This window comes from Blastococcus sp. OS1-29, assembly GCF_057628075.1.
The window spans coordinates 221,647-327,221 of record NZ_JBXXJK010000007.1; the positions used below are offsets into that span (position 1 = coordinate 221,647).

Consider the following 105,575-nt stretch of genomic DNA (forward strand, 5'->3'; position numbering starts at 1 on the left):
CCGGCTGCAGGCCGAGGGCATCGCTGCCACCGCCCGCCACCGCGACCTGGGCCGCGAGTAGTGGGAGGCGCAGCACCGCGCGTGGTCGCGTTCGGCGGCGGCCACGGGCTGGCCGCGGCCCTGGCCGCCTGGCGGCGGCTCACCCCGCACGTGACCGCGGTCGTCACGGTCGCCGACGACGGCGGCTCCTCCGGCCGGATCCGCCGCGAGATGCCCGTCCTCCCGCCCGGCGACCTCCGCATGGCCCTCGCCGCCCTCGCCGGCGAGGGGGACCGTCCCCAGGAGCTGGCAGCTCTCCTGCAGCACCGCCTCGGCGGCACCGGCGTCCTGGCCGGGCACCCGGTCGGCAACCTGATGCTCACCGGGCTGACCGAGATGCACGGCGGGGACACCGTGCGGGCCCTGGACGAGATCGGGGAGCTGCTCGACTGCTGCGGCCGCGTGCTGCCGATGGCCGACGTCCCGCTCGACCTGGTGGCCCGCGTCGAGACCGTCGATCCCGACGACCCCGAGCGCAGCCGCACGATCCGCGGACAGGTCGCGATCGCGGCGACGGCCGACCGGGTCCGTGAGATCTTGCTCTCCCCGCCCGACCCGCCGGTGAACCCGGCGGTGCTCGAGGCGGTCGCCGCGGCGGACGTCGTCTCGCTCGGTCCCGGCTCCTGGTACACGTCCGTGCTGCCGCACCTGCTGGTGCCCGCGCTGCGTGAGGCCCTGGCCGCGACCAGCGCGCGCGTGGTCGTCGTCCTGAACCTGGAGCCGCAGCCCGGGGAGACCGACGACTTCTCCCCGGAGGAGCATCTGAGCGTGCTGCAGGCGCATCTGGGCGGGGTGGCGTTGCACACCGTGGTCGCCGACGATGAATCGGTTGTTGACCGCCGTGGTCTCCTGTCTGCGGTGCGCGAGTGCGGTGCCGAGCTCGTCCTGGCTCCGGTTGCTGCGCTGGACGGCGCGCCACGGCACGATCCAGTGCGCCTGTCCGCAGCGCTGGCCTCCGTGGTCGGCGCACGGTAGGGAGTACGGGTGTCCGATCGGGTATCGGAACTGACGGCGACAGAGGCCGGACCGGATCGGTCGGTACGAGGGGGAAGGGGACGCCGCACATGGCGATGACCGCAATGGTCAAGGACGAGCTCTCACGCGTGGAGTGCACGAAGACCTCCGAGCGCAAGGCGGAGGTCACGGCGCTGCTGCGTTTCTCGGGCGGCCTGCACATCGTGGGCGGTCGGGTGGTCATCGAGGCGGAGCTCGACACCGGCTCGGTGGCCAGACGACTGCGCCGCGACATCAGCGAGGTCTACGGGTACACGAGCGGCGTCAGCGTGCTCGCCGGTGGCAACATCCGCCGCGGCGTGCGCTACCTGGTGCGGATCGCCAAGCACGGCGAGGGCCTGGCCCGGCAGACCGGCCTGGTCGACCAGCGCGGCCGCCCCGTCCGCGGCCTGCCGCCCGCGGTGGTGTCCGGCGGCATCAACGACGCCGAGGCCGCCTGGCGCGGCGCCTTCCTCGCCCACGGGTCGCTCACCGAGCCCGGCCGGTCGTCCTCGCTCGAGGTGACGTGCCCCGGGCCCGAGGCCGCGATGGCGCTGGTCGGCGCGGCCCGGCGGCTCGGCATCCCGGCCAAGGCGCGCGAGGTCCGCGGCGCCGACCGGGTGGTCATCCGGGACGGCGACGCGATCAGCGCGCTGCTCACCCGCATGGGCGCGCACGACGCCGTCCTGGCCTGGGAGGAGCGGCGGATGCGCCGCGAGGTGCGGGCCACCGCCAACCGGCTGGCCAACTTCGACGACGCGAACCTGCGCCGGTCGGCCCGTGCCGCGGTCGCCGCCAGCGCGCGGGTCGAGCGGGCGCTGGAGATCCTCGCCAACGACGCCCCCGAGCACCTGCTGGTCGCCGGCCGGCTGCGCCTGGAGTTCGGTCAGGCCTCACTGGAGGAGCTCGGCCAGCGGGCCGAGCCGCCGATGACCAAGGACGCCGTCGCCGGCCGCATACGGCGTCTCCTGGCGATGGCCGACAAGCGCGCCAAGGACCTCGGCATCCCGGACACCGAGTCCGTCGTCACCGACGACATGCTCGCTCAGTGACCCCGGGCGCCGACCGATAGGCTTCCCGGGAGCGAGGCCGCGCGATGTGCGGCCGCCGAGCGACAGCTCCATCGGTCTATGGGAGGCAGCAGTGACGGTCCGAGTTGGCATCAACGGGTTCGGCCGCATCGGCCGGAACTTCTGGCGGGCCGCCGCGGCGAGCGGCCAGGACATCGAGATCGTGGCGGTCAACGACCTGACCAGCCCCGAGGTGCTCGCCCACCTGCTGAAGTACGACAGCATTCTCGGCAAGCTGTCCGAGGACGTCGCGGCCGACGGCGAGGGCATCAAGATCGCGGGCAACACGATGAAGGTGCTGTCCGAGCGCGACCCGGCCAACCTGCCGTGGGGCGACCTCGGGGTCGACGTCGTCGTCGAGTCGACCGGTTTCTTCACCAAGGCAGCCGACGCCCGCAAGCACGTCGACGCCGGTGGCGCGAAGAAGGTCATCATCTCCGCGCCCGCCACGGACGACGACATCACGATCGTCATGGGCGTCAACGACAACCTCTACGACGGCTCGCAGACGATCATCAGCAACGCGTCCTGCACCACGAACTGCCTGGCCCCGCTGGCGAAGGTCCTCAACGACGCGTTCGGCATCGAGCGCGGCCTGATGACCACCATCCACGCCTACACCGCCGACCAGAACCTGCAGGACGGCCCGCACAAGGACCTCCGCCGCGCCCGTGCCGCCGCGCTGAACATGGTGCCGACGTCCACCGGTGCCGCGAAGGCGATCGGCCTCGTGCTGCCGGAGCTCAAGGGCAAGCTGGACGGCTACGCCATCCGCGTGCCGGTCCCGACCGGCTCGGCCACCGACCTCACCGTCCAGCTGGGCAAGGAGGCGTCGGCCGACGAGATCGACGCCGCCTACCGCGAGGCCGCGGCGGGCCCGCTCGGCAAGTACCTCACGTACACGAGCGACCCGATCGTCTCCTCCGACATCGTCACCGACCCGTCGTCCTGCATCTACGACGCGAAGCTGACCAAGGTCTTCGGCCCGATGGCGAAGGTGCTCGGCTGGTACGACAACGAGTGGGGCTACTCCAACCGCCTCGTCGACCTCACCACCCTGGTCGGCAAGTCGCTCTGATGCGTTCGGTAGACGACCTCCTCGCCGAGGGCGTCTCGGGTCGGCGCGTGCTCCTGCGCGCCGACCTGAACGTCCCGCTGGACAAGCAGACCGGCCAGATAACGGACGACGGCCGGATCCGCGCCAGCCTCCCCACCCTGCAGGCTCTCCGGGACGCCGGCGCGCGCGTGATCGTCGCCGCCCACCTCGGGCGGCCGAAGGGCACGCCCGACCCGCAGTTCTCCCTCGCCCCGGTCGCGGCCCGGCTCGGCGAGCTGCTGGGCGGCGCGGTGCCGCTGGCGGCCGACGTCGCCGGTGACGACGCCCGTGCGAAGGCGGCGGCGCTGGCCGACGGCGACGTCCTGCTGCTGGAGAACGTGCGCTTCGAGGCCGCCGAGACGTCGAAGGACGACGCGGCCCGCGGCGAGCTGGCCGACCGGTTCGCCGCCCTGGCCGACGCCTACGTCGACGACGCCTTCGGCGCCGTGCACCGCAAGCACGCCTCGGTGTTCGACGTGGCCGAGCGGCTGCCGCACTACGCCGGCCGCCTGGTGGCCCGCGAGCTCGACGTGCTGACCCGCCTGACCACCGACCCGGAGCGGCCGTACGTGGTCGTCCTGGGCGGTTCGAAGGTCAGCGACAAGCTGGCCGTCATCGAGGCGCTGCTGCCCAAGGTCGACCGGCTGCTCATCGGCGGCGGCATGTGCTTCACGTTCCTGGTCGCACAGGGGCACGGCGTGGGCAAGTCGCTGCTCGAGACCGACCAGGTCGACACCTGCCGCCGGCTGCTCGCCGAGGCGGGGGAGAAGATCGTGCTGCCGGTCGACGTGGTCTGCGCGCCGGAGTTCAGCGCGGAGGCACCCACGACCGTCGTCCCGGTGGACGCGATCCCGGAGGACCAGTTGGGCCTCGACGTCGGCCCCCGCACCGTCGAGCTGTTCGGCGCCGAGCTGGGCGGCGCCCGCACGGTGTTCTGGAACGGGCCGATGGGCGTGTTCGAGCTGGCGCCGTTCCAGGCCGGTACACGTGGCGTGGCCGCGTCGGTCGGCGCTGTCGACGGGCTGTCGGTGGTCGGCGGCGGGGACTCCGCTGCCGCGGTCCGGCAGCTCGGCCTCGACGAGGCCGCGTACGGCCACATCAGCACCGGCGGCGGTGCGTCGCTGGAGTACCTCGAGGGCCGGGAGCTGCCGGGCCTCGCGGTGCTCGCCGACTGAGCAGGGGAGCGGACATGGCTCTCAAGGACCGGACGCCGGGCAGGCATGAGGGACGGCGTCCGCTCATCGCCGGCAACTGGAAGATGAACATGACGCACCTGGATGCGATCGGCCTGGTGCAGAAGCTCGCGTTCACCATCCCGGAGCGGATCCTCGACGAGGTCGAGGTGGTCGTGCTGCCGCCGTTCACCGCACTGCGCAGCGTCCAGACGCTGGTGACCGGCGACAAGCTCGAGGTCGGCTACGGCGCGCAGGACGTCTCGGTCCACGACTCCGGCGCCTACACCGGCGAGGTCAGCGGCGCGATGCTGTCCGCCCTGGCGTGCCAGTACGTCACCGTCGGGCACTCCGAGCGGCGGGCGATGCACGCCGAGGACGACGCGGTGGTGGCGGCCAAGGCGCACGCGGCGCTGAAGCACGGCATCGTGCCGATCGTCTGCGTGGGCGAGGGGCTGGAGATCCGGCAGGCCGGCGCTCACGTCGAGCACTGCACCGGCCAGCTCGACGCCTCCCTCGACGGGCTGACCGCCGAACAGCTGACGGGCGGCGCGGGCGGCGTGGTCATCGCCTACGAGCCGGTGTGGGCCATCGGCACCGGCGAGGTCGCCACCCCCGAGGACGCGCAGGAGGTGTGCGGCGCACTCCGGGCGCGGCTCGCCGAGCGGTTCGGCCCGGAGACGGGCTCGGGCGTCCGTATCCTGTACGGAGGGTCGGTGAAGGCCGCGAACACGGCCGGGATCCTGGCCGGGCCGGACATCGACGGTGCCCTCGTCGGCGGCGCCAGCCTGGACGCCGACGAGTTCGCGCAGATCTGTCAGAACGCCGCCGGCGGCAGCTGAGCCCCGCTCCCGCCGCCGGCCGACACGGGTGGGGGCGGCAGCAGCTTGGAGAACGGCACGCTGGAACGGCTCGCCGAGCGGCTCCCCGCCTGGGCGCGCGGCTGGTCCCGGCGGCGCATCCTGGCGCTGGCCGGCGTCGTGGTCCTGGTCGTCGTCGTCGCGGTCAGCTGCGGCGGCGGCGCCGGGGGCACGAGCGACGTCCCGGTCGTCGAGGGGAGCGCCGACGCCGGGCTGACGGGTGTCCGGGCGCCGTCCGACCACACCGGCGGCACCCTGCGGATCGTCTCGGCGGAGATCGACAGCCTCGACCCGCAGCGCTCCTACCTGCCCGGCGTGTGGAACCTGATGCGGCTCTACGCCCGCACCCTGGTCACCTACAGCGCCGAGCCCGGCCACACCGACGAGCTGGTGCCCGACCTCGCCACCAACCTCGGCAAGGCCTCGGACGACGGACTGAGCTGGACGTTCACCCTCCGCCAGGGCGTGAAGTTCGAGAACGGCCGGCCGATCACGTCGCGCGACGTGAAGTACGGCATCGAGCGGTCCTTCGCCTCCGACGTCATCGTCGGCGGCCCCACCTACGTGGTGGATCTCCTGGACGACCCCAAGGACCAGTACGCGGGTCCCTACCAGGACGAGGCGGCGGACAAGCTGGGCCTGCCCTCCATCGAGACCCCGGACGACCAGACGATCGTCTTCAAGCTGCGCACGCCGCAGCCGGACCTGCCGTTCGTCATGGCCCTGCCGTCCAGCAGTCCGGTGCCGATCGAGGCCGACACCGGCGCGAACTACGGCGCCGACCCCATGTCCTCGGGGCCGTACGCCGTCACCTCCGTCGACGCGGGCACCGGCATCCTGCTCGACCGCAACCCCCAGTGGGACCCCGCCACCGACGACGTCCGGACGGCGCTGCCCGACAAGGTGATCGTGCGCACCGGGCTCAGCGGCGTGGAGCGCGACCAGGCGCTGCTTGCCGGCTCGGCCGACCTCGACATCACCGGCACCGGCGTGCAGGCGGTGACCACCAGGCGGCTCACCGAGAGCGCGGACAACCCGGTGCGGCAGCGCGTGGACGACGTCACCACCGGGGCGCTGCGGCTGCTGGCCCTGCCGACGGACGTCGCCCCGATGGACAACGCCGACTGCCGCGCGGCGGTCGCGGCCGCCATCGACCGCCGTGCCGTGCAGCAGGCCCTCGGCGGGCCGGTGAACGTCGTCCGCCGCTCGGAGCTGTGGCCCCGCGATCTGCCGGGCGGACCGAAGGACAGCGACCCCCGTGCCGACGCCGACTCGGCCCGTGCCCACCTGAAGGCCTGCGGGCACGCCGACGGCTTCTCGACGGTGCTCGCGGTGGCCGACACGTCGAGCGGCGTCGTCGCGGCCGAGGAGATCGCCCGGGAGCTCGGCGAGGTCGGCATCACGGTGGACGTCAAGCCGCTGCCCGCCGGCACGTTCTACGCGACGGACGTCGGCAGCCCGAACAACGTCACCGCCAACGGCTACGGCATCGTGCAGGCCACCTGGACGGCGGACTTCCCGACGCCGGCGTCGTTCCTGGGGCCTCTGGTCGACGGGCGCAGCATCCGCAACGTCGGCAACACCAACTACGCCCGGCTCAACGACCCGGCGGTGAACGCGCTGATCGACCAGGCCCGCGCCTCCGGCGGCGCGGCCGGCTGGCGGAAGGTCGCCGAGAGCGTGGACAAGTCGGCGGTCTACGTGCCGCTGGGAGAGACCCGCATCCAATTGCTCGCCGGTCAGCGGCTGCGCAACGGGGTGGTGGTGCTGCCGTACAGCGGTTACGACGTCGCCACCGCCGGGGTGCGCTGACAGCCGCGGGAGCATCGCAGCGAGCGCCGGAGAGCGAGGAGCGGACCGTGGCGCGGAAGCGCACTGACGGAACGGTCCGGCGAGCGTCGGCTAGGCTCGGAGCGAACAGCCCGGGGTGTGCCGCCGGCCGCCGAGTGCAGGAGAAGTGATGATCGAGCTCGTCCTCAACGTGGTGCTGGTGCTCACCAGCGCCATCCTCATCGTGCTGATCCTCCTGCACCGGGGCAAGGGCGGCGGTCTGTCCTCGATGTTCGGCGGCGCGGTGTCCTCGTCGCTGGCCGGCTCCTCGGTCGTCGAGAAGAACCTGAACCGGCTGACCGTCTTCTGCGCCATCGTCTGGGCCGTCTGCATCGTCGGCCTGGGCATCCTGCTCAAGGCCGGCTGACGCGCCACCGCCGGACCCGCTCGACGCGGCACTGATTCGAGCGAAAATCGTGACCGGAGATCGTCTCCCCAGGCCATAGACTGCGCGCGGTGTGGCATGCGCCGCACGACCTGGACGCATCGATCAGGGGGCGCTCGTGGCTGGTGGCAACGCGATTCGGGGCACCCGGGTCGGAGCAGGTCCGATGGGTGAGGCCGAGCGCGGTGAGGCCGCGCCGCGCAACCGGATCCCCTTCTGGTGCGCGAACCGGCACGAGACCCGGGTGGCGTTCGCCAGCGACGCCGACGTCCCCGAGCACTGGGACTGTCCGCGCTGCGGCCTCCCGGCCGGTCAGGACGAGCAGAACCCGCCCCCGGCGCCGCGCACCGAGCCGTACAAGACGCACCTGGCCTACGTGCGGGAGCGCCGCAGCGACGCCGACGGCGACGCGCTGCTCGAAGAGGCGCTCACCCGGCTGCACCAGCGCCGCGGCGCCTGACCCGTCAGCCCCGGCGCGGGGCGGGGATCGGGTTCACCACCTGCCATGACGCGGTCCGATGGTCCCAGTACTCCGCGCGGGGCCGCGGACGGAAGGACCCCGCGACCGTCGTGGTGCGCTGCTGGGTCTGGATGCTCCCCATGGCAGCGCACTGTCCACCGTTCCGCGCCGAACCTCGACGGTGGCCTGACGAAGACGGACCAGCGGACGGCGTCCGCGCGGCGAGCCGTGACTCTGCGTGCCGGCAGTCAGTCCGTCGGGCGATCGGGCCGCGGGAGTGCCAGGAGGCGCTGGCCACGTCCCAGTACTCCGAACGGGGGCGCGCACCGCGGTTGGCGCGCCAGGGCTCGGGCCACGGGAACTCGCGGGCCGGCTCGACGGCAGCGGGTGCGGGCGCGTTCTCGGCGGGGGAGTCGTCCGCGGGCGTGCGCGGCTGAGGGATCGTCGTCGTGCGGATGTCCTGGGCGGTCATCGGAGGGCTCCTGCCTGGATCGGGTCTCCTGCGACACCCGGGAGAGAGCCGGTCACCGCCCGTGGATACCGGTCAGCGCGACAGATCGGCGGCCGCGGCCTCGTCCAGCAGCCAGCGGGTCGCCCGGGTGCCGTGCACGCCGGCCGCGGGGACGTCGACCGGGTCGGCTCCGGACAGCGCCGCCGCCACCGCGGCGGCCTTGGCCTCGCCGCTGACCAGCAGCCACACCTCGTCGGCGGCGTTGATCGCGGCGAACCCGAGGCTGACCCGGGTGGGCGGCGGCTTCGGGCAGTCGCGGACGGCGACCACCGTGCCCTCGTCCCGCACGGCCCGGGAGTCGGGGAAGATCGAGGCGACGTGTCCTTCCGGACCCATCCCGAGGAGGAGCAGTTCCAGCCGCGGGACGGACTGCCCATCGGGCGCGGCCGCCGCGAGCTCCGCGGCGTACCAGGCCGCCGCGTCCTCCGGCTCGGCGAAGTCGCCGTCCGACGGCGGCATCGCGTGGATGTGGTGCTCAGGCACCCCGACGCGGTCGAGCAACGCCGCGCGGGCCTGCTTCTCGTTCCGCTCGGCGTCCGCCGCGGGCACGAACCGCTCGTCGCCCCACCAGACGTGCACGTGCTCCCAGTCGACGGTCTCGCGCACCGGCTCGGCGGCGAGGGCCGCGACCTGCTCGAGGACCGCGATCCCCACCCCGCCGCCGGTCAGGACGATCGCGGCCGAGCCGTGCAGCGCCTGCGCGGCGGCGAGCCGCGCGACCACGGCCTCGGCCGCCGCCCGGGCCAGATGGTCGGCGTCCGGGAGGACGACGACGTCCGGGGCGGGCCGGCTCACGACTCGGACTGCGCGGCCGCCGTGCGCTTCCTGGGCCGCGCGCCGTTGCCGTTGCCCTCGGCCGGGTCGAACCAGACGTGTTCGCGGGTCGACGGCCGCTCGGCGAGTCCGGTCACGCCGGTCGCTGCCTCCAGCGCGTCGCTGTAGGGCTCGTCCTGATCGAGCCGGCGCAGCTCCTCGCTGAGCAGCTCGCCCAGCGCCCGCTCCGGCAGGGGCACGGTGACGTCCGGCCGGAGCGGCTGGGTGAGCACGGCGCCGCCCCGGCGGTCGGCGACGATCCGCACCTCTTCCTTCTGGTCGAGGGTGAGGACGACGGACTCCACCCCGCTCTCCCCGGGCTTGCGCTCGCCGCCCTGCACCGCGATGGCCGTGCCGCAGCGGGAGGTGAGCCAGCCGGCGAGCAGCTGCGCCGTCGGGCTCTGCGGATCGCCCTCCACGCGGCCGCCCTTGACGATGACGGGCTCGCCGCGGCGCCCGGACACGGAGTCCAGGCTGGAGGCAAGGATCGCCCGCCAGCCGGTGGTGCGCGTCCACGCGAGGTCGGTGTCGCCCGGGGCGTAGTCGTCGGCGCGGGTCTTCAGCGCCTTCAGCGGGTCCTCGGCGATGGAGCTGTCGGTGATCCGCCGGTCGGCGAACACCGCCAGGGCGTCGGTGGCCATCTTCTCCGGGGGCGCGGCGTCGAACCAGGTGACGACGGGGGCATCCGCGGCCAGGAGGGGCAGCACCACGGACTCGGCGTGCAGGCCGAGGCGCCCGTACATGCGCATGACGACGGCCTCGCCGGGGCCGAGCCGACCGCCGATGACCACCTCGGCGTCCAGCCGGGGGCTGGGTGCCTCGAGCTGCCGCCGCACCACCACGAGCACGCGGCAGGGGTGCATCTCGGCCGCGTGGGTCGCGGCCTCCTCCGCCTCGGCGACGCGGCTCTCGTCGGCGACAACGACCAGGGTGAGCGCCACCCCGGACAGCACGGCCCCGCCGGTGCGCCGCTGGGCGGCCAGTTCCTTGACGACCGCCGTGCCGTTGGTGTCCCAGAGCGTGGTCATGGACGGCGCCACCTTCTTCCTTCGGCCGCGAGCATCTCGTCGGCCGCGCGGGGGCCCCATTCGCCCGCCCGGTAGGGGTGCGGTGTGCTGCCGGCCCAGAACTCCTCGAGCGGGTCGATGACCGCCCAGGAGGCCTCGACCTCGGCGTTGCGGGGGAACAGCGTGGCGTCACCGAGGAGCACGTCGAGCAGCAGCCGCTCGTAGGCCTCGGGGCTGGACTCGGTGAACTGCTCGCCGTACAGGAAGTCCATCGAGACGTCGCGGACCTCCATGACGCTGCCCGGCACCTTCGACCCGAACTTGAGGGTCACGCCCTCGTCGGGCTGCACGCGGACGACGAGCTGGTTGTTGCCGAGCTCCTCGGTGTCGGTCTCGGCGAACGGCAGGTGCGGCGCCCGCTTGAACGACAGCGCGATCTCGGTGACCCGCCGGGGGAGCCGCTTGCCGGTGCGCAGGTAGAACGGCACGCCCGCCCACCGACGGGTCTCCACACCGAAGCGCACGGCGGCGAAGGTCTCGGTGTTCGACTTGGGGTCGACGCCGTCCTCCTGCCGGTAGCCCTGCACCCGCTGCCCCGCCAGCCACCCCTGCTCGTACTGCCCGCGGACGGCGAACGTCTCCAGGTCCTCGGGCAGCGAGACGGCGCGCAGCACCTTGAGCTTCTCGGTGCGGATCTCCTCGGCGGAGAACTCGACCGGCTCCTCCATCGCGGTCAGGGCGAGCAGCTGGAGGAGGTGGTTCTGCAGCACGTCCCGCGCGGCGCCGGTCTTCTCGTAGAAGGCGGCCCGCCCGCCGATGCCGACGTCCTCGGCCATGGTGATCTGCACCGAGTCCACGTGGTGGCCGTTCCAGATCGGCTCGAACAGGGTGTTCGCGAACCGCAGCGCCAGCAGGTTCTGGACCGTCTCCTTGCCCAGGTAGTGGTCGATGCGGAACACGTCGTCGGCGGTGAACACCGAGTCGACCAGCGCGTTGAGCTCGCGGCTCGAGGGCAGGTCCTCACCGAACGGCTTCTCGACGACGACCCGCCGCCACCGGTCCGGCGTGCTCTCGGCCATGCCGGTGCGCTGCATCTGCTTGAGCACGACCGGGAACATCGCCGGCGGGATGGACAGGTAGAACGCCGCGTTGCCGCCGATGCCGTTGCTGCCCTCGAGCTTGTCGAGGGTGGCCGCGAGCTGGTCGAACGCGTTGTCGTCGTCGAACGAGCCCTGGACGAAGGTGATGTCCGCGGCGAGCTGCTCCCAGACCTCCTCCCGCCACGGCGTGCGGGCGTGCTGGCGCGCCGCCTCCCGGGAGAGCTCGGCGAACTCGGTGTCACCCCAGTCGCGGCGGGCGAAGCCGAGCAGCGCGAAGTTGGTGGGCAGCAGGCCGCGGTTGGCCAGGTCGTACACCGCGGGCAGCAGCTTCTTGCGGGCCAGGTCGCCGGTGATGCCGAAGACGACCAGCGCACACGGCTGCGGCACCCGGGGCAGCCGCCGGTCCCGCGGATCGCGCAGCGGGTTGGGGATCATGTCGGTCCTCTGCAGTGGGGCGGCGACCGCTCAGGCCAGCTTCTCGAGCTCGCTGCCCACGGAGGAGGTCAGCTCGTCCCAGGCGTCCACGAACTTCTGCACGCCCTCCTCCTCCAGGACCTTGAAGACGTCGTCCAGGTCGACGCCGGCGTCGGCGACCGACTTCATGACGGCGGTGGCGTCGTCGTAGCTCTTCTGCACCGGCGTGCCGGGGGTGCCGTGCTCGGCGTAGGCCATCATCGTCTTCTCCGGCATGGTGTTGACCGTGCCGGGGGCGATGAGCTCGCTGATGTACATCGTGTCGCTGTACTCGGGGTTCTTGACACCGGTCGAGGCCCACAGCGGCCGCTGCGGCACCGCGCCCTTTGCCTCGAGCGCCTTCCAGCGGTCGGAGGAGAAGACCTCCTCGTACGCCTGGTAGGCCAACTGCGCGTTGGCGATACCGGCCTTGCCCTTGAGCGAGGGGTCGGCCCCGAGCTTGTCCAGTCGCTTGTCGATCTCGGTGTCCACGCGGGACACGAAGAACGAGGCCACCGAGGCCAGCCCGTCGATCGAACCGCCCTTCGCCAGCCGCTTCTCCAGGCCGGACAGGTAGGCGTCCATGACGCCGCGGTAGCGGTCGATGCTGAAGATCAGGGTGACGTTGACGCTGATGCCCTGCGAGATGGTCTCGGCGATCGCCGGCAGGCCCGCCTCGGTGGCCGGGATCTTGATGTAGAGGTTGGGGCGGTCGACCAGCCACCACAGGTGCGCCGCCTCGGCGTTGGTCGCGTCGGTGTCGTGGGCCAGGCCGGGGGCCACCTCGAGCGACACGCGGCCGTCACCGGGCTGCCGGTCGGCGACGGGGCGGAAGAGGTCGCAGGCGTCGCGGACGTCGGCGGCCGTGATGGTGCGCAGCGCCTCCTGGACGTCGACCTTCCGGACGGCCAGGGCGTGGACCTGGTCGTCGTAGGCGTCGGAGCCCCTGATCGCCGCGGCGAAGATCGACGGGTTGGTGGTGGCGCCGACGACCGAGTGCTCGTCGATCAGGGACTGCAGGTTGCCGGTGCGGATGCGGTCACGCGACAGGTCGTCGAGCCAGACGGCGACGCCGGCTCCGGACAGATCGGCCAGATTCTCGTTCTGAGCCATGACTGGTGCCCTTCGTGATGGGGTGGTTAGCGATCGCCGGTGGGGTGGGGGAGACCGCCGGTCGCGGCGACCGGGCCGGCCGGGACGGCGTTGCCGGACGTCGCAGCTTCGATGCTCTCCCGGGCCGCGGCGACGACGGCCTCGTCGGTGAGACCGAACTCCTCATACAGAACGGTGTACGCCGCGCTGGCGCCGTAGTGGGTGAGGCCGACGATTCGCCCGGCGTCGCCGACGAACTCCCGCCAGCCCATGGGGACACCCGCCTCGACGCTGACCCGGGCGCGCACCGTGGGCGGCAGGACCTCGTCCTTGTAGGACTGGTCCTGGTCGGCGAACCACTCGACACACGGCACGCTGACCACGCGGGTCGGCACGCCGTCCGCCTCGAGGCGCTCACGGGCGGCCACGGCGATCTGCACCTCGGAACCGGTGCCGAGCAGGATCACCTCGGGCGCGCCGTTCGACGCTTCGTTGGATGCCGGGGCCAACACGTATGCACCACGTGCCACGCCGTCGGCAGAGTTCATCGTCGAGCGATCGAACACCGGCAGGTTCTGCCGCGAGAGCGCCAGACCGGCCGGGCGGTCGTTGTGCTCGAGGATCGTGCGCCAGGCGACGGCCGTCTCGTTCGCGTCCGCCGGGCGGACGAAGTCGAGACCCGGGATGGCCCGCAGCGCGGCGAAGTGCTCGATCGGCTGGTGGGTCGGGCCGTCCTCGCCGAGGCCGATCGAGTCGTGCGTCCAGACGTAGGTGACCGGCAGCTGCATGAGCGCAGCCAGGCGCACGGCCCCGCGCATGTAGTCGGAGAAGGTGAGGAACGTGCCGCCGTAGACGCGGGTGCCGCCGTGCAGCGCGATGCCGTTCATGATCGCGCCCATGGCGTGCTCGCGGACGCCGAAGTGCAGCGTGCGGCCGTACGGGCCACCGCTCCACATCTTCGTCTGGCGGTTCGCGGGCAGGAACGACGGTTCGCCCTTGACGGCGGTGTTGTTGCTCTCGGCGAGGTCGGCCGAGCCGCCCCAGAGCTCGGGCAGCTCCGGGTAGAGGGCGGCGAGCACCTCGCCGGACGCCTTGCGGGTCGCGACGCCCTTGGGGTCGGCGTCCCAGGTCGGCAGCTTCGCGGCCCAGCCCTCGGGGAGGGTGCGGGTGGTCATGCGCTCCAGGAGGGCGGCGCGGTCGGCGTTGTCCTTCGTCCAGGCGTCGAACCGCTCCTGCCAGGTCGCGTGCTGCTTCTGGCCGCGGGCGACGACCTGGCGGGCGTGCTCGATGACCTCGGGCGCGACGTCGAAGGTCTTCTCCGGGTCGAAGCCAAGGATCTTCTTGGTCGCCTTCACCTCGTCGTCGCCCAGCGCCGAGCCGTGGGCGGCACCGGTGTTCTGCTTGTTCGGCGCCGGCCAGGCGATGATCGTGCGGAGCTGGATGAACGACGGGCGGCCGGTCTCGGCCTTCGCCGCGGCGAGCGCGGCGTCCACGGCGGCGAGGTCCTCGCCGTCCTCCACCCGCTGCACGTGCCAGCCGTACGCCTCGTAGCGCTTGGCGACGTCCTCGGTGAATGCGACGTTGGTGTCGTCCTCGATGGAGATCTTGTTGTCGTCGTAGACGAGGACCAGGTTGCCCAGCTCCTGGGTCCCGGCCAGCGAGGAGGCCTCCCCGCTCACGCCCTCCTCGAGGTCGCCGTCGGAGGCGAAGGCCCAGATGGTGTGGTCGAAGAGGCTCTCGCCCTCCGGGGCGTCGGGGTCGAACAGACCGCGCTCGCGGCGGGCGGCCATCGCCATGCCGACGGCGTTGCCGACGCCCTGGCCGAGCGGGCCGGTGGTCGTCTCGACGCCCGGTGTGTGGTTGACCTCGGGGTGGCCCGGGGTCTTCGAACCCCAGGTGCGCAGCGCTTCGAGGTCCTCGAGCTCCAGGCCGTAGCCGGAGAGGTAGAGCTGGATGTAGAGCGTCAGGCTCGAGTGGCCCATCGACAGCACGAACCGGTCGCGGCCGACCCAGTTCGGGTCGCTCGGGTCGTGCTTCAGCCACTTCTGGAAGAGCAGGTAGGCGGTCGGCGCCATGCTCATCGCCGTCCCCGGGTGGCCGTTGCCCACCTTCTGGACGGCGTCCATGGCGAGCACGCGCACGGTGTCGATCGCGCGGCGGTCGAGCTCGCCGAAGCCGTCGGGGAGGGTGGGGTTCGGCTGGACGGGGCTGCCGGTGGGGGCGTCCGTCGCGGCCTCCGCAGGGGCCTCCGACCCGGTGCTCTGCGTCATGTGGTGCGTGCTCCCTCGGTCGGCCCTGGTTCCGGCGGCTTGAGCTTCTGTGGCGTGCTGTCCCGCGGGCCGGCGCTGGACCGGGACACACCGTCGTCGTCGACGCTGCCCCTACCCGCTCGGCGGCCGGGATCAACGCTTCCAACCCTAGTCACCCGCGCTCATGCCGCGCCGGAGCCCGGCGAGGACCGGGCTACAGTGACTGCTGGTCCACTCCCCGGTTTCGAAAGAGGCTCGTGCTGTCCAGGTGCGCGACGCGGTGACGGCACTGTCCGAGCGTCAGACCGAATCCGCCCGCCGCCTGCCCGGCGTGCTGCGGGCCCGGCTGGGCGCCTACGTCGCGTTGACCAAGCCGCGCATCATCGAGTTGCTGCTGGTCACCACCGTGCCGGCGATGATGCTGGCGGCCGGCGGCTGGCCCACCTGGCGCCTGCTGCTGTTCACGCTGCTCGGCGGCACGCTGGCAGCCGGGGCGGCCAACGTCTTCAACTGCTACTACGACCGCGACATCGACAAGTTGATGCACCGGACGCAGCGCCGTCCGCTGCCGTCGGGCGCGGTCACCCCCCGGGCCGCCCTGACGTTCGGGATCGTGCTGTCGGTCACGTCGATCGTGCTGCTCGCCGTCACGACGACGTTGCTGGCCGCGGCGCTCGCGGCGGGCGCGATCTTCTACTACGCCGTCCTGTACACGGTCGTCGCCAAGCGGCACACCCGGCGGAGCACCGAGCTGGGCGGCGTCCCGGGGGCCGCGCCGGTGCTGATCGGCTGGGCCGCGGTCACCGGCTCGCTCGACTGGCCGCCGCTGGTGTTCTTCGGCGTCGTCTTCTGCTGGCAGATGCCGCACTTCTGGGCGCTGGCGATGCGGTTCCGCGAGGACTACGCACGGGCGGGGGTGCCGATGCTGCCGGTCGTCGCGCCCGCCGTGTCGGTGGGTCGGCAGAGCGCCGTATGGGCCTGGCTGACGGTCGCGGTGTCGCTGCTGCTGTGGCCGCTGGGCTCGGACTTCGGCATCGGCTGGCTCTACACGGCGTGCGCCGCCGCGCTGGGTGCGTGGTTCGTGCTCGAGGCGCACCGCCTGCTCGGCCGGATCCGGCGCGAGGCCGACGCCAAGCCGATGAAGCTGTTCCACGTCTCGATCTCGTACCTGGCGCTGCTCTCGATCGCGATCATCGTCGACGTCCTGATCTAGGTGCGGCGCGACCTCGCGAACGCCCGGATGGGCCAGTTCGTCGGGCCGGACTGGCGCACCTACTCCCTCCGGGCGTCCCGGATCGAGCCGGCGGACGTCGAGACCCTCATCGAGGGCGGCTGTCCGGTCGTCGCCTATTTCCCGGGCGGACGGCTGCTCTGGCACGACGAGGGCGACGCCTGGCCGGCCTGGGCCGATGCCCGCAGCGCTCCGGAGACGGTGACGGCCGGACGCTGGGAGTCGCCCGACGGCGGGACGGTCGTCGTCCTCGTCTGGCCCCCTGAGCGCTCAGCGACCGGCCGGCGCGACCTCGGCGGGGGAGCGTAGCGGCAGCTCGGACGCCGGGCCGCGCACCGACCAGAGGAGCCGGGCGGTGAACGCGGTGACCAGCACGGCTCCGGCCATGTGCACGAGCACCAGCACGATCGGCAGGTTCGTGAAGTACTGGACGTACCCGATGACCCCCTGCGCGAGCTCCACGATCAGCAGGTCGCGGGCCGCCCGCCGGATCCGGGCGGGCGAGTCGACCGCGTAGAGCGCCACGAGCAGCGCCACCGTCAGGCCGACGAGCAGGAACACGACGTCGGCGTGCAGCTGGCTGACCAGCTCGGGATCGAAGCCGGTGCGGCCCGCCTTCGGGTCACCGCTGTGCGGGCCGCTGCCGGTCACCACCGTCCCGAGCGCCAGGACGGCGGCCGACACGGCCGCGATGCCGATCGTCAGCAGTTCGAACGGACGGCGGACCAGCGGCTGCCCCACGCCGGGTTCCCGCGAACGCAGCCACAGCGTGGTGGCGACCGCGACCAGCACCATCGACAGCAGGAAGTGCGCCGCGACCGTCCACGGGTTGAGCCCGGTCAGGACGGTGACGCCGCCGAGCAGCGCCTGGGCCGGGATGCCGAGGAAGCTGATCACGGCGAGCGTGCGCAGGTCGCGACGCACCGACCGGAACACGGCGACGACGATCGCGATCGCCGCGGCCGTGAGGACGAAGGTCAGCAGCCGGTTGGTGAACTCGATGACGCCGTGGACGGCCAGCTCGCGGGTGGGCACCAGGCTGGAGCCGGTGCACCGCGGCCAGGTGGGACAGCCGAGCCCCGAGCCGGTCAGGCGGACGGCGCCGCCGGTGACCACGATGATGCCGTTGGCGATCGCGTTCGCCAGGGCCACCCGCGAGACGACGGCGGGGGAGAAGGCAGAGGGCAGGACCGGCACGGCTACCGATGCTAGGTGCCTGCCTCCTGGGTACGGTGCGAGGGCGGGCCCAGCCAGCGGCGCGCCGGCACGCGTCCCGGGTGGACGGTGGCAATGACCAGTGGAATGTTCCCCGGCGGCTACGGCGGCCCGTTCGACGACTTCTTCGCCCGCTACCTCGGTGGGCCTCAGCAGCCCCGGCAGCGCATCGACATCACCCAGTTCCTCAGCGAGCGGGCGCGTGAACTGGTCAACACGGCTGCCCGCCGCGCGGCCGAGACCGGCAGTCCCGACCTGGACACCGACCACCTGCTGTGGGCGATGACCGACGACCAGTCGGTCCGCCACCTGCTCGGCCGGACCGGCGTCGACGCCGGGCAGCTGCGGGAGCGGCTGGACGCGCTGCCCGCACGCGGTGCGCCCCGGCCGGACCCACCGGCCCTGACTCCGGCCGCCAAGCGGGCGGTGCTGGACGCCCACCAGATCTCACGCGCGCTGGGGTCCACCTACATCGGCCCGGAGCACCTGCTCTTCGCGCTGGCCCTCAATCCGGACTCCCCGGGCGGGCGCGTCCTGCGCGAGCTGAACGTCACGCCGGAGACACTGCAGCAGGCCGCCGTCGGCGGGGGTGGGGGCCCGGCGCAGGGCGCGGGCCGGCCGGGGTCGACCACGCCCACCCTCGACGAGTTCGGCCGTGATCTCACCCAACTGGCGCGGGACGGGCTGATCGACCCGGTCATCGGCCGCGAGGACGAGATCGAGCAGACGCTCGAGGTGCTCGCCCGACGGCGGAAGAACAACCCGGTGCTGATCGGGGAGGCCGGGGTGGGCAAGACAGCGATCGTCGAGGGGATCGCCGCCCAGATCGCCGACGACGACGTCCCCGACACGCTGCGCGGACGCCGTGTGGTGGAGATCGACCTGACCGGCCTCGTCGCCGGCACGCGCTACCGCGGCGACTTCGAGGAGCGGCTGAAGAAGATCATCGACGAGATCCGCGAGCACGGCGACGAGGTCATCGCCTTCCTCGACGAGCTGCACACGGTCGTCGGGGCCGGTGCCTCCGAGGGGTCCGGCGGAGCGGGCAACATGCTGAAGCCGGCGCTCGCGCGCGGTGAGCTGCACGTCATCGGCGCGACCACGCTCGACGAGTACCGCCGCAACATCGAGAAGGACGCTGCCCTGGAGCGGCGGTTCCAGCCGATCCTCGTCCCCGAGCCGGGCGTCGAGGAGACGGTCGAGATCCTGCGCGGCCTGCGCGACCGCTACGAGGCGCACCACCAGGTCCGCTTCACCGACGAGGCGCTCGTCGCCGCGGCGGAGCTCTCCGACCGCTACATCACCGACCGCCACCTGCCGGACAAGGCGATCGACCTGATCGACCAGTCCGGCGCCCGTGTGCGCCGCAGGGTCCGCACGCCGCCGACCGATCTGCGGGGCCTGGAGCAGAACCTGTCCCGGCTGCAGCGGGAGAAGGACCAGGCGGTGGCCGCGGAGCAGTACGAGCGCGCCACGGAGCTGCGGGACCAGGTCCAGGAAGCCCAGCAGCGGCTGGACCAGGCCCGCCAGGGCGGAGACGCAGCGGTGCCGGAGGTCGGTGTGGGCGACATCGCGGAGGTGGTCTCGCGGGCGACCGGGATCCCGGTCAGCCAGCTCACCGAGGAGGAGATGGCGCGGCTGCTGCGCCTGGAGGAGAACCTGCACGAGCGGGTGATCGGGCAGGACGAGGCGGTCGGCGTGGTCGCCGAGGCGGTCCGCCGGTCCCGTGTCGGGCTCGGGGACCCGGACCGGCCGATCGGCAGCTTCCTGTTCCTCGGCCCCACCGGCGTCGGCAAGACCGAGCTCGCCCGCGCCCTCGCGGAGGCGCTCTTCGGCGACGAGGACCGCATGATCCGGCTCGACATGAGCGAGTTCCAGGAGCGGCACACCGTCAGCCGCCTGGTCGGGTCCCCGCCCGGGTACGTCGGCTACGAGGACGCCGGCCAACTCACGGAGGCGGTCCGCCGCCGGCCGTACTCCGTGGTCCTGCTCGACGAGATCGAGAAGGCGCATCCGGACGTCTTCAACACGCTGCTCCAGGTGCTCGACGACGGCCGGCTGACGGACTCGCAGGGCCGGACGGTCGACTTCCGGAACACCGTCGTGATCATGACCAGCAACCTGGGCTCGGAACTGATCGTGGGCCGGCGCGACCCGCTCGGGTTCGGGAGCGCGTCCGGTGGCGGCGACGGGCTGCGGGACCAGGTCATGCGGCGGCTGCGGGAGGCGTTCCGCCCGGAGTTCCTCAACCGGATCGACGAGATCGTCGTGTTCTCGCAGCTGGACACCGATCAGCTGGCGCGCATCACCCGGCTGCTGCTGGAGGAGACGCGACGCCGGCTGGCGGCCCAGGACATCGAGGTGGAGTTCACCGACGAGGCGGTCGGGTGGCTGGCCGGCCGCGGATACCAGCCGGACTTCGGGGCCAGGCCGCTGCGCCGCGCCATCCAGCGGGAGCTCGACAACACCCTGTCCCGGTTGATGCTCGACGGCCGGCTGAGGTCGGGGCAGCGCGTGACGGTCGACGCGCGTGAGGACGCCCTGCAGTTCGACGTGAGCGACCGGACGCCCGTCGCTGCCGGGGACTGAGCCGCGGAGAGCGTGAGCCCCGTCACGTCGCTCGTCTCGTCACGCGCAGGGTTAGGACCCCCTTGGTTGCGAGGATGCCGAAATAGGACACACTTGTGTTGTGGAAAGCGTGGCAGTGCACCCCCGAGCGTCGGTGACCGCCGATGACGGGCGCACCCGTGACCGCGTGAGCGCCCTTCTCCTGGAGCACGGCCCGCAGACCGCGACGGAGCTCGCCACGCGGCTGGGCATCTCGCCGGCCGCCGTCCGCCGGCACCTCGACGCCCTCGTGGGCACGGGACGGCTGGAGGAACGCCCGTTCCGGGAGGCCCACCGCGGCCGCGGCCGTCCGGCACGGCGGTTCCACCTCACCGACGCGGGCCGCTCCTCCTTCCCGCACGCCTACGACGACCTCGCACTCACGGCACTGCGCTATGTCGCCAGCTCCGGTGGCCCCGAGGCCGTCCGTGCGGTGGCGGAGCAGCAGCTCGCCGGGCTCGAGGCGCGGGCGTCCAGCGCCGTCGAGCGCGCCGTCACCGCCCGCCCGGGGCAGCCCGTCGACCGGGCCCAGGCCCTGGCCGTCGCGCTCACGGCCGAGGGCTACGCTGCCACGGCCTCGGCGATCTCCGGTGGCGGGCAGCTCTGCCAGCACCACTGCCCGGTGGCGCACGTCGCGGCGGAGTTCCCGCAGCTGTGCGAGGCCGAGACCGCGGTGATCGGCCGGCTCGTCGGCACCCACGTGCAGCGGCTGGCCACGATCGCCCACGGCGACGGGATCTGCACCACACACATCCCCGGACCCGTGCGGCCGGGGAACAGATCAACCCGCGCGATCCCTGTACCAGGTGAGCGAGCAGCGCCTGCCAGCGCGCCCACCAGCACCGCCCCCACGAAACGGGAGAGGACGCCCGCATGACCAGCACGCAGCAGCCGCTGACCCAGGACGAGCAGATCGATCAGCTCGGCCGGTACAAGTTCGGCTGGGCCGACGCCGACGTCGCAGGTGCCTCCGCGCGCCGCGGCATCAACGAGGACGTCGTCGCCGACATCTCCCGTCGCAAGAGCGAGCCCGAGTGGATGCTCGAGCGCCGGCTCAAGGCGCTGAAGCTGTTCGGCCGCAAGCCGATGCCCGACTGGGGTTCGGATCTCTCCGGGATCGACTTCCAGAACATCAAGTACTTCGTCCGCTCCACCGAGGCCCAGGCGGCCTCATGGGAGGACCTGCCCGACGACATCAAGAACACCTACGACAAGCTCGGCATCCCCGAGGCGGAGAAGCAGCGCCTCGTCTCCGGTGTCGCGGCGCAGTACGAGTCCGAGGTCGTCTACCACCAGATCCAGAAGGAGCTGGAGGACCAGGGCGTGATCTTCCTGGACACCGACACGGCTCTGAAGGAGCACCCGGAGATCTTCCAGGAGTACTTCGGGTCGGTGATCCCGTCCGGCGACAACAAGTTCGCCGCGCTGAACACCGCTGTCTGGTCGGGTGGCTCGTTCATCTACGTGCCGCCGGGCGTGCACGTCGAGATCCCGCTGCAGGCCTACTTCCGGATCAACACCGAGAACATGGGCCAGTTCGAGCGGACGCTGATCATCGTCGACGAGGGCGCCTACGTGCACTACGTCGAGGGCTGCACCGCGCCGATCTACAAGTCGGACTCGCTGCACTCCGCGGTCGTCGAGATCATCGTCAAGAAGAACGCCCGCTGCCGGTACACGACCATCCAGAACTGGTCGAACAACGTCTACAACCTGGTCACCAAGCGTGCCCTGGCGCACGAGGGCGCGACCATGGAGTGGGTCGACGGCAACATCGGCTCCAAGGTGACGATGAAGTACCCGGCCGTGTGGATGGTCGGCGAGCACGCCAAGGGCGAGGTCCTCTCGATCGCCTTCGCGGGCGAGGGCCAGCACCAGGACGCCGGCGCCAAGATGGTGCACGCGGCGCCGAACACCTCCTCGACGATCATCAGCAAGTCGGTCGCCCGTGGTGGTGGCCGCACGTCCTACCGCGGCCTGGTCCAGATCGACGAGGGCGCCCACGGCTCCAGGTCGACGGTGAAGTGCGACGCGCTGCTGGTCGACACGATCAGCCGCTCCGACACCTACCCCTACGTCGACGTCCGCGAGGACGACGTGGCCATGGGTCACGAGGCGACCGTCTCGCGGGTCAGCGAGGACCAGCTGTTCTACCTGATGAGCCGCGGCATGACCGAGGACGAGGCCATGGCCATGGTGGTGCGCGGATTCGTCGAGCCGATCGCCCGCGAGCTGCCCATGGAGTACGCCCTCGAGCTCAACCGGCTCATCGAACTGCAGATGGAAGGTGCCGTCGGCTGATGTCAGCCCCTGAGAACACTCTCGCCGGGGAGCTCTTCGCTCCCGGCGTCGGCGCCCAGGCGGGCCCCCCGGAGACCCCGGCCGACAGCGTCGTCACGCCCGGCGCTCACTCGCACGGCGGACCGGCGCCCACGGGCTCGCCGGCGGAGCGCTTCACCTCGACCGACCCCGACGCCTTCGGCGTGCCCACCGGTCGCGAGGAGACCTGGCGATTCACGCCGATGCGGCGGATACGCAAGCTGCTGGACGGCGCCCCGTCGGCCGCCCGCCCGCAGTGGAACGCCGACCTGCCCGACGGCGTCGAGCTGACCACGGTCGACGCCGGCGACCCGTTGCTCAAGGGCCTGCCCGAGCCGGCCGACCGGCTGGCGGCGCTGACCCGGCGCCACGCCGAGGGCGCCTCCGTCCTGCGCATCGCCGCCGAGGCGCAGCTCGACCGCCCGGTCACCCTCGCCCTGCGCGGCGGCGCGGGCGACGAGATCGTGTGGGGCCAGCTGGTCGTCGAGGTGGGCGCGTTCGCCAAGGGCACCGTCGTCCTGGACCACACCGGGCTCGCGAAGTACTCCGGCGGCGTCTCCGTGCTCGTCGGCGACGGCGCGCACGTCACCGTCGTCTCGGTGCAGGACTGGGCGCCGGGTGCGCTGCACGCCGGCCAGTACGACACCGTCGTCGGCCGCGACGCCACCTTCAAGCAGGTCGTCGTCACCCTCGGCGGCGACCTCGTCCGGCTGGTCAGCAACGTGCAGTACGCCGGTCCGGGCGGCTCGGCCGACCTCTACGGGGTCTACTTCGCCGACGAGACCCAGCACCAGGAGCACCGGCTCTGGGTCGACCACGCCGTCCCCAACTGCCGCAGCAACGTGTTGTACAAGGGTGCGCTGCAGGGCGAGGAGGCCCGCACGGTCTGGATCGGCGACGTCCGCATCCGGCCCGAGGCGACCGGCACCGACACCTACGAGCTCAACCGGAACCTGGTGCTCACCGACGGCGCGCGCGCCGACTCGGTGCCCAACCTGGAGATCGAGACCGGCGAGATCGTCGGCGCGGGCCACGCCAGCGCCACCGGCCGGTTCGACGACGAGCAGCTGTTCTACCTCTGCTCGCGCGGCATCGACGCGGAGACGGCTCGTCGACTGGTGGTCCGGGGCTTCTTCGCCGACGTCGTCCAGCACATCGGCCTCCCGGAGCTGCAGGACCGGCTGATGCACACCATCGAGGCGCGCCTCGGTGCGCTGCCGGGTCTGGAGGAACAGCCGGTCGAGACGGCGAGCGAGCTTGCGAGCTCGCCCGAGGACGGAGCGGCTGTGCGTTCGACGAGCGCCAGCGAGGCGATCGCATGACCTTCGAACGGGTCTGCGCGCTGTCCGACGTCAAGGAGCCGGGTTCGCTGCGGGTGGAGCTGGACGACGTCGACATCGCCGTCGTCCGCTTCGAGGGCGAGGTCTACGCGATCCAGGACCAGTGCTCGCACGCCGAGGTTCCGCTGTCCGAAGGGGACGTCGAGGAGTTCAAGGGCGCCCCGACCATCGAGTGCTGGCTGCACGGGTCGTGCTTCGACCTGCGCACCGGCGAACCCACCAACCTGCCGGCCACCGAGCCGGTCGATGTCTACCCGGTCCGGGTGGAGGGCGACGACGTGTTCGTCGACACCGAGGCAAACGGTGCCCTCCCGCTCGCGGCCGGCAACTGAAGGAGCACGAGTGTCCGTCCTGGAGATCCGCGACCTGCACGTCACCGTGGGGGAGGGGGACGACGTCAAGGAGATCCTCCGCGGCGTCGACCTGACCGTCCGCTCGGGTGAGACCCACGCGATCATGGGGCCCAACGGCTCCGGCAAGTCCACCCTGGCCTACTCGATCGCCGGCCATCCCAAGTACACGATCACCGGCGGCACGGTGACGCTCGACGGCGAGGACGTCCTCGCGATGACCGTCGACGAGCGCGCCCGAGCCGGTCTGTTCCTCGCCATGCAGTACCCGGTCGAGGTGCCCGGCGTGAGCGTCTCCAACTTCCTGCGCACCGCCGCCACCGCGGTCAAGGGCGAGGCGCCGAAGCTGCGCACCTGGGTCAAGGACGTCAAGACCGAGATGGCCGGCCTGGAGATGGACGCGGCGTTCGCCGAGCGCAACGTCAACGAGGGCTTCTCCGGCGGCGAGAAGAAGCGCCACGAGATCCTGCAGATGCGCCTGCTGAAGCCGCGCATCGCGATCCTCGACGAGACCGATTCGGGTCTGGACGTCGACGCCCTGCGGGTCGTGTCCGAGGGCGTGAACCGCAGCCGCGAGGACAGCGACATCGGCGTCCTGCTGATCACCCACTACACGCGGATCCTGCGCTACATCAAGCCGGACTTCGTGCACGTCTTCGTCGCCGGCAGGATCGTCGAGGAGGGCGGCTCCGAGCTGGCCGACAAGCTGGAGAACGAGGGCTACGCGGCGTACGTCAAGGACTCGGCGGAGGTTGCCAGCGCATGACCCAGACCGTCTCGCGTCCTGTCGGGGCGCACGAGCCGCTGCCCCTGGACGTCGAGACGATCCGGGCGGACTTCCCGATCCTGTCCCGCACCGTGCGCGACGGGAAGCGGCTGGTCTACCTCGACTCCGGGGCGACCTCCCAGAAGCCGCGGCAGGTGCTCGACGCCGAGCGGTGGTTCTACGAGAACATCAACGCCGCGCCGCACCGAGGGGCGCACCAGCTCGCCGAGGAGGCGACCGGCGCCTACGAGGCCGCGCGCGCGACGATCGGGGCCTTCATCGGTGCCCCCGAGCGGGAGATCGTCTTCACCCGCAACAGCACCGAGGGCATCAACCTCGTCGCCTACGCGCTCTCGAACGCCGCGACCGCCAAGGAGCCCGAGTTCCGCCGGTACGCCGTCGGGCAGGGCGACGAGATCGTCGTCACCGAGATGGAGCACCACGCCAACCTGCTGCCCTGGCAGCAGCTGTGCGAGCGCACCGGCGCGACGCTGCGCTGGCTGGGCCTCACCGACGACGGGAGGCTGGACCTCTCCGACCTGGCGACGGTCGTGAACGAGCGCACGAAGCTCGTCGCGGTCACCCAGCAGTCGAACATCCTCGGCACCATCAACCCGCTCGGCGAGATCGTCGCCCGGGCCCGCGAGGTGGGTGCGCTCGTGCTGGTGGACGGCGCGCAGTCGGTGCCGCACCAGCCGATCGACGTCACCGAGCTCGGCGCCGACTTCCTGGTCTTCTCCGGCCACAAGATGCTGGGCCCGACCGGGGTCGGCGTCCTGTGGGGCCGCTACGACGTCCTCGACGCGCTGCCGCCGTTCCTCACCGGCGGGTCGATGATCGAGGTCGTGCGGATGGAGGGCTCGACCTTCGCCGCCCCGCCGCAGCGCTTCGAGGCCGGCGTGCCGATGACCGCCCAGGTGATCGGCCTGGCTGCCGCCGTCGACTACCTGCAGCGTCTCGGCATGGACAAGGTCCAGGCGCACGAGGAAGCGCTCACGGGCTACGCGCTGGAGAAGCTCGCCGAGATTCCCGGCGTCACCGTGATCGGCCCGCCGGACACGGTCGCCCGTGGCGGAGCGATCTCCTTCACCGTGGAGGGCATCCACCCGCACGACGTCGGCCAGGTGCTCGACGATCTCGGCATCGCCGTCCGCGTGGGGCACCACTGCGCGTGGCCCGTCGTCCGCCGTTACGGGGTTCCGGCGACCACGCGCGCGACGTTCTACGTGCACACCGGCTACGACGACATCGATGCGCTCGCCGAGGGAATTCGGGCGGCGCAGAAGTTCTTCGGTACTGAGTGATGCAGCTCGAATCGATGTACCAGGACATCATCCTGGACCACTACAAGAACCCCCACGGCCGCGGGCTGCGGGAGCCGTTCGAGGCCGAGGTGCACCACGTCAACCCGACGTGCGGCGACGAGGTGACCCTGCGGGTGCATCTCGAGGGCGACAGGATCGCCGACGTGTCGTACGAGGGCATGGGCTGCTCGATCAGCCAGGCGTCGGTCTCGGCGATGTACGACCTGGTCATCGGGAAGACGGTGCCGCAGGCGCTGGAGACCGGTGAGCATTTCATGACCCTGATGCAGGCCAAGGGCGACCTGACGGTCGCGGAGAAGCTCGAGGACGAGCTGGAGGACGCCGTCGCGTTCGCCGGTGTGTCGAAGTACCCCGCGCGGATCAAGTGCGCGCTGATGAGCTGGATGGCGTTGAAGGACGCCAGCGCCCGCGCTCTGGGAGGACAGGCATGACCGAGAACCAGACCACCACCGACGAGACCCCGGCCGAGCTGCCGGCTTACAAGTCGGCGCTGCTGGAGGACCTCGAGGAGGCGATGCGTGACGTCGTCGACCCCGAGCTCGGCGTCAACGTCGTCGACCTGGGTCTCGTCTACGGCATCGACGTCGACGAGTCGAACGTGGCCATCCTCGACATGACGCTGACCTCGGCGGCCTGCCCGCTGACCGACGTCATCGAGGACCAGGCCCGTCAGGCGCTGACCGGCGGCCCCGGTCCCGGTCTGGTCGACGACATCCGGATCAACTGGGTCTGGATGCCGCCGTGGGGCCCCGACAAGATCACCGACGACGGCCGCGAGCAGCTCCGCGCGCTGGGCTTCAGGGTCTGAACTACGGACTGAGCACGAGCCGTCGCGACGCGGGCCCGGAGGGTTCCCGGCGGGACGGCTGGACACGCTCGGTGCAGCCCGCGTCGGCACCTGATCGCGGTGCGACCCGGCGGGTCGCAGTGTCATAGCGGCGGACGTCGATCCCGAACGGGTGGCGGCCGAGGTCGCGCACGACCCGATCGCTGCGCCGCTGGGCGCCCGCTTCCTGGCCGCGCTCGCCGACCGGGTCGGCCACGAGCCGGGAACGCTGGACAACGTTCTCGTCGCGCCGCCGGGCGAGTCGGATCTCCAGCTGGTCCACGCCGAGGTGGACCACCCGCGGGTCGAGCGGGCGCTGCTGCACCGCGCCGAGGTGCGGATCTGGACGACCCCCGACGGTGCCGGACTGCTGACGCTGGGTCCTGTTCGGCCCCTGAGCCCTGCTTCGGGGGTCTTCCGCACGCTTCCCGGGTGCTGCAGGACTCCAGCAGCGTGCACAACACCCCACGAGCGGGGTCAGCGGAGGTCGCCGAGACGCCGTCCGAAGCCGGCGACCGGACGGCGCTCCCGCCGCGTACCGAGGGCCAGCAGCACCGCACCCACCACGAGCGCGGCTGCGAGCGGCCAGGGCAGCGCGCGCGCGGTGAAGCCGAGCGCCAGGGCCAGGACGGTGCCGGCGCCCACCATGAGCGGCGCCCGGATGCCGGTCCGCGCCCCGGCCACCAGCACCGCGGCGGCCACCACGAGCACGGCCACGGCCCGCCGCGGGTCGGACGTCGCCACCGCGAGCACGGCCGACGGCACGGCCGCGACGAGCAGTCCCGGGCCCCACGCCGGCCAGGATGCCCCGCGCCGCAGCTCCGGCCCGGAGGCGAGGAGGAGCCCGACGGCGGCCGGCAGGGAGTACCACTCGACCACGGTGTGGCCCGCCGCCGCGAACGCGACCCAGGCCGCGAGCACGAGTTGCGCGGCACCCGCCCGCCACGCGGTGTGCGGCGTCCGGTCGTGGTCGCTGCGTGGGTCGGTCCGCCGGGCCCAGCCGAGGGTGAACGCACCCTGGACGGCGAGCGCGAGGGCGAGTTCCGGGTGCCGGGGGGATGGCGACAGCAGCAGCACCACCGCGACGGCACACGCCGCCGCGGCCCGTGCCGTCGCCCGGCGTGACGAGGACCCCAGGCCGGAGCCGGCTGCCATGGCGACGACGTAGAGCACCGTCAGCGCCAGCGCGGCGAGCACGGGGGAGAGGTAGCCGTCGGGCAGCGCCAGCAGGACGGCCCCGGCCAGGCAGCCGATCGCCGTCGGCAGGGCGATCGGCCGTTCGTCGGGCCGGCGGACGGCGACCAGTGCGGTCGGGATCGCGGTGAGCAGGAGCAGCAGCGAGAGCTCTCCCCACCGCTGCTCGGCGACCAGTTGCAGCACGCACAACCCGGCCATGACGATGCCGGCGGCACGCGCGACGGGCAGGAACAGCCCGCGACGCCACCCCTCCAGGAAGCCGGCGGCGAGGTTGGCCAGCAGCACGCCGGCGTAGCCGGTGAAGGTCATCGACAGCGGGCCGAGCGAGGAGAACGCGCCGGTGACGGCGGCACCCGCGACGACGCCCGCGACGACGGGCACATACAGCGGGGGGCCCAGCAGCGGGTCCAGCGGTTGGCGCAGCCGGGCCAGCAGCAGCCCGAAGCCGGCCGCGACCATCAGCGCGGCGGACAGCCATTGCCGCCCGTGGTCGTCTGCCCACGCGCTCGACGAGCCACCGACCACGCCGGCCAGCCACCAGGGTGCGGTGGTGAGCAGCGCCAGCCGGCCGACGATCCGCCGTCCGAACAGCGCGATGCCCAGGCCGAGCAGGGCGACGCAGAGGTAGAGCTCGGTGTGCAGGGGGTGCGGAACCAGATGGTTGCCGCGCAGGACGGCGAGCTGGAACGCCGCCCAGGACACCAGGGGCCAGGCGGCCGTGGTGCGAGCGGCCCGGTGGAGGGCGAGGAATCCGGCCGCGAGGAGCAGCGCGGTCACCGGGTCGCCGTCGAGCGCCGGGCCGCCCGGGGAGATGCCGGCGACGGCGAGCCCCGCACCACACGCCGCGAGGACCTCCTGGGAGCTGCGCAGCCGGTTGCGGGCGGCGCGCAGCGAGAACCAGGTCGCCGCACCTGCCAACACGACCAGCAGGGCCCGCACCAGGAGGCCGCCGTAGGCCGAGGTGACCGCGGCTCCCGCACCGACCACCAGCACCGCGCCGACGCCGAGCAGCACCTGGGCCGGCCGTGCGCGGTAGGGCAGGGGAGGTGCCGCCGTCCCGGTCATGGACGTCTCCTTCCCTCGTCGGCGCGGTTCTCACCGTAGGGCCGCCGATGCCGCCGATGTCACCCTCTGCGGGTTCGTGATATCGGTCCACGAGCGCCTACCCTGGGATCAGTGATAACGACCACCGGCCTCGAGCTGCGTGCCGGTAGCCGCATCCTCATCAGCGACGCCAACCTGCGCGTACAGCCCGGCGACCGCATCGGCCTGGTCGGCCGCAACGGCGCCGGCAAGACGACCACCCTGACGACGCTGGCCGGCGAGCGCATCCCGCACGCCGGCAAGGTCGAGGTCACCGGTGAGATCGGCTACCTGCCCCAGGACCCCCGCAGTGGCGACCTCGACATCACCGCGTCCGACCGGGTGCTCTCCGGGCGCGGCCTCGACGTGCTGCGCAACCAGCTGACCAAGGCCCAGATCGCGATGGCCGAGCCGGCGGACGACGACGAGCGCGACAGGGCGGTGCGTCGCTACGGCCGGCTCGAGGACCAGTTCGCCGCGATGGGCGGGTACGCCGCCGAGAGCGACGCCGCGCGGATCTGCAGCAACCTCGGCCTGCCCGACCGGGTGCTCGCCCAGCCGTTGCGCACGCTGTCCGGTGGCCAGCGCCGCCGCGTCGAGCTCGCCCGGATCCTGTTCTCCGACGCGGAGACGCTGCTGCTCGACGAGCCCACGAACCACCTGGACGCCGACTCGATCGTCTGGCTGCGCGGGTTCCTGACCAGTCACCGCGGCGGGCTCATCGTGATCAGTCACGACGTCGAGCTGCTCGAGGCCGTCGTCAACAAGGTCTGGCACCTGGACGCCAACCGCGCCGAGGTCGACGTCTACAACCTCGGCTGGAAGCTCTACCTCCAGCAGCGGGAGACCGACGAGCGCCGCCGCAAGCAGGAGCGGGCCAACACCGAGCGCAAGATCGACACGCTGCAGGCGCAGGCCGACAAGATGCGCGCCAAGGCGACGAAGGCCAAGGCGGCGAAGAGCATGGACAAGCGGGCCGAGCGGCTGGCGTCCGGTCTGGCCGACGTCCGCGTGCACGACAAGGTCGCCAAGCTGCGCTTCCCGACGCCGGTGCCATGTGGCCGGACGCCGCTCACCGCCGAGGGGCTGTCGAAGAGCTACGGCTCGCTCGAGATCTTCACCGACGTCGACCTCGCGGTGGACAAGGGCACGCGGGTCGTAGTCCTGGGCCTCAACGGCGCCGGGAAGACGACGCTGCTGCGGATGCTGGCCGGCACCGAGACCCCCGACACCGGCGAGGTGAAGGCCGGTCACGGTCTGCGGGTGGGCTACTACGCGCAGGAGCACGAGACGATCGACATGGACCGCTCGCTGCTCGAGGTCATGCGCTCGGCCGCGCCGGGCAGCACCGACACCGAGCTCCGGCGGATCCTCGGGGCGTTCCTCTTCTCCGGCGAGACCGTCGACCAGCGAGCCGGCACGCTCTCCGGCGGCGAGCGGACCCGGCTGGCCATGGCCACGCTGGTCGTCTCGGGCGCGAACGTGCTGTTGCTCGACGAGCCGACCAACAACCTCGACCCGGCCAGCCGCGAGCAGGTCCTCGAGGCGCTGCGCACCTACGCGGGCGCGATCGTCCTGGTCACGCACGACGAGGGCGCGGTGCACGCGCTCAATCCCGACAAGGTCATCCTGCTGCCCGACGGCACCGAGGACAGCTGGAGCGAGGACTTCGCGGACCTCGTCTCGCTCGCCTGAAGAAAGACCCCCTGCCCCCCGCCGCTCGCAAGCTCGCAGCGGGACCCTGCAGGGGCCGCTTTCGCCTCGCCGTGCAGGGGCACCTGGGTGATCATGTGACCGGGATGGCCCGGTGCTGACGTGGGCCGGCGGCTGACACGGAGGGAAGTCATGGCCGACTCGAACACTGCGGATCTCGGCAAGGGCAAGCGCATCACCGGGGGAGATCGGTCGACGCTCGCCGACGACCTGCGCAAGCGCTACGACGGGGGCGAGAGCATCCGCTCGCTGGCCGAGTCCACGAAGCGCTCGTACGGGTTCGTCCACCGGCTCCTGTCGGAGTCCGGCGCCACCCTGCGCAGCCGCGGTGGAGCCAACCGGAATAGTAAGAAGGCGTGACCTCAGAAGAACTCGCGACCGACGGCTGGGTCAGGACACAGCAGGACGGCGCCGTCCTCACCGTCACCCTGGACCGTCCCGACCAGCTCAACGCCCAGACGCCGGCCACGTGGTCGACCCTCGCGCAGATCGGCGCCTCGCTGGCCGACGACGTCCGCGTGGTCGTCGTCCGCGGCGCCGGCCGCTCGTTCTCGGCCGGGCTCGACCGCAGCCTGTTCAGCGCCGAGCCCGGAGTGGACGGCGGCCTCGGGGACCTGGGCCGCCGGTCCACCGCGGAGGCCGACGACCGGATCCGCGACTACCAGGCCGGCTTCCGATGGCTGCGCAAGCCCGGCGTCGTCTCGATCGCCGCGGTGCAGGGGCACGCGATCGGCGCCGGGTGCCAGCTCGCACTGGCGTGCGACCTGCGGATCCTCACCGACGACGCCCAGCTGCGGCTGCCCGAGGCGACGCTCGGCCTGGTGCCCGACCTGACCGGAACCAGCACGCTGGTCGAGCTGGTCGGCTACTCCCGCGCCCTGGAGATCTGCCTGACCGGTCGCGCGGTGCAGGCCGCCGAGGCGCACGCCATCGGGCTCGCGAACCTCGTGGTCCCGGCCGCGGAGCTCGACGGCGCGGTCGCGGATCTGATCGCGGCGCTGACCGCCCCGCCGGTGAACGCCAGCCGGGCGACCGCCGAACTGGTGCGCTCCGCCGTCCGCAACGACTTCCCGACCCAGGACGCCGCCGAGCGGGCCGCCCAGGTGCAACGGCTGCAGGAACTCGTCTCCCGTTCCTGACAGTGGCCCCTGAGACACTGCTTCCGGAACAGCCCGGACCGGCGCGGCGTTGGCCGGTCGACTGGAAGGAGGCGGTGCTGACGTGGGTCATCCCATGACGTCGATGGCCGCCATGCGGTCGTACCGGCGCGATCCGTCGGTCACGGCCCGTGAACTGCCGAAGGGGACCGTGCGACGGATCCTCGACATCGCCCGGCCCTACCGCCGGGACCTGACGTTCTTCCTGGCCCTCGTGGTCGGGTCGTCGCTGATCGGGGTCATCACGCCCCTGCTGGCCGGCGACATCGTCAACCGGATCGCGCGCCTGCACGGCACGGCCGGCGGCATCATCCGCATCGCGCTGATCATCGCCGGCCTGGCGGTCCTCGACGCCGGGATCTCGTTGTGCACGCGCTGGTTCTCGGCGCGGATCGGCGAGGGTGTCATCTACGACCTCCGCAGCCGCGTCTTCGAGCACGTGCAGCGCATGCCGGTCGCCTTCTTCACCCGCACCCAGACCGGTGCCCTGGTCAGCCGGCTGAACAACGACGTGATCGGGGCGCAGCAGGCTTTCACGTCCACCCTGTCGGGCGTCGTCTCGAACGTCATCGGGCTGGTGCTGACCGCCGGGGTCATGTTCTCGCTGTCCTGGCAGATCACGCTCTTGTCGCTCGTCCTCGTCCCGCTGTTCGTGCTGCCCGCGCGTCGCATCGGCACGCGCCTGCAGGAGATCACGCGGGAGTCCTACTCGCTGAACGCCTCGATGAACGCGACGATGACCGAGCGGTTCAACGTCGCCGGCGCGCTGCTGGTCAAGCTGTTCGGCCGCCCGAAGGCCGAGGCCGAGTCGTTCCGCGGCCGGGCGGCGCGGGTCCGCGACATCGGCGTCCTCTCGGCCATGTACGGGCGAACCTTCTTCACCGCGCTGACCCTCGTGGCCGCACTGGCGACGGCGCTGGTCTACGGCCTGGGCGGCTGGCTGGCGTTCCACGGGTCGCTCAGTGCCGGTGACGTCGTGGCCCTGGCGCTGCTGCTGTCCCGTCTCTACGGGCCGCTGACCGCACTCGCCAACGTCCGCGTCGACGTCATGAGCGCGATGGTCAGCTTCGACCGCGTCTTCGAGGTGCTCGACCTGCAGCCGATGATCCGGCAGAGCCCCGACGCCGTGCCGGTTCCGGCGGGCGACCGCTCGATCGAGTTCGACCACGTGTCCTTCAGCTATCCCTCCGCGGCCGACGTCTCACTGCCGTCGCTGGAGGAGGTCTCCCTGCCCGAGCACGGCGGGCCGGTCGACGTCCTGCACGACGTGTCGTTCCGGGTCGAGGCCGGGCATCTGGTGGCCCTCGTGGGGCACTCAGGCGCCGGCAAGTCCACGATCGCGAACCTGGTCACGCGGCTCTACGACGTCACCGGGGGCAGCGTGCGCGTCGGGGGCGTCGACGTCCGCGACGTGACGCTGGACTCGCTGCAGGCCGCGATCGGCGTGGTCAGCCAGGACGCCCACCTCTTCCACGACAGCATCCGGGCCAACCTGCTGTACGCGCGGCCCGAGGCCACGGAGGAGCAGCTCTGGACGGCGTTGGAGGGTGCGCGGATCGCGGCGCTCGTCCGGTCGCTGCCCGAAGGCCTGGACACCGTCGTCGGCGACCGCGGCTACCGGATGTCGGGCGGGGAGAAGCAGCGCCTCGCGATCGCGCGGGTCCTGCTCAAGGGGCCGGGCATCGTCATCCTCGACGAGGCCACCGCGCACCTCGACAGCGAGTCCGAGGTCGCCGTCCAGCACGCCCTGGACACCGCCCTGACCGGTCGGACGTCGCTGGTGATCGCGCACCGGCTGTCGACGATCCGCAGCGCCGACCGCATCCTCGTGATCGAGGGCGGTCGCGTCGAGGAGTCGGGCACGCACGACGAGCTGCTGGCGCTGGGCGGGCGCTACGCCGACCTGTATCGCACCCAGTTCGCCACCTCCGGGGACGCCGAACCCGCCGTCGCCTGAGCGGCGACGGCGGGCTCGGGTGGGCCGGGTCAGATCACGATGTCGTGGATGTTCCAACCCCATCCGACCACGCGCGACCCGGTCGGCTGCCCCGCGCCCCCGGTGGGGTAGAGCCAGCGCTCCCAGTTCGTCCGGTTCCGGGCGAACAGATCCGGGAGGCCGTCGCCGGTGACGTCGGCCGTCGCCGCGATCATGTCGTGCATGTCCCAGCCGATGCCGACCACCCGCGGACCACCCCAGGCGCTGCCGGGGGCGCCCGGGTACAGCATCAGCACGCCGTCGGGGCGGCGGGCCCACAGGTCCGAGACGCCGTCTCCGGTGACGTCACCCGGGGAGACGATCCGGTCGAAGATCTGCCAGCCGACGCCGACGAGCCGCACCGTGCCCCACGTCCCGCCGGGACGTACCGGGTACAGCAACAGCGAACCGTCGGACCGCCCCCGGGCCCAGATGTCCGGGATGCCGTCGCCGGTCACGTCGCCGGCCGCCATGATCGCGTCCATGACCTGCCAGCCTGTGCCGATGAGGCGGCCCGCGGTGAAGCTGCCGGCGCCATCGCCCGGGTAGAGCCACAGGTATCCCCGCGAGTCCCGGGCCCAGAGGTCGGGCCTGCCGTCGCCGGACACGTCCCGGGTGGGGATGAGGGCATCCATGCCCTGCCAGCCGGTGCCGACGACGCGCTGCGACGCCGTTCCACCGTTCCCGTCGCCGGCGTACAGCCACAGCCGGCCCGTGTTGGCCTCCCGCGCGATGGCATCGGGACGGCCGTCACCGTCGAAGTCGAGGCCCGCCGACGAGCCCGCGTTGGTCGGCCGCGGCGAGGTCCGCGGACACGGGGTGTACCGCGGCCCGGTGTAGGCGGGGGCCAGTTCACCGGTGTAGAGGCGACACGGGCCGACGTCCTGCTGCGTGATCGCGGTACCGGTCCACCACGACGTCCGCCCCATGGCGCCGTCCCAGCTCAGGCTGAAGTGGACGTGGTCGGTGTGCGGGTTCGGCCCGTCGTAGGGCTGCCAGCCTGCAGCGGCGTCGTTCGCCGACCAGATCGTGCGGTTCCAGATCATGTACATGATGCCGAGGCGGCGCGCGTTGCCCGCCGGCACACCGGACGCATCCGGGTCGGCGAGCCACCGCGTCACGGCATAGGCGTGCTGGCTCTCGACGGGATCGTTGACGTTGAGCATCCAGTCCCAGGCGCGGCCTTCCTTGTGCTCGCTCGTGTCACCGATCGAGCAGCCGCGCATGATCCCGCCGTCGCGGCCCACGCCGTACGTGCCCAGCATCAGCGCCCGCAGCCCAGCGGTGCCCGGCTGGGCGGCCGTGCTGCAGGAGTTCTGCGGGTGGTAGTCGGCGAGCGGGTCCGGTGCGGTCTGCGGAGCAACGGGCGGCATGGGGGGGCCACCGGCGGCGTAGGCGGGCGTTGCGCTGAGCAGCACCGCGGCGGCGGCCACACCGGCTGCCAGGACGGTGAACGCGCGTCGGGTCGAGCCGAGGGGGAACATGATCCATCGCTTCCGGGAGGGGGTGACCCCCTAGAGGTCGGCACCCCCGGGGGCAGCCCTTGAGCGGATCACCGGACGCTCCCGGCCGGCCTCACCCCATGGGGGGAGCCGACGCGCGGGTCACTCCCGGGAGGCACGACGGCGAGCGTCGAACGACGGGCCGACGCCGACCACTACCGTCACTCTTGTCCCACACCCGCTTAGGAGACGACGTGACTGCCGCGCACCCGTACGACTCACAGATCCGTGCGCTCTACAGCCAGTTCCTCGACGGCTGGAACCGGCGCAGCGGCGCAGCGGTCGCGGCCGGGTTCGCCGACGACGGGGACATCATCGGCTTCGACGGGAGCCACCACCGGGGGCGGCTGTCGATCGCGGCCGACCTGCGCCAGGTCTTCGCCAGTCATCAGACCCCCGCCTATGTCGGCATCGTCCGCTCCGTCCGGCCGATGGCCCAGGGCGTGGCCGTCCTGATGGCGCACGCCGGCATGCTCCCGCCGGACGGCACCGACCTCGACCCCGACCTCAACACCGTGCACACCCTGGTGGCGGTCGATGAAGACGGCCGCTGGAAGATCTCGCTCTTCCAGTCCACGCCGGCCGCGTGGCACCAGCACCCCGAGGCGCGCGAAGCGCTCACCCAGGAGTTGCGCGGCCTGCTCGCGCCGCAGTGACGGTCCTCGTCTCCGCCGATGAGCTGCGAGCGGCCGACGGTGAGCGGGTCGTGCTGCTGGACGTGCGGTGGGCGCTCGGCGACGACCGGGGGCGCGAGAACTACCTGGCCGGTCACCTGCCCGGTGCCGTCTTCGTCGACCTGGAGACGGAGCTCGCCGATCCGCCGACGGCGGCTGAGGGACGTCATCCGCTGCCGGCACTACAGCGACTGCAAGCATGTGCCCGCCGGTGGGGGATCCGGGAGGGCGACCGCGTCGTTGCCTACGACGCCACGGCGGGGCTCGCGGCCGCCCGCGCGTGGTGGCTGCTGCGCTGGGCCGGGCTGACCGACGTCCGGCTGCTGGACGGTGGGCTGGACGCCTGGGTCGCCGCGGGTGGCGGCCTGGTATCCGGCGACGTCGTGCCGGTGCCGGGAGACGTGACGCTCACCGGCGGAGGCATGCCGGTCCTGTCCGCCGACGAGGCGGCCGTCCTGCCATCATCTGGCGGCGTGCTGCTCGACGCGCGTGCGGGGGAGCGCTACCGCGGCGAGGTGGAGCCGATCGACCCACGGGCCGGCCACGTACCCGGCGCGCTGAGCGCCCCGACGACCGAGAACCTGGGCCCGGACGGCCGCTTCCGGTCCGCCGCCGAGCTGGCCGGCAGGTTCGACGAACTCGGTGCCGCCACTGCAACGACCGTCGGCGTCTACTGCGGCTCCGGGGTCACCGCGGCCCACGAGGTCGCCGCGCTCGCGCAGGCCGGCATCGCGGCCGCCCTCTGGCCGGGTTCGTGGTCGCAGTGGTCCGCCGACCCGTCCCGACCCGCCGCGACCGGGGGCGCGCCGGGCTGAGCCCGGGTGCCGGGCGGGTAGCCGGGCAGAGCCCCTATCGGCGCTGACTATCGGCGACGCAGGCTGTGGTCAGCGCTGCAGCGCCGCGTCGTATCGGTCCAGGAGGACGGCGGCGAGGCGGACGTCGGGCAGCAGCGGAGCGGTGACCGCGTCGGCGCCCGCGCCGGCGAGCTTGTCGTGGAAATGGCCCGGCGCCAGCAGGTAGGCGGCCACGACCACCCGCTCCGCGCCGGCGCGGCGGGCGGCGGCCACGGCGTCCGGCACGGTCGGCGACGCGGCCGATCCGTAGCCGGTGGTCACCGGACCGGCCCAGGCGCGCTGCAGCACTGCGGCCGTCTCCGCCACGTCGGCCACCGCACGGACGTCGCTCGACCCGGCGGCGGCCAGCACGACGGCCGTGACCGGGTCCCGCGGATCCGCCCCGGCCGCGCGCAGCCGGTCGAGCAGCACCTCGGCGAGCCGCGGATCCGGCCCCAGCGGACGGGCGGCGACCGTGCCGGGAGCGGCGGCGACCGCCCCCGCGATGTCGACGTGCACGTGATAGCCGCCGGACAGGAGCAGCGGCACCACGACGGCGGGATGTCCGGCAGCGGACAGCTCCGCCACCACGTCCGCCACCGTCGGCGGCTGGACGTCGACGAACGCCGCGGTGGTCGTGATCCCCGGCCGCAGGGCGCGGGCGGCCAGGGCCAGCTCGGCGACCAGCCGGCGGCCGGTGGGATTGCGCGTGCCGTGGGCGCAGGCCACCAGGACCGGAGCCGTCATGGAGTCCGCAGTCGGCCGCCGTCGACGATGATCGAGGTGCCGGTGACGTAGGAGGCGGCCGGCGACAGCATGAATGCCGCCACCCGACCGAACTCCTCCGGCTGCCCGACCCGGCCCAGGGGGATGCCGTCCTCCGTGTCGGCACGCGCGGCGTCCGGATCGCCGGAGGCACCCTCGAGTTCGGCGACCCGGTCGGTCGCGATCGTGCCGGGGAGCAGGCTCACGACGCGGATGCCGCGGGGTGCCAACTCGTCGGAGAGGTTCTTCGCGGTCATCGCGAGGCCGGGACGCAGGCCGTTGGAGATGGCCAGGCCGTCGAGGGGCTGGCGTGCCGACCCGGAGAGGACGAAGCCGATGCTCGCGCCCTCGTCCAGGTGCGGGACCAGCGCCCTCATCAGCCGGAGCGGTCCCAGCAGGACGCTCTCGACCGCAGCGCGCCAGCTGTCCTCGGAGACCTCGAACAGCCCTCCGGGCGCCGGTCCGCCGACCGAGATCAGCGCGCCGTCGATCCGGCCCAGCCGCTCCAGCGACTCCGCGACCAGCCGCTCGGCGGCGTCCGGCTCCGACAGGTCCGCGGCCAGCCCGGACGCGCCCGAGCCCAGCCGCTCCACCGCCGCGGCCACGCCCTCGGCGCTCCGGGAGCTGATCAGCACCCGGGCGCCGTCGTCGACCAGGGCCTGGGCGGTCGCGAAACCCAGTCCCCGGCTCGCGCCGGTGAGCAGGTAGCCGCGACCGCCCAGCCCCAGGTCCATCAGGCAGCAGCCATCAGGCGGCAGAGCCCCGCAGCGAGCGCAGCACGTACTGCATGATCCCGCCGTTGCGGTAGTAGCTCGCCTCGCCGGGGGTGTCGATCCGGACGCGCGCGTCGAACTCGGCGTCCCCGGCCTTGACCTTGACGGTCCGCGGGATCGAGCCGTCGTTGAGCGCGGTGATCCCGGTGATCGTGAACTCCTCGTCACCGGTCAGGCCGAGCGACTCGCGGTTCTGGCCCTCCGGGTACTGCAGCGGCAGCACGCCCATCCCGATCAGGTTCGAGCGGTGGATGCGCTCGTAGCTCTCGGCGATGACCGCCTTGACGCCCAGCAGCGCTGTGCCCTTGGCCGCCCAGTCGCGCGACGAGCCCGACCCGTACTCCTTGCCGGCCAGCACGACCAGCGGGATGCCGGCCTGCTGGTAGGCCTCCGACGCCTCGTAGATCGTCGTCGTCTCACCGGTCAGGTGGTTCTTGGTGACGCCACCCTCGGTGCCGGGAACCAGCTGGTTGCGCAGCCGGATGTTGGCGAACGTGCCGCGGATCATGACCTCGTGGTTCCCGCGGCGGGAGCCGTAGGAGTTGAAGTCGCGGCGGTCGATCCCGTGCTCGCGCAGGTACTTCCCGGCGGGGCTGTCGGCCTTGATGGAGCCGGCCGGCGAGATGTGGTCGGTGGTCACGGAGTCACCGAGGACGGCGAGCGTGCGGGCGCCGGCTATGTCCTCGACCGGCGCGGGCTCGGCCGGCATCCCGTCGAAGTACGGCGGCTTCCGCACGTAGGTGCTCTCCGGGTTCCAGTCGAAGGTGTCACCGGTCGGCGTGGGCAGGTTCTGCCACTGCTCGGTGCCGGCGAACACGTCCGCGTAGTCCTTGCTGAACATCTCCGCGGACACGGCCTGGTCGATGACCCGCTGGACCTCCTGCGGCGACGGCCAGATGTCGTGCAGGAAGACGTCGTTGCCGTCCTGGTCCTGACCCAGCGGGTCGTTGTTCAGATCGACGTCCATCGACCCGGCCAAGGCGTAGGCGATGACCAGCGGCGGCGACGCCAGGTAGTTCATCTTGACGTCGGGGTTGATCCGGCCCTCGAAGTTGCGGTTGCCCGAGAGCACCGAGACGACGGCGAGGTCGGCCTCGTTGACGGCGGCGGACACCGGCTCCGGCAGCGGGCCCGAGTTGCCGATGCAGGTCGTGCAGCCGTAGCCGACCAGGTAGAAGCCCAGCTTCTCCAGGTAGGGGGTGAGCTCGGCCTTCTCGTAGTAGTCCATGACGACCTTGGACCCGGGGGCCAGTGTCGTCTTCACCCACGGCTTGCTGGTCAGCCCGCGCTCGACGGCCTTCTTGGCCAGCAGCGCGGCGCCGATCATCACCTGCGGGTTCGACGTGTTGGTGCAGGAGGTGATGGCGGCGATCACGACGTGGCCGTGGTCGACCTCGGTCTCCGTGCCGTCCTCCATCACGATCTTGGTGGGCGTGCTCGGTCGCGTGGTCACGTCGTGCCCGTCGAAGTGGTGCGGATGGCCGTCCACGTCGCCGTTGCCGTGGGCGAAGGGGCTGGCGGGGTCGGATGCGGGGAAGGACTCGGCCGAGGCCTCGTCGGCCGCCGACACGACGCCGTACGGCTTCTCCTGCGCCGGGACGCCGGGCGTGCGGTCCTCGCCGCCGGTCTGGTCCGCAGAGACGTAGTCGGCCAGCGCCGCGCGGAAGGCCGGCTTGGCCTCGGTGATCGCCACCCGGTCCTGCGGACGCTTGGGCCCCGCGATCGACGGGACGACGGTCGCCAGGTCGAGCTCCAGGTACTCGGAGAACGCGGGCTCGCGCGACGGGTCGTGCCAGAGGCCCTGCTCCTTGGCGTAGGCCTCGACGAGGGCGACCTGCTCCTTCGAGCGGCCGGTGAGCTGGAGGTAGGTGATGGTCTCCTCGTCGATGGGGAACATCGCCGCGGTGGAGCCGAACTCCGGGCTCATGTTGCCGATCGTGGCGCGGTTGGCCAGCGGAACGGCCGCCACGCCCTCGCCGTAGAACTCGACGAACTTCCCGACGACGCCGTGGTCGCGCAGCATCTCGGTGATGGTGAGCACCAGGTCGGTGGCCGTGGCGCCGTCCGGGAGCTCGCCGGTCAGCTTGAAGCCCACCACCCGCGGGATCAGCATCGAGACGGGCTGGCCCAGCATGGCGGCCTCGGCCTCGATGCCGCCGACGCCCCAACCCAGGACGCCCAGGCCGTTGACCATCGTGGTGTGCGAGTCGGTGCCCACGCAGGTGTCGGGATAAGCGATCGTGCGGTCGCCGTCCTCCCGGGAGAAGACCACGCGGGCCAGGTGCTCGATGTTGACCTGGTGGACGATGCCGGTGCCCGGCGGGACGACCTTGAAGTCGCTGAAGGCGCCTTGGCCCCAGCGCAGGAACTGGTAGCGCTCGCCGTTGCGCTGGTACTCGATCTCGACGTTGCGCTCGAAGGACTCCGGTGTGCCGAAGACGTCGGCGATCACGGAGTGGTCGATGACCAGCTCGGCGGGGGCGAGCGGGTTGATCTTCTGCGGGTCGCCGCCGAGCTCGGCCATGGCCTCGCGCATGGTGGCGAGGTCGACGATGCAGGGAACGCCGGTGAAGTCCTGCATGATCACGCGGGCCGGGGTGTACTGGATCTCCTGGTCGGGCTCCGCGTTCGGGTCCCAGTTCGCCAGGGCGCGTACGTGGTCGGCGGTGATGTTCTCGCCGTCCTCCGTGCGCAGCTGGTTCTCCAGGAGGACCTTGAGGCTGAAGGGCAGCTTGTCCGCGCCCTCCACCGCGTCGAGCCGGAAGATGTCGTAGTCGGTGCCGTCGACGGTGAGGGTCGACCGTGCCCCGAAGCTGTCCTTGCTGGCTGCCACTCTTCTGCGCCTACCCCTCGGTGGTTCGTTCCGCTCGTCAGTCACCCTCGATCATCCCAGTTCGGCGCCCGGGACATCGGGTGAGGCACCCCTTCCCTCACCCGGTGACCTCGATCACGCGGGAAAACGGAGCCGGAGACCTCCTCGACCCCCCCGTCACAACCGTCTCTCCCGGTCGACGCCGTCCCACGATCGGGCGCGGGGGCTCCCCGGCAGGGGGGTCGCCCGGCTAGCGTCCCCGGCCGTGACCGTGGTCGAGCCGACAGTGCTGCGCCCCGCGCTGCCCGCGCGCTCGGCGCGGTTCGCCGTCCGCGCGTCGTGGCGCACACCGGTCCGGATCGCGCTGTGGACCCTGCTGGCGCTCGGCTTCCTGGCGGTCTGCGCGGTCGACGGGCTGCCCACCGACCGCGTCGTCCTGCTCGGCTGGGCGCTGGGCGGCCTGGTCGCGCACGCGGGCGTCGACGGATGGCGCCGCGTCGTCCGGCTGCTCGTCGAGTGGCTGCCCGTGGCCGCGCTGCTGATGGCCTACGACGCGACCCGCGGGGTGGCCGACACCCTGGGCATGCCGGTGCACGTCACCGAGCCGGCCGCGGTCGACCTGTGGCTGGGCGGCGGGCACCTGCCGACGCTGTGGTTGCAGCAGACGCTCACGGCGGACTGGTGGAGGGCGCTGGCGGCACTCGTCTACGGCAGCCACTTCGTCGTCACCCCGCTGCTGCTGTGCGTGCTCTGGGTGCGCAACCGGGACCTGTGGGGCCGCTACGTCCGGATGGTGCTCGCCCTGTCGGCCGCGGGCCTGATCACCTACGTGCTGTACCCGGCCGCGCCGCCCTGGCTGGCGGCCCGGCACCACGTGATCCCCCCGATCCACCGGCTGAGCGGGGTGGGGTGGGACGTGCTGGGCCTGCCCCGTGCGGGCGCGCTGCTGGCCGACAGTCAGGGTCAGGTCAACCCGGTGGCGGCGGTCCCGTCGCTGCACACGGCCTTCGCGGTGTTGAGCTGCCTCGTGCTGCTCCCGGTCGCCCGCCGGATCTGGCAGCGGGTGGCGCTGGTGGGCTACGCGCTGCTGATGCCCCTGGTCCTCGTGTGGGCGGGGGAGCACTACGTCGTCGACACGCTGCTGGGTGCCGCCTACGCGGGCGTCGTCGTCCTCGTGGCCGCGCGGGGCCGGGAGGCCTTCGCGCGGATCGTCCTGCAGGGGCCCGCCGCGAGCGTGCGAGCGGTGGGGGGCAGGGGGGTCCTTCAACTGCTCCGACCGGACGACGATGCGTTCGGCCCTCGTGTAGGGGCCCGCCGCGAGCGTGCGAGCGGTGGGGGGCACGGGGGTCCTTTCTCACCGTGAGCTTCGGGCAGGAGCTCGACCAGCGGGTGATCGCCGCCGCCGCGGAGGCGGCCGCGGACTGCGACGTCTTCCTTGCCGTCGGCACGTCGCTGCAGGTCTGGCCGGTCGCCGGGCTGACCGAGATGGCGGCCGCGCACGGCGCCCGGGTCGTCATCGTCAACGCCGAGCCGACCCCGTTCGACGACCTGGCGGACCTCGTCGTCCGCGATCCGATCGGCACCGCACTGCCGAGGCTGCTCGTCGGCGGTTAACGTGACGGTCACCACGTTCTGAGCACCCGGGAGTCGGCATGCACGTCCCTCTGACCACCCGCGACTTCCTCGACCGCGCCGAGCTGGTCTACGGCGACCGCGTCGGCGTCGTCGACGAGCCGACCCAGCCCGCGCCGTCCCTCGGCGAGGTCACCTATCGCGAGCTGGCCCGGCGCGGCCGAGCCTTCAACGCAGCCCTCGACGGGCTCGGCATCGGCGAGGGGGAGCGGGTCGCGATCGTCAGCCACAACTCCGCGCGGCTGCTCGAGCTCCTGCTGGCCGTCCCGTCGGCCGGCCGGGTGCTCGTGCCGGTGAACTTCCGGCTCTCGCCCGAGGAGGTCTCCTACATCGTCGGGCACTCCGGTTCCCGCGTGCTGCTGGTCGACCCGGAGCTGGAGTCGTCGCTCAAGAGCGTCGAGGCCGAGCACCGGTTCGGCACGGGCGAGGAGTACGAGCAGCTGCTGACGTTCGACACCGAGCCGCGGCCGTGGGCCGCGCCCGACGAGGACGCCACGGCGACGATCAACTACACCAGCGGGACGACGGCGCGGCCGAAGGGCGTGCAGCTCACCCACCGCAACATCTGGGTCAACGCCGTCACCTTCGGCATGCACATGCAGGTCAGCGACCGCGACGTCTACATGCACACGCTGCCGATGTTCCACTGCAACGGCTGGGGAATGCTCTACACGGCCGCGGGGCTTGGTGCGCGGCAGGTGGTGATCCGGAAGATCGACGGCGCCGAGATCCTCCGCCGGGTCGACCAGCACGGCGTGACCCTGATGTGCGGGGCGCCCGCGGTCTGGAACGCCGTCCTGGAGGCGGCCGCCGAGTGGGACGGCGAGATCCCCGGCCGCGACAAGGTGCGGATCGTCGTCGCCGGCGCGCCGCCGCCCTCGCGGACGATCGCCCGGGTGGAGTCGGAGCTGGGCTGGGAGTTCAACCAGATCTACGGCCTCACCGAGACCGCACCGCTGCTCACCATCAACCGGTCGCGGGCCGAGTGGGACGACCTGGACGCGGAGGAGCGGGCGAAGAAGCTGTCGCGGGCGGGCGTCCCGGCGCTGGGCACCCGCATCGACGTCAGCGACAGCGGTGAGGTGCTCGCCCAGGGCAACACGGTGCTGGCCGGCTACTGGGAGAACCCGGACGCGTCCGCCGAGGCGCTGGAGGACGGCTGGTTCCACACCGGCGACGGGGGATCGGTCGACGACGGCGGCTACGTGACGATCTCCGACCGCAAGAAGGACGTGATCATCACCGGCGGCGAGAACGTCTCGTCGATCGAGGTGGAGGACGCCGTGTTCAGCCACCCCGCGGTCGCCGAGGTCGCGGTGATCGGCGTGCCGGACGAGAAGTGGGGCGAGATGGTCACGGCGCTGGTCGTGGTGTCCGAGGGGGAGTCGGTCACCGGCGAGGAGATCATCGCGCACTGCCGCGGCAAGATCGCCGGCTACAAGATCCCCAAGCAGATCGAGTTCCGCGACGAACTGGCGCGCACCGCCACCGGGAAGATCCAGAAGTTCAAGCTCCGCGAGGGGTTCTGGAAGGACTCCGAGCGCCAGGTGAACTGACCGTCACCCGGCCGTGTCGTCTCACCCCGAGGGGTGAGACGGCCCTCAACGCACGGCCCCGAACACCCGATCTCCCTCTCTGTGGCGCCCTCCCGGGCGCCGCGGAGTCGAGCGGCCCGCCCCTCCGGGGGCACGCCGCGCTGGAGGTCGGAACGTGGACAGCGGTACCCGGAGCGCGCCGGTGCGCGCGCTGCGCCTTGCGGGCACGGCGGTCGCCATCGGCGTCGTCAGCGCCCTCGCGATCGGCCTGACGCCGTCCGTCGCGGTTGCCGCGCCGTCGAACTCCCAGATCGCGGCCGCCAAGGCAGCCGCGGACGCCCTCACCGACCAGATCGGCGCCCTGAGCCGCCAGCTGACCGATGCGCAGGGCGCCGTGGACGCAGCCCACGCCCGGTCGGCGCTGGCCCTCGACGACTTCCAGGCCCGGCAGTCGGCCTTCGAGGAGGCCGAGGCCCGCGCCGAGGCGGCCGCCGCGGCGTCCGCCCAGGCGACCGCCGACCTCGGCGTGGCCCACGACGAGCTCGTGGCCTTCGCCCGCCGCAGCTACATGCAGGGCAGCACGTACCCGGAGGCCCAGGCCCTGCTGACGGCGGCCGGTCCTGGTGAGCTCATCCAGCGCGCCGCCCTGCTCCAGGCCGCCGGCGGCCACCGGTCGGACGTCGTCGAGCGCGTCACGGTGCTGCAGCAGCAGGCCACGGCGAGCGAGCAGGTCGCCCAGACGTCGCTCGCCGAGGCCGGCACCCTCAAGGAGGAGGCGAACGCGGCGCTCCAGGTCGCGACCAGCGCCGAGATCTCGGCGCGCGCCCAGGCGGCCGACCTCGGCGCGCAGCAGGGCCAGCTGCAGACGCAGCTCGCCACCGCGCAGCAGCAGCTCACGGCGATGGTGGGCGCGCGGGCCGCCGCCGACCGGACCGCCTCGGTGGCTCCGCCGGCACCCAAGGCGACGCCGCCCCCGGCGCCGGCACCCGCGGCCGACACCCCCGCCGGCCCCGGCTCGGCCTCGGCCGCCCAGACCGCGATCGACGCGGCCATGCGCTACCTCGGCACGCCCTACGCCTGGGGCGGCGGCGGCACCCGGGGCCCCGGCCCCGGCATGGCCCCCGACGCGGGTGTCATCGGCTTCGACTGCAGCGGCCTGACCCAGTACGCCTACGCCCAGGCCGGCATCTCGATCCAGCGCAACAGCAGGGCGCAGTACGCCTCGCTGCCGAAGGTGTCCAGTGACGACCTGCAGGCCGGTGACCTCGTGTTCTGGGGCTCGGGCGGCACCGACCCGGGCAGCATCGTGCACGTCGCGATCTACCTGGGCGGCGGCAAGGTGGTGCAGGCGCCGCAGAGCGGCGACGTCGTCAAGGTGTCGAACATGTGGTGGCGCGACTACGTGGGGGCCGTGCGGCCCAGCGCGGCGAAGTAGGGCGTCGGGCAGCCACGGGGGGAGCTGCCCGACGCACGAATCAGGCTAGCAGTCGTGCTCCGGCCCGGGCAGAGGTTGTGCACCCGCGATTCGACATCGCGCGACGTGTGCACCAGTCGACGTCGCACGAGCGTCCCCACAGCTCGGTGTAGGACACTGGCTGCGGGGCGGGACTGCCGCCCTGTCGACGGGCACCTCCCCTGGAACCGTGGACCGGCACGACCAGGGAGCCCCGTGAGCGAGCTTGCGAGCGAACGAATGTGCACAGCAGCCACGCGAGCGTCGCTGACGAGCGTCAGCGAGGAGGCGGCGTGAGCAGCGCTGCCAGCACTCCGATCGAGAGCTCGCCCGCGAGCAGCGGCGCGCCGATCCCGCCATCGGTCGACGCGACCCAGCTGGAGCGGGTGCTGTTCGAGATCAAGCGGGTGATCGTCGGCCAGGACCGGCTGGTCGAGCGCATGCTGGTCGCCCTGCTGGCCAAGGGCCACGTGCTGCTCGAAGGTGTCCCGGGCGTCGCGAAGACCCTCGCCGTCGAGACGCTGGCGACCGCGGTGGGCGGCAAGTTCGCCCGCCTGCAGTTCACCCCCGACCTGGTGCCGGCCGACATCATCGGCACGCGCATCTACAAGGCCGGCCAGGACGCCTTCGACGTCGAACTCGGCCCGGTCTTCGCCAACTTCGTGCTCACCGACGAGATCAACCGCGCGCCGGCCAAGGTGCAGTCGGCGCTGTTGGAGGTCATGGCGGAGCGGCAGGTGTCGATCGGTGGGGTCACCCACCCGCTGCCCGATCCGTTCCTCGTCCTCGCGACGCAGAACCCGATCGAGAGCGAAGGCGTCTACCCGCTGCCCGAGGCCCAGCGCGACCGCTTCCTCATGAAGGTGCTCGTGGACTACCCGAGCCCCGAGGAGGAGCGGGAGATCGTCTACCGGATGGGTGCCGAACCGCCTGTCGCGGAGACGGTGCTCGGCACCGAGGACCTCCGCCGGCTGCAGCGGACGGCGTCGCAGGTCTTCGTCCACCACGCGCTGGTCGACTACGTCGTCCGCCTCGTCGTCGCCACCCGGACGCCCCGGGAGCACGGCATGGAGGACGTCGCCACGTGGGTGTCCTACGGCGCCAGCCCGCGCGCCTCGCTCGGGCTCATCGCCGCTGCGCGGGCGCTGGCGCTGGTCCGCGGCCGCGACTACGTGCTCCCGCAGGACGTGCTGGATGTGACCGCCGACGTGCTGCGACACCGCCTGGTGCTCTCCTACGACGCGCTGGCCGACGGCGTCCCGGCCGACCACATCGTCAAGCGGATCGTGCAGACGGTGCCGCTGCCACAGGTGGCGCCAAGGCAGAACGCCGGCGGCTTCGGGCCCGGCACGCCGGGCGGCCCGCACGTGCCGCAGTTCGGCGCGGGCGCCCCCCAGCCGGGGCAGTTCGGCCCGCCCGCGTCCAACGGCCACGCGCACGGGGCGCACCCGGCGTGATCCTGCGTCGCCGGTCGGCCGGGGCGCCGGAGTCCGGTCCCGAGAACCCCGCGCCGGAGCATCCGGGCCTGCTGCTGCACCCGGCGACCCCGGGCTCGGGGATCGAGGCGGGGGACGGGGACGGCGCGCCGCCGCGGTTCGCCGACGGGCCGGCCGACGTCCTGCTGCGGCGGTTGGAGCTCACCGTGCGGCGGCGGCTGGACGGCCTGCTGCAGGGCGACCACCTCGGCCTCGTGCCCGGGTCCGGCTCGGAGGCCGGCGACTCCCGCACGTACCACCCGGGGGACGACGTCCGCCGGATGGACTGGCCGGTCACCGCCCGCACCCAGGTGGCGCACGTCCGCGAGACGATAGCCGACCGCGAACTGGAGACCTGGGCGGTCGTCGACCTCTCGGCTTCGCTCGACTTCGGGACGGCGAACTGCCAGAAGCGCGACCTGGCCATCGCCGGGCTGGCCGCCGTCGGGCACCTCACCGTGCACGGCGGCAACCGGCTCGGCGCCGTCGTCACCACGGGGGAGCGGACCGACCGCTACCCGGCGATGCCGGGCCGGCTGGCGGCCGAGCGGCTGCTCCGCTCGGTGGTCGCGACCCCCCGGGCCACCGGCGGACGGCGGGGCGACCTCGCCGCGGCCCTGGAGTCGCTGCGCCGGCCCCCGCGCCGCCGGGGACTGGTCGTCGTCGTCTCGGACTTCCTCGGTTCCGACGCGACCGGGACCGCGGACTGGGAACGTGCCCTGCGGGCGCTGTCGCTGCGGCACGAACTGCTGGCGATCGAGGTCGTCGACCCGCGCGAGCTCGAACTGCCCGACGTCGGCCTGCTGACCGTCGTCGACCCGGAGACCGGTCAGACCCTCGAGGCGCCGACCGGGAACGCCGAGTTCCGCGCGAAGTTCGCTGCCGGCGCGGCGGCGCAGCGCGCCGCGATCGCCGCCGCGCTGCGCCGGGCCGGTGCGGGGCACCTGCAACTGCGCACCGACCGGGACTGGCTGATGGACGTCGTGCGGTATGTCGCGGATCGCCGGCGAGCCGGATCCGGAGGAGCCTCCCGATGACCTTCCAGACCCCGCTGTGGCTGCTGGCGCTGCTCGCCGTCGCCGCGCTGGTGGCGCTCTACGTGGTGCTCCAGCTGCGCCGGAAGGCCTACGCCGCGCGGTTCACCAACGTGGCGCTGCTCGGCACGATCGTGCCCAAGCGCCCGGGCTGGCGCCGGCACCTCGCGTTCGGCGTCGTGGCACTCGGCCTGGCCACGCTGGTCGTCTCGCTCGCGACGCCGAGCACCAAGGTGCGGGTGCCGCGGGAGCGCGCGACGGTCGTCATGGCGGTCGACGTGTCGCTGTCGATGAAGGCGACCGACATCAAGCCCGACCGGTTCCGGGCGATGCAGAGCGCCGCCAAGGACTTCGTCGACATCCTGCCCGACCGGATCAACCTGGGCCTGGTGTCCTTCGCCGGCACCGCGACGACGCTGGTGCCACCGACGACCGACCGGGGCCAGGCGGCCAACGCGATCGATCACCTCCAGCTCGCGGAGTCGACGGCGATCGGCGAGGCGATCTTCACGTCGCTGCAGGCGATCGAGAACTTCCAGTCGACCGTGGAGTCCGGTGACAGCTCGCCGCCGCCGGCCCGCATCGTGCTGCTGTCCGACGGCACGAACACCGTCGGCCGGCCGGACACGCAGGCCGTCGACGCGGCCCGGGCCGCCGGCGTGCCGGTGTCGACGATCGCCTTCGGCACCGACTACGGCACGCTCGACCTCGACGGGGAGACCGTGCCGGTGCCGGTCGACCGGGCCGAGCTCGAGAGCATCGCCGACCAGACCGGCGGCAGCTTCCACACGGCCGCGACGGCCAAGGAGCTGGAGCAGGTCTACGCCGACCTGGGCAGCCAGATCGGCTACACCACCGAGCCGAAGGACGTCAGCTTCTGGTTCGTGCGGGCCGGCGTCCTGCTGGCCCTGGTCGGCGCCTCGCTCAGCCTGCTCTGGACCAACCGGCTGGTCTAGCGGGACGGGTCGATCACGAGCTTGCCGGTGGTGCGGCGGGCCAGCAGGTCCTGGTGCGCCTCGCGGACGGCGGACATCGGGTAGCGCCCGCCGCCGACCGGCTCGAGCGCGCCCTCGGCCACCAGCGGCAGCAGGTCGTTCATGGCGGCGTCCATCATCTCCGGCCGGCTCATGCAGTGGGCCAGCCAGAATCCGATGACGGCCCGGCTGGTGCCCATCAGCGACGGCGCCTGCACCGGCTTCGGGGGCACCCGCCCGGCCATGCCGTAGGCGACCAGCCGGCCGAACGGGGCGAGCGCCGAGAGGGCGCCGTCGAACACGTTGCCGCCGGTCATCTCGAGGACGATGTCGACTCGTCTGCCGCCGTTCGCCTCGCGGAGTGCGGCGGTGAAGTTCTTCGGGTCGTCGTCGGCGAGGGCGGGGTCGACCGACGCGTGCGCCCCGAGCTCCTCGGTGAGCGCCCGCTTCTCCGGACTGGACGCCGTCGCGATGACGCGTCCGGCGCCCCACCGGCGGGCGAGCTGGACGGCCAGGCTGCCGACGCCACCGGCGCCGGCGATGACGACGACCGACTCGCCCTCGGCCAGGTGCGCGCTCGTCCGCAGCAGGTGCCAGGCGGTCGAGCCCTGGAGGACGACGGCCAGCGCCTGCTCGTCGGTCACGCCGTCGGGCACCGGCCAGGTGAGGAAGTCGTGCGCGACGACCTTCTCCGCGTAGCCACCGCCCTCCAGCAGGCCGACGACGCGCTGGCCGCCGCCGACCGGCGTGCCGACGAACTCCGCGCCCGGGATGAGCGGCAGCGTCTGCTGGGCGAGGTAGGAGTTCTCGATCTGGTGGGTGTCTGCGAAGTTCAGTCCGGCGGTGGAGACGTCGTAGAGCTGCAGGCCCGGACCGGGCGCCGGCTCAGGGACGTCGACGATCTCCAGGACCTCGGGACCGCCGAAGCGGGTGATTTGGACAGCGCGCATACGTTGCACGCTAGGGGATCACCCGACCGCGGCGTGACGGTCGACCGATCAGGGCCCGGGCACCATGCTCCCCGTCCGCACGTACCGCGCGTGCCAGCTCAAGGCCTCCTCGAGCAGATGGGGAGTGTGCAGGCCGTAGGCCCCGCTGAGCGCGCGGTCGAAGTAGTCCTCGAGCAACGGCCGGTAGTCCGGGTGCGCACAGTTGTCGATCAGCAGACGGGCTCGTCGGCGTGGCGCCAGTCCGCGCAGATCGGCCAGCCCCTGCTCGGTGACGATGACGTTGACGTCGTGCTCGGTGTGGTCCACGTGCGAGACCATGGGCACGATGCTCGAGATCGCTCCGCCCTTGGCCGTCGACGGCGTGACGAAGAACGAGATGTAGGCATTGCGGGCGAAGTCGCCCGAGCCACCGATGCCGTTCTGGATTCGGCTGCCCATGAGATGGGTGGAGTTGACGTTGCCGTAGATGTCGGCCTCGATCACCCCGTTCATGGCCAGAACCCCCAGCCTCCGAACGATCTCGGGGTGATTGCTGATCTCCTGCGGGCGCAGCACGATCCGGTCCCGGTAGTCCCGCGCGTTGTCGTTGAACTCGGCCACGGCGTCGGGACTCAGCGAGAACGCGGTGGCCGATGCCACAGAGAGCGTTCCCGACTTGAGCAGTCCGAGCATGCCGTCCTGGATGACCTCGGTGTACGCGGTGAGGTTCTCGAACCGGGACTGCGCCAACTCCGCGAGCGCCGCATTGGCCACATTGCCCACGCCCGACTGGACCGGGAGCAGTTCTACCGGCAGCCGTCCACGAGCGACCTCGTGCTCCAGGAACTCGATGAGATGGCCGGCGATCTGCCGTGAGGTCTCGTCGGGCGGCGTGAAGGCAGTGTTGCGATCGGGTGCGTCGGTCTCCACCACGGCGATGACCTTCTCCGGCGGGCAGCGCAGGTATGGCTCGCCGATACGGTCACCGGGGTGGACCAGCTGGATCGGGCGCCGGTTCGGCGGCAACGCGGTGCCGTAGTAGATGTCGTGCATCCCGTCGAGGTCGGAACTCTGCCAGGAGTTCACTTCCAGGATCACCGCGTCGGCCTGGTCGATCCAGGTCTTGTTGTTGCCGATCGAAGACGAGGGGATCAGCTCCCCGTCCGCGGTGATCCCGCTGACCTCGACGAGGGCAACGTCGAGATGACCGAGGAAGCCTTCCCAGACCATCTGAGCGACGTGAGACAGGTGGACGTCGATGTACTCCATGTGTCCGGCATTGATCTTCTGCCTGCTCACCGGGTCGGACTGGTACGGCAGACGCAACTCGATCCCGTCGGCCGCCGCGAGCGCCCCGTCCAATTCGGGTGCGGTGGACGCGCCGGTCCAGACGTTGATCCTGAACCGAGTGCCGGAGGAGTTCGCTTCGAGGATCCGCGTTGCCAGCGCGAGCGGCACTTCCTTTGGATAGCCCGCGCCGGTGAATCCGCTCATCCCGACAGTGGCCCCGGGGCCGATCATCGCCGCGGCTGCGTCCGCTGGGACGACCTTGCGAGCCAGCGCAGGATGGTGGATGCGTCCGCTTCCAGGCATCGTTCCCCCCTGCCTCGGGAACCGCGGCTGCGGACGAGGCTTCGCCAGGCCGCGGCTGCCCGCCGCAAGGAGGCGCTACCCAGCCGACCGCGGGGCGACACGGGTGCCGGCCGGATCACGGGGCACGCATGCCGATCCGGCTCGACAGCAGCTGACCCGTTCCACGCCGAGCCGGCGCGCCTGCTGGTCGACGGCTCTGCCCTGACGGGACTACGCGGCTCGCACGAGCTTCGGGGTCACCGCGGTCATGACCGAATGGCGCTGATCCGCTTTCCGGGACAGGTGGTGGTGGGTGTCGGCGAATTCAGGCTGGCGGTTGAGACGTCGTACACCTGCTGCCCGGGGCCCGGCGTGGGCTCGGGGACGTCGACGATGTCCAGGACCGCGGGGCCGCCGAAGCGGGTGATCTGCACGGCTCCCATGCCCGTGAGGCTCTGGCCTCATCCCGGCGGCAACGGAGCTCGGTCGTCAGCGTGGCGGGTCCGCGCTCGAGAGCAGGTCACCGGGACGGACTCCGGCTAGCCCGTCAGCAGCACCCGGAGCGTGCCGTCGTCGAAGTTCGTGACATACGCCTTCCGCCCGTCGGGGGTGACGGCGACGGAGGTGGGACTGACGCCGGTCGCGAGGCGGGCGACTACGGCGTTGGTCGACGTGTCGACCACGGACACGGTGCCGTCCTTGTCGTTGGCCGTGTAGAAGTGCGAACCGTCGGGTGCGTAGGTGACGTCCTGCGGCTGCGCTCCGACGTCCGCCACGGTGGCGACGACGGTGTTCGAGGCCGGGTCGATGACGGTCGCGGTTCCCCCGACGTAATTGACCACCGTGATCCGGCTGCCGTCCGGCGCGGCCTCGATGCTGTGCGGGCCAGCGCCCACCGGGATCGTCCCGACGATCTTGTTGGCCTGGACGTCCAGCACGCTGACTACATCTGTGAAGTGGTCTGTTACGTAGCCGAACCGGCCGTCCTTCGAGTACGCGACCCAGTGTGGGTTCGCCGCCGCTGGGATGCGCTGGACAACGGCAGCGGAGGCGATGTCGATGACGTCGAGTTGCGGCTGCAGGTACAGCGGGACATACAGGAAGCGTCCGTCCGGGCTCGGCGAGATGGCATAGGGCCCTGGGTCCACGGCGACCGCGTTCGTGACCGCGTCGGTTCTCGTGTCGACGTAGACGACGTAGGCCGAGCCGAACTTTGCGTCGTAGACCGAGACGAAGGCGCGCCGGCCGTCCGCCGAGAACGCGAGCCATTGTGGTGGCCCCTGCGGGACCGGGACGGTCGCCGTCACCGCGTCGGTCTTCGTGTCCACGCGCAGCAGCGTGCCGGCGCCAGGATCGGTCACGTAGGCGAAGGTGCCGTCCGGCGCGACGGCCACGAACTGCGGGGTGCCGCCCAAGGGGATCGACGCCCCCAGGGTCGGGGTGGCGAGGCTAGCGGCGGGTTTCGTGGGCCGCGACGCCGAAGCACCGTTTCGCGTCGTCTGCCCGGCCGTGGCCGGGCTGGTGCTGAGCGAGCCCGAGCCCGTCGCCGTGGGCCCCTGACGCCCGGCTGGGCCTCCGGCCGTGAGCAGCGCAATGGAGATCACGACGGCCGCGACCACGAGAACGGCGGCGACCGCGAGCGCGGCCGCCTTCCGTTGCCGTCTGCGTCGATGCCGCCCGTGTTCGGTCACCAGCGCCATCCCCCGTTCCCCGGAGAAGATCTCCTGCCCGGTGCGTGCAAGAAGCCGTCCTATCGTGCTCCCCATTCCTGTACGGGGCAGGGCCGGGTCCGACACGAGAGGCGTCGAGGCGGACGCCCCCTCGCAGGACGTCCGCCTCGACGTCGTCGCACCGATGGCCTCGATGGGCGCCCCGGATCGTCCGGGACGCGCCCACCGGGACCTCAGGTCATCGGGTGGTCTGCGCCTCCCGACGAGGAAGCACCCAGTCGGGGCGCACGTAGTGGCAGGTGTAGCCGTAGGGGATCTTCTGCAGGTAGTCCTGGTGCTCCTCTTCGGCCTCCCAGAACGGGCCGGCCGGCGTCACCTCGGTGACGACCTTGCCCGGCCACAGGCCCGAGGCGTCGACGTCTGCGATCGTGTCGAGCGCGACGAGCCGCTGCTCCTCGCTGGTGTAGAAGATCGCCGAGCGGTAGCTGCGGCCCACGTCGTTGCCCTGCCGGTCCGTCGTCGACGGGTCGTGGATCTGGAAGAAGAACTCCAGCAGTTCCCGGAACGAGATCACCTCGGGGTCGAAGACGATCTCGACCGCCTCGGCGTGGTCACCGTGGTTCCGGTACGTGGCGTTGGGTGTGTCGCCGCCGGAGTACCCGACCCGGCTGGCGAGGACCCCCGGGCGCTTGCGGAGCAGCTCCTGAGCGCCCCAGAAGCAGCCGCCGGCGAGGATTGCGGTCTCAGTGGTCACGTGTGCCTCCTTCTTGTTCAGCACGACTGGTGAACACGGCGACCCGGGCTGGTGTTTCCTCCTCGGTGCACGGTGCGACGACGTGCCCGGGCCGAGTACGGCTGGGCCGTCCTGCTCGGCTCCAGGGTGCCCCCGACTCGTGGGCCCACCAGCTCAGTTGTCCGACACGGGATGGTGGGTGTCGGCGAAGTCCAGGCCGGCGGTGGGGACGTCGTAGAGCTGCTGGCCGGGGGCCGGCGTGGGCTCGGGGACGTCGACGATGTCCAGGACCTCGGGGCCGCCGAACCGGGTGATCTGGACGGCACGCAAGAGGTGACCCTGTGGGCCCGGCTCCTGTCTAATGACGCGATGACGCCGGCAGAGACCGTCTCGACCTTCCACGAGGCCCTCGAGCGTCGAGACGGCTCGGCATTCGACCTGGTCGCGGAGGACCTCGTCCAGCACGCCGCAGGGCCACAAGGCCGCGACGGCCTGCGGACGACGCTCGCGGTACTCGACGGCGATCTGGACCACCCGACGGCGAGCATCCATCGCGTCGTGGCGGAGGGTGATCTCGTCGTCGTGCACCTCACGATGCACGGGCGTCACGTCGCGTCGACGATGCCGCTCCTCGCCGACCTGCCTCCGACGGGGAACGCCGTCGCGTGGGACTTCATCCACATCTGGCGGGTTGCCGGCGGTTCGATCGTCGAGCACTGGGCCTGCCGCGACGACGTCGGGCTGCTGGCACAGGTCGGGGGGTGGCCGCCGTCCCGGGGATCCGGAGCGAGCGGCCGAGGAGAGAGCCCGGGATGAGGACATTGCACGTCGGCCTCCGGGTCGGGGACCTCGAGCGCTCGCTCACGTTCTACCGAAGACTCGGGTACGAGGTGGTCGGAAGCGTGGCGGAGACCGAGTTCGGCAGCCTCACGATGCTCAAACTGCCCGAGGACGAGTTTGTGCGTCTCGAACTCGTCCACGATCCAGGCAGGGACGTGGCCGGTCCGGGCGGCCTGAACCATCTGGTCGTCCAGGTCGAGTCCATGGCGGCGACAGTCGCCCGTCTCGCCGCCCGAGGGATCGAGGTCGAGGCCCCCACGTCGCCCGACGGCTCCGAAGACTTCTGGACGGCGTGGGTCACCGACCCCGACGGCTACCGGATCGAACTGGTGCAATGGCCGGCCGGCCACCCCGAGGGGATGACCGCAGCGGACTTCCGGGGCCAGGGCGCTCGCAGCTAGGGATCGGGGAACCCCCGCGTGATCTCCATCGGCGTGCTGACGCCTCATGCCGCGGGCGGCCCCGCGGCCGAGCTGGACGCCATGGCGCCGGGCCAGGTCGTCACCCGGGTCTCTCGGATCCTCCCGTCGGACGCCGACGCCTCTGCGCCGGGGGAGCCGCCGACCACGCCGTCCGGCCTGCGCGCGTTGACCGCGCCGACAGTCCTGGACGCGGCGGCCGCAGGCTTCGCCGCCGGATCGATCGACGTGATCGGCTACGCCTCGACGAGCACGGGCTACGCCATCGGCTTCGACGCCGAGGCCGCCATGCTGGAGCGGCTGTCCGAGCGCTGGGGCGTCCCGGTGGCCGGAACGTCGCACTCTGCGGGCGCCGCGTGTCGCATCCTCGACGTTGGACGGCTGGCGTTGGTCCATCCGCCGTGGTTCGACGACGAGCTCAACCGCCTGGGCGCGGCGTACTTCCGGCGACAGGGGTTCCAGGTCGTCTCGTCGGAATCGGCCGGGCTCGCGAAGGACCCGGGACGCATCGAGCCCGGCGCGGTCATCGAGTGGATCTGCCGCCATGTCGGCGACGAGGCGGAAGCCGTCTTCATCGGGGGCACCGGCTTCCGGGCTGCGTCAGCGATCGGGACGCTGGAGGAGCGCCTGGGGCGTCCCGTGATCGAGTCCAACCAGGTGCTGCTCTGGTCGCTCCTCGGCCGGATGGAGGCGGACATCCAGGTCGGTGGATATGGCCGGCTTCTCGATCGGCGATGAGTTCCCATCGCCGTCGCGATCTGAACTACACCGATCACCTACACGCGAGGGACACAGATGACCGCCACGTACACCTTCGACGTCTTCTCCAGTCTCGACGGCTACGCCGCCGCCAGCTCCGGGTGGTCCGGCTACTGGGGCAAGCAGGGCCCCGAGTTGCTCGACCATCGCCTCGACCTGTACAGCTCGGAGCAGCGGATGGTCCTCGGGGCTACGACGTACCGGGATTTCACGGGGATGCTGGCCTCGAGCACCGAAGGGGACGACGTGCGCGATCCCTGGGTGACGCGGATGTGGAACTCGCCGGCGACGGTGGTGTCGACCACGCTGGAGGGACCTCTCGACTGGCCGGACGCGACCCTCGTCAGCGGGAACGCCATCGACGTCGTCGCCCGGCTCAAGGAGGACTCCGACGTGCCGTTGCGCTCGCACGGCAGCTTGTCGATGAACCGGGCGCTGATGGCTGCCGGCCTGGTCGACCTCGTGCAGGTGACGATCTTCCCTGTCATCACCGGTCGGACCGGGATCAACCCGGTATTCCAGGGAGCGGCCGACTTCGATCTGGAGCTGGTCGATCACCGGACGCTCGACGGTCACACGCAGGAGCTCGTCTACCGGCCCACCCTCCATTGACCCGTACGGCTTCAGTCGAGCTCGCCTCGCGGGAGATTGTTCGCAACCGTTCGATCGGGCCGTCCTGACCAGGTGTCCGCCCTGAACCCGGTGCGCGCCTGCGGCAGGAAGTCGCGGTAGGGGAAGTCGGTACCGAGCAGGAGGAGAAGGTCCGCCTCGTGGGTGGCCTTGTGCGCGGCGCCGTAGCCGAGCAGCCCGCTCATGCCGACGTCGTAGGGGTTGTCGTACTGGATCCATTCCTTTGCCGCCCAGCGCGTGCCCGACCGGGGCGTGCAGCCGGCCGGCCAAGGCCATGACCTGGTCGTGGGCGCCGCGGCATCCGGAGCCGCAGAAGAGCGTGACGGTGCGGGCGGCGTCGATGGCGGCGGCGAGTGCCTGCACCTGGTCGCGGGCGGGTTCTACGGGGGAGGGGGCGACCGCGAGGGCCGGACCCCGGGTGGGCCCGCCGAACTCCTGGCCGGCCATGTCCCCGGGCAGGACCACGCCGGACACGCCGCGCTTTCCGACCGCCGTCTGGATCGCGGCCCGCAGCGCATGCGGCATCTGCGCCGGCGTCACCAGCTCGCACCACACCGAGCAGTTCTGGAAGACCCGCTCGGGATGGGTCTCCTGGAAGAAGCTGGTGCCGATCTCCGTGGACTGGACGTCCGACGCGATCGCCAGCACCGGGGCGCCGCTGCGCTGGGCGTCGTACAGCCCCTGCAGCAGGTGCGTGTTGCCGGGACCCGAGCTACCCGCGCACACCGCCAGCCGGCCGGTCAGCTGCGCCTCGGCCGCAGCGGCGAAGGCGCCGCCCTCCTCGTGCGAGACGTGCACCCAGTCGATGCCGTCGGTGCGGCGGACGGCGTCGACGACGGGGTTGAGGCTGTCCCCGGCCACGCCGTAGATCCGCCGCGCACCGGCGTCCCGGACCATGGCGACGAGCTGCTCGGCGACGGTGGGGTGGGCCGTGCGGACGCTCCTCGTGCGATCGGCGGGGGACTCAGTCCAGGTGTCGCCACCGGCGACGCAGCAGGAGCGCGGCGGCCTTGGGCTTGCGGTCCCGGGTGAAGACGCCCTTCTTGTTGCCGCCGACCCGCATGACCCCGGGCACGGTGGCGAAGTCGGCGAAGTTCCACACCTGCTCGCCCACGACGGCGCCGATCCGGTCGAACACGCGGTGGTACATCGCCAGCAGTTCCACCTGGTAGCTCTCGCTCCACGGGGTGGGCAGGACGCCGTGCAGACCCTCGAGGGTGTCGGCCCCGTACTCGGTCATGATGATCGGCTTCCCGTACTTCTCGTCCCAGGCGCGGAGTTCGGCCTCCAGAGCGAGCTCGGCGTTCCGGATGTCTCCGGACTGGCCGTACCAGCCGTAGTAGCGGTTGAGCATGATGACGTCGAACAGGTCGGTGAGGACGTCCACGTCCGGGGTCGCGCCCATGACGTTGGCGAAGGCCACGGGGCGGGACGGATCGAGCTGTCGGGTCTCGGCCACGAGCGGCTCGAAGTAGTCGCGGGACTCCGGCGTCACCGACTCCGGCTCGTTCGCGATGCTCCACATGACGACGCTCGGATGGTTCTTATCGCGGGCGACGAGCTCGCGGATCGCCTGCCGGTGCGTCTCCCGGGTTCGCTCGTCGAGCGTCTCGTCGGAGAACGTGACGAACGGCTCGGCGCCGAAGGCGCCCGCTGCCAGTCCGCTGTTGATGCCCACGGCGGCGGTCTCGTCGATGACGACGATCCCGCGCCGGTCGGCGTACTCCAGAACTTCCTCGGCGTAGGGGTAGTGCGACGTGCGGAACGAGTTGGCGCCCAGCCAGTCCATGAGCGCGAAGTCGTGGACCATGAAGACGCTGTCGTGGCCCCTGCCGCGCACGGCCGAGTCCTCGTGCTTGCCGAAGCCGGTGAAGTAGAACGGTTCGCCGTTGATCAGGAACCGGGAGCCGTCTACCCGCACCGAGCGGATCCCGACCGGCAGGGAGTAGGAGTCGACCGGGGCAGCGCCGTCGGTCTGGCCGCCGTCCCACAGTTCGACGGTCAGGTCGTAGAGGTAGCCCTCGCCCGGCCGCCACGGGTGGACGTCGGACACGGTGAGCTCGCCGGTGGCGCCGGTGCGGCGGGCGACCTCGACGCCATCTGCGTCCCTCAGCGTGAGCCGCACCTCCAGGTCGTCGGCGCCCTGGGCCTCGACGTCCCACCGGAGGGTGCCAGTGCTGCCGTCGAGCCCCGGGACGACGGTGACGTCGCGGATGTGCGCCCGTGGGGTGGTGTAGAGCCAGACGCTCCGGTGCAGACCCGAGTAGTTGAAGAAGTCGAAGAGGAGGCGCTGGCGGGGTCCGGCAGGAGTGTCGTCGACGTACCCCGGCGGGATCGACTGCCAGTGCAGGATGTTGTTGACCACAACGGTGATCCGGCTCTGGCCACCCGGCTCGACGAGGTCGGTGACGTCGGCCTCGAACGGGGTGTACCCGCCCTCGTGCTCGGCGACCTGGGTCCCGTCGACCCACACGACGGCGCGGTGGGTGGCCGAGCCGAAGCGCAGCACGATCCGCTCGCCCCCCCAGCCGCGGGGAATCCGGACCGTGGTCTGGTACCAGACGTCACCGATGTGGCCGTGCAGCTCCGCGTCGGGATACACGTCGTTGTAGCTGGCCGGCACGGGCATCTCGCGCACCCCGGGGAGCGGACGTTCGGCCCAGCCGTCGTTCCGGCCGGTACCGTCGGCGTCCAGCGCGAAGCGCCAGACTCCGTCGAGCGATCGCCGCTCACGAGTCGGGGTGTCGCGGGGTGGCAGCATGTCGCTCCTCGCACGATCGGCGGCTCGTCGGTGACGTGCCCGGGTAGGGATGCTCAGTCGTCGTCGACGCGACCGCTCCGGCCGTCGGCGGTCGCCTCGCTGCCGCTGCCCTCGTGGTTCCCGCTGCAGGCGGTCACCGCCAGCAGGGCGCCAGCGAGCTGCACCGAGCCTCGGACGCGAGCGGATGACATCCCGATCCTCTGGCGGTAGGGGGTGTTCCCCATCGTGGCCGCTCCTGCAGCGGTCCGCCTGTCGTCGGAAACGCTCACGACCGGTGTCGGTCCAGCCGGTTCGGGTGGTCCTCCAGCGCGTCCCGGTCCCAACCGGCGCGCGTCGCGGCCGCCTCGTAGGTGGTCTGGAGGAACTCGGCCACCATCGCGTCGGGGTCGTCGGCGGCGGCGACCACCTCGTACGGGAGCAGGAACTCGCCCAGTTCCTGGCTGAAGTACGCCCCCGGCGGACCGGCCGGGTGGTCGGCGAAACCGGGTGGTTCCGGGTAGGCGTAGGCGTAGAAGGCACCCTCGTCCCCGCCCCCGGGCCAGAAGCCCGCGCTGGACAGCTCACCGGAGTAGCCCTCCACCATCACCCAGTCCGGGCAGTTCGGGGCGCCGCCGGGGTGCGGTGGGGCCGACCGCCCGGAGAACCTCGTGCAGGCGAGGTCCATCGCGCCCCAGAAGAAGTGGACGGGGCTGACCTTGCCGACGAAGTGCGAACGGAACTGCCCGAGGACGCGGTCGGCCTGCAGCAACTGACGCCAGAAGAGGTGCACGGCGGCGTCGTCGTAGGAGGCGTCGGAGTGGTTCTCGGCGAACGGGATCGCCGGGTCCACCTCGTTCGGGCTCGCCAGGATCTGCGTCTCGATCCCGAGCTCGGCCAGGGTGGTCGTGATCCAGGCGTAGAACTCGGCGACCGACCGGGTTTCGAGCGGCAACCGGCGGGTTTCCCCGTCACTGCTCCGGATCTGGAGGAGGTGGTCGACGAAGTCGAACTCGATGTCAAAAGCACCGTTCCGCCAGGGGATCGCGGAGGTGGTCAGACCGCGCGGGCTCACGTACAGGGTGGTGTTCCACCAGTGGTTGAGCAGGGGGGCGTGGGCCATGCGGATCTTGCCGACGATCTGCAGCCACATGTGCAGGGTGTCGCGGGTGGCGGTCCAGTCCGGGACCCGCAACCGCGGCCATGCCGGGGACACGTGCTCCGCCATGGCATCCCTCCGCCCTCGTGGGTCGGGCCGCGTCCCGAGGCCGCGGACCCGACCATGCCAGGCGCCGCGAGGCACCGCCATGGCTGGGGCGGACGCCGACGTCGGCCCGGAACAGCGCACCGGCCAGCGGGTCGGCGTCCGGGGGGAGGATCTCCGGGGAGCTCGTGATGTCGCTGCCGGACTGGGCTCCGCCGTCAGCCCCACCGAGAACCTGCAGCTGCAGGTCTGGCGCAGGGTGCCCGGCCCCGCGCGGACGCCGCGCCCGGGGATCGGGGTCGGTTCGACGGTGCGCACGGGATCGCGTGTGCAGGTCGGTGCCAGCCGGTTCGCGGCCAGCGCGGCCGCGGTACCGAGCGCGGTCCCCGCCAGGACGTCGCTGGGACAGTTGGTCCCGGTACGGACGCGGGACTAGGCGACCGCCCCCGGCGAGCCCGGAGGGATAGCTCGCCGACGACAAGCGGTCCCCGGCCCACGCCACGGCCGGCACTGCGAGGTCGAGGGCTGGGGAGTGCACGGCCGCGGTCCGCCGGAACACCGCACTGTCCCACCTGCGTCATGCCCGGAGCACCTGGCGTTGCGGCGAGGGGGCGATGACCGCTGCCCAGCAGGACCACCCGTTCGATGCCATCCGGCCTCCAGGTCCGAGCCGCGGTGTGTACGCCCGACTACCCCGCCGTGGATCTCGACGCCGGCTCGGTCGAGCCGGGCACCCGTCGGCATACCCGGGCAGCGGGCGGGGTAGCCGCCCGCTGACCCGGGCGGCCCGGGCCCAGAAGGGCGGTGCAGGGTGGTGCCCAGGTCTCCGATCCACCGTCGGGCGCCGCGCTGGGCGCGCGAACTGCATGGCGGCCACCCGTGGCTGCTCACCGACGAGCAACGGGGCAACGGCGCCTCGGGCCTGCCGGCCTGGACGGAGGGCAACGCCGTCCAGGCGCTGATCGACGGGCGCAGCTATCTGTCCTCACTGGCCGCCGCGCTGGAGGGAGCCGGCCCGGAGGACGTCGTCCTGTTCGCCTGCTTCCGTGCCGAACCCGACGAGCTGCTCGACGACGGGGGACCCCCGCTGTCCGCCGCGCTGCTCGGCACAGCCCGCCGGAAGGCCCACGTGGCGGCGCTGTTGTGGCGCTCCCATCCCGCAGCCCTGGGCCACACGCTGGGGCAGCACCAGGACCTGGCCCGCGTGCTGACCGCGGCGGGCGGTCAGGTCGTGCTCGACCAGCGGGTGCGGCCGCTGGGGTGCCACCACCAGAAGTTCGTCGTCATCAGGGGCACGGCCGGCGACGTCGCCTTCGTGGGGGGCATCGACACCGCCCGGACCCGGCGCGACGGTCCCGCGCACACCGGTGACCCGCAGGTGCAGTCGTTCAACGATGCCTACGGGCCCACCCCGGCCTGGCACGACGTCCAGTTGCGGATCACCGGTCCGGCGGTGTCCGACGTCGCAACCGTGTTCGTCCAGCGATGGGCCGATCAGGCCGCCCCGACTCGCTGGCCGTGGCAGACCATCCCCGACCGCCTGCGCGGTGCCGCGCGACCGGTCCGCCCTCTTCCACCGTCCGAGCCGCGGCCGCGACCGGCAGGAAGCTGCACCGTCCAGCTGCTGCGGACCTACCCGCGGCGTCGGCTGCCCTATCCGTTCGCGCCGGACGGCGAGCGCAGCGTGGCCCGCGGCTACGCCAAGGCGGTGGCCAGGGCGCGCCGGCTGGTCTACGTCGAGGACCAGTACCTGTGGTCGACCGACGTCGCTCGCATCTTCGCCGCCGCCCTCCGACGCTCGCCGGCACTGCACCTGATCGCCGTCGTCCCCCGGTACATCGACGGCGAAGGCCGCTTCGACGCGCCGGCCTCGCTGCTCGGGCGGAACTCCGCGTGGCGGACGGTGGTGGCCGCCGGCGGTGAACGGGTGCAATTGTTCGATGTCGAGAACGAGGCCGGTCGCCCGGTGTACGTGCACGCCAAGGTCACAGTCGTCGACGACGTATGGGCGGCCGTGGGCAGCGCGAACCTCAACCGCAGGTCCTGGACGCACGACTCGGAGCTGACAGCGGCCGTACTCGACGAGCAGCGCGACGGTCGGGAGCCGATCGACCCCGGCGGCCTGGGGGACGACGCGCGGTCGTTCGCCCGTGGACTCCGGCTGGACCTCATTGGGGAGCACCTCGACAGGGACGACGGTGACGATGCGGGCCTGCTCCACCTCGAGGACACCGTGGCCACTATGCGCGGGTCCGCCGATCGACTGGACGCGTGGCACGCCGGCGGCCGCCAGGGACCCCGCCCGCCGGGCCGCCTGCGCAACCATCGACGGCACGACGGTCCGGCATGGGCGCGGTGGCTGATCACCCCCGTCTACAACCTGGCCTACGACCCCGACGGCAGGCCCTGGCGGATGCGCGCCAGGCGGGACGCCTGACCGGCGCTCCGATCGCCGGTGGGGTGTCGATGATCTTCCCCGACGACCTGGAGCCCGTGTCCGGGTAGACCCCACGGTTCGACTTGGTGTCCGAGGGGCGACTTGCATCCCCACGTTCAGCCGCAGAACCGCCTCAACGCCTCCGCGGGGCAGACAGATGTCTCACGACAGGGAGTGGTGGGTGTCGGCGAAGTTGACTCCTGCGGAGCTCACCTCGTAGAGCTGCTGACCGGGCCCTGGCGTGGGGTCGGGCAGCTCGACGACGTCGAGGACCTCGGGGCCGCCGAAGCGGCTGATCTGCACGGCATGCATGTTGGAGCGGCTGGCCATCGGCCTTCCGGGGCCGGACTCGCCGGCTCCGGTTGATCATGTTGTGCGACTTGACACGCGGCGGAATGCTTGCGCGTGGGGGCGGTTCTCCCTGGCGGCAACACCCCGTCTGCCAGACGTCGTCACCCGTGACCCGATGAATCCGGAGCCCTCTGTGCGCACCCGTCTGTCCGTGTCCATTGCCCTCGCCGCAGCCCTCCTGCTGACGGCCTGCGGTGGGGGCTCCAACGCTGGAAGCGGCAGCTCGAGCAGCTCGAACGGCGTGCTGACCGTCGCCACCGAGGGCACGTACGCGCCCTTTTCCTTCCACGCCCCGGGCTCCAACGAGTTGACCGGCTACGACGTCGAGGTGGCCAAGGCCGTCGGCGCGAAGCTCGGCAAGAAGGTCGAGTTCAGCGAGACGCAGTTCGACTCGATCTTCGCCGGCCTCGAGTCCAACCGGTACGACGTCATCGCCAACCAGGTCACGATCAACCCCGAGCGTCAGGCGAAGTACCTGTTCTCCGTGCCGTACACCGTGTCGAGCGGCGTCGTGGTGACGCGCGCCGACGACGACAGCGTCCACTCGCTGTCGGACGTCAAGGGCAAGCGCAGCGCGCAGTCGACCACCAGCTCGTTCGCCGAGGTGGCCACCAAGGCCGGCGCGCAGGTCGAGCCCGTCGAGGGCTTCACCCAGGCGATCACTCTCCTGAAGCAGAAGCGCGTCGACGTCACCATCAACGACAGCCTGGCTCTTCTCGAGTACACGAAGACCACCGGCGACAAGAGCGTGAAGATCGCTGCCACGATCGACCAGCCGAGCAAGCAGGCCCTGGTGTTCCGCAAGAACGAGACCGACCTGCAGAAGCAGGTCGACGGCGCGCTGAAGGACCTCCGCGCCGACGGAACGCTCGCCCGCCTTTCGAAGAAGTACTTCGGCGAGGACGTCAGCGGGGAGTGAACGCGATCGACTGGGGCCTGGTCCGCAGCAGCCTCGCCCCGCTGTTCGACGGGCTGGTGCGTGGAACGCTGCCGCTGACGGCGGTGAGCTTCGTGCTCGGTCTCGCGCTGGCGGTCCTGCTGGCGCTGATGCGGCTCTCGCATCGGCGCCCGGTGTCGGCGGTGGCCAGGGCCTACGTTTCGATCATCCGTGGCACGCCGTTGCTGCTCCAGCTGTTCATCGTCTTCTTCGGGCTGCCCTCGCTCGGGATCACTCTCAGCCCGTGGCCCAGCGCGATCATCGCCTTGTCCCTCAACGTCGGGGGCTACGCCTCCGAGGCGGTGCGGGGGGCGATCATCGCGGTGCCCCGCGGGCAGTGGGAGGCGGCGATGACCGTCGGCATGAGCCGGACGACGACTCTGCGCCGGGTGGTGCTGCCCCAGGCCGCCCGGATCGCCGTGCCGCCGCTGAGCAACACGCTCATCTCGCTGGTCAAGGACACATCGCTCGTGTCGACGATCCTGGTCACGGAGTTGCTGCGCAAGGCGCAGGAGATCGCTGCGCCCACCTTCCAGTTCTTCACGCTCTACGGCGTCGCCGCCGTCTATTACTGGGTGGTGTGCCTGGTTCTGTCGTTCGGTCAGACCCGGCTGGAGACACGGCTGTCACGGCACGTGGCCGTATGAGCGCTCCGCTGCTCGAGGCCCGCGGGCTGGTCAAGACCTTCGGCACCAACCGGGTGCTGCGTGGTGTCGACGTGGTGGTGCCCTCGGGGTCGGTCACCTGTCTCATCGGGCCCTCCGGCTCCGGCAAGACGACGGTGCTGCGCAGCCTCAACGGCCTGGAGATGCCAGAGACCGGGACGGTGCGGATCGGCGACGTCGCGCTCGACTGGGCGACCCGGCCCGACGCTCGCGCGGTGTCCCGGCTGCGCGGCCAGAGCGGCATGGTCTTCCAGGCTCACAACTTGTTCCCGCACTTCACGGTGTTGGACAACGTGACGTCGGGGCCGGTGTTCGCGCAGGGGCGGCCGCGCGCGGAGGCAGAGGAGGAGGCCCGGGCACTGCTGGCCCGCGTGGGTCTGACGGACAAGGCGGACGCCTACCCGGTGCAGCTTTCGGGTGGGCAGCAGCAGCGCGTTGGCATCGCCCGCGCACTGGCCACGCGGCCGCAGGTGGTGTTGTTCGACGAGCCGACCAGTGCACTGGACCCCGAGTTGGTCGGCGAGGTGCTGCAGGTGATGCAGTCGCTGGCCGCCGAGGGCTGGACGATGGTCGTGGTGACCCACGAGATGCGGTTCGCACGGCAGGTGGCCGACCAGGTCCTCTTCCTCGACGGCGGCGCGGTGGTGGAGCAGGGCCCGCCGGGGGAGGTGCTCGTCGAGCCCCGCGAGCCCCGCACCCGGCAGTTCCTGCACCGCTTGCTCGACCCCTTGTAGCCACTTCCCCGGCGCCCACCTCCGTCCCGCCTGGGACTCGGTTGCGCGCGGGACGGGAGGGCGTCCACTGTGGACTCCGTCCTCTCCGGGAGGTTCCTGTGGCCGAGGTGGACTGCTGCATCGCTGGTGGCGGGCCGGCGGGGATGATGCTCGGGTTGCTGCTCGCCCGCCAGGGCAGAAGCGTGGTGGTCCTGGAGAAGCACGGAGACTTCCTGCGCGACTTCCGAGGGGACACCGTCCATCCCTCGACGCTTCGGCTGCTCGACGAGCTGGGACTGGCCGAGGAGTTCCTCGGGCTTCCTCATCAACAGGTGAGGAAGCTGGGCGTGACCACCGACGACGGCACCTACGTGCTGGCGGACTTCGGCCGGCTGCCCGGCAGGTTTCCCTTCCTCGCGCTCGTGCCCCAGTGGGACCTCCTCGACTTCCTGGCAGACCGGGCGCGGCGCTACCCGGAATTCGAGGTGCGGATGAACGCGGAGGCCGTCGAACTGCTACGCGAGAACGGTCGGGTGTCCGGGGTTCGCTGGCGGACTCCCGGCGGCGGTGAGCAGGACGTTCGCGCACTGCTGACCGTGGCGGCCGACGGGCGCGACTCCACGCTCCGCGGGGAGACGGGTCTGCGATTGCGTGCGTTCGGGGCACCGATGGACGTGCTGTGGTTCCGGCTGCCCAAAGCCGGCGCGGCATCGGTCTCGACGTTCGGGGGTGCCGGTCGCATCACTCGGGGGCGCATGCTGGTCCGGATCGACAGAGGGAACTACTGGCAGTGCGCCTACCTGGTGCCGAAGGACGGCTTCGCCGCCCTGCAGGCCGCCGGTTTCCCCGCGTTCCGCAGCGATCTGGCGCGCCTCCTCCCCGAGGGCATCGAGCCGGAGGCGCTCCGCGGCTGGGACGACGTCCGTGTCCTCAGCGTGCGGGTGGACCGGCTGACGCGGTGGCACCTGCCAGGGCTGCTGCTGATCGGGGACGCCGCTCATGCCATGTCGCCGATCGGCGGCGTCGGCATCAACCTGGCGGTGCAGGACGCCGCAGCGGCGGCGCGCCTCCTCGCCGGCCCCCTGGGCGAGGGCATGGTGCCGCCTCGGATCCTCGCTCGAGTGCGACGACGCCGGCTCCTGCCCACCGTCGTCACCCAGTTGGTGCAGCGGCTAATCCAGACGCGGGTTCTCAGCCGGATCTTGACCGGCGACCGCCCGGTCGGCACACCGCGGGTCTTGCGGCTGCTGGACCGGTACCCCGTGCTTCAGGGGCTGCCCGCCTGGGCGGTCGGGATGGGGATGCTGCCGGAGCACGCCCCGCCTGCTCCCGCCGCTGGGGTGGCGGCGGACCGTTGACGCCCCAGGGACGGCGCGAGGCGACCGGTCAGCCGGCGCAGGCCGACGCGGTGGAGCGGGTGACACAGCCGAGGAACGCCGCTTCTCGGGCCTGGTAGGTGGACGGGTCGGCGTTCCACGACTCCACGTGGTCGGCCCCGGGCACCCGGACTTCCTCGACCATGTGCGGGCGGGCCGCGCGGAGGGCGTCACTGGTGCCGATCGGAACCGTGCGATCGGCCGTGCCGTGGAACACCAGCGCCGGCACCCGCAGCCAGGTGCCCGGGAGGTAGTCGGTCGCGGACCAGTTGACGTCGAAGTGCCACCCCGCGATCCACTCGGCCGTCGAGGTGAGCACTCCGGGGATCGGCAACCCCAGCGGCAGTGGTTGTTCCTCGGCGCCCAGGTCGACCGCTGCGCGGAGGGACAGAGCCGGCGCATCGAGGACGACGCCATTCACCAGCCCCGCCGTCCGGGAGTGCTCGAGGAACGCGGCCACGATCGAGCCGCCCATCGACGAGCCGAACAGCACCACGTGCTGCGCGCCGTGCTCGCCGGTCCAGCGCACAGCCTGCTCGAGGTCCCGCCATTCGGTCGTGCCGTAGCCGTAGCGCCCGGACGGGTCGCGGGGGGCGCCGGTGTCGTTGCGGTAGCTGATGTCGAGCACGGGAAGCCCCGCGCGGGCCGCCGGGACCATCGCCCGCAGCGGCTCCTCGCGGGTGGCCCCCTTGCCGTGCACCATGACCATCCACGTCGGCGACCGACCGGGCACGAACCAGGCCGGGCAACTGCCCCCGGCGCACGGGTATCGGACGTTCTCGAACGGGACGCCGGCCGCGGCGGCTGGGTCGGTCCACACGTCCCGCGAGGTGCTGGCCGCCGTCCCCGGTGACGGTGCAGTGCCGCTCACCACCTCAAGGGCCCGAGTGCTCGTTCCGTTCGGGCCCGGCTGCGGTGTGCCGGTGAGGACCCCAGCGCCGCCGAACCACCTCAGGCCGTAGACGTCGGAGGTGTCGAATGCGTGCGCGTCCTCGTCGCCGGTGTGGTGCAGGGTGACTCGCCCGTCGGTCACGGCGCTGACCGTCACGTTCCGGTGCGGGGTGGCCGGCGGCGGGGCGACGGCCAGGGCCTGGGAGTCGATCTGCCCGGCGTAGTACCAGCCGGCTCCTCCGAGCAGGGCGACGGCGAGCAGTACCGGGACGGAGAGGGAGACAATCGTCCGTCGCAGCCTGCGCCGCCGGCGCGGGGACACTGTCGGCCCCGACGTCGGTGTACCGCTGGCCGCCACGTCCGCACGGTAACGCCGTGAGTGACGCGACGGCCGGCGCCGCATGTGACGAGCGTGGACCAGGCCTGGCCGGCTGATCGCCGAGGCCGTCCGCCGCCATGGGTGCGACAACGGGCAACGGCGGGCCCGCGCATCTCGCGCAGGCCCGCCGCTCGGGACGCGGTTGTGCCGAGGGCTCGGATCAGCCGTCGCTCCCTGCGGCACTCGACGTCACCTTGGTGCCCTCGAGCTTGTTCGCCGCCTGGGCGTACTCGTTCGTGAACGTGTCGGCGATCTTCACCTTCGACGTGTCGACGCCGTTGGCCTTCTCCATCGCGAAGATGACCTTCGGGCCGCCCGCCGGCATGATCCCGTCGGGCAGGAACTGGGCCTTGTCGGCGTCGAGGCCGGCGATGTACTGGTCCTTCGTGATCGTGGCGTTCTGCACGAAGTCGGCCGGGAGCTTGTTCGCGATGTCTGCGGCGGTGTGGCTGTGGATCCACTGCATCGTCGCCACGAGCGCGTCGACCACCTTCTGGGTCGCGTCCTTGTGGGACTTGACCCAGTCGGCGCGCCCGAGCAGACCGGCCGCCGGCCAGTCGCCGCCGAGCACCCGCTTGGCGCCGTCCGCCGTGGCGAGGTCGACGGCCGAGTAGGCGATCTTCTGCGCCTCGAGCGAGCCGACGGTCGGCTGTGTGGTCATGACGCAGTCGGCCGAGTGCCGCTGGAGGGCCGCGATCGCCGTGGCGCCGGCGCCGACGGCGAGGGTGTGGTAGTCGCTCTTCTGGAGACCGGCCTTGGTCGCGAGGAACTGGGTCAGCTCGTCGGTGCCCGAGCCGAGGTCGGTCACGCCCATCGTCTTGCCCTTGAAGTCGGCCGGCGAATGGACCCCGCTCCCGGTGGCGCACATGATGCGCTCGCCGGGCGCACCGGAGAGCTGGACGACGTTGATGACGTCCTTGCCCTTCGACTGGAAGTCGACCGTGTGGATGTACCAGGCGCCGGCGAAGTCGACCTGACCCGACGCCATGGCGTCCTCGGCGCCGACCCCGCCGTTCTGCTCGGTGGAGAGCTCGACGTTGACGCCGTACTTCTTGTAGGAGCCCAGGCTCTGGGCGAGCTGGTAGGGCAGGTAGATCTGCTTGTCGATGCCGCCGACCATGATCTTGACGGTGGGCGTCGTCGCGGCGCCGCTGCTGCTGGCCGAGTTCGACGTGCCCGAGCTGCCGCCGCAGGCCGTGAGGGTGAGCGCCATGGCTCCCGCGGCAGCAGCGCTGATGATCGTCCGCTTGTTCATTGTTCCGGTTTTCCTTTCCAGAAATGATCGGGATGCACCGAGCAGTGCTCGAAGAATGGTCAGCAGATCTGCGCCTCCATCAGATGGCGGGGGCCTCGGAGCGACTCGGCGGCCGCCACTTGAGAAGCCGGTGCTCGAGCAGGCTGATGAAGAATTCGGCGCCCAGGGTGACGATGGCGATGATCACCATGCAGGCGAAGACGGTGTTCGGGTCGAACGTGCCCTGGGCCTGGCTGATGATCAGACCGATTCCCTTTTGTGCGCCGAGGACCTCGGCCACGAGGGCGCCGACGATGGCGAAACCGAATGCCGTGTGCAGGCTGGCGATGATCCACGTCATGGCCGAGGGAATGGTCACGTGGCGGGCGACCTGGACGGGTGAGGCGCCGAGCACCCGGACGTTCGCGATGAGGTTCTGGTCGACCTCGCGGACGCCCTGGAACGCGTTGAAGAACACGATGAAGAACACGAGGACGGCGGCGAGCAGGATCTTCGGGAAGGTGCCGAGGCCGAACGCCACGATGAAGATCGAGCCGAGGATGATCCGGGGGATCGAGTTGACGATCCGGATGTAGGGCCCGACGACCGACGACAGGTACCGGTTCGAGCCCAGCACGATGCCGATGACGACGCCGGCCAGTGTGCCGAGCAGGAAGCCGCCGAACGCCTCCTTGGCGGTGACCCAGAGGTTCTCCCAGATGGTGCCGAAGGCCGTGCCCTGGGTGAACAGCTTGACCAGGCTGTGCCAGATCTCCGACGGCTGACCGAAGAAGAACGGATCCACCCAGCCGGCGGTGGTGAACCACTGCCACCCGCCGATCACGATGACCGCCAGGGCGACACGCCCGATCCAGACGGCCGTCACGGACCGTCGGTGCTTGCGCTTGCCCGCCACCTGGACGTCGGACGGCTGCACGGCCGCCGCAACTCCGGGGCCGCCGATGACGGCGGTCATGCCGCTGCACCGGCCGAGCGGGCGTAGGCGCGGGTGACCTCGTCCTTCAGGGATTCCCAGATCCGGCCCTGGAGGTCGAGGAACCGCTGCTCGTGGCGGATCTCCTGGACGTTCCCGCGCGGCCGCGGCAGGTCGACGTCGAACACGTCTTTGACCGCTCCCGGGCTGCTGGTCATGATGACCACCCGGTCCGACAGCGCGACGGCCTCGTCGAGGTCGTGGGTGATGAACAGGACCGAGGGCCGAAGTTCCTCCCAGAGCTTGAGCAGCTCGTTCTGCATGATCACCTTGGTCTGGGCGTCGAGCGCGCCGAACGGCTCGTCCATCAGCAGGATCCGCGGGTTGTTGATGAGCGCGGCCGCCATCGCGACGCGCTTGCGCATTCCGCCGGACAGTTGGTGCGGATAGCGATCCTCGAAGCCCGCCAGCCCGACCCGTCGGATCCAGTCCGTGGCGAGTGCGGCGGCGTCGCGCTTCGGCGTACCGAGCAGGACCGGGCCCATCATCACGTTGTTGAGCACGCTCTTCCACGGGAAGAGCGCGTCGGCCTGGAACATGTAGCTGACGCCGTCGGTGATGCCGTCGACCAACCGGTCGCCGACCTTGACCGACCCCGCGCTCGGCTTCTCGAGGCCGGAGACCTGCGCGAGCGTGGTCGATTTGCCGCAGCCGGTCGGGCCCACGATCGAGCAGAACTGGCCCGGTTCGACGGTCAGCGTCACGTCCTTGATGGCCGTGAACGCCTCGCCTTTCGGCGTCAGGTAACGCTTTGTGAGACCGACGATCTGAATGCCCGCCGGCTGGTCGGCCGGATCACGACCGTCCGGACGGCGGTGCGGATGTGTCCTTGTCATGAACGGAGCCCCTTTGTCTTCCAGGGAGAGATGTCTGCGCTTCTTGGGGGAGCGGACGGATCGGCGTCCCGATGCCGTGATGCCATTCCTGTGGGGTGCATCGACTACGTGGGAGTAACTGTGACCACGCCCATAGGGATTGTCGATTTTCCACTGCAAGGAGCATTGCGCGGTTTGCGCTCATTTCTGTGCATAAAGTGCACACGGGCGCGCTGTGACCGGGGTTACCCTGCGTGTGTGTCCATCCCGCGGGTCCGGCTGCCGCGCCGGCTGTCGACCCAGATCACCGTGCTGGTGCTCGGGCTCATCCTGATGACGGTCGGGATCGGCGCCGTGGTGTCGTTCCTGCAGGCACGCAGCGAGCTCGACGAGCACGCCGGCGAGCGGGCCCTCGCCGTGGCGCGCGTCGTGGCCACGGACGCCGACGTCGTCGAGGCGTTCTCCACACCCGAGCCGCCGGCGATCATCGATCCGATCGCCGAGCACTTCCGCCGGGCGGCCGGAGCCGCCTTCATCGTGGTGGCCGACGACCGGGGCATCCGCTTCTCGCACCCGAACCCGCAGATGATCGGCACGTCGCTGCTCGACGACCCCGGTGAGAATCCGCAGGCAGTGCTCTCCGGGAAGACGTTCGTGGGGATCCAGAACGGCTCGCTCGGGCCCTCCATGCGGGCGAAGACGCCCATCCGGGATGCGGGTGGCAAGGTCATCGGGCTGGTGTCCGTCGGGATCTCCGAGCAGAAGATCAGCGAGACACTGCGCGCGCACCTGCTGATCTATCTCCTGCCCGCGATCCTCGGGCTGGGTCTCGGGGTGACGGGTGCGGTGCTGCTGTCACGGCGGGTCAAGCGGCAGACCTTCGGGCTCGAGCCGGGTGAGATCGCCGGGCTGCTCGAGCAGCGGGAGGCCATGCTGCACGGCGTCCGCGAGGGCGCGGTCACCGTGGACACCGCCGACCGCATCACGATGATCAACGACGAGGCCCAGCGCCTGCTGCGCGTCGACGGGGACACGATCGGCCAGCGGCTGTCGGACCTGCTGCCCGAGGGCCGCGTCCAGGAGGTGCTCACCGGCCAGACGGAGGGCCTGGACGAGGTCGTCGTCCTGCGCGATCGCGTGCTCGTGGTCAACCGCATGCCCGTCGAGCTCCGCGGGCGGGCCATCGGCGCCGTCATCACGTTGCGCGACCGCACCGAGCTCGACACCCTCGCCCGGGAGCTGCAGGACGTCCGCGGACTCGCCGACGCGCTGCGCGCTCAGGAGCACGAGTTCGGCCACCGGCTGCACGTGATCGGGGGGCTCGTCGAGCTGGGCAAGTACGAGCAGGCGATGTCCTACATCAACACCCAGTCCGACCTCCACCAGGAGCTCGCGTCGTCCGTCGTCGGCTCGATCGGCGACCCGGTCGTGTCCGCGCTCCTCCTGGGAAAGGCGGCGACCGCCAGCGAGCGCGGGGTGCAGCTCTCCGTGTCGTGCCTGACCGATCTTCCGGAGCTGCCCGAGAAGGAGTCCCAGGGGCTCGTGACCATCCTCGGGAACCTCATCGACAACGCGATCGACTCGGCCTCGCAGGGCGTGGCCGGCGGACGCGTCCAGGTCTCGTTCGATCTCGAGGGCGGGTGTCTGGTCATCCGTGTCCACGACTCCGGCAGCGGTGTCGACCCGGCGATCGCCGGGGAGATCTTCACCGACGGATTCACCACCAAGGCGGCGCGCCAGCCGGGCTACCGCCGCGGCCTCGGCCTCGCCCTCGTCAGCCAGGAGGTGCGCCGGCGACGGGGACGCATCGCGGTGGAGAACGCAGACGGCGCCGTCTTCACGGTCACGCTGCCCGTTCCCGGCGTAGCCCGTCCGCTCGAGGTGCCGGTGCCGTGATCCGCACCCTGATCGTCGACGACGACCCGACCGCCGTCAGCATCCACCGGGAGTACGTCGACCGGCTGCCCGAGTTCACCGCGGTTGCGACGACCACGAGCGGGGCCGAGGCCGTGCAGCTCGCAGACACGCTGCGGCCCGACCTCGTGCTGCTGGACATGTATCTGCCGGACCTTCCCGGCCTCGAGGTCCTCCGGGCGCTGCGCGCCGCCGGCCGTCCGCCGATCGACGTCATCGCCATCACGTCGGCCAAGAACGTCGACGTCCTCCGCGGCGCCATGACCCTCGGCGTCGTGCACTACATCGTGAAGCCGTTCGGTTTCCGGGCCTTCCGGGAACGGCTGGAGAACTACGCCGCCGCGCGCAACCGGCTGGCCGTGGCGCAGGCACCCGGCCAGCGGGAGGTCGACCGGATCTTCGCCCTCCTCCGCAGCGGCAGCGACGACCTGCTGCCCAAGGGGATCTCGGCGGCCACGCTCAAGGTCGTCGTCGACATCTTCCGGGCGGCCGAGGAGCGGCTGACCGCCGGAGAGCTGGCGACCCGCGCAGGCTTCAGCGAGAGCGTCGCCCGGCGCTACCTCAAGTTCCTGTCCGATTCGGGCAACGTGGAGTACCACCCGCGCTACGGCAGCGCCGGTCGTCCGGAGCATCTGTACAGCTGGACCGGATCGGCCTGATCACCGCCGGTGCGACGGGCTCGCGAGAGGGCCTGGTGTGGCTCAGGTCGTCCGGTCGAGGTCGATCAGGGCCAGCCCCAGGTCGGGCCGGCTGGTCTTCCGCAGCGTGGCGGGAGTTTCGTGGGCCACGACCTCCAGGGTCGGCCACACCTGGCCGGCAAGCAGATGACCACCACGGACGGAGCCGTCCGGCAGGCCGAGCACCGCATGCACGTGAACCGCGGGCCCGTCCGAACTCAGGGCGATGTCGCCGACGAGGGAGAGCAGTTCGCACTGCTCGTCGACGTGGATCGGGCGGTACTCCGTCTGCTCGCGGTCGAACCAGCCGACGGTCGCCCGCGAGAAGGCGCCGACCCCGGTGAGCGAGGCAGCCGTCAGGCCCTGCTCGCCGGCGAATTCCTGCAGGACGGCGACCGCGTCGTCGCCGGGTTCTCCGACGAGCACGTAGGTGCGCGCGTTCCCGTGTTCCACGAGCGTCCACTTCACGGCTTACTCCTCGTGTCCTCCTGGGTCGACCGCTTGCCCGACCGTTGGCATAGAGCAACTATTACTCATGGCGCGCATCCTGCTTCCCTCGCCCGTCGTCCGCTCCGGGGCAGCGGGTCGATCGGTCGACGGGGGAGCGCTGGAACGCGCGCTCCGGGCCCGGGTCGACGGCGAGGTGCGCTTCGACGCCGGTTCCCGGGCGGCGTACTCGACGGACGCCTCCAACTATCGCCAGACGCCCATCGGGGTCGTCGTCCCGCGCAGCATCGCGGCCGCGGTCGAGGCGGTGGGCGTCTGCCGCGAGCACGGGGCGCCGCTGCTCAGCCGCGGCGGTGGCACCAGCCTCGCGGGGGAGTGCACCAACGCTGCCGTCGTCCTCGACTTCTCCAAGTACTGCAACCGGCTGATCTCGGTCGACCCCGAGGCGCGCACCTGCGTCGTCGAGCCCGGCATCGTGCTCGACGACCTCAACGGTCAACTGGCGCCGTACGGGCTGGAGTTCGGGCCGGAGCCGGCGACGCACAGCCGCTGCACGCTGGGCGGGATGATCGGCAACAACTCGTGTGGTGCGACCGCGCAGCGCACCGGCAAGACCGTCGACAACGTCGTGGGGCTCGACGTGCTGCTCTACGACGGCACGCGGATGCAGGTGGGGCCGACCGCCGACGCCGAGTACGCGGCGCTCGTGCGGGCAGGCGGACGGCCGGCGGAGGTGTACCGGCAACTGAGGGCATTGCGCGATCGGTACGGCGAGGAGGTCCGCCGCCGGTACCCGGAGATCCCGCGGCGGGTCTCCGGCTACAACCTCGACTCGCTGCTGCCCGAGCACGGGTTCGACCTCGCGGGCGCACTCGTCGGCTCGGAGGGGACGTGCGTCGTCGTCCTTGCCGCGACGCTGCGCCTGGTTCCGGTCGTTCCGGCGCGCGCCCTGGTGCTGCTCGGCTACCCGGACGTCGTGGCCGCGGCGCGCGACGTGCCGACGATCGTGCCGGAGCAGCCGATCGCCCTCGAGGGATTCGACACCGAGATGGTCGACGCGGTGCGCGCCGGCCACAAGCACCCCGAGGCTCTGGAGCTGCTGCCCGCCGGTCCCCGCGGGTGGCTCCTGGTGCAGTTCGGCGGCGCGGAGGCCGGCGAGGCGCGGGCCCGGGCCGAGCGGTTCGCCGACGGCGTCCGGCATCGCACCGAGGCACCGACCGTGACCGTTCTCTGCGACGAGGAGCAGCAGCGGCAGCTGTGGGAGGTACGAGAGGCGGCTCTCGCCGCGGCGGCGCGTGCGCCCGGCCGGCCGGACGGCTGGCCCGGATGGGAGGACTCGGCGGTCGACCCCGCGCGGCTCGGGGACTACCTGCACGACCTGAAGCGGCTCTTCGACGAGTTCGGCTACGGCTCGACGTCCGTGTACGGCCACTTCGGGCAGGGCTGCGTGCACGCGCGCATCCCGTTCGACCTGCTCACCGCGCGCGGCGTCGCCGACTTCCGGCGGTTCATGGAACGTGCGGCGGACCTCGTCGTGCGGCATGGCGGCTCGCTGTCCGGAGAGCACGGCGACGGCCAGGCCCGCGGGGAGTTGCTGCCCCGGATGTTCGGCGACGACCTCGTGCACGCCTTCGGCGAGTTCAAGGCGATCCTCGACCCCGGCAACCGCATGAACCCCGGCAAGGTCGTGGACGCCCTACCGCTGGACGACGACCTGCTGCTCGGTGCCGACTACGAACCGCGCCGGGTACGCACCCGCTTCGGCTATCCGGACGACGACGGCCGCTTCGACCGGGCCGTGCAGCGCTGCGTCGGCGTCGGGCAGTGCCGCCGGTCCGAGGGCGGGGTGATGTGCCCGTCCTACATGGTGACCCGCGAGGAGGGGCACTCCACCCGGGGCCGCGCGCGGCTGCTGTTCGAGATGCTCGAGGGGCATCCCGACTCGCCGATCAGCGACGGCTGGCGCTCCACCGCCGTCCGGGACGCCCTCGATCTCTGCCTCGCGTGCAAGGGCTGCAAGTCCGACTGTCCCGTGGGCGTCGACATGGCGACCTACAAGGCCGAGTTCCTGTCCCACCACTACGCCGGCCGGCTGAGGCCGCGGGCCCATTACTCGATGGGCTGGCTGCCCGTGCTGGCCCGCGCCGGGCGACGTGCGCCGGGCGTCGTCAACGCGCTCACCTCCGCACCCGGCCTTGCCCGGGTCGCCAAGGCAGCCGGTGGGATCGCGCCCCAGCGCACGATTCCCCGCTTCGCCGCGCAGGACTTCGTCTCCTGGTACGCCGCCCGCGGCCCGCGGGGCAGCGGACGGCGGGGCGAGGTGGTGCTGTGGCCGGACACGTTCACCAACTCCTTCGCGCCGCACATCGGCGCGGCGGCGGTCCGCCTGCTCGAGGACGCCGGCTGGCGGCCGGTCGTCCCGCGGACGGCGGTCTGCTGCGGTCTCACCTGGATCTCGACCGGCCAACTCGGCATCGCCGAGCGGATGCTGCGCCGCACCGTGCGGGTGCTGGCACCCAAGTTGCGCGCCGGCACCCGGGTGCTCGGTCTGGAGCCGTCCTGCACCGCCGTCTTCCGGTCCGACGCCGCCGAGCTCTTTCCCGGTGACCCGGACGTCGAGCGGCTCCGCGGCCAGACCGTGACCCTCGCCGAGCTCCTGGTGGAGCACACGCCTGGCTGGGAGCCGCCCCGGTCCGGACGGCGGGCCGTGATGCAGACCCACTGCCACCAGCACGCCGTGATGGGCATCGACGACGACCGCGAGCTGCTGGCGCGAGCCGACGTCGACCTGCGGGTGCTCGACTCGGGATGCTGCGGGCTGGCCGGCAACTTCGGGTTCGAGGCCGGGCACTACGACGTCTCCATGGCCTGCGCCGAGCGGGTTCTGCTGCCGGAGATCCGAGCGGCGGACGACGGCGTCGTCGTCCTGGCCGACGGGTTCAGCTGCCGCACCCAGATCGAGCAGGGGAACTCCGGCGGACGAACGGCGATGCACTCGGCGGAGCTGCTGGCGGAAGGACTCCCGGAGCCGCCTCAGGCGTAGGCATGGGGCAGGGGAGTGCCCGGACGCCGCGGTCCCGCTCTTCCGGTTCGGCTTCGGCCTCCGCTCCGCCACGGCCGACGCGGGCGTCATCACGCGTCCAGGAACGTCAGCAGGTGATGGGTGAACTCGTCCGGCCGGCTCTCGTGCACCAGATGGCCGGCGTCGACGGGAACGATCCGACCATCGCGCAGGAGGCCGACCAGCTCGGCGACGTGTTCCTGCGGCACCGGACTGCTCGCGCCTCCGGCGATCACGAGGGTGGGAGCGGAGATCGCAGCCGCGACCGCACTCCATCGCGGGTCGGGAGTGTCGATCTCCGGTCGCACCTGCTCGACCACCCGCCAGTCGAAGGGCAGGTCGCCCGGCGGCCGCGACGGCGGCGCGGCGGTGCGGGCGTGCGGGACCCCGACGTCCTCCAGCACGAGACGGCGCACCAGCTCCGGATTCGCCGACGCGACCGCGCAGGCCACGAGGCCGCCCAGCGAGTGGCCGACCAGGTCGACCGGCCCGCCGCCGAGTTGCCCGAGCACACCGGTCACGTCGTCCGCCATCGCCTGGATCGAATACCGGCCCGGCCAGTCGCTGGAACCGTGCCCCCGGAGGTCGACCGCGTAGACGGTCCTCGACGACTGCAGACGGGATGCGACGACGTCCCAGTCCGCGGCCGTGTCACCCGTCGCGGGCAGGAGCACCACCGGTCGCCGGGCCGCCTCGCCGGTGGGCCAGGTCCGCACGCCGAGCGTGACGCCGTCGACCGTGACGTCGAGCTGCTGCGGCATCTGCGCAGACTCGCCCCGAGGAACCACGGGGGCAAGCCCGGTTCGCCACCGGCGGACAGGTCGACGTCGCCGCATCTGGGAGCTTGCTGCCAATGCCCTGGGAAGGCGGCCGGAGGGCTGGCGCGGGCCGGTCCACTGGGGGGACGATCGGGCCGCGGGGGACGACGTCCCGTACCACTCCCGGAGGGAGACCAGGCCCATGTCAGCTCCAGGGCCCACACCGGCACAGGAACCGCGCACGCCAGGGGAGCGTCCTCGGCGGGCTCCTGCCGATCCGCCGCCCATGTCGGTCGCGGAGAAGCTGGCCTGCGAGTGGGAGGCGCGGCACGACGTCGCCGCCCGGAGGCGGATCGCAGACGTCGCGCCCGTGCAGCACTACCTGACGCACGCGCGCTCCGAGGACGGCCGGAACGCCTCGGCCGGCGCCGGTCGCCGAGCGGCACGGGGCGAGTCCCCGGCTCCCAGTTCCCCGAGTGCCCAGCGGGTCTCGCCGGCCCTGCGGAGCTGGCTGCGCTGGGGCGAGGACGGCGGGCCCGAGAACCCGGTCATCCCGCGCTGCTGAACCCGCCGGCACGGGGGATCCCGGCGGCTGACGCGCCGCCGCGTTCAGCCCTTCGGGAAATGCCGTCCCCGTGGGGCGGGCCGCCGCGCGGGCACGAGTCGCGACCAGAACGTGGGGGCGGGCGCGGCCGGGAGCGACTGGGGGACTGCCGGCAGAGCGGCCCGGGGGAGCAGGGCGACCGGCATCGTGGGGAGATGAGCGGGCGCAGCCGGCGGGGACGCGTTTCCGGCGATGATCCCGGCCCGGCCGCGCCGGTACCGGGACGTGATGGCCGCCAGTGCGTCGGCTGCCGGGTCCCTGTGAGAGCGCGCGGGCCCGCGGCTCACCGGCGGAGCGTTCAGCGGCCAGAGATTGACGGTGCGGTGGTCGGCGGCGACGCTCATCCGGGACGCAGGGCTGTCGGACGACGGAGCGGACAGGTCATCGGGGCCTCTTTCGTCGAACCGATCAGTGGTGGCATCGAGGTCGCTCCCCCGTGGAGCGACGTGCGCGCTCGTGGGGGTCATCGTCCCGAGGTGGTGCAGGGGTCCGCCGTCGTCACTCCCACGCCGCCTGTCGCGTGCGTCACTGTGGTTGGCTGTCGCCGGGCGGGTCGGACAGCCGACCGCCGTGGAACGACACAGGAGCAACCCATTCCGGCTGACCCGATCCTGGAAACCGCGGCCCGGATCGCCGACGCCCTGCTCGAGGTCCAGACGCGGGTCAACGCGCAGATCGATGCGACGCACGCGGACCTGCTGCCCGCCGTGCAGCGCTCGCTCGGGGTCGACCCGGGGGCGGCCGTCGAGCTGGGCGATCTGGTGAACGTCCGGATCACCGGCATGAGCGTCGTCGTCACGCCGGCGGCGGTCGCGACCGTCGTCCCGTTGTCGGAGGCGTCCGCCGCGACGACGCGGGCCGGCCGCCGCGCCGTCACCGACATCGTGACCGGTGCCGGCGACCGCCTGATCGTCATCGCCGGCCCCTGCTCGATCCACGACCCGGCCGCCGCGCTGGAGTACGCCGGCTTCATCGCCCGGATGCGCGAGCGGCACGGCGACGACCTCGAGATCCTGATGCGGACCTACACCGAGAAGCCGCGGACCGAGGTCGACTGGAAGGGGTTCGCGTACGACCCGTTCCTCGACGGTTCCAGCCGGATCAGCGTCGGGCTCGTCGCCACCCGGATGCTCATGTGCGCCATCACCGACCTGGGCGTCCCGGTGGCGGCCGAGCCGCTGAACGCCCTTACTCCGCAGTACGTCAACGGGCTGGTCACCTACAACGGGGTCGGCGCCCGGAACGTCACCGATCAGACCGCGCGCGAGCGGGTGTCCGGCTTCTCGTCGGTGATCGGGTTCAAGAACTCCCCGGAGGGGAGCATCGAGGCCGCCATCCAGGCCGTGCGGACGGCGCGCGCCCCGCACGAGTTCCTCGGGGTCGACCAGCACGGGGTCAGCGCCCAGCTGTCGACGACCGGCAACGACACCGGCCACGTGATCCTGCGCGGCGACCGGAACGGACCCAACTACTCCGCCGCCCACATCGCCGAGACGAAGCGGTTGCTCGGTGACCGCGGGCTGCCCGAGGTGGTCGTGGTCGACGCCTCGCACGGCAACAGCCAGAAGAACCACCTGCGCCAGATCGACGTCGTCCGCGACCTGGCCGGTCAGATCGGCCGGGGCGAGCGCGCCATCCGCGGCGTCATGATCGAGAGCAATCTCGTCGCCGGCCGGCAGGACCTCGACCAGGGGCATCCCGAGTCGCTGGAGTACGGCAAGAGCGTCACCGATGCCTGCGTCGACCTCCCGACGACCGAGGCGATGCTGGCCGAGCTGGCCGCGGCCGTCCGGCGGCGCTGACCCGAGGCATCACCCGGGGGCGCTCAGCCGCTGCCGGACAGCTCGGAGGGCGCCGCCGGATCCGCGTCCGACCACCGGATCGTCAGACGCACGTGACGCTGGGCGAGCCGCGCGGCCACCTCGGCGAGCACCTGCCGGGCGAACGCGTCGACGGCGTCGGGGTGCGGGATCGTGACGGTGATGTCCTGATCGCCTTTCCGGCTGAGCTCCTCGATGGTCCCGCGGAGCAGATCGACACCGAGCCCGTCCACCCGTCCGTGGACCTGGATCGCGCATTCCTCGACATCGACCGTCTCGCTGTAGGTCCAGTCCGGGCTCCGCACCCGGCCGGGGTCGTGCCTCCGGTGCCGCATCTCTCTGTCTCCCTAGGGACTCAGGCGCGCTGGTCGCTCCGGTCGGGGGGCTGCGCCACGCCCTCTTCGTGCCAGTGGGGAAGGGCGAGGACCGAGTCCATCCGACGCAGCTCGTCGCGGTGCAGCGCGCTGAGCTGACCGAGGAGTTGTTCGCCCTGATCGGTGAGGACCACGCGGACCGCCCGGCCGTCGTCGGGATCCGTCGTCCGCCGGACGAGCCCCTGAGCCTGCGCCCGGTCGATCAGTTCGACGACGCTGTGGTGGCGCAGTTGCAGTCGCTCGGCGATCTCTCGCACGACCGCCCAGTCGCGTCCGGGAAACCCCTTCAACGCGAGCATCAGCTGGTACTGCTGCGGGGTGACGCCGTGCTTGCGCACGGTCTCCTCGCTGAAGCGCAGGTAGCGACGGATACCGAAGCGGAACCGCGCCAGGGCCTCGAAGTCGTCCTTGCTCAGCGGGGTCACCGCCCCCGCCGCGGCGCCGTCGAGCGCCGGGACGGTGCCCACCTCAGGCCTTGCCACGTCCCCTTTCTATCGTGTTACGATACTTCTGTCAACGCCGCGGCCGGCGTGTACGCGCAGGAGATGACGACATGCCGAACTACGGGCAGGACGGCCCCGTGGTCGTCGCGGTGGGCGGGAATTCCGATGGCCGTCCCGTCGAGTGGGCCGCGGCCGAGGCCGCTGCCCGGGGTGCCGCGCTGCTGATCGTGCACGTGCTGCGCCCGCACTGGGCGCTCGACCTGTCCGGGCTGGTGCCGGTGGGCGACTGCTGGTCCGACCGCGCGCTCGCCGAGGATGCGCTCCAGCTCGCGGTGCGCCGAGCGCGCGCGGTCGCCTCGGACCTGGAGATCCGCGCGCAGTCGGTCGTCGGGCCTCCCGTTGCGCTGCTCACCGCCCGGAGCCGAGGAGCCCAGCTCCTCGTCCTGGGCGGCCCTTCGGCTGGAGACCAGTGGCGGGTCGGGCCGCTGCACACTCCGGTCTGCACCCGGGTCGCCGGCCGGGCAAGCTGTCCGGTGGTCGTCGTCGGCCACCTGCTGCGCGGGCTGTCGGCCGGTGCCTCACCTCGGGTGGTCGTCGGTGTGGAGGACAGCGGGCAGGGCCGTGCGGCGCTGACCTTCGCCTTCCGTGCGGCGGCCCAACGTGGCCTCGGTCTGACGGCGGTGCGCGTCGCCGGGTCGGACCTGCCGGGCCACGCCCGGCTCCTGCTCGAGCGGGTGCTGGCGCACGGGCGCGACCAGTTCGCCGACGTGCCGGTGGAGGCTCAGGCGGTAGGCGGTGACCCGGCGCGGGCACTGGTCGCAGCGTCGGAAGGGGCCTCCCTCGTCGTCGTCGGCGCCCGGACTCGCGGGCTCCGGCCGGGAGCGTCGGGTTCCGTGGGCGGCGCCGTCGTCCTGCGGGCGCACTGTCCGGCTGTCCTCGTGCCTCCGAGGTCGCTGATCCCGACCGTGGGGGTCCGTGCCGGGCGTCGGGAGGTCGCGGGGGCGGATGCCCCGGCGGCCGCGCCTCTCGAGCGGCGGAGGGCGTCGTGGGACTGATCTCGCTGGCTCGCGTCTACGACGCCGGCCCGGCGCCGCACGGGCAGAGCTTCCTCGTCGAACGGCTGTGGCCGCGCGGCGTCCGGCGCGACGCCCTGGCCGGGGTGGAGTGGCTGCCCGCCGTCGGCCCCAGCACCGAACTGCGGAAGTGGTTCGGCCACGATCCCGACAAGTGGGGCGAGTTCCGCCGGCGTTACGCCGCCGAGCTCGACGACCGGCCGGAGGCCTGGCGGCCGCTCGCCGGCGCGGTGGCAGCGGGCGACGTCGTCCTGCTCTTCAGCTCCCGCGACACCGAGCACAACAACGCGGTCGCGCTCCGGGAGTACCTGCTCGCTCAACGGACGGCGTCGTAGTCCATCCAGATCCGACGGCGACCGTCGCGCGTGTGCACCGCGGCCATGGCCTGCACGCGCCGGCGCTGGTCCTCGGTCGCTCTGTGCTGGACGACGGCGATCTCGGCGTCGCGCATCGCGGCCTCGGCGGCGAACTCCTCGGGCGTGGACGGGAGGTCCGGCGGTTCGTCGGCGAACGGGTGCGGATGGGCGTACGGGCTGCTGTCCGGCAGGTTGCCGCTGATCCGGCCGTACGCGCCGAGGCAGAGCAGGAGCAGCCCGACGACGTCGGAGAACACGACGTTGCTCATCCGGAACGCCAGGACGTTGAACGTCGTCCGCAACAGCGCCAGGTTGACCACCGCGGAGGCCAGGAAGAGCACGCCCAGGACGATCATGACCGTCGACGCCGTCCGGGGCCCGCGGAACGCCGCGCTCAGCAGGACGGCGGCCACGACCAGCGACAGCACCGACAGCAGCCCGTTGGACGACATGCCCAGGTGGCGCTCGCCGTGCGTGGCGAGGAAGCCCACCCCGCCGGTGGCGCCGAGCAGGCCGAAGACCAGCAGGACCAGCCCGACGCCCACCGCCCCGGCCCGCTGCCAGGCGTAGACCCGCGGGTCGGCGCCTGGCTGCTCGTCGACATGCACTTCGTGGACGCGGACGGGGAGATGTCCGAGATGCATCGACACGGTCATGGCGTGCTCCGGGGGAGGAGAGGAGTGGATGTCCCATGTGCGTCCGCCCGGCCGCATCTCTTACCGGCGGATCGGTAAGAGATGCGGGCCGGACGACACAAACGGTCATGACCCAGCACTCCGTCGTCCCACCGGGAAGCGGGACCGGGACACGCGCCCCCGTGCCGAGCACCGACGTCGAGGCCTGGCGGCTGCGCCGCCTCGTCGACGCCGGCTTCCCCCTTCGTCTGGCCCTGGAACTCGCCGCCACCCCCGGGGTCGACCTGCACGCCCTGCTCGCCCTGCTCGATCGGGGCTGCCCGCCGGAGCTCGCCGCTCGTATCCTGGCGCCCATCGACGGCACCGAGGGCCGGCCGTGACCGAGGTCAGCCCGGATCAGACAGCCGCTCGCCGGGCCGGGGCGCCCCCGCCCGGCGAGGACTGGATCGCGGAGCTCACCAGCGACGGACCGGTGCGGGACGACGCCCTGCGGCGGCTGCACGCGCTCCTGCTGCGCGGCGCCAGGTTCCAGGTGTCGCGCATGTCGTCCCTGCGCGCCCTGGTCGGCGCGGCGCAGGTGGAGGACGTCATCACGCTGGCGGCCGACGAGGCGATGGTCGCCGTGCTCGGCAAGCTCGGCACGTTCGAGGGCCGCAGCCGATTCACCACCTGGGCCTACAAGTTCGCCGTCCTGCAGGCCGCCGTCGAACTGCGCCGCCAGGCATGGTCGCGCCGGGAGGTCCCGCTGGACGTCGCCCCGCCGCTGGTCGAGCCGCGGCCCTCACCCGACCAGTACGCCGAGGGCGCCGAGCTGGCGACGGCCGTCCGGCATGCGATCGACCGCGTGCTCACCCCGCACCAGCGCCGCATCGCGCTCGCCCTGATCGTCGACGAGGTGCCGATCGACGTGTTGGCCGAGCGCCTGGGCACCAACCGCAACGCCCTCTACAAGACCTTGCACGACGCGCGCAGCCGCCTGCGCGCCCACCTGGCCCTCGAGGGCTACCTGACGCCTGCCCCGGGAGAGACCCGATGACCGCTGCCGACCGACCGCTGCTGACCGACGCCGTCCGCCGGCTCACCGTCGACCCGGGCCCCTGGCTGTCCTGCGACGACTGCTTCCGGCTCGTCGACCGCTACGTGGAGGCGCTGCTGTCCGACGTGCCGGGACCTGCCGAGGAGTTGTCGTCGATGCCCGCCCATCTCGCCGGCTGCTCGGCGTGCGCCGACGAGGCGACGACGCTGCTCCTGCTGGCCGCCGGCGACCGGGGAGTCGACCCGGCGGGCGCCCTGCACCGCCTCGCCGCCGGCTGAGGCAGCTCACGCCGGGATGTCGGCGCCGTCCTGGTGGCCGTGCATGCCGAGGACCCGTTCCGGCCGCGGGCGGTAGGCAGCGCCGCTGTCCAGCCAGCGTGCCGCCGAGTCGTGCGCCCGCCGGGACAGCTCGGCGGCGTGCCGGAAGTCGACCGCCGAGATCTGCAGCGGGCACAGCGGCGGCAGGACGACGAGGTCGACCTGGTCGGCGTACAGCGCGACGTCGGCGACCAGCCGCCGCTGCACGAGCAGGCTCAGCGCCTGGACGGCGACGGCGAGCGGCCGTGTCGGGGGAGCGGGCAGCGCGCAGGCGTACCCCGTGGGCAGCACGTAGATGCGGTCGGCGCCGAGCGCGATCGCCTGCGAGATGGCCGCGTTGTTGGCGAGGCCACCGTCGACGAGGGTGCGGCCGTTCCGCCGCACCGGGGGGAGGACGGCCGGGATCGCGCTGCTGGCCAGCACCGCGCTGACGACGTCCCCGTCGGAGAGCAGCACCTCCTCACCGGACAGCAGGTCGGTCGTGACCAGGTGCACCGGGACGGGCGCGGCCTCGAGCCGGTCGAACGGGACGTGCCGGCGCACCAGGCGTTCGAGCCCCGATCCGGCGCAGAGCGCGTCCCGCGCGCCGGCCAGCGCGAGGACCATCTGGGGCGCGCGGAGCGGGAAGACGTCGTCGCGGCGCAGCCCGGCCCAGGTGGCGGCCAGGGCGTCCAGGGACGCCGGCCCCGTGCCGTGGGCGGCGACGAAGACGGCGTTGAGGGCGCCGGCGGATGTGCCCACGAGCAGGTCCGGCGCGACGCCCCGCTCGGCCAGCGCCCGGAGCATGCCCACCTGGACGGCGCCGAGGCTGCCTCCGCCGGACAGCACGAAGGCCGTGGTGTGTCCCATGCCTGGTTGGCGTGGTCCGGGCGGGTGGTCTTACCCGGGCGCGCACCGCCGGATGTGACATGCGTCGCCCCTGGCACGTTCCGCGGTGTCGGTTGCTTCGTGCAACTATAGGCTGCCCTCGACGAACGCGCGGTACCGAGAGGCCTGGAATGACGACGACCGAGACCCGGCCCGCCCTGCACTACAAGTGGATCGCCCTGTCGAACACGACGCTCGGCATCCTCATGGCGACCATCAACAGCTCGATCCTGTTGATCGCGCTGCCGGACATCTTCCGGGGGATCGAGCTCGATCCCCTCGCGCCGGGGAACACGTCCTACTTCCTGTGGATCCTGATGGGCTTCATGCTCGTCACGAGCGTCCTGGTGGTCAGCCTGGGACGCATCGGCGACATGTGCGGCCGGGTGAAGATGTTCAACCTCGGCTTCGCCATCTTCACGATCTTCTCGATCCTGCTCTCGGTCACCTGGATGACCGGCTCCGCCGCGGCGCTGTGGATCATCGTCATGCGGCTCGGCCAGGGCGTGGGAGGCGCGTTCCTGTTCGCCAATTCCTCGGCCATCCTCACCGACGCGTTCCCGCAGAACGAGCGCGGCCTGGCCCTCGGTATCAACGGCGTCGCCGCGATCGGCGGCTCGTTCATCGGCCTGATCCTGGGCGGCGTCCTGGCGCCGATCGAGTGGCACCTGGTCTTCGTCGTCTCCGCGCCGATCGGCGCGTTCGGCACCGTGTGGTCCTACCTCAAGCTGCGCGACAACGGCGTCCGGCGGAAGAGCCGCATCGACTGGACCGGCAACCTGCTCTTCGCCCTCGGGCTCGTCGGCATCCTGACCGGGATCGTCTACGGGCTGAACCCCTACGGCGGGCACACGATGGGCTGGACGCGGCCGTTCGTGCTCGTCTGCCTCGTGGGCGGCGTCGTCGTCCTCGCGGTCTTCGTGCTCGTCGAGCTGAAGGTGCCCGAGCCGATGTTCCGGCTCGACCTGTTCCGCAGCCGGCCCTTCACGATGGGCAACCTGTCGGCGCTGCTGACCGCGCTGGCCCGCGGTGGCCTGCAGTTCATGCTGATCATCTGGCTGCAGGGCATCTGGCTGCCCCAGCACGGGTACAGCTTCGAGCGCACCCCGCTGTGGGCCGGCATCTACCTGGTGCCCCTGACCATCGGGTCCCTGCTGGCGGGGCCCGTCTCGGGCCGGCTGGCCGACCGGTTCGGGGCGCGTCCCTTCGCCACGGCCGGCGCCCTGCTCAGCGGCGTCGTCTTCCTGCTGTTCGACCTGCTGCCGATGGACTTCTCCTACGTTCCCTTCGCGGTGCTGCTGTTCCTCGTCGGGCTGTCGATCGGCATGTTCATGGCGCCCAACACCTCCAGCGTCATGAACTCGCTGCCGGTCGATCAGCGCGGTGGCGGCGCCGGCATGCTGAACACCTTCCAGAACAGCGCCGCGGTGCTCTCGATCGGCGTCTTCTTCACGATCATCACCCTCGGGCTGGCCGGCTCCCTGCCGAGCGCCCTGGCCTCCGGGCTCGCCGCGCACGGTGTGCCCGCCGCGCAGGCGCACGCCCTGTCGGGGCTGCCCCCGATCGGGCTGCTGTTCGCCTCCTTCCTGGGGTTCAACCCGATCCAGCAGCTGCTGCCGTCGGCGTCGGCGGCACACGTCACGGCCGCGCAGTACTCGGAGCTGACCGGACGCGGTTTCTTCCCGCACCTCATCTCCGGCCCGTTCGGCGACGGGCTGCACCTCGCCTTCGCCATGGCGGCGGGCTTGTGCTTCGTGGCCGCCGTGTTCTCCTGGCTGCGCGGGAAGGGCACCCCTCCGGTGCACCGCTCGCTGGTGCGGGAGGCCGAGGAGGGGCTCGGGGGAGCCGGTGAGGCGGCGATGCAGGAGGCCGGTGCCGGCGCGCCCCTGCGCTGAGGGTCAGTCCAGGACGACCGTGGTCCACGACTCGGGTGCCCAGGGACGACGGCTGTACTCGCACCGCAGCCGTCCGGGCACCGCCTCGATGAGCTGCCCGAACACGGTGGCGTAGACCAATCCGTCCTGCTCGTGCCGGACCACGAGCGCGGCGGCGTCGTCGGCGGGCGGGGCGCTCTCGACCAGCGTGCGCCAGTCGTCCGGGAAGGCGCCGTCCGCGAAACCCGCGAGCCACCGGTCGGCCTTGCGATCCTCCGTCCCGCCGGAGGTCACCATGTGGGTGCCCTCCGGGTGCTCGGTCGACGCGAGCCGTTCGCCGTCGAACTGCCAGGTGGTCAGGCCGTCGGGCCCGACGAGGACCAGCGCGAACGAGGCCATGCCGGCCGGGTCGAGGTGGCGGGCCCAGTCGTGGCCGTGCCGGACGGCGAGGAGCGGCAGCACCCCGCGGCTCGGCGCACCGGGGTCACCCAGCCGCTTCTCGGGACGATTGAGCACCAGGGCCGTCGTCCCCGTCCCGATGCCGGTCGCGCACCACGTGCCGCCGGCGACGCGATCCCGGCCACCCACCACGCCCGGGAGATCGGGCCACCACCGCCCGGGTTCGTCGAACTCCCGCGTGGTCAGCTCGTCGCGCAACGCCAGGATCTGCGCGGGCCGGCCCGCGGACCAGCGAACCAGCACCGTGCACACCCGCGCATCATCCCCTTCCGCACCACGGGCGTCGCTTCCGTCTCAACAAACCGCACCCGTCGGTCGATGTAGACATGTCGGAGTGTTCTGCCGTGGCGGGAGGGATCGGGACGTGCGCAGGTGGGGAGTCGGGGTCGCTGCTGCCCTCTGTCTCGCCGCCATCCCCGGGACGGCGTCCGCGGCGCCCTCGGACGGGCAGGTGAGTGCGGCCGAGCAGGCGGCCGCCGACGCCGCTGCGCAGGTGACCCGGATGCTGGTCGACATGGGGACGGCCCGGACCGCCGTCGACGACGCCGCCGCGCGTGCCGCGCAGGCGCACGCCGAGTCCGAGCGGCAGCAGCAGGCGCTCGTCCGGGCGCAGGCGGACGCCGCGGCGGCGGACCTCGCCGCCCAGCAGGCCCGGTCGGACGTCGCGGACGCTCGGGGTGCCCTCGCCCGGTTCGCCCGGGACAGCTACATGGCGGGCTCCACCTCCTCGCTGCTGAAGAGCCTGGTCACCGCGGAGAGCCCGACGCAGCTGATCGAGCGGGCGGCGCTGCTCGACGCGGCCGGCGACCACCGCTCCGCCGTCCTGACCGTGGTCGGCGTCGCCCAGCAGCAGGCCGAAGCGCTGCAGTCCGCGGCGCAGGCGGCGGTCGCCGACGCCGACCGCTCACGACAGGCGGCCGAGGCGGCGCTGGCCGCGGCGGAGTCGGTCCAGGCCGACGCGCAGCGGCAGATGACCGACCTGCGCGGCCGGCAGAGCAGCATGCAGGCCCAGCTCGAGCAGGCGCGGGCGACGGTCGTCGCGCTGCAGCAGCAGCGGCGCGCGGCCGCGACGCCGGTGAAGGCACCGGTCGCACCACCGGTGAAGGCGCCGCCCGGCGCGCCGGCTCCCGCTCCGCCGCCGGCTCCGGTCAGCAGCGGCAACGACTGGGACGCCGTCGCGCAGTGCGAGTCGGGCGGCAACTGGAGCATCAACACCGGCAACGGCTACTACGGCGGCCTGCAGTTCTCGTCGTCCACGTGGCTCGCCTTCGGCGGCGGCGCGTACGCGCCGCGGGCCGACCTGGCCGCGAAGAGCCAGCAGATCGCCATTGCGGAGAAGGTCCTGGCCGCTCAGGGGAAGGGCGCCTGGCCGACCTGCGGACGCAACCTGACCGGCTGAGGCCCGGCCGCATCTGCCCGTGCGACCGCCGCCGGGTGTGACCTGCGCCCACCCACTAGGTTCGGCGGAGGAAGCAGCGGCCGGCGCAGGGGAGTGGCACGTGAGCAGATCGGTGCTCGTGACCGGCGGTAACCGGGGCATCGGCCTCGCCATCGCGCGTTCGTTCGCCGAGAACGGCGACTCGGTCGCGGTGACACACCGCGGCAGCGGCGCCCCCGACGGGTTGTTCGGCGTGCAGTGCGACGTCACCGACGCCGCCGCCGTCGACCGCGCGTTCAGCGAGGTCGAGGAGCACCAGGGCCCGGTCGAGGTGCTCGTGAGCAACGCCGGCATCACCCGGGACGGCCTGCTCATGCGGATGAAGGAAGAGGACTTCACCGACGTCGTCGACGCGAACCTCACCGCTGCGTACCGGGTCGCCAAGCGGGCCAGCGCGAAGATGGTCCGCGCCCGCTCGGGCCGGATGATCTTCGTGTCGTCGGTCGTCGGGCTGCTCGGCTCCGCCGGTCAGGCGAACTACGCGGCGAGCAAGTCGGGCCTCGTCGGCCTGGCCCGCTCGATCGCCCGCGAGCTGGGCAGCCGCAACATCACCGCGAACGTCGTCGCGCCGGGATTCGTCGAGACCGACATGACCGCGGAGCTGCCCGAGAAGCGGCAGCAGGAGATCCTGGGGCAGGTGCCGCTGGGCCGGTACGCGTCGGCGGACGAGATCGCCGGCGTCGTGCGCTTCCTGGCCAGCGACGCGGCGGGGTACATCACCGGGGCGGTCGTCCCGGTCGACGGCGGACTGGGGATGGGTCACTGATGAGCGGCATTGACGGGATCCTGGCGGGCAAGAACGTGTTGGTGACCGGGGTGCTGACGGAGGCGTCGATCGCCTTCGCCACCGCCCGGCTGGCCCAGGAGCAGGGCGCCACCCTGGTGCTGTCCAACTTCGGACGCGCGCTGTCGCTGTGCCAGCGGATCGCCAAGCGGCTGCCGCAGGAGGCCGCCGTCGTCGAGCTGGACGTCACCAACACCGAGCACCTGTCGTCGCTGGCCGAACGGCTGCGCGAGCAGGGCTTCGACACCCTCGACGGCGTCGTGCACTCGATCGGGTTCGCGCCCCAGGAGGCCATGGGTGAGGGCTTCCCGGAGGTCGCCTGGGAGCACGCGGCGACGGCCTTCCAGGTGTCGTCCTGGTCCTACGCCTCGCTGGCGCAGGCCTGTCGGCCCCTGCTGGCCAACCCCTCGTCGATCGTCGGGCTCACGTTCGACGCGTCCGTCGCCTGGCCGGTCTACGGCTGGATGGGCGCGGCCAAGGCTGCCCTGGAGTCGGTGAGCCGGTACGTCGCCCGCGAGCTCGGCCCCGAGGGCATCCGGTCCAACATCGTCGCCGCCGGCCCACTGCGCAGCATGGCCATGAAGTCGATCCCGGGCAGCGTCCAGTTCGAGGAGGCATGGGAGGGCCGGGCCCCGCTCGGCTGGTCGGTCACCGACACCGAGCCCGCCGGCAAGGCCGTCGTCGCGCTGCTGTCGGACTGGTTCCCCGCGACCACCGGCGAGATCGTGCACGTCGACGGTGGCTTCCACGCCGTAGGCGTCTAAGGCGGTATGGCCATGCCGTTGGCGTCCGACGTCGACATCTACGCGGGTCAGCGGCCCGACGAGGAGCCGAGCCTCGCCGTCCGCAACAACGGCGGCGCCGAGCCCCCGGCACAGCCGGCCCCCGCCGGGCGTCGGGAGGCGCTGCTCGTGCTGTCCTTCGGCGGGCCGGAGGGGCCCGCCGACGTGATGCCGTTCCTCCAGAACGTGACCCGGGGCCGTGGGATCCCGCGGGAGCGGCTCGAGGCCGTCGCCGAGCACTATCACCACTTCGGCGGCGTCAGCCCGATCAACGACCAGAACAAGGCCCTCATCGGCGCACTCGAGAAGGAGTTCGCCGCCGCCGGCATCGACCTGCCGATCTACTGGGGCAACCGCAACTGGGCGCCCTACGTCGAGGACGTCTGGCGGCAGATGGCCGGCGACGGCATCGAGCACGTGTACGTCTTCGCCACCTCGGCCTACGCGTCGTTCTCCGGCTGCCGGCAGTACCACGAGGACATCGCCCGGGCCCGCGCGTCGTACGGCGGCGGCCCGACCGCGGAGAAGCTGCCGCACTACTTCGACGCACCCGGCTTCGTGCAGGCCAACGCCGACGCGCTCGCCGCGGCGATCGCCTCGCTGCCCCAGGGGGTCCGCGACACCGCACGGCTGGTCGCGACGGCGCACAGCATCCCCGAGTCGATGTCCGCCGTCGCCGGTCCGCAGGGCCACGCCTACGAGGCGGAGCTGACCGCGGCGACGGAGCGGGTCGTCGCCGAGGCCGCCCCGGGCCGCGGGTTCGACCTCGTGTGGCAGAGCCGCAGCGGGCCGCCGTCCGTCCCGTGGCTGGAGCCGGACGTCAACGACCACCTGCGGGCGCTGGCCGCGGCGGGGGAGACGGCCGTCGTGGTGTTCCCGGTCGGGTTCATCAGTGACCACCTCGAGGTGATCTGGGACCTCGACAACGAGGCGAGGGAGACCGCCGCCGAGCTCGGGCTCGCCTTCGCCCGGGCCGCCACGGCCGGCACCCATCCGGCGTTCGTCGCGGCGATCCGGGAGCTGCTGGAGGAGCGCCGCGCCGGGGGGCTCCCTCGCCTGGGCACGAACTGCCCCGCGTCCTGCTGTTTCGTGGCCAGGCCGAGCCGGCCGGCGGCCTGACGGGTTCGCTCCTGGGGTGTCGTGCACGCTCCAGGGGTCGGGCACGACTCCAGATGCGGGAAAAACGCCCCAGAAGCGCGTTGGCGTCGCCGGCCGGTTAGCGGGGCACCCAGTTGAACGCGGCCGCGACGGCCTCCCGGACCGCGGCTGACAGCGGCCGCAGGGCGTCGTCCCGGCGTGCCGCCTGCGCGTGGTTGACCGCGCCGCCCGGCGCGTCGGCCATCGCGAGATCGAGGACGGCGGCCAGCCGCTGGGCGCGACCGAGGACGGACACCGCGAGCGGCTCGTGGTCGTCGGGGAGCGGCGGTGCCGGCGCCGTCTTCCCGAGGCCGGCCAGCAGCGACGGCACCTCCGGGTTCCAGCGGGCGACGTCGAGCCCGGCGAGGGTGCGTGCGGCCTCGCCCACGGCCAGGTCGAGCGATCCGGACAGCGCGCGCAGCGAGCCCTCCACCGGCGGGGCCACCGGCGGTGCGCCGTCCAGCGCGAACGCCGTCCACTGCACCACCTCCGGTCCGAGTGCCTCCGGCACCAGCGCGAGCCGTTGGCCGACGGCGGCCTGGCCGGACTCGAGTGCCTGGGCAGCCAGCCCCGGGACCGCGGGAAGCCCCCGGACGTCGCCGGCCACCGGCAGGACCAGCCGGAACCGGTGTTCGCCCAGGCCGCGCAACGCCGTCAGCGCCCAGCCCAGCGGCACCGCCTCGTCGCTGCCGGGGAGGCCCGAGACACGGTGCGCGGTGTCGCCGGCGAGGGCGTCGAGGGCGACGTCGTAGGAGGCGCGCCCGGTCAGCCAGGCCGTGGCCCAGACCGCGAAGCGTCCGGCGGGGAAGTCGTGCACCCAGCGAGGCTACGTCGGGGGCCCGACTGTTTCAGGACGGTGACGGTACGGAGCGACGGGCCCTCACCGGGGACGTGGTCTGGAACACTCGGAGCCATGGCGGCATGGTTGCTCTGGCTGATCGCCGGAGGGCTGTTCGCGGCGGGTGAGATCGCGAGTCTCGATCTCGTGCTGCTCATGTTCGCCGGCGGCGCCCTCGGGGGCATGACCGTCGCCCTCGTGGGCGGGGCGACCGTGCTGCAGATGATCGCGTTCATCGTGATCTCCGGGGTGCTGCTCGCGCTCGTGCGGCCCGTCGCCCAGCGGCATCTCCTGGAGCGGACGCCGCTCCAGCTGGACGGCGTCGACAGCCTCATCGGCCGCACGGCCAAGGTGACCCGCGAGATCGACGTCTCCGGGGGTCGGATCCGGATGGGGGCCGACGAGTGGACCGCGCGCAGCCAGCACTCCGGCGAGACGTTCGCCGTCGGCGAGATGGTGCGCATCCTGCAGGTCGACGGCGCCACGGCCGTGGTCGGCGACGCGCTGGAGTGAATACCCGGCCCGGGTACTGACGATTGCGGACCGGCCGGGGCACGATCAGGGCTGACACTCAGGGAGGAACCCCGTGACACCCGCACTCATCGCGCTGATCGTCGTGGCGCTGTTCGTGATCATCGTGCTGGCCAAGAGCGTGACCATCGTTCCGCAGGCGCAGGCCAAGGTGATCGAACGCCTCGGCCGCTACAGCCGCACGCTCTCGCCCGGTCTGTCCATCCTGGTGCCGTTCGTCGACCGGGTGCGGGCCACCATCGACCTGCGCGAGCAGGTCATCTCCTTCCCGCCGCAGCCGGTCATCACGTCGGACAACCTCCAGGTCGGCATCGACACCGTCCTGTACTTCCAGGTGACCGACCCGCGGCTGGCGGTCTACGGGATCGCGAACTACATCACCGGTATGGAGCAGCTGACCACCACGACGCTGCGCAACGTGGTCGGTGGCCTCAACCTCGAGGGTGCGCTGACCGGTCGCGACGGCATCAACAGCCAGCTGCGCGAGGTCCTCGACGGCACGACCGGGCCGTGGGGCCTGCGGGTGGCGCGCGTCGAGATCAAGGCGATCGACCCGCCGGCGTCCATCCGCGACTCCATGGAGAAGCAGATGCGCGCCGACCGCGACAAGCGCGCCATCATCCTGACCGCCGAGGGCGCTCGGCAGTCGGCGATCACCACCGCCGAAGGGCAGAAGGCCGCCGCCATCCTGTCGGCCGAGGGCAAGAAGCAGTCGGCGATCCTCGAGGCGGAGGCCGAGCGGCAGAGCCGGATCCTGCGCGCCGAGGGTGAGCGCGCGGCCCTCTTCCTGCAGGCGCAGGGGCAGGCCAAGTCGATCGAGACCGTGTTCCAGGCGATCCACGACGGCAAGCCCGACCAGGGCCTGCTCGCCTACCAGTACCTGCAGACGCTGCCGAAGATCGCGCAGGGCGACGCCAACAAGATGTGGATCGTCCCCAGCGAGTTCAGCAAGGCGCTCGAGGGCCTGGCGAACCTCGGCGGCGCCGAGGGTGGGAAGTCGTGGATGGACGTCGGGGCGGCGGCCAACGGTGCCGCGAAGACGACGCCGGAGATCGACACGAGCGACTGGTTCGAGTCGCAGCTGCCGCCCGCGGCCGACCAGCGCGAGGCGCACATCGAGCTGACCAGCATCGCCGACGCGCCGCCGCCGGCCATGCCCTCACTCGCCCAGGCCAAGGAAGAGGTTCAGGACACCCCGCAGATCGGCCCCGGCCAGCCCCAGGCCTGAGCCGCGGAGGGGACTTTCTGTACAGAAAGTCCCCTCCGTCAGTCCTTGAGCAGGCCTTCGCGGAGCTTGGCCAGCGTCTGGCTGAGCAGCCGGGACACGTGCATCTGCGAGATGCCGATGTCGGCGGCGATCTGCGACTGGGTCATGTTGCCGAAGAACCGCAGGATGAGGATGCGGCGCTCGCGGGCGGGGATCGTGGCCAGCAGCGGCTGCAGGGACTCCCGGTACTCCACGCCCTCGAGCGCGGCGTCCTCCTCACCCAGGGTCGCGGCGAGGGTGGGGGAGTCGTCCTCGCCCGAGAGCCGCTCGTCCAGCGAGCTGCTGCGGTAGGCGTTGGCCACGGCCAGCCCCTCGAGCACCTCCGCCCGCGGGATGCCCAGGTGGGCGGCCAGCTCGGACGGCGTCGGCGCCCGCCCGTTCTTCTGCGCCAGCTCACCGACCGCGGCGTTCAGCGACAGGTGCAGCTCCTGCAAGCGGCGCGGCACGCGCACCGACCAGCCCTGGTCGCGGAAGTGCCGCTTGATCTCGCCGGTGATCGTCGGGACGGCGAAGGACAGGAACTCCACGCCGCGCGTCGGGTCGAACCGGTCGATGGCCGCGATGAGCCCCAGGGTGCCGACCTGCAGCAGGTCGTCGAACGGCTCCCCGCGATTGCTGAACCGGCGGGCGAAGTGCCGGACGAGGGGAAGATGCTCCTCGACCAGGATCTCGCGCAGTCGCTCGCGGCGCGGGTCGTCCTTCTCCAGCGTCGCGAGCTCCGCGAACAGGGGCGCGGTCCGCTGGGCGCGTCGGCGGTTGTCCGAGATCGGCGGCGCGTCGGCCTCGGCCTCGGGGGCGTCCGGGGTCTCTGCGGGAGTGTCCGGCGTGGCGATGGCGTCCTCCGCTGATCCCGGCGTCGTGGCGGACCTCTGGTCGGGCAGAGGAGTGCCCACGACGGGTGTCTCGTCCGTGGCCGGCGACCGGCTCACCGGGCCACCGAGAGGTTCTGCCCGGCTTCGTTCCCGGCGCCGGTCGGCCCGTGCCCCGGCAGGTACTTGTCCATCGCGATGAGGCCGACCGGACCGGTCGACCCGTCCCCGCCGGGCACCTCGGCCTGCGTCGCGCGGCGCGCGTCGACCGCGTCCACCAGGGTGGCGAGGATGGCCCACCCGAAGCCGTCACGCGGAACGTCGGTTCCTTCGGTGGTCGGCACCCAGGCCTCGATGTGCAGCCCGGCGCGGGTCGTCTCGAAGATCACCGTGAGCGGTGCATCGCCGGCCGCGATCTGCGCGAGCGTCGCGCACGCCTCGTCGACGGCCAGTCGCAGGTCTTCGACCGAGTCCAGGTCGTAGTCCATCCTGATCGCCAGGTCACCGGCCATCGCGCGTACCGCCGGAAGCTGGGTCGCGGTGTTCGGAACCCGCAGCTCCAGCCGCTCAGCCCGTCGCCCGTCCTGTGCGAGGGCGCCCCTCGAGTCGACCATGCGTCGTCCGCTCCTTCGTTCCCGGCGCGCTCGTGGTTCGAGTCGCGACGGTTCATCCTGACCTGCCCCCGTCGAGAGGCCGGGTGCGGGGCCCCGCTTCCGTTCGCGGACCGCCCAACCGCTGTCGACTACCCCGGACGAACGCGGTCCGAAACGTGCCACTGACACCTCCGGGTGGCGTCCCGCGGTGCGGTTGCCGTGCCCGGCCTGCTGGTATTGGCTGGCTCCAGATGAACGCCAGCTCCGACCCCGAGTCACCCGGCCCCGCCGGGGACGACGCCGTCCTCGTGTCGGCCCTGGAGTCCGCGCCTGCGGCCATCTACTTCTTCACGTCGGCGCGGGAGCCGGTCTGGGCGAACGCGCGGGCACGGTCGGTGGGCACCAACCGGAGCGCCTTCCCGGTCGTCGACGGGCGTCCCGTCGCCGACCTCGTCGACGACGTGCTGCACACCGGTCGATCCGAGACCGTGCGCGGCGCCCTCGACGGCGGGGCCTCGGCGACCGCGGTGGCGCGGCCGATGCGCGTCGGCGACAGCCCCGGGGTGCTGTTGGTCCTGGAGACCGACGGCGCGGAGTCCGACGGCGCACGCTGGTCGAAGGCGGTCGACGTCGTGGAGCAGGCCCAGCTCTCCCTCCTGCCCCCGTCCCTGCCGATGCTGCCGGACCTGCGCCTGTCCGGGAGCTATCACCGCGCCTCGGCGGCCCATGCGGCCGGTGGGGACTGGTACGACGCGGTGCCGCTGGGCGCCGGAAGGGTCGCCCTGGTCGTCGGCGACGCCGTCGGGCACGGGGTCCCGGCGGCGGGCGCCATGAGCCGGCTGCGGGGCGCGATGCGGTCGACGGTCCTGCGGGACCCCTCGCCGCGGGCGGTCCTCGACGCGCTCGACGCCTTCGCCGTGGAGATGGACGACGTCGAGGGAGCGTCGGTGTTCTACGGGGTGCTGGACGCCCACAGCGGCACCCTGACCTACGGGGCGGCCGGTCACCCGCCGCCGCTGGTCGTCCACGCCGACGGCCGGACGTCGTTCCTGGCCGGCACCCCCCGTCCCCCGCTGGGCAGTCTGCCCGGCGCGACCACCCAGATCTCCGAGCTGACCCTCGAGCAGGGGGCGACGCTCGTACTGTTCTCCAACGGCGCGATCGCCGCCCGAGGCACGGCAGCGCCGGACGAGGCGATGAACCACCTGGCCGACGTCTCGCGGTCGGTGCTGGGGGCGCCGGGCGCGTTGGAGGCCGACGCCGCCGCGGGCCTGGCCTCCGCGGTCGCGGAGGGCGTACGGCGACCCCAGGGGTGGCCGGACGACGTCGCCGTCCTCGTGGCGCACCGCCGGGAGACCAGACTGGAACCGTTGCGCCTGGATCTGGTGGCGACCCCGGCCGTGCTGCCCGGGGTGCGCCGGCGGCTGGGCGCCTGGCTGACCGCCCTGGGCATGGGTGAGCAGGACCGGGTGGGGGTCATGGTGGCCGTGGGCGAGGCCGCGGCCAACGCTGCCGAGCACGCCTACCGAGGGGCCGAGCCCGGCCCGATGTCGGTCACCGCGCACGTCGACGTCGACGGCGTCCTGACCGTCACCGTCCGCGACGCGGGCACCTGGCGGCCGCCGGACCGCGATCCCGGCGACCGGGGCCGGGGGCTGCTGATCATGCGTCAGCTGGTCGACACCGTGACCCTCGACGAGCGGGCCGAGGGCACGACGGTGACCTTGAGCCTGCGGCTGCGCCGCAGTCCCGACGTCGACCCCGACGTGCCGGCGAGCACCTCTTCGGCGGCCGTGCGGGTCGACCGGGACGGTCCGCGCCCGGTCGTCGTTGTCGCCGGCGCGGTGGACGAGATCGGCGCCGAGCAGATGCGCATCCGGCTGCTGGAGGCCAGCCACGGCGGCACGGGTCGGGTGGAGCTGGACCTGACCGGTGTGTCGATGTTCAGCAGCGCCGCGGTCCGGGTCGTCCTGGCCATCGCGCGCATCGGCCGCGGCGAAGGGTGGCGGCTCGTCGTCCATGCCCCCGAGGGCGGCGTGACCCGGCACATCCTCCAGATCAGCGGGCTGGGCGGTCTGGTCGACCTGCAGTGACCTCGCCGGGTGACCGCACCGCCGCCTCCGTTTGGGGAACCCCGCCGGTGCACATCTTCCTGGGGTGAGACTTCGGCGCAGTGACGTCAACGGACCCGGGTACCGACGTCGCCGCGCCGGCCGCGGATTCGCCTACACCGACACCGACGGCGCGGTCATCCGGGACGAGCGGCTCGACCGGGTCCGTGCCCTGGCGATCCCGCCGGCGTGGAAGGACGTCTGGATCTGCCCCTGGCCGAACGGGCACATCCAGGCCACCGGCGTCGACGCGGCCGGGCGCCGCCAGTACCGCTACCACGACGAATGGCGGGTGCGGCGGGACGCCGAGAAGCACCAGCGGGTCCTGGAGATCGCCCACCAGTTGCCCGACGTCCGCGATGCCGTCGTCGCCGCGATCCGGACCCGCGGGCTGAACCGCGAGCGGGTGCTGGCCACGGCGATCCGGCTGCTGGATCTCGGCACCTTCCGGATCGGCAGCGAGCAGTACGAGGAGGAGAACGGGACCTACGGGCTGGCGACGCTCAAGCGCGAGCACGTGTCGGTGCGCGGGGAGCGGACGTTCTTCTCCTACACCGCCAAGGGAGGCATCGCGCGCGAGGTCGAGATCACCGACCGGCCGACGGCCACCGTCGTCCGCCAGCTCCTGGAGCGTCCGGAGGACGCCGGCGAGGATCTGCTCGCCTACCAGCTGGACGACGGCAGCTGGCGCGACGTGACCAGCAGCGAGATCAACCTCTATCTGAAGGAGCTGAGCGGGGCCGAGATCTCCGCCAAGGACTTCCGCACCTGGAACGCGACCGTGATGATGGCCGCCGCGCTGGCCGAGACGCCACCCCCGAAGACGAAGACCGCCCGGAAGAAGGCGGTCCGCGCCGCCTACGTGCGGGTGTCGGAGCAGCTGGGCAACACGCCGGCCGTGTGCAAGGCCAGCTACGTCGATCCGCGCGTGGTCGATCACTTCGAGCACGGCGAGACCGTGGTCGAGGCGCTCCGGGAGGCGGGGGACGCCGACGGGGACCGGGACGCGCAGCGGACACTGGAACAGGCGGTCTGCCAGATGCTGTCGGCCTGAAACGAGGAAAGCCCCCGCCGGCTCGGCGGGGGCTTTCCTCGTTCGGTGTTCAGCGAGCCGTGTTGTCGGCGATCGTGAAGAGGTCGATCAGGCCGGTCACCTCGAGCGGGCGGGTGACCGCACGGGTCGTGGCGATCAGGCTCAGCGCCACGTCACGAGCGCGCGAGGACTTCTGCGTCTCGACGAGCACGGCCAGGCCCGCGGAGCCCAGGAACTGGACGCCGGACAGGTCGATGACGAGTTCCTTCGGCTGCTGCTCGAGCTGGCTGTCCAGGGTCGAACGCAGCACGGGAGCGGTGAAGGTGTCCACCTCGCCGACGACCGTCACCGTCACCACGCCGTCCTCGCTGGTGGAGGTGGACAGCGTGATCACGTCGTCGAAGGGCGCCTCCGTGCCCTCGGCGGACACGTCGGGCTGCCCTGCGGCAGGAAGGTCGGAAGTGGTCACGGACAGTGCTCCTCTCGGCGGTACTCCGGGCGGCGGACCGCCCGGTCAATCTACCGCTGTGCGGACCGGGGGCTCATGTCCCCGGTTCCGCAGGTGGTCGAACGGGTGTCGTGGTCGGAGCGGACCCCGATCCCGACGCGGCTGACTGCTGAACCGCGACAACCAACGTAGACAACCGCACGAGCCCGTGCCAACCCACCCCGGGGGTGATCACCCGTCGATGACGTGGACCGCGCTCTCCTCCGGGCCCTCCCCACCGATCGGGGCGTCGGCGGTCGCCTCGATGTCGTCGGCGGTGCGCTCGGTGCCGGAGTCGGTGGGCGGCGTGGTGTCGAGGTCCTGCTCCAGCTGGGCGAACGCGCGCTGAGGGTCCTCGGCCGGGCGGACGCCGGAGGCGTCGTCCGGGATCTCGCGGGCGAGCCGGCCGTCGAGCGACTCGCCCTCGGCCTGCTCCAGCGACGTCGTGCCGAAGTCGGCGCTGGCGCCGGGGCGCTCTCCCGGCAGCGGGGCGAACTCGGGATCCTCGGCGCGCTCCATGGTGGGCGAGTCGTCCTGGGAGACCTCGGGGAGGCCCTCGTCCTCCGGGAAGATGTCGCGGGCCGTCTGGCCTTCGGGCTGCGTCATGCCGTGCCCCTACCCGCCGGCCCGGCGGCCATGCGCGGCTGTGGTCCTCCGCACGCCGGGTGACGTGCGGCATGCCCGGACGACGGCGGGGGTAGCGCGCTGCCATGACCCTCGCGAAGGACGTCCGCAGGTGGGCCCGCACGCAGCGGCGGGAGTACACCAACGGCGAGGAACGGCCGCTCGCCGGCGACCTCGGCGCGATGGGGGTCTACGTCGGGCTGGTGTCCGCCGCCGCGGCGGCCGTGCGCGCCTCGGGCCGGGAGCTGCCCGAGCGGATCCCGGTCGGCGACGCGGTGCTGCTCACCGTCGCGACCTTCCGGCTCGCCCGCCGGATCGCCAAGGACCCGGTCACCGCACCGATCCGGGCTCCGTTCACCCGCTTCGAGGGGGCGTCCGGTCACGCCGAGGTCGCCGAGGAGGTGCGTGAGCACGGCGGCGTGAAGCACGCGGTCGGCGAGCTGCTCACCTGCCCCTTCTGCCTGGCGCAGTGGGTGGGTACGGGATTCGTGTTCGGCTACGTCAGTGCGCCGAAGGCCACCCGGCTGGCCGCCCTCACCATGACGATGGTCGCCGGGTCCGACGTCCTGCAGTTCGCGTACGACGCGATCCAGAACGGGGGGTTGGCCCCGCAGACCGAGGGTGTCGAGCCCCCGGACTGATCGCCCGGACGGGGGAGTCGGCGCGTCGGACGACCTGCCGCGGGTACCTGCTCGGACCTATCCTGTGATCTTGACCTGGTCAGGGTCATGAGTCTGCGGAGCTCGGGGAAGGTTGCGGCATGCGATCGATCTGGCGCGGGGCCGTGTCGTTCGGCCTCGTCAGCATCGGCGTGAAGCTCTACTCCGCCACCGAGGACAAGGACATCCGCTTCCACCAGGTTCATGCCACCGACGGCGGGCGGGTCAAGTACAAGCGGGTCTGCTCGATCGACGGCGAAGAGGTCGAGTACTCCGACATCGCCAAGGGCTACGAACTGCCTGACGGCCAGGTCGTCATCCTCACCGACGAGGACTTCGAGGACCTGCCGCTGTCCACCCGGCGCGAGATCGAGGTGCTGGAGTTCGTCGCCCAGGACGAGATCGACCCGATCATGTTCGAGAAGACGTACTACCTCGAGCCCGACGGCCCGGCGGTGCGCCCGTACGCGCTGCTGCGCGACGCCCTGGAGAACGCCGGCCAGGTGGCCATCACCAAGATCGCGATCCGGCAGCGGGAGTCGCTGGCCGTGCTGCGCGTGCGTGACGGCGTCCTGGTCATGCACACCATGCGGTGGCCCGACGAGATCCGCCGTCCCGACTTCGCGTTCCTCGACGAGGAGATCTCCGTCCGCCCGCAGGAACTGAAGATGGCCGAGGCCCTGATCGGCTCGATGACCAGCGAGTTCGACCCGAGCCAGTTCACCGACGACTACCGCGAGGCCATGACGGCGCTGCTCGAGGCGAAGCAGAGTGGTGGCGAGGTCGCCCAGGTGCCCGAGGTGCCGGACGACGGGTCCGCGGTGGTCGACCTGATGAGCGCGCTGCGGCGCAGCGTCGAGCGGGCCCGCGGCGGTGCGGCGGACGACGCCGACGAGAAGCCCGCCCCGGCGAAGAAGGCGGCGGCCAGGAAGGCGGCGCCCGTGAAGAAGGCGGCGCCCGCCAAGAAGGCCACCGCGGCCAAGAAGACCACCGGGACCACCGAGAAGAAGACGGCCCCCGCCAAGACCACCGCTGCCAAGGCCCCGGCCAAGCGCGCCCGCCGCAGCGCCTGACGTGCCGACCCGGCGGGAGGACCCGCTCGCCGAGTACCGCCGCAAGCGCGATCCCGCTCGGACGGCGGAACCGGTGCCCGCGGCGGGTCAGCCGCTGCCGGTGGGGAACGACGACACGTTCGTCGTCCAGGAGCACCACACGCCGCGTGGCCGCACCGGCGAGCGGGTGCACTGGGACCTGCGGCTGGAGCGCGACGGCGTCCTGAAGAGCTGGGCCGTGCCGAAGGGGCCGCCCGCCGAGCAGGGGGCCAACCGGCTGGCCGTCCCCACCGAGGACCACCCGCTGGAGTACGCCTCGTTCAGCGGCACGATCGCCGCCGGCGAGTACGGCGGCGGCGAGGTCAGCATCTGGGACGCCGGGCGTTACGCCACGGAGAAGTGGGACGACCGGCACATCATCGTCACGTTCGACGGCCGGAGGCTGGCCGGCCGGTACGCGCTCTTCCCGCTGGACGACGGCGCCTGGAACATCCGCAAGCTGGACCCGACGCCGGCGCCCGACCAACCGGCGCCCGCGCCGCTGCCGATGCTCGCGACCGCCGGCGCGCTGCCGGAGGACGACGACCGCTGGGGGTACGAGTTCAAGTGGGACGGGGTCCGGGCGGTCGCCTCGGTCCGCCGCGGGGCGCTGACCTTCACCTCCCGCAAGGGCACCGACATCACCGTCCGCTATCCGGAAGTGGCCAGGCTGCCTGCGACGCTGGCCGGCCACGACGCGGTGGTCGACGGCGAGATCGTCGCGATGGACGCCGCTGGCCGGCCCGACTTCGGGGCCCTGCAGAACCGGATGCACCGCACCGGGCCCGAGGTGCCGCGGATGGCGGCCGAGAAGCCGGTGACCTACCTGGTCTTCGACCTGCTCTCCTGGGACGGCGAGGAGCTGCTGGACCGGCCGTATGCGGAGCGGCGCACCCGGCTGGAGGACCTGGGGCTGGCCGGGCACCGCTGGGTGGCCACCCCGTGGTTCTCCGGGGGCGGGCCCGGCGTGCTGGCCGCGAGCGAGGAGAACGGGCTGGAGGGCGTCGTCGCCAAGCGGCTGAGCTCGCCCTACCGCCCCGGCCTGCGCAGCCCCGACTGGCGCAAGATCAAGAACTTCCGCACGCAGGCGGTCGTCGTCGGCGGCTGGCGGCCGGGGCAGGGCCGGCGACAGGGGACGATCGGCTCGCTGCTCGTCGGCGTCCCGGACGACGAGGGCCGCCTGGTGTACGTGGGCCACGTCGGCACCGGCTTCAGCGACCAGGATCTGCGGGACCTGCAGCGCATGTTCACCGCGCGGACGACGCCGCCGTTCGAGGGCGCGCTGCCACGGGAGGTCACCCGCGACGCGCACTGGGTCGAGCCGGACCTGGTCGGTGAGGTCGCCTACGCCGTCTGGACGACCGACAACCGGCTGCGCCACCCCTCCTGGCGCGGGGTGCGCGACGACCTGGAGCCCGACGACGTGGTGGTCGAGCCGTGAGCGCTGTGAGCGGACAGGGGCGCGAGCATCGCAGCGAGGAACGAGCGAGGAGCGGAGTGCACCGCGGGAGCGAGCCGTGAGCCCCGCCAAGCAGCGGGTGGAGATCGACGGGCGGACGCTCGCGGTCTCCAACCTGGAGAAGGTGCTGTTCCCGGAGGTCGGCGTCACCAAGGCCCAGGTGATCGACTACTACGTGCGGATCGCGCCCGTGCTGCTGCCGCATCTGGCCGGGCGGCCGGTCACCTTCACCCGGTGGCCCGACGGCGTGGAGGGGCAGACGTTCTTCGAGAAGAACAGCGCCCGCCACGCACCGGGGTGGGTCCGCCGGGTGACGATCCCGAGCCCGGGCAGCTCGACCGGCCGGGAGACCCTGGACATGGTGGTGCTGGAGTCGACCGCGGACCTCGCCTGGTCGGCCAACCTGGCCGCGCTGGAGCTGCACGTGCCGCAGTGGCAGGTGGACGCGGACGGCGTCCCGCAGCTGCCCGACCTGCTCGTCCTCGACCTGGACCCGGGCCCGGACACCGGGCTGCCCGAGTGCTGCGCCGTCGCCGAGCGGCTGGGTGCACGGTTGGAGGCCGACGGGCTCGACCCGGTGGTGAAGACGTCGGGCTCCAAGGGCATGCAGGTCTACGCGCCGATCGAGGCCGCCGACCGGGAGCACCCCAGCCGGTACGCGAAGGCGCTGGCGCAGGAGCTGTCGGCGGAGACGCCGGACGACGTGGTCTGGCGCATGGAGAAGGTGCTGCGGCCGGGCAAGGTGCTGATCGACTGGAGCCAGAACAACCCGGCGAAGACCACCGTGGCGCCCTACTCCCTGCGGGCCCGCGCGGGGGCGACCGTGTCGACGCCGATCGGCTGGGACGAGGTCGACGCCGTCCGCGAGGGTGCCGACCCGGCGATGCTGCGGTTCACGACGGACGACGTCCTGGCCCGGGTCGAGGAGTACGGCGACCTGTTCGACGTCGCCAACGCCCGCCGCGCCCCGCTTCCGGACGCCTGACGCCGGTCGTCGCGCGCGACCGGGCACCTGTCAACGACATTCCTCGCGGATGACGTGGTTACCCGCACGATCCTCGGCCTCACCGCGGCGGCCCCGCGTCGTTGTGCACCTATCGGGGTGATGGGCGTGGCGGATTCAACTGGTCGTCGCAACACCAGCTTGTTGATCTTCGGAGAGTAGTCGGGCGAGGACTTCGGCTGGGGTCTTGAAGCCCAGGGTCTTGCGGGGGCGCCCGTTGAGTTTGGCGGCGA

105 protein-coding genes and 1 pseudogene (1 of these 106 running past the window's edge) are annotated in these 105,575 nt (G+C 72.2%); 65 read left to right on the plus strand and 41 right to left on the minus strand.

Features of this window, described 5'->3' with window-relative positions:
* The 9 genes from rapZ to AC2H4J_RS18955 all read left to right on the plus strand — a co-directional run.
* Positions 1-61, plus strand: the 3' portion of a protein-coding gene (rapZ, locus tag AC2H4J_RS18915) for an RNase adapter RapZ (RefSeq protein ID WP_487466442.1). The gene continues 896 nt to the left of window position 1, outside the view; 61 of the gene's 957 nt are visible here — the last part of the coding sequence; the start codon falls outside the window, past its left edge; it ends in the stop codon at positions 59-61.
* A gap of 20 nt (positions 62-81) precedes the next feature.
* A complete protein-coding gene (locus tag AC2H4J_RS18920; protein ID WP_487466443.1) occupies positions 82-1,014 on the plus strand; it encodes a gluconeogenesis factor YvcK family protein in 933 nt (310 codons plus the stop codon).
* Positions 1,015-1,103: 89 nt separating this feature from the next.
* Complete coding sequence (gene whiA / locus AC2H4J_RS18925; protein ID WP_487466444.1) at positions 1,104-2,084, plus strand: DNA-binding protein WhiA; 981 nt, start codon at positions 1,104-1,106, stop codon at positions 2,082-2,084.
* Between the two features lie 91 nt (positions 2,085-2,175).
* A complete protein-coding gene (gap, locus tag AC2H4J_RS18930) occupies positions 2,176-3,180 on the plus strand; it encodes a type I glyceraldehyde-3-phosphate dehydrogenase (RefSeq protein WP_487466445.1) in 1,005 nt (334 codons plus the stop codon).
* Positions 3,180-4,373 carry a phosphoglycerate kinase gene (locus AC2H4J_RS18935; RefSeq protein WP_487466446.1) on the plus strand — a complete coding sequence of 398 codons (1,194 nt, stop codon included), beginning with the start codon at positions 3,180-3,182 and terminating at the stop codon, positions 4,371-4,373. The genes gap and AC2H4J_RS18935 overlap by 1 nt, the downstream gene beginning before the upstream one ends.
* A gap of 14 nt (positions 4,374-4,387) precedes the next feature.
* Complete coding sequence (gene tpiA, locus AC2H4J_RS18940) at positions 4,388-5,212, plus strand: triose-phosphate isomerase (RefSeq protein WP_487466447.1); 825 nt, start codon at positions 4,388-4,390, stop codon at positions 5,210-5,212.
* A 45-nt stretch (positions 5,213-5,257) separates the two neighbouring features.
* On the plus strand, positions 5,258-7,042 hold the full coding sequence (locus AC2H4J_RS18945) for an ABC transporter substrate-binding protein (RefSeq protein ID WP_487466448.1): 1,785 nt from the start codon (positions 5,258-5,260) through the stop codon (positions 7,040-7,042).
* A 148-nt stretch (positions 7,043-7,190) separates the two neighbouring features.
* Entirely contained in the window at positions 7,191-7,427 is a 237-nt protein-coding gene (secG, locus tag AC2H4J_RS18950) for a preprotein translocase subunit SecG (RefSeq protein ID WP_487466449.1), read from the plus strand.
* A gap of 136 nt (positions 7,428-7,563) precedes the next feature.
* Positions 7,564-7,905, plus strand: a complete 342-nt coding sequence (locus AC2H4J_RS18955; RefSeq protein WP_487466450.1) for an RNA polymerase-binding protein RbpA — start codon at positions 7,564-7,566, stop codon at positions 7,903-7,905.
* Between the two features lie 4 nt (positions 7,906-7,909).
* On the opposite strand, the gene AC2H4J_RS18960 is transcribed toward AC2H4J_RS18955, so the two are convergent.
* From AC2H4J_RS18960 to tkt, 6 genes are all read right to left on the minus strand, one after another.
* Positions 7,910-8,047, minus strand: coding sequence for a hypothetical protein (locus AC2H4J_RS18960; protein ID WP_487466451.1), 138 nt, complete (start codon positions 8,045-8,047; stop codon positions 7,910-7,912).
* A 402-nt stretch (positions 8,048-8,449) separates the two neighbouring features.
* The gene (gene pgl, locus AC2H4J_RS18965; protein ID WP_487466452.1) at positions 8,450-9,211 is read right to left on the minus strand and encodes a 6-phosphogluconolactonase; all 762 of its coding nucleotides are present in this window, start codon (positions 9,209-9,211) and stop codon (positions 8,450-8,452) included.
* Positions 9,208-10,257 carry a glucose-6-phosphate dehydrogenase assembly protein OpcA gene (locus AC2H4J_RS18970; RefSeq protein ID WP_487466453.1) on the minus strand — a complete coding sequence of 350 codons (1,050 nt, stop codon included), beginning with the start codon at positions 10,255-10,257 and terminating at the stop codon, positions 9,208-9,210. The genes pgl and AC2H4J_RS18970 overlap by 4 nt, the downstream gene beginning before the upstream one ends.
* A complete protein-coding gene (gene zwf / locus AC2H4J_RS18975) occupies positions 10,254-11,771 on the minus strand; it encodes a glucose-6-phosphate dehydrogenase (protein WP_487466454.1) in 1,518 nt (505 codons plus the stop codon). Before zwf ends, AC2H4J_RS18970 begins: the two co-directional genes overlap by 4 nt.
* Positions 11,772-11,801: 30 nt before the next feature.
* A complete protein-coding gene (tal, locus tag AC2H4J_RS18980) occupies positions 11,802-12,902 on the minus strand; it encodes a transaldolase (RefSeq protein ID WP_487466455.1) in 1,101 nt (366 codons plus the stop codon).
* A 26-nt stretch (positions 12,903-12,928) separates the two neighbouring features.
* The gene (tkt, locus tag AC2H4J_RS18985; RefSeq protein ID WP_487466456.1) at positions 12,929-15,151 is read right to left on the minus strand and encodes a transketolase; all 2,223 of its coding nucleotides are present in this window, start codon (positions 15,149-15,151) and stop codon (positions 12,929-12,931) included.
* Between the two features lie 259 nt (positions 15,152-15,410).
* Between tkt and AC2H4J_RS18990 the strand changes: the two genes are divergently transcribed.
* Together AC2H4J_RS18990 and AC2H4J_RS18995 are read left to right on the plus strand one after the other, a co-directional pair.
* Positions 15,411-16,343, plus strand: coding sequence for a heme o synthase (locus tag AC2H4J_RS18990; protein ID WP_487466457.1), 933 nt, complete (start codon positions 15,411-15,413; stop codon positions 16,341-16,343).
* A complete protein-coding gene (locus AC2H4J_RS18995) occupies positions 16,344-16,670 on the plus strand; it encodes a hypothetical protein (protein WP_487466458.1) in 327 nt (108 codons plus the stop codon).
* Here AC2H4J_RS18995 and AC2H4J_RS19000 read toward each other — a convergent pair.
* A complete protein-coding gene (locus AC2H4J_RS19000) occupies positions 16,632-17,558 on the minus strand; it encodes a COX15/CtaA family protein (RefSeq protein ID WP_487466459.1) in 927 nt (308 codons plus the stop codon). The two genes, AC2H4J_RS18995 and AC2H4J_RS19000, sit on opposite strands and share 39 nt — an antisense overlap.
* Positions 17,559-17,651: 93 nt before the next feature.
* On the opposite strand from AC2H4J_RS19000, the gene AC2H4J_RS19005 reads away from it, so the two are divergent.
* From AC2H4J_RS19005 to AC2H4J_RS19045, 9 genes are all read left to right on the plus strand, one after another.
* On the plus strand, positions 17,652-20,165 hold the full coding sequence (locus AC2H4J_RS19005; RefSeq protein ID WP_487466460.1) for an ATP-dependent Clp protease ATP-binding subunit: 2,514 nt from the start codon (positions 17,652-17,654) through the stop codon (positions 20,163-20,165).
* 166 nt (positions 20,166-20,331) lie between these two features.
* On the plus strand, positions 20,332-21,060 hold the full coding sequence (locus tag AC2H4J_RS19010) for a helix-turn-helix transcriptional regulator (RefSeq protein WP_487466461.1): 729 nt from the start codon (positions 20,332-20,334) through the stop codon (positions 21,058-21,060).
* Positions 21,057-22,484, plus strand: coding sequence for a Fe-S cluster assembly protein SufB (sufB, locus tag AC2H4J_RS19015; RefSeq protein WP_487466462.1), 1,428 nt, complete (start codon positions 21,057-21,059; stop codon positions 22,482-22,484). Before AC2H4J_RS19010 ends, sufB begins: the two co-directional genes overlap by 4 nt.
* Positions 22,484-23,824, plus strand: coding sequence for a Fe-S cluster assembly protein SufD (sufD, locus tag AC2H4J_RS19020; RefSeq protein ID WP_487466463.1), 1,341 nt, complete (start codon positions 22,484-22,486; stop codon positions 23,822-23,824). Before sufB ends, sufD begins: the two co-directional genes overlap by 1 nt.
* Complete coding sequence (locus tag AC2H4J_RS19025; protein WP_487466464.1) at positions 23,821-24,174, plus strand: Rieske (2Fe-2S) protein; 354 nt, start codon at positions 23,821-23,823, stop codon at positions 24,172-24,174. The genes sufD and AC2H4J_RS19025 overlap by 4 nt, the downstream gene beginning before the upstream one ends.
* A 10-nt stretch (positions 24,175-24,184) precedes the next feature.
* Positions 24,185-24,958: a Fe-S cluster assembly ATPase SufC gene (sufC, locus tag AC2H4J_RS19030; protein ID WP_487466465.1), complete on the plus strand. Its 774-nt coding sequence runs from the start codon at positions 24,185-24,187 to the stop codon at positions 24,956-24,958.
* Positions 24,955-26,262: a cysteine desulfurase gene (locus AC2H4J_RS19035; RefSeq protein WP_487466466.1), complete on the plus strand. Its 1,308-nt coding sequence runs from the start codon at positions 24,955-24,957 to the stop codon at positions 26,260-26,262. The genes sufC and AC2H4J_RS19035 overlap by 4 nt, the downstream gene beginning before the upstream one ends.
* Entirely contained in the window at positions 26,262-26,714 is a 453-nt protein-coding gene (sufU, locus tag AC2H4J_RS19040; RefSeq protein ID WP_487466467.1) for a Fe-S cluster assembly sulfur transfer protein SufU, read from the plus strand. Before AC2H4J_RS19035 ends, sufU begins: the two co-directional genes overlap by 1 nt.
* Positions 26,711-27,091 carry a metal-sulfur cluster assembly factor gene (locus AC2H4J_RS19045; protein ID WP_487466468.1) on the plus strand — a complete coding sequence of 127 codons (381 nt, stop codon included), beginning with the start codon at positions 26,711-26,713 and terminating at the stop codon, positions 27,089-27,091. Before sufU ends, AC2H4J_RS19045 begins: the two co-directional genes overlap by 4 nt.
* A 1-nt stretch (position 27,092) precedes the next feature.
* On the opposite strand, the gene AC2H4J_RS19050 is transcribed toward AC2H4J_RS19045, so the two are convergent.
* Positions 27,093-27,434 (minus strand): hypothetical protein, encoded by a 342-nt coding sequence (locus AC2H4J_RS19050; protein ID WP_487466469.1) that lies wholly within the window; start codon positions 27,432-27,434, stop codon positions 27,093-27,095.
* Between the two features lie 152 nt (positions 27,435-27,586).
* Complete coding sequence (locus AC2H4J_RS19055) at positions 27,587-29,371, minus strand: SCO7613 C-terminal domain-containing membrane protein (protein WP_487466470.1); 1,785 nt, start codon at positions 29,369-29,371, stop codon at positions 27,587-27,589.
* 111 nt (positions 29,372-29,482) lie between these two features.
* Between AC2H4J_RS19055 and AC2H4J_RS19060 the strand changes: the two genes are divergently transcribed.
* The 4 genes from AC2H4J_RS19060 to AC2H4J_RS19075 all read left to right on the plus strand — a co-directional run bounded on the left by AC2H4J_RS19060 (position 29,483) and on the right by AC2H4J_RS19075 (position 34,216).
* On the plus strand, positions 29,483-31,084 hold the full coding sequence (locus tag AC2H4J_RS19060; RefSeq protein ID WP_487466471.1) for an ABC-F family ATP-binding cassette domain-containing protein: 1,602 nt from the start codon (positions 29,483-29,485) through the stop codon (positions 31,082-31,084).
* 150 nt (positions 31,085-31,234) lie between these two features.
* Complete coding sequence (locus AC2H4J_RS19065) at positions 31,235-31,462, plus strand: helix-turn-helix domain-containing protein (RefSeq protein ID WP_487466472.1); 228 nt, start codon at positions 31,235-31,237, stop codon at positions 31,460-31,462.
* Positions 31,459-32,241 (plus strand): enoyl-CoA hydratase/isomerase family protein, encoded by a 783-nt coding sequence (locus AC2H4J_RS19070; RefSeq protein ID WP_487466473.1) that lies wholly within the window; start codon positions 31,459-31,461, stop codon positions 32,239-32,241. The genes AC2H4J_RS19065 and AC2H4J_RS19070 overlap by 4 nt, the downstream gene beginning before the upstream one ends.
* Before the next feature lie 82 nt (positions 32,242-32,323).
* A complete protein-coding gene (locus AC2H4J_RS19075) occupies positions 32,324-34,216 on the plus strand; it encodes an ABC transporter ATP-binding protein (protein WP_487466474.1) in 1,893 nt (630 codons plus the stop codon).
* A 29-nt stretch (positions 34,217-34,245) separates the two neighbouring features.
* Here the strand turns inward: AC2H4J_RS19075 and AC2H4J_RS19080 are convergent, their stop codons facing one another.
* The gene (locus tag AC2H4J_RS19080) at positions 34,246-35,718 is read right to left on the minus strand and encodes an FG-GAP repeat domain-containing protein (protein ID WP_487466475.1); all 1,473 of its coding nucleotides are present in this window, start codon (positions 35,716-35,718) and stop codon (positions 34,246-34,248) included.
* A 212-nt stretch (positions 35,719-35,930) separates the two neighbouring features.
* Between AC2H4J_RS19080 and AC2H4J_RS19085 the strand changes: the two genes are divergently transcribed.
* Both AC2H4J_RS19085 and AC2H4J_RS19090 read left to right on the plus strand, forming a co-directional pair.
* On the plus strand, positions 35,931-36,392 hold the full coding sequence (locus AC2H4J_RS19085) for an SgcJ/EcaC family oxidoreductase (protein ID WP_487466476.1): 462 nt from the start codon (positions 35,931-35,933) through the stop codon (positions 36,390-36,392).
* On the plus strand, positions 36,389-37,225 hold the full coding sequence (locus tag AC2H4J_RS19090) for a sulfurtransferase (RefSeq protein ID WP_487466477.1): 837 nt from the start codon (positions 36,389-36,391) through the stop codon (positions 37,223-37,225). Before AC2H4J_RS19085 ends, AC2H4J_RS19090 begins: the two co-directional genes overlap by 4 nt.
* Before the next feature lie 69 nt (positions 37,226-37,294).
* Here AC2H4J_RS19090 and AC2H4J_RS19095 read toward each other — a convergent pair whose 3' ends face one another.
* Genes AC2H4J_RS19095 through AC2H4J_RS19105 form a run of 3 tightly spaced genes read right to left on the minus strand, consistent with a single transcriptional unit; the run spans position 37,295 to position 41,614 of the window.
* On the minus strand, positions 37,295-37,990 hold the full coding sequence (locus tag AC2H4J_RS19095; RefSeq protein WP_487466478.1) for a sirohydrochlorin chelatase: 696 nt from the start codon (positions 37,988-37,990) through the stop codon (positions 37,295-37,297).
* The gene (locus AC2H4J_RS19100) at positions 37,987-38,742 is read right to left on the minus strand and encodes an SDR family oxidoreductase (protein WP_487466479.1); all 756 of its coding nucleotides are present in this window, start codon (positions 38,740-38,742) and stop codon (positions 37,987-37,989) included. The genes AC2H4J_RS19095 and AC2H4J_RS19100 overlap by 4 nt, the downstream gene beginning before the upstream one ends.
* A 13-nt stretch (positions 38,743-38,755) precedes the next feature.
* A complete protein-coding gene (locus tag AC2H4J_RS19105; RefSeq protein WP_487466480.1) occupies positions 38,756-41,614 on the minus strand; it encodes an aconitate hydratase in 2,859 nt (952 codons plus the stop codon).
* 244 nt (positions 41,615-41,858) lie between these two features.
* Between AC2H4J_RS19105 and AC2H4J_RS19110 the strand changes: the two genes are divergently transcribed.
* From AC2H4J_RS19110 to AC2H4J_RS19140, 7 genes are all read left to right on the plus strand, one after another.
* The gene (locus AC2H4J_RS19110) at positions 41,859-42,956 is read left to right on the plus strand and encodes a phosphatase PAP2 family protein (protein ID WP_487466481.1); all 1,098 of its coding nucleotides are present in this window, start codon (positions 41,859-41,861) and stop codon (positions 42,954-42,956) included.
* A complete protein-coding gene (locus AC2H4J_RS19115; RefSeq protein ID WP_487466482.1) occupies positions 42,953-43,207 on the plus strand; it encodes a hypothetical protein in 255 nt (84 codons plus the stop codon). Before AC2H4J_RS19110 ends, AC2H4J_RS19115 begins: the two co-directional genes overlap by 4 nt.
* Positions 43,208-43,245: 38 nt before the next feature.
* On the plus strand, positions 43,246-44,781 hold the full coding sequence (locus tag AC2H4J_RS19120; protein ID WP_487466483.1) for an AMP-binding protein: 1,536 nt from the start codon (positions 43,246-43,248) through the stop codon (positions 44,779-44,781).
* A gap of 154 nt (positions 44,782-44,935) precedes the next feature.
* On the plus strand, positions 44,936-46,195 hold the full coding sequence (locus AC2H4J_RS19125) for a C40 family peptidase (protein ID WP_487466484.1): 1,260 nt from the start codon (positions 44,936-44,938) through the stop codon (positions 46,193-46,195).
* A gap of 311 nt (positions 46,196-46,506) precedes the next feature.
* Positions 46,507-47,670, plus strand: coding sequence for an AAA family ATPase (locus tag AC2H4J_RS19130; protein WP_487466485.1), 1,164 nt, complete (start codon positions 46,507-46,509; stop codon positions 47,668-47,670).
* Entirely contained in the window at positions 47,667-48,725 is a 1,059-nt protein-coding gene (locus AC2H4J_RS19135; protein WP_487466486.1) for a DUF58 domain-containing protein, read from the plus strand. Before AC2H4J_RS19130 ends, AC2H4J_RS19135 begins: the two co-directional genes overlap by 4 nt.
* Positions 48,722-49,678, plus strand: a complete 957-nt coding sequence (locus AC2H4J_RS19140; RefSeq protein WP_487466487.1) for a VWA domain-containing protein — start codon at positions 48,722-48,724, stop codon at positions 49,676-49,678. Before AC2H4J_RS19135 ends, AC2H4J_RS19140 begins: the two co-directional genes overlap by 4 nt.
* Here AC2H4J_RS19140 and AC2H4J_RS19145 read toward each other — a convergent pair.
* From AC2H4J_RS19145 to AC2H4J_RS19170, 6 genes are all read right to left on the minus strand, one after another.
* Positions 49,675-50,646: a quinone oxidoreductase family protein gene (locus tag AC2H4J_RS19145; RefSeq protein ID WP_487466488.1), complete on the minus strand. Its 972-nt coding sequence runs from the start codon at positions 50,644-50,646 to the stop codon at positions 49,675-49,677. The two genes, AC2H4J_RS19140 and AC2H4J_RS19145, sit on opposite strands and share 4 nt — an antisense overlap.
* Positions 50,647-50,694: 48 nt before the next feature.
* Positions 50,695-52,218, minus strand: a complete 1,524-nt coding sequence (scpC, locus tag AC2H4J_RS19150; RefSeq protein ID WP_487466489.1) for a succinyl-CoA:acetate CoA-transferase ScpC — start codon at positions 52,216-52,218, stop codon at positions 50,695-50,697.
* A 245-nt stretch (positions 52,219-52,463) separates the two neighbouring features.
* Positions 52,464-52,640, minus strand: a complete 177-nt coding sequence (locus AC2H4J_RS19155; RefSeq protein ID WP_487466490.1) for a hypothetical protein — start codon at positions 52,638-52,640, stop codon at positions 52,464-52,466.
* 96 nt (positions 52,641-52,736) lie between these two features.
* Positions 52,737-53,897: a cytochrome D1 domain-containing protein gene (locus AC2H4J_RS19160; protein WP_487466491.1), complete on the minus strand. Its 1,161-nt coding sequence runs from the start codon at positions 53,895-53,897 to the stop codon at positions 52,737-52,739.
* Between the two features lie 208 nt (positions 53,898-54,105).
* Positions 54,106-54,621, minus strand: a complete 516-nt coding sequence (msrA, locus tag AC2H4J_RS19165; protein ID WP_487466492.1) for a peptide-methionine (S)-S-oxide reductase MsrA — start codon at positions 54,619-54,621, stop codon at positions 54,106-54,108.
* A gap of 153 nt (positions 54,622-54,774) precedes the next feature.
* Positions 54,775-54,930 carry a Zn-dependent oxidoreductase gene (locus AC2H4J_RS19170; RefSeq protein WP_487466493.1) on the minus strand — a complete coding sequence of 52 codons (156 nt, stop codon included), beginning with the start codon at positions 54,928-54,930 and terminating at the stop codon, positions 54,775-54,777.
* Positions 54,931-54,969: 39 nt separating this feature from the next.
* Here AC2H4J_RS19170 and AC2H4J_RS19175 point away from each other — a divergent pair, with 39 nt between their 5' ends.
* The 4 genes from AC2H4J_RS19175 to AC2H4J_RS19190 are packed head-to-tail and all read left to right on the plus strand — an operon-like array spanning position 54,970 to position 57,230.
* Positions 54,970-55,416: an ester cyclase gene (locus AC2H4J_RS19175; RefSeq protein WP_487466494.1), complete on the plus strand. Its 447-nt coding sequence runs from the start codon at positions 54,970-54,972 to the stop codon at positions 55,414-55,416.
* Positions 55,413-55,841 carry a VOC family protein gene (locus tag AC2H4J_RS19180; RefSeq protein WP_487466495.1) on the plus strand — a complete coding sequence of 143 codons (429 nt, stop codon included), beginning with the start codon at positions 55,413-55,415 and terminating at the stop codon, positions 55,839-55,841. The genes AC2H4J_RS19175 and AC2H4J_RS19180 overlap by 4 nt, the downstream gene beginning before the upstream one ends.
* Positions 55,842-55,859: 18 nt before the next feature.
* On the plus strand, positions 55,860-56,597 hold the full coding sequence (locus AC2H4J_RS19185; RefSeq protein ID WP_487466496.1) for a maleate cis-trans isomerase family protein: 738 nt from the start codon (positions 55,860-55,862) through the stop codon (positions 56,595-56,597).
* A 57-nt stretch (positions 56,598-56,654) separates the two neighbouring features.
* Positions 56,655-57,230, plus strand: coding sequence for a dihydrofolate reductase family protein (locus tag AC2H4J_RS19190; protein WP_487466497.1), 576 nt, complete (start codon positions 56,655-56,657; stop codon positions 57,228-57,230).
* Between the two features lie 11 nt (positions 57,231-57,241).
* Here AC2H4J_RS19190 and AC2H4J_RS19195 read toward each other — a convergent pair whose 3' ends face one another.
* From AC2H4J_RS19195 to AC2H4J_RS19215, 5 genes and pseudogenes are all read right to left on the minus strand, one after another.
* Positions 57,242-57,433, minus strand: a complete 192-nt coding sequence (locus AC2H4J_RS19195) for a hypothetical protein (RefSeq protein ID WP_487466498.1) — start codon at positions 57,431-57,433, stop codon at positions 57,242-57,244.
* Positions 57,434-57,503: 70 nt separating this feature from the next.
* Positions 57,504-58,145: pseudogene (locus AC2H4J_RS19200) on the minus strand (thiamine pyrophosphate-binding protein); the annotation flags it as partial.
* Between the two features lie 67 nt (positions 58,146-58,212).
* Positions 58,213-60,009 carry a beta-glucuronidase gene (gene uidA, locus AC2H4J_RS19205; protein WP_487466499.1) on the minus strand — a complete coding sequence of 599 codons (1,797 nt, stop codon included), beginning with the start codon at positions 60,007-60,009 and terminating at the stop codon, positions 58,213-58,215.
* Between the two features lie 53 nt (positions 60,010-60,062).
* The gene (locus AC2H4J_RS19210) at positions 60,063-60,200 is read right to left on the minus strand and encodes a hypothetical protein (RefSeq protein WP_487466500.1); all 138 of its coding nucleotides are present in this window, start codon (positions 60,198-60,200) and stop codon (positions 60,063-60,065) included.
* 74 nt (positions 60,201-60,274) lie between these two features.
* Positions 60,275-61,213 carry a DUF5996 family protein gene (locus AC2H4J_RS19215; protein WP_487466501.1) on the minus strand — a complete coding sequence of 313 codons (939 nt, stop codon included), beginning with the start codon at positions 61,211-61,213 and terminating at the stop codon, positions 60,275-60,277.
* Between the two features lie 790 nt (positions 61,214-62,003).
* On the opposite strand from AC2H4J_RS19215, the gene AC2H4J_RS19220 reads away from it, so the two are divergent.
* A complete protein-coding gene (locus tag AC2H4J_RS19220) occupies positions 62,004-63,626 on the plus strand; it encodes a phospholipase D family protein (RefSeq protein ID WP_487466502.1) in 1,623 nt (540 codons plus the stop codon).
* A gap of 162 nt (positions 63,627-63,788) precedes the next feature.
* Here the strand turns inward: AC2H4J_RS19220 and AC2H4J_RS19225 are convergent, their stop codons facing one another.
* The gene (locus AC2H4J_RS19225) at positions 63,789-63,956 is read right to left on the minus strand and encodes a Zn-dependent oxidoreductase (protein WP_487466503.1); all 168 of its coding nucleotides are present in this window, start codon (positions 63,954-63,956) and stop codon (positions 63,789-63,791) included.
* A 262-nt stretch (positions 63,957-64,218) separates the two neighbouring features.
* On the opposite strand from AC2H4J_RS19225, the gene AC2H4J_RS19230 reads away from it, so the two are divergent.
* The 4 genes from AC2H4J_RS19230 (at position 64,219) to AC2H4J_RS19245 (ending at position 67,650) form a co-directional block, all read left to right on the plus strand.
* Entirely contained in the window at positions 64,219-64,896 is a 678-nt protein-coding gene (locus tag AC2H4J_RS19230; RefSeq protein WP_487466504.1) for an amino acid ABC transporter substrate-binding protein, read from the plus strand.
* Positions 64,893-65,561: an amino acid ABC transporter permease gene (locus AC2H4J_RS19235; protein WP_487466505.1), complete on the plus strand. Its 669-nt coding sequence runs from the start codon at positions 64,893-64,895 to the stop codon at positions 65,559-65,561. Before AC2H4J_RS19230 ends, AC2H4J_RS19235 begins: the two co-directional genes overlap by 4 nt.
* The gene (locus tag AC2H4J_RS19240; RefSeq protein ID WP_487466506.1) at positions 65,558-66,313 is read left to right on the plus strand and encodes an amino acid ABC transporter ATP-binding protein; all 756 of its coding nucleotides are present in this window, start codon (positions 65,558-65,560) and stop codon (positions 66,311-66,313) included. Before AC2H4J_RS19235 ends, AC2H4J_RS19240 begins: the two co-directional genes overlap by 4 nt.
* Before the next feature lie 98 nt (positions 66,314-66,411).
* Positions 66,412-67,650 (plus strand): FAD-dependent oxidoreductase, encoded by a 1,239-nt coding sequence (locus AC2H4J_RS19245; protein WP_487466507.1) that lies wholly within the window; start codon positions 66,412-66,414, stop codon positions 67,648-67,650.
* Positions 67,651-67,678: 28 nt separating this feature from the next.
* Here AC2H4J_RS19245 and AC2H4J_RS19250 read toward each other — a convergent pair whose 3' ends face one another.
* The 4 genes from AC2H4J_RS19250 to AC2H4J_RS19265 form a co-directional block, all read right to left on the minus strand.
* Entirely contained in the window at positions 67,679-68,917 is a 1,239-nt protein-coding gene (locus AC2H4J_RS19250) for an alpha/beta hydrolase (protein ID WP_487466508.1), read from the minus strand.
* Between the two features lie 181 nt (positions 68,918-69,098).
* On the minus strand, positions 69,099-70,193 hold the full coding sequence (locus tag AC2H4J_RS19255) for an ABC transporter substrate-binding protein (protein WP_487466509.1): 1,095 nt from the start codon (positions 70,191-70,193) through the stop codon (positions 69,099-69,101).
* Positions 70,194-70,272: 79 nt separating this feature from the next.
* A complete protein-coding gene (locus AC2H4J_RS19260) occupies positions 70,273-71,148 on the minus strand; it encodes an ABC transporter permease (protein WP_487466510.1) in 876 nt (291 codons plus the stop codon).
* Positions 71,145-72,161 (minus strand): ABC transporter ATP-binding protein, encoded by a 1,017-nt coding sequence (locus AC2H4J_RS19265; protein WP_487466511.1) that lies wholly within the window; start codon positions 72,159-72,161, stop codon positions 71,145-71,147. The genes AC2H4J_RS19260 and AC2H4J_RS19265 overlap by 4 nt, the downstream gene beginning before the upstream one ends.
* Positions 72,162-72,239: 78 nt before the next feature.
* On the opposite strand from AC2H4J_RS19265, the gene AC2H4J_RS19270 reads away from it, so the two are divergent.
* Together AC2H4J_RS19270 and AC2H4J_RS19275 are read left to right on the plus strand one after the other, a co-directional pair.
* Positions 72,240-73,877 carry an ATP-binding protein gene (locus AC2H4J_RS19270; protein WP_487466512.1) on the plus strand — a complete coding sequence of 546 codons (1,638 nt, stop codon included), beginning with the start codon at positions 72,240-72,242 and terminating at the stop codon, positions 73,875-73,877.
* A complete protein-coding gene (locus tag AC2H4J_RS19275; RefSeq protein WP_487466513.1) occupies positions 73,874-74,554 on the plus strand; it encodes a response regulator in 681 nt (226 codons plus the stop codon). Before AC2H4J_RS19270 ends, AC2H4J_RS19275 begins: the two co-directional genes overlap by 4 nt.
* Before the next feature lie 42 nt (positions 74,555-74,596).
* On the opposite strand, the gene AC2H4J_RS19280 is transcribed toward AC2H4J_RS19275, so the two are convergent.
* Positions 74,597-75,040 carry a PPC domain-containing DNA-binding protein gene (locus AC2H4J_RS19280; protein ID WP_487466514.1) on the minus strand — a complete coding sequence of 148 codons (444 nt, stop codon included), beginning with the start codon at positions 75,038-75,040 and terminating at the stop codon, positions 74,597-74,599.
* Positions 75,041-75,107: 67 nt separating this feature from the next.
* On the opposite strand from AC2H4J_RS19280, the gene AC2H4J_RS19285 reads away from it, so the two are divergent.
* A complete protein-coding gene (locus AC2H4J_RS19285) occupies positions 75,108-78,062 on the plus strand; it encodes an FAD-binding and (Fe-S)-binding domain-containing protein (protein ID WP_487466515.1) in 2,955 nt (984 codons plus the stop codon).
* A gap of 89 nt (positions 78,063-78,151) precedes the next feature.
* On the opposite strand, the gene AC2H4J_RS19290 is transcribed toward AC2H4J_RS19285, so the two are convergent.
* Positions 78,152-78,841 carry an alpha/beta fold hydrolase gene (locus tag AC2H4J_RS19290; RefSeq protein ID WP_487466516.1) on the minus strand — a complete coding sequence of 230 codons (690 nt, stop codon included), beginning with the start codon at positions 78,839-78,841 and terminating at the stop codon, positions 78,152-78,154.
* A 283-nt stretch (positions 78,842-79,124) separates the two neighbouring features.
* Here AC2H4J_RS19290 and AC2H4J_RS19295 point away from each other — a divergent pair, with 283 nt between their 5' ends.
* Together AC2H4J_RS19295 and AC2H4J_RS19300 are read left to right on the plus strand one after the other, a co-directional pair.
* Positions 79,125-79,403 carry a hypothetical protein gene (locus AC2H4J_RS19295; protein ID WP_487466517.1) on the plus strand — a complete coding sequence of 93 codons (279 nt, stop codon included), beginning with the start codon at positions 79,125-79,127 and terminating at the stop codon, positions 79,401-79,403.
* A 569-nt stretch (positions 79,404-79,972) separates the two neighbouring features.
* Positions 79,973-81,244 carry a 3-deoxy-7-phosphoheptulonate synthase gene (locus AC2H4J_RS19300; RefSeq protein WP_487466518.1) on the plus strand — a complete coding sequence of 424 codons (1,272 nt, stop codon included), beginning with the start codon at positions 79,973-79,975 and terminating at the stop codon, positions 81,242-81,244.
* 23 nt (positions 81,245-81,267) lie between these two features.
* Here AC2H4J_RS19300 and AC2H4J_RS19305 read toward each other — a convergent pair whose 3' ends face one another.
* Both AC2H4J_RS19305 and AC2H4J_RS19310 read right to left on the minus strand, forming a co-directional pair.
* Complete coding sequence (locus AC2H4J_RS19305; RefSeq protein ID WP_487466519.1) at positions 81,268-81,597, minus strand: hypothetical protein; 330 nt, start codon at positions 81,595-81,597, stop codon at positions 81,268-81,270.
* 20 nt (positions 81,598-81,617) lie between these two features.
* The gene (locus AC2H4J_RS19310) at positions 81,618-82,118 is read right to left on the minus strand and encodes a MarR family winged helix-turn-helix transcriptional regulator (protein ID WP_487466520.1); all 501 of its coding nucleotides are present in this window, start codon (positions 82,116-82,118) and stop codon (positions 81,618-81,620) included.
* Between the two features lie 71 nt (positions 82,119-82,189).
* On the opposite strand from AC2H4J_RS19310, the gene AC2H4J_RS19315 reads away from it, so the two are divergent.
* Positions 82,190-83,134, plus strand: coding sequence for a universal stress protein (locus AC2H4J_RS19315; protein ID WP_487466521.1), 945 nt, complete (start codon positions 82,190-82,192; stop codon positions 83,132-83,134).
* Complete coding sequence (locus AC2H4J_RS19320; protein ID WP_487466522.1) at positions 83,125-83,487, plus strand: DUF488 domain-containing protein; 363 nt, start codon at positions 83,125-83,127, stop codon at positions 83,485-83,487. Before AC2H4J_RS19315 ends, AC2H4J_RS19320 begins: the two co-directional genes overlap by 10 nt.
* Here AC2H4J_RS19320 and AC2H4J_RS19325 read toward each other — a convergent pair.
* Complete coding sequence (locus AC2H4J_RS19325) at positions 83,469-84,164, minus strand: DUF4383 domain-containing protein (RefSeq protein WP_487466523.1); 696 nt, start codon at positions 84,162-84,164, stop codon at positions 83,469-83,471. The two genes, AC2H4J_RS19320 and AC2H4J_RS19325, sit on opposite strands and share 19 nt — an antisense overlap.
* Before the next feature lie 107 nt (positions 84,165-84,271).
* Here AC2H4J_RS19325 and AC2H4J_RS19330 point away from each other — a divergent pair, with 107 nt between their 5' ends.
* From AC2H4J_RS19330 to AC2H4J_RS19340, 3 genes are read left to right on the plus strand one after another with little or no spacing between them, the layout of a single operon-like run.
* Positions 84,272-84,523, plus strand: coding sequence for a hypothetical protein (locus AC2H4J_RS19330; RefSeq protein WP_487466524.1), 252 nt, complete (start codon positions 84,272-84,274; stop codon positions 84,521-84,523).
* A complete protein-coding gene (locus tag AC2H4J_RS19335; protein WP_487466525.1) occupies positions 84,520-85,179 on the plus strand; it encodes an RNA polymerase sigma factor in 660 nt (219 codons plus the stop codon). The genes AC2H4J_RS19330 and AC2H4J_RS19335 overlap by 4 nt, the downstream gene beginning before the upstream one ends.
* The gene (locus AC2H4J_RS19340) at positions 85,176-85,457 is read left to right on the plus strand and encodes a hypothetical protein (protein WP_487466526.1); all 282 of its coding nucleotides are present in this window, start codon (positions 85,176-85,178) and stop codon (positions 85,455-85,457) included. The genes AC2H4J_RS19335 and AC2H4J_RS19340 overlap by 4 nt, the downstream gene beginning before the upstream one ends.
* A 6-nt stretch (positions 85,458-85,463) precedes the next feature.
* On the opposite strand, the gene AC2H4J_RS19345 is transcribed toward AC2H4J_RS19340, so the two are convergent.
* Positions 85,464-86,345, minus strand: a complete 882-nt coding sequence (locus AC2H4J_RS19345) for a patatin-like phospholipase family protein (protein WP_487466527.1) — start codon at positions 86,343-86,345, stop codon at positions 85,464-85,466.
* 149 nt (positions 86,346-86,494) lie between these two features.
* On the opposite strand from AC2H4J_RS19345, the gene AC2H4J_RS19350 reads away from it, so the two are divergent.
* The gene (locus AC2H4J_RS19350; protein ID WP_487466528.1) at positions 86,495-88,258 is read left to right on the plus strand and encodes an MFS transporter; all 1,764 of its coding nucleotides are present in this window, start codon (positions 86,495-86,497) and stop codon (positions 88,256-88,258) included.
* Positions 88,259-88,261: 3 nt separating this feature from the next.
* On the opposite strand, the gene AC2H4J_RS19355 is transcribed toward AC2H4J_RS19350, so the two are convergent.
* Positions 88,262-88,948, minus strand: coding sequence for an NRDE family protein (locus AC2H4J_RS19355; RefSeq protein ID WP_487466529.1), 687 nt, complete (start codon positions 88,946-88,948; stop codon positions 88,262-88,264).
* Between the two features lie 112 nt (positions 88,949-89,060).
* Between AC2H4J_RS19355 and AC2H4J_RS19360 the strand changes: the two genes are divergently transcribed.
* The 4 genes from AC2H4J_RS19360 (at position 89,061) to AC2H4J_RS19375 (ending at position 92,819) form a co-directional block, all read left to right on the plus strand.
* Complete coding sequence (locus AC2H4J_RS19360; protein ID WP_487466530.1) at positions 89,061-90,095, plus strand: transglycosylase family protein; 1,035 nt, start codon at positions 89,061-89,063, stop codon at positions 90,093-90,095.
* Positions 90,096-90,195: 100 nt separating this feature from the next.
* Complete coding sequence (gene fabG / locus AC2H4J_RS19365) at positions 90,196-90,900, plus strand: 3-oxoacyl-ACP reductase FabG (protein WP_487466531.1); 705 nt, start codon at positions 90,196-90,198, stop codon at positions 90,898-90,900.
* Entirely contained in the window at positions 90,900-91,682 is a 783-nt protein-coding gene (gene fabI / locus AC2H4J_RS19370; protein WP_487466532.1) for an enoyl-ACP reductase FabI, read from the plus strand. Before fabG ends, fabI begins: the two co-directional genes overlap by 1 nt.
* 12 nt (positions 91,683-91,694) lie before the next feature.
* A complete protein-coding gene (locus tag AC2H4J_RS19375; protein WP_487466533.1) occupies positions 91,695-92,819 on the plus strand; it encodes a ferrochelatase in 1,125 nt (374 codons plus the stop codon).
* A 97-nt stretch (positions 92,820-92,916) separates the two neighbouring features.
* Here the strand turns inward: AC2H4J_RS19375 and AC2H4J_RS19380 are convergent, their stop codons facing one another.
* On the minus strand, positions 92,917-93,654 hold the full coding sequence (locus tag AC2H4J_RS19380; protein WP_487466534.1) for a hypothetical protein: 738 nt from the start codon (positions 93,652-93,654) through the stop codon (positions 92,917-92,919).
* 96 nt (positions 93,655-93,750) lie between these two features.
* On the opposite strand from AC2H4J_RS19380, the gene AC2H4J_RS19385 reads away from it, so the two are divergent.
* Together AC2H4J_RS19385 and AC2H4J_RS19390 are read left to right on the plus strand one after the other, a co-directional pair.
* Positions 93,751-94,188: an NfeD family protein gene (locus tag AC2H4J_RS19385; protein ID WP_487466535.1), complete on the plus strand. Its 438-nt coding sequence runs from the start codon at positions 93,751-93,753 to the stop codon at positions 94,186-94,188.
* 73 nt (positions 94,189-94,261) lie between these two features.
* The gene (locus AC2H4J_RS19390) at positions 94,262-95,434 is read left to right on the plus strand and encodes an SPFH domain-containing protein (protein ID WP_487466536.1); all 1,173 of its coding nucleotides are present in this window, start codon (positions 94,262-94,264) and stop codon (positions 95,432-95,434) included.
* Between the two features lie 38 nt (positions 95,435-95,472).
* Here AC2H4J_RS19390 and AC2H4J_RS19395 read toward each other — a convergent pair whose 3' ends face one another.
* Both AC2H4J_RS19395 and AC2H4J_RS19400 read right to left on the minus strand, forming a co-directional pair.
* Positions 95,473-96,366, minus strand: coding sequence for an RNA polymerase sigma factor SigF (locus AC2H4J_RS19395; protein ID WP_487466537.1), 894 nt, complete (start codon positions 96,364-96,366; stop codon positions 95,473-95,475).
* A 32-nt stretch (positions 96,367-96,398) separates the two neighbouring features.
* Positions 96,399-96,896, minus strand: a complete 498-nt coding sequence (locus AC2H4J_RS19400; protein WP_487466538.1) for an ATP-binding protein — start codon at positions 96,894-96,896, stop codon at positions 96,399-96,401.
* A gap of 230 nt (positions 96,897-97,126) precedes the next feature.
* On the opposite strand from AC2H4J_RS19400, the gene AC2H4J_RS19405 reads away from it, so the two are divergent.
* Entirely contained in the window at positions 97,127-98,968 is a 1,842-nt protein-coding gene (locus AC2H4J_RS19405) for a SpoIIE family protein phosphatase (protein WP_487466539.1), read from the plus strand.
* A 64-nt stretch (positions 98,969-99,032) separates the two neighbouring features.
* The gene (locus AC2H4J_RS19410; RefSeq protein ID WP_487466540.1) at positions 99,033-100,040 is read left to right on the plus strand and encodes a DNA topoisomerase IB; all 1,008 of its coding nucleotides are present in this window, start codon (positions 99,033-99,035) and stop codon (positions 100,038-100,040) included.
* A gap of 49 nt (positions 100,041-100,089) precedes the next feature.
* Here the strand turns inward: AC2H4J_RS19410 and AC2H4J_RS19415 are convergent, their stop codons facing one another.
* Together AC2H4J_RS19415 and AC2H4J_RS19420 are read right to left on the minus strand one after the other, a co-directional pair.
* The gene (locus AC2H4J_RS19415) at positions 100,090-100,488 is read right to left on the minus strand and encodes an STAS domain-containing protein (RefSeq protein ID WP_487466541.1); all 399 of its coding nucleotides are present in this window, start codon (positions 100,486-100,488) and stop codon (positions 100,090-100,092) included.
* A gap of 210 nt (positions 100,489-100,698) precedes the next feature.
* Positions 100,699-101,112, minus strand: coding sequence for a hypothetical protein (locus tag AC2H4J_RS19420; RefSeq protein ID WP_487466542.1), 414 nt, complete (start codon positions 101,110-101,112; stop codon positions 100,699-100,701).
* Positions 101,113-101,216: 104 nt separating this feature from the next.
* On the opposite strand from AC2H4J_RS19420, the gene AC2H4J_RS19425 reads away from it, so the two are divergent.
* The 4 genes from AC2H4J_RS19425 (at position 101,217) to ligD (AC2H4J_RS19440) (ending at position 105,324) form a co-directional block, all read left to right on the plus strand.
* Entirely contained in the window at positions 101,217-101,771 is a 555-nt protein-coding gene (locus AC2H4J_RS19425; RefSeq protein ID WP_487466543.1) for a DUF1360 domain-containing protein, read from the plus strand.
* 119 nt (positions 101,772-101,890) lie between these two features.
* Positions 101,891-102,862, plus strand: coding sequence for a non-homologous end joining protein Ku (gene ku / locus AC2H4J_RS19430; protein ID WP_487466544.1), 972 nt, complete (start codon positions 101,891-101,893; stop codon positions 102,860-102,862).
* A gap of 1 nt (position 102,863) precedes the next feature.
* The gene (ligD, locus tag AC2H4J_RS19435; protein WP_487466545.1) at positions 102,864-104,321 is read left to right on the plus strand and encodes a non-homologous end-joining DNA ligase; all 1,458 of its coding nucleotides are present in this window, start codon (positions 102,864-102,866) and stop codon (positions 104,319-104,321) included.
* Between the two features lie 76 nt (positions 104,322-104,397).
* Positions 104,398-105,324 carry a non-homologous end-joining DNA ligase gene (gene ligD, locus AC2H4J_RS19440; protein WP_487466546.1) on the plus strand — a complete coding sequence of 309 codons (927 nt, stop codon included), beginning with the start codon at positions 104,398-104,400 and terminating at the stop codon, positions 105,322-105,324.
* Positions 105,325-105,575: the final 251 nt, after the last annotated feature.

Excerpts from the sequence above, each read along its gene's own strand:
- AC2H4J_RS18970 (WP_487466453.1), bottom strand. The coding sequence starts at position 10,257 with ATGACCACGCTCTGGGACACCAACGGCACGGCGGTCGTCAAGGAACTG.
- uidA (WP_487466499.1), bottom strand. The coding sequence starts at position 60,009 with ATGCTGCCACCCCGCGACACCCCGACTCGTGAGCGGCGATCGCTCGAC.
- AC2H4J_RS19145 (WP_487466488.1), bottom strand. The coding sequence starts at position 50,646 with ATGCGCGCTGTCCAAATCACCCGCTTCGGCGGTCCCGAGGTCCTGGAG.
- sufD (WP_487466463.1), top strand. The coding sequence starts at position 22,484 with ATGTCAGCCCCTGAGAACACTCTCGCCGGGGAGCTCTTCGCTCCCGGC.
- AC2H4J_RS19240 (WP_487466506.1), top strand. The coding sequence starts at position 65,558 with ATGAGCGCTCCGCTGCTCGAGGCCCGCGGGCTGGTCAAGACCTTCGGC.
- AC2H4J_RS18960 (WP_487466451.1), bottom strand. The coding sequence starts at position 8,047 with ATGGGGAGCATCCAGACCCAGCAGCGCACCACGACGGTCGCGGGGTCC.
- AC2H4J_RS19140 (WP_487466487.1), top strand. The coding sequence starts at position 48,722 with ATGACCTTCCAGACCCCGCTGTGGCTGCTGGCGCTGCTCGCCGTCGCC.
- fabI (WP_487466532.1), top strand. The coding sequence starts at position 90,900 with ATGAGCGGCATTGACGGGATCCTGGCGGGCAAGAACGTGTTGGTGACC.
- tpiA (WP_487466447.1), top strand. The coding sequence starts at position 4,388 with ATGGCTCTCAAGGACCGGACGCCGGGCAGGCATGAGGGACGGCGTCCG.
- sufB (WP_487466462.1), top strand. The coding sequence starts at position 21,057 with ATGACCAGCACGCAGCAGCCGCTGACCCAGGACGAGCAGATCGATCAG.
- AC2H4J_RS19210 (WP_487466500.1), bottom strand. The coding sequence starts at position 60,200 with ATGTCATCCGCTCGCGTCCGAGGCTCGGTGCAGCTCGCTGGCGCCCTG.
- AC2H4J_RS19295 (WP_487466517.1), top strand. The coding sequence starts at position 79,125 with ATGTCGGTCGCGGAGAAGCTGGCCTGCGAGTGGGAGGCGCGGCACGAC.
- AC2H4J_RS19120 (WP_487466483.1), top strand. The coding sequence starts at position 43,246 with ATGCACGTCCCTCTGACCACCCGCGACTTCCTCGACCGCGCCGAGCTG.
- AC2H4J_RS19155 (WP_487466490.1), bottom strand. The coding sequence starts at position 52,640 with ATGGGAGCCGTGCAGATCACCCGCTTCGGCGGCCCCGCGGTCCTGGAC.
- AC2H4J_RS19315 (WP_487466521.1), top strand. The coding sequence starts at position 82,190 with ATGCCGAACTACGGGCAGGACGGCCCCGTGGTCGTCGCGGTGGGCGGG.
- AC2H4J_RS19340 (WP_487466526.1), top strand. The coding sequence starts at position 85,176 with ATGACCGCTGCCGACCGACCGCTGCTGACCGACGCCGTCCGCCGGCTC.
- AC2H4J_RS19045 (WP_487466468.1), top strand. The coding sequence starts at position 26,711 with ATGACCGAGAACCAGACCACCACCGACGAGACCCCGGCCGAGCTGCCG.
- AC2H4J_RS19405 (WP_487466539.1), top strand. The coding sequence starts at position 97,127 with ATGAACGCCAGCTCCGACCCCGAGTCACCCGGCCCCGCCGGGGACGAC.
- AC2H4J_RS19225 (WP_487466503.1), bottom strand. The coding sequence starts at position 63,956 with ATGGCCAGCCGCTCCAACATGCATGCCGTGCAGATCAGCCGCTTCGGC.
- tkt (WP_487466456.1), bottom strand. The coding sequence starts at position 15,151 with ATGACGCAGAGCACCGGGTCGGAGGCCCCTGCGGAGGCCGCGACGGAC.
- AC2H4J_RS19385 (WP_487466535.1), top strand. The coding sequence starts at position 93,751 with ATGGCGGCATGGTTGCTCTGGCTGATCGCCGGAGGGCTGTTCGCGGCG.
- AC2H4J_RS19400 (WP_487466538.1), bottom strand. The coding sequence starts at position 96,896 with ATGGTCGACTCGAGGGGCGCCCTCGCACAGGACGGGCGACGGGCTGAG.
- AC2H4J_RS19325 (WP_487466523.1), bottom strand. The coding sequence starts at position 84,164 with ATGACCGTGTCGATGCATCTCGGACATCTCCCCGTCCGCGTCCACGAA.
- AC2H4J_RS19195 (WP_487466498.1), bottom strand. The coding sequence starts at position 57,433 with ATGAGCGGGCTGCTCGGCTACGGCGCCGCGCACAAGGCCACCCACGAG.
- AC2H4J_RS19375 (WP_487466533.1), top strand. The coding sequence starts at position 91,695 with ATGCCGTTGGCGTCCGACGTCGACATCTACGCGGGTCAGCGGCCCGAC.
- AC2H4J_RS19100 (WP_487466479.1), bottom strand. The coding sequence starts at position 38,742 with ATGGACCTGGGGCTGGGCGGTCGCGGCTACCTGCTCACCGGCGCGAGC.
- AC2H4J_RS19345 (WP_487466527.1), bottom strand. The coding sequence starts at position 86,345 with ATGGGACACACCACGGCCTTCGTGCTGTCCGGCGGAGGCAGCCTCGGC.
- AC2H4J_RS19290 (WP_487466516.1), bottom strand. The coding sequence starts at position 78,841 with ATGCCGCAGCAGCTCGACGTCACGGTCGACGGCGTCACGCTCGGCGTG.
- AC2H4J_RS19420 (WP_487466542.1), bottom strand. The coding sequence starts at position 101,112 with ATGACGCAGCCCGAAGGCCAGACGGCCCGCGACATCTTCCCGGAGGAC.
- AC2H4J_RS19065 (WP_487466472.1), top strand. The coding sequence starts at position 31,235 with ATGGCCGACTCGAACACTGCGGATCTCGGCAAGGGCAAGCGCATCACC.
- AC2H4J_RS18935 (WP_487466446.1), top strand. The coding sequence starts at position 3,180 with ATGCGTTCGGTAGACGACCTCCTCGCCGAGGGCGTCTCGGGTCGGCGC.
- AC2H4J_RS19160 (WP_487466491.1), bottom strand. The coding sequence starts at position 53,897 with ATGGCGCTGGTGACCGAACACGGGCGGCATCGACGCAGACGGCAACGG.
- ku (WP_487466544.1), top strand. The coding sequence starts at position 101,891 with ATGCGATCGATCTGGCGCGGGGCCGTGTCGTTCGGCCTCGTCAGCATC.
- AC2H4J_RS19215 (WP_487466501.1), bottom strand. The coding sequence starts at position 61,213 with ATGGCGGAGCACGTGTCCCCGGCATGGCCGCGGTTGCGGGTCCCGGAC.
- AC2H4J_RS19255 (WP_487466509.1), bottom strand. The coding sequence starts at position 70,193 with ATGAACAAGCGGACGATCATCAGCGCTGCTGCCGCGGGAGCCATGGCG.
- AC2H4J_RS19180 (WP_487466495.1), top strand. The coding sequence starts at position 55,413 with ATGAGGACATTGCACGTCGGCCTCCGGGTCGGGGACCTCGAGCGCTCG.
- AC2H4J_RS19035 (WP_487466466.1), top strand. The coding sequence starts at position 24,955 with ATGACCCAGACCGTCTCGCGTCCTGTCGGGGCGCACGAGCCGCTGCCC.
- AC2H4J_RS19055 (WP_487466470.1), bottom strand. The coding sequence starts at position 29,371 with ATGACCGGGACGGCGGCACCTCCCCTGCCCTACCGCGCACGGCCGGCC.
- sufU (WP_487466467.1), top strand. The coding sequence starts at position 26,262 with ATGCAGCTCGAATCGATGTACCAGGACATCATCCTGGACCACTACAAG.
- AC2H4J_RS19330 (WP_487466524.1), top strand. The coding sequence starts at position 84,272 with ATGACCCAGCACTCCGTCGTCCCACCGGGAAGCGGGACCGGGACACGC.
- AC2H4J_RS19175 (WP_487466494.1), top strand. The coding sequence starts at position 54,970 with ATGACGCCGGCAGAGACCGTCTCGACCTTCCACGAGGCCCTCGAGCGT.
- secG (WP_487466449.1), top strand. The coding sequence starts at position 7,191 with ATGATCGAGCTCGTCCTCAACGTGGTGCTGGTGCTCACCAGCGCCATC.
- AC2H4J_RS19425 (WP_487466543.1), top strand. The coding sequence starts at position 101,217 with ATGACCCTCGCGAAGGACGTCCGCAGGTGGGCCCGCACGCAGCGGCGG.
- tal (WP_487466455.1), bottom strand. The coding sequence starts at position 12,902 with ATGGCTCAGAACGAGAATCTGGCCGATCTGTCCGGAGCCGGCGTCGCC.
- AC2H4J_RS19025 (WP_487466464.1), top strand. The coding sequence starts at position 23,821 with ATGACCTTCGAACGGGTCTGCGCGCTGTCCGACGTCAAGGAGCCGGGT.
- AC2H4J_RS19260 (WP_487466510.1), bottom strand. The coding sequence starts at position 71,148 with ATGACCGCCGTCATCGGCGGCCCCGGAGTTGCGGCGGCCGTGCAGCCG.
- AC2H4J_RS19080 (WP_487466475.1), bottom strand. The coding sequence starts at position 35,718 with ATGTTCCCCCTCGGCTCGACCCGACGCGCGTTCACCGTCCTGGCAGCC.
- AC2H4J_RS19095 (WP_487466478.1), bottom strand. The coding sequence starts at position 37,990 with ATGACGGCTCCGGTCCTGGTGGCCTGCGCCCACGGCACGCGCAATCCC.
- AC2H4J_RS19005 (WP_487466460.1), top strand. The coding sequence starts at position 17,652 with ATGACCAGTGGAATGTTCCCCGGCGGCTACGGCGGCCCGTTCGACGAC.
- AC2H4J_RS19285 (WP_487466515.1), top strand. The coding sequence starts at position 75,108 with ATGGCGCGCATCCTGCTTCCCTCGCCCGTCGTCCGCTCCGGGGCAGCG.
- scpC (WP_487466489.1), bottom strand. The coding sequence starts at position 52,218 with ATGCCTGGAAGCGGACGCATCCACCATCCTGCGCTGGCTCGCAAGGTC.
- whiA (WP_487466444.1), top strand. The coding sequence starts at position 1,104 with ATGGCGATGACCGCAATGGTCAAGGACGAGCTCTCACGCGTGGAGTGC.
- AC2H4J_RS19305 (WP_487466519.1), bottom strand. The coding sequence starts at position 81,597 with ATGCGGCACCGGAGGCACGACCCCGGCCGGGTGCGGAGCCCGGACTGG.
- AC2H4J_RS19350 (WP_487466528.1), top strand. The coding sequence starts at position 86,495 with ATGACGACGACCGAGACCCGGCCCGCCCTGCACTACAAGTGGATCGCC.
- AC2H4J_RS19190 (WP_487466497.1), top strand. The coding sequence starts at position 56,655 with ATGACCGCCACGTACACCTTCGACGTCTTCTCCAGTCTCGACGGCTAC.
- zwf (WP_487466454.1), bottom strand. The coding sequence starts at position 11,771 with ATGATCCCCAACCCGCTGCGCGATCCGCGGGACCGGCGGCTGCCCCGG.